Annotated in this window: 112 protein-coding genes and 3 pseudogenes (1 of these 115 cut by a window edge); 67 read left to right on the plus strand and 48 right to left on the minus strand. The window is 64.7% G+C overall.

Annotation, left to right across the window (positions count from 1 at the left end; translation table 11 throughout):
* Positions 1-842: 842 nt before the first annotated feature.
* The 6 genes from CCOS865_RS14780 to CCOS865_RS14805 all read right to left on the minus strand — a co-directional run bounded on the left by CCOS865_RS14780 (position 843) and on the right by CCOS865_RS14805 (position 6,899).
* Positions 843-1,718: an AEC family transporter gene (locus CCOS865_RS14780; RefSeq protein ID WP_119142069.1), complete on the minus strand. Its 876-nt coding sequence runs from the start codon at positions 1,716-1,718 to the stop codon at positions 843-845.
* 97 nt (positions 1,719-1,815) lie between these two features.
* Complete coding sequence (locus CCOS865_RS14785; protein ID WP_208644537.1) at positions 1,816-1,965, minus strand: DUF2474 domain-containing protein; 150 nt, start codon at positions 1,963-1,965, stop codon at positions 1,816-1,818.
* On the minus strand, positions 1,962-2,969 hold the full coding sequence (gene cydB / locus CCOS865_RS14790) for a cytochrome d ubiquinol oxidase subunit II (protein ID WP_119142071.1): 1,008 nt from the start codon (positions 2,967-2,969) through the stop codon (positions 1,962-1,964). Before cydB ends, CCOS865_RS14785 begins: the two co-directional genes overlap by 4 nt.
* Positions 2,970-2,984: 15 nt before the next feature.
* Positions 2,985-4,409: a cytochrome ubiquinol oxidase subunit I gene (locus CCOS865_RS14795; RefSeq protein WP_119142073.1), complete on the minus strand. Its 1,425-nt coding sequence runs from the start codon at positions 4,407-4,409 to the stop codon at positions 2,985-2,987.
* 2 nt (positions 4,410-4,411) lie between these two features.
* Positions 4,412-4,897 carry a DUF934 domain-containing protein gene (locus CCOS865_RS14800; RefSeq protein WP_119142075.1) on the minus strand — a complete coding sequence of 162 codons (486 nt, stop codon included), beginning with the start codon at positions 4,895-4,897 and terminating at the stop codon, positions 4,412-4,414.
* Entirely contained in the window at positions 4,884-6,899 is a 2,016-nt protein-coding gene (locus CCOS865_RS14805; protein ID WP_119142077.1) for a DUF2849 domain-containing protein, read from the minus strand. The genes CCOS865_RS14800 and CCOS865_RS14805 overlap by 14 nt, the downstream gene beginning before the upstream one ends.
* A gap of 168 nt (positions 6,900-7,067) precedes the next feature.
* On the opposite strand from CCOS865_RS14805, the gene CCOS865_RS14810 reads away from it, so the two are divergent.
* The 4 genes from CCOS865_RS14810 to CCOS865_RS14825 all read left to right on the plus strand — a co-directional run bounded on the left by CCOS865_RS14810 (position 7,068) and on the right by CCOS865_RS14825 (position 11,133).
* Positions 7,068-8,474 carry an aminotransferase-like domain-containing protein gene (locus CCOS865_RS14810; protein WP_119142079.1) on the plus strand — a complete coding sequence of 469 codons (1,407 nt, stop codon included), beginning with the start codon at positions 7,068-7,070 and terminating at the stop codon, positions 8,472-8,474.
* A 373-nt stretch (positions 8,475-8,847) separates the two neighbouring features.
* On the plus strand, positions 8,848-10,140 hold the full coding sequence (locus CCOS865_RS14815; protein ID WP_119142081.1) for an MFS transporter: 1,293 nt from the start codon (positions 8,848-8,850) through the stop codon (positions 10,138-10,140).
* 95 nt (positions 10,141-10,235) lie between these two features.
* Entirely contained in the window at positions 10,236-10,526 is a 291-nt protein-coding gene (locus tag CCOS865_RS14820) for a hypothetical protein (protein ID WP_119142083.1), read from the plus strand.
* 52 nt (positions 10,527-10,578) lie between these two features.
* Positions 10,579-11,133: a YbhB/YbcL family Raf kinase inhibitor-like protein gene (locus tag CCOS865_RS14825; RefSeq protein ID WP_119142084.1), complete on the plus strand. Its 555-nt coding sequence runs from the start codon at positions 10,579-10,581 to the stop codon at positions 11,131-11,133.
* A gap of 117 nt (positions 11,134-11,250) precedes the next feature.
* Here the strand turns inward: CCOS865_RS14825 and CCOS865_RS14830 are convergent, their stop codons facing one another.
* Positions 11,251-12,183, minus strand: a complete 933-nt coding sequence (locus CCOS865_RS14830; protein ID WP_119142086.1) for a LysR family transcriptional regulator — start codon at positions 12,181-12,183, stop codon at positions 11,251-11,253.
* Between the two features lie 119 nt (positions 12,184-12,302).
* Between CCOS865_RS14830 and CCOS865_RS14835 the strand changes: the two genes are divergently transcribed.
* The gene (locus CCOS865_RS14835; protein WP_119142088.1) at positions 12,303-12,560 is read left to right on the plus strand and encodes a DUF2790 domain-containing protein; all 258 of its coding nucleotides are present in this window, start codon (positions 12,303-12,305) and stop codon (positions 12,558-12,560) included.
* Between the two features lie 26 nt (positions 12,561-12,586).
* Here CCOS865_RS14835 and CCOS865_RS14840 read toward each other — a convergent pair whose 3' ends face one another.
* Positions 12,587-13,279, minus strand: a complete 693-nt coding sequence (locus CCOS865_RS14840) for a tRNA (adenine(22)-N(1))-methyltransferase (RefSeq protein ID WP_119142090.1) — start codon at positions 13,277-13,279, stop codon at positions 12,587-12,589.
* A gap of 177 nt (positions 13,280-13,456) precedes the next feature.
* Here CCOS865_RS14840 and CCOS865_RS14845 point away from each other — a divergent pair, with 177 nt between their 5' ends.
* From CCOS865_RS14845 to CCOS865_RS14860, 4 genes are all read left to right on the plus strand, one after another.
* Positions 13,457-13,837, plus strand: a complete 381-nt coding sequence (locus CCOS865_RS14845; protein WP_119142092.1) for a RidA family protein — start codon at positions 13,457-13,459, stop codon at positions 13,835-13,837.
* 82 nt (positions 13,838-13,919) lie between these two features.
* Positions 13,920-16,010, plus strand: coding sequence for a TonB-dependent receptor family protein (locus CCOS865_RS14850; protein WP_119142094.1), 2,091 nt, complete (start codon positions 13,920-13,922; stop codon positions 16,008-16,010).
* 230 nt (positions 16,011-16,240) lie between these two features.
* A complete protein-coding gene (locus tag CCOS865_RS14855) occupies positions 16,241-18,241 on the plus strand; it encodes a peptidase U32 family protein (RefSeq protein WP_119142096.1) in 2,001 nt (666 codons plus the stop codon).
* Between the two features lie 220 nt (positions 18,242-18,461).
* Positions 18,462-20,573, plus strand: coding sequence for a TonB-dependent siderophore receptor (locus tag CCOS865_RS14860; protein WP_119142098.1), 2,112 nt, complete (start codon positions 18,462-18,464; stop codon positions 20,571-20,573).
* A gap of 18 nt (positions 20,574-20,591) precedes the next feature.
* Here the strand turns inward: CCOS865_RS14860 and CCOS865_RS14865 are convergent, their stop codons facing one another.
* From CCOS865_RS14865 to CCOS865_RS14875, 3 genes are read right to left on the minus strand one after another with little or no spacing between them, the layout of a single operon-like run.
* A complete protein-coding gene (locus CCOS865_RS14865) occupies positions 20,592-21,890 on the minus strand; it encodes an MFS transporter (protein WP_244216119.1) in 1,299 nt (432 codons plus the stop codon).
* Between the two features lie 52 nt (positions 21,891-21,942).
* Positions 21,943-22,719, minus strand: a complete 777-nt coding sequence (locus CCOS865_RS14870) for an SDR family NAD(P)-dependent oxidoreductase (protein ID WP_119142102.1) — start codon at positions 22,717-22,719, stop codon at positions 21,943-21,945.
* The gene (locus CCOS865_RS14875; protein ID WP_119142104.1) at positions 22,716-23,606 is read right to left on the minus strand and encodes a sugar phosphate isomerase/epimerase family protein; all 891 of its coding nucleotides are present in this window, start codon (positions 23,604-23,606) and stop codon (positions 22,716-22,718) included. Before CCOS865_RS14875 ends, CCOS865_RS14870 begins: the two co-directional genes overlap by 4 nt.
* A gap of 124 nt (positions 23,607-23,730) precedes the next feature.
* Here CCOS865_RS14875 and CCOS865_RS14880 point away from each other — a divergent pair, with 124 nt between their 5' ends.
* Positions 23,731-24,645 (plus strand): LysR substrate-binding domain-containing protein, encoded by a 915-nt coding sequence (locus CCOS865_RS14880; RefSeq protein WP_119142106.1) that lies wholly within the window; start codon positions 23,731-23,733, stop codon positions 24,643-24,645.
* Positions 24,646-24,663: 18 nt separating this feature from the next.
* On the opposite strand, the gene CCOS865_RS14885 is transcribed toward CCOS865_RS14880, so the two are convergent.
* Positions 24,664-25,512 carry a helix-turn-helix transcriptional regulator gene (locus tag CCOS865_RS14885; RefSeq protein ID WP_119142108.1) on the minus strand — a complete coding sequence of 283 codons (849 nt, stop codon included), beginning with the start codon at positions 25,510-25,512 and terminating at the stop codon, positions 24,664-24,666.
* A gap of 100 nt (positions 25,513-25,612) precedes the next feature.
* Complete coding sequence (locus CCOS865_RS14890; RefSeq protein ID WP_244216120.1) at positions 25,613-26,524, minus strand: polyprenyl synthetase family protein; 912 nt, start codon at positions 26,522-26,524, stop codon at positions 25,613-25,615.
* Positions 26,525-26,709: 185 nt separating this feature from the next.
* Between CCOS865_RS14890 and fni the strand changes: the two genes are divergently transcribed.
* The 5 genes and pseudogenes from fni to CCOS865_RS14915 form a co-directional block, all read left to right on the plus strand.
* Positions 26,710-27,756 (plus strand): type 2 isopentenyl-diphosphate Delta-isomerase, encoded by a 1,047-nt coding sequence (gene fni / locus CCOS865_RS14895; protein ID WP_119142110.1) that lies wholly within the window; start codon positions 26,710-26,712, stop codon positions 27,754-27,756.
* A complete protein-coding gene (locus CCOS865_RS14900) occupies positions 27,753-29,033 on the plus strand; it encodes a glycosyltransferase (protein WP_119142112.1) in 1,281 nt (426 codons plus the stop codon). The genes fni and CCOS865_RS14900 overlap by 4 nt, the downstream gene beginning before the upstream one ends.
* Positions 29,023-30,204: a lycopene beta-cyclase CrtY gene (gene crtY, locus CCOS865_RS14905; protein WP_119142114.1), complete on the plus strand. Its 1,182-nt coding sequence runs from the start codon at positions 29,023-29,025 to the stop codon at positions 30,202-30,204. The genes CCOS865_RS14900 and crtY overlap by 11 nt, the downstream gene beginning before the upstream one ends.
* Positions 30,201-31,691, plus strand: a complete 1,491-nt coding sequence (locus CCOS865_RS14910) for a phytoene desaturase (protein WP_119142116.1) — start codon at positions 30,201-30,203, stop codon at positions 31,689-31,691. Before crtY ends, CCOS865_RS14910 begins: the two co-directional genes overlap by 4 nt.
* Positions 31,688-32,623, plus strand: a pseudogene (locus tag CCOS865_RS14915) (phytoene/squalene synthase family protein); the annotation flags it as partial. The gene CCOS865_RS14910 and the pseudogene CCOS865_RS14915, both read left to right, overlap by 4 nt.
* Here the strand turns inward: CCOS865_RS14915 and CCOS865_RS14920 are convergent.
* On the minus strand, positions 32,565-33,101 hold the full coding sequence (locus CCOS865_RS14920; protein ID WP_119142297.1) for a sterol desaturase family protein: 537 nt from the start codon (positions 33,099-33,101) through the stop codon (positions 32,565-32,567). The pseudogene CCOS865_RS14915 and the gene CCOS865_RS14920 overlap by 59 nt on opposite strands.
* 317 nt (positions 33,102-33,418) lie before the next feature.
* Between CCOS865_RS14920 and CCOS865_RS14925 the strand changes: the two genes are divergently transcribed.
* The 12 genes from CCOS865_RS14925 (at position 33,419) to CCOS865_RS14980 (ending at position 47,901) form a co-directional block, all read left to right on the plus strand.
* Entirely contained in the window at positions 33,419-34,489 is a 1,071-nt protein-coding gene (locus tag CCOS865_RS14925; protein ID WP_119142118.1) for an enoyl-CoA hydratase/isomerase family protein, read from the plus strand.
* 16 nt (positions 34,490-34,505) lie between these two features.
* The gene (locus CCOS865_RS14930) at positions 34,506-35,657 is read left to right on the plus strand and encodes an acyl-CoA dehydrogenase family protein (RefSeq protein ID WP_119142120.1); all 1,152 of its coding nucleotides are present in this window, start codon (positions 34,506-34,508) and stop codon (positions 35,655-35,657) included.
* Positions 35,658-36,190: 533 nt separating this feature from the next.
* Complete coding sequence (locus tag CCOS865_RS14935) at positions 36,191-37,291, plus strand: 3-deoxy-7-phosphoheptulonate synthase (RefSeq protein WP_119142122.1); 1,101 nt, start codon at positions 36,191-36,193, stop codon at positions 37,289-37,291.
* Between the two features lie 31 nt (positions 37,292-37,322).
* Positions 37,323-37,604: a peptidylprolyl isomerase gene (locus tag CCOS865_RS14940; protein WP_119142124.1), complete on the plus strand. Its 282-nt coding sequence runs from the start codon at positions 37,323-37,325 to the stop codon at positions 37,602-37,604.
* Between the two features lie 127 nt (positions 37,605-37,731).
* Positions 37,732-39,531 (plus strand): extracellular solute-binding protein, encoded by a 1,800-nt coding sequence (locus CCOS865_RS14945; protein WP_244216121.1) that lies wholly within the window; start codon positions 37,732-37,734, stop codon positions 39,529-39,531.
* Complete coding sequence (locus CCOS865_RS14950; RefSeq protein ID WP_119142128.1) at positions 39,528-40,589, plus strand: microcin C ABC transporter permease YejB; 1,062 nt, start codon at positions 39,528-39,530, stop codon at positions 40,587-40,589. The genes CCOS865_RS14945 and CCOS865_RS14950 overlap by 4 nt, the downstream gene beginning before the upstream one ends.
* A complete protein-coding gene (locus CCOS865_RS14955; protein WP_119142130.1) occupies positions 40,589-41,605 on the plus strand; it encodes an ABC transporter permease in 1,017 nt (338 codons plus the stop codon). The genes CCOS865_RS14950 and CCOS865_RS14955 overlap by 1 nt, the downstream gene beginning before the upstream one ends.
* Before the next feature lie 31 nt (positions 41,606-41,636).
* Positions 41,637-42,407, plus strand: a complete 771-nt coding sequence (hbdH, locus tag CCOS865_RS14960) for a 3-hydroxybutyrate dehydrogenase (protein WP_119142132.1) — start codon at positions 41,637-41,639, stop codon at positions 42,405-42,407.
* Between the two features lie 55 nt (positions 42,408-42,462).
* A complete protein-coding gene (eco, locus tag CCOS865_RS14965; protein WP_119142134.1) occupies positions 42,463-42,942 on the plus strand; it encodes a serine protease inhibitor ecotin in 480 nt (159 codons plus the stop codon).
* Between the two features lie 136 nt (positions 42,943-43,078).
* Positions 43,079-45,037, plus strand: coding sequence for an acetoacetate--CoA ligase (locus CCOS865_RS14970; protein ID WP_119142136.1), 1,959 nt, complete (start codon positions 43,079-43,081; stop codon positions 45,035-45,037).
* A gap of 34 nt (positions 45,038-45,071) precedes the next feature.
* Complete coding sequence (locus CCOS865_RS14975; protein WP_119142138.1) at positions 45,072-45,347, plus strand: peptidylprolyl isomerase; 276 nt, start codon at positions 45,072-45,074, stop codon at positions 45,345-45,347.
* Between the two features lie 97 nt (positions 45,348-45,444).
* Entirely contained in the window at positions 45,445-47,901 is a 2,457-nt protein-coding gene (locus CCOS865_RS14980; RefSeq protein ID WP_167469064.1) for an autotransporter family protein, read from the plus strand.
* Here CCOS865_RS14980 and CCOS865_RS14985 read toward each other — a convergent pair.
* The gene (locus tag CCOS865_RS14985; RefSeq protein WP_119142142.1) at positions 47,898-48,521 is read right to left on the minus strand and encodes a LysE family translocator; all 624 of its coding nucleotides are present in this window, start codon (positions 48,519-48,521) and stop codon (positions 47,898-47,900) included. The two genes, CCOS865_RS14980 and CCOS865_RS14985, sit on opposite strands and share 4 nt — an antisense overlap.
* A gap of 148 nt (positions 48,522-48,669) precedes the next feature.
* Here CCOS865_RS14985 and CCOS865_RS14990 point away from each other — a divergent pair, with 148 nt between their 5' ends.
* Both CCOS865_RS14990 and CCOS865_RS14995 read left to right on the plus strand, forming a co-directional pair.
* A complete protein-coding gene (locus tag CCOS865_RS14990; protein ID WP_119142144.1) occupies positions 48,670-49,506 on the plus strand; it encodes an AraC family transcriptional regulator in 837 nt (278 codons plus the stop codon).
* Positions 49,507-49,709: 203 nt separating this feature from the next.
* Positions 49,710-50,324, plus strand: a complete 615-nt coding sequence (locus CCOS865_RS14995) for a LysE family translocator (protein ID WP_119142146.1) — start codon at positions 49,710-49,712, stop codon at positions 50,322-50,324.
* Here CCOS865_RS14995 and CCOS865_RS15000 read toward each other — a convergent pair.
* Positions 50,302-50,997, minus strand: a complete 696-nt coding sequence (locus tag CCOS865_RS15000) for a metallophosphoesterase (protein WP_119142147.1) — start codon at positions 50,995-50,997, stop codon at positions 50,302-50,304. The genes CCOS865_RS14995 and CCOS865_RS15000 overlap by 23 nt on opposite strands.
* A 76-nt stretch (positions 50,998-51,073) precedes the next feature.
* Between CCOS865_RS15000 and CCOS865_RS15005 the strand changes: the two genes are divergently transcribed.
* Positions 51,074-51,589 carry a DUF3016 domain-containing protein gene (locus CCOS865_RS15005; RefSeq protein ID WP_119142149.1) on the plus strand — a complete coding sequence of 172 codons (516 nt, stop codon included), beginning with the start codon at positions 51,074-51,076 and terminating at the stop codon, positions 51,587-51,589.
* Between the two features lie 6 nt (positions 51,590-51,595).
* Here the strand turns inward: CCOS865_RS15005 and CCOS865_RS15010 are convergent, their stop codons facing one another.
* Positions 51,596-52,117 carry a DUF2867 domain-containing protein gene (locus CCOS865_RS15010; RefSeq protein ID WP_119142151.1) on the minus strand — a complete coding sequence of 174 codons (522 nt, stop codon included), beginning with the start codon at positions 52,115-52,117 and terminating at the stop codon, positions 51,596-51,598.
* A gap of 90 nt (positions 52,118-52,207) precedes the next feature.
* Between CCOS865_RS15010 and CCOS865_RS15015 the strand changes: the two genes are divergently transcribed.
* Both CCOS865_RS15015 and CCOS865_RS15020 read left to right on the plus strand, forming a co-directional pair.
* Entirely contained in the window at positions 52,208-52,951 is a 744-nt protein-coding gene (locus tag CCOS865_RS15015; protein WP_119142153.1) for a carbon-nitrogen hydrolase family protein, read from the plus strand.
* Positions 52,948-53,190 (plus strand): hypothetical protein, encoded by a 243-nt coding sequence (locus tag CCOS865_RS15020; protein ID WP_119142155.1) that lies wholly within the window; start codon positions 52,948-52,950, stop codon positions 53,188-53,190. Before CCOS865_RS15015 ends, CCOS865_RS15020 begins: the two co-directional genes overlap by 4 nt.
* A gap of 10 nt (positions 53,191-53,200) precedes the next feature.
* Here the strand turns inward: CCOS865_RS15020 and CCOS865_RS15025 are convergent, their stop codons facing one another.
* The 3 genes from CCOS865_RS15025 to CCOS865_RS15035 all read right to left on the minus strand — a co-directional run bounded on the left by CCOS865_RS15025 (position 53,201) and on the right by CCOS865_RS15035 (position 54,879).
* Positions 53,201-53,701, minus strand: coding sequence for a methylated-DNA--[protein]-cysteine S-methyltransferase (locus CCOS865_RS15025; protein ID WP_119142157.1), 501 nt, complete (start codon positions 53,699-53,701; stop codon positions 53,201-53,203).
* An 84-nt stretch (positions 53,702-53,785) separates the two neighbouring features.
* Complete coding sequence (locus CCOS865_RS15030; RefSeq protein WP_147406513.1) at positions 53,786-54,427, minus strand: hypothetical protein; 642 nt, start codon at positions 54,425-54,427, stop codon at positions 53,786-53,788.
* Between the two features lie 68 nt (positions 54,428-54,495).
* Positions 54,496-54,879, minus strand: coding sequence for a hypothetical protein (locus CCOS865_RS15035; RefSeq protein ID WP_119142161.1), 384 nt, complete (start codon positions 54,877-54,879; stop codon positions 54,496-54,498).
* 149 nt (positions 54,880-55,028) lie between these two features.
* On the opposite strand from CCOS865_RS15035, the gene CCOS865_RS28560 reads away from it, so the two are divergent.
* Positions 55,029-55,163, plus strand: coding sequence for a hypothetical protein (locus CCOS865_RS28560; RefSeq protein ID WP_279630129.1), 135 nt, complete (start codon positions 55,029-55,031; stop codon positions 55,161-55,163).
* 58 nt (positions 55,164-55,221) lie between these two features.
* Here the strand turns inward: CCOS865_RS28560 and CCOS865_RS15040 are convergent, their stop codons facing one another.
* The 4 genes from CCOS865_RS15040 to CCOS865_RS15050 all read right to left on the minus strand — a co-directional run bounded on the left by CCOS865_RS15040 (position 55,222) and on the right by CCOS865_RS15050 (position 56,726).
* Entirely contained in the window at positions 55,222-55,404 is a 183-nt protein-coding gene (locus CCOS865_RS15040; protein ID WP_119142163.1) for a hypothetical protein, read from the minus strand.
* A 64-nt stretch (positions 55,405-55,468) separates the two neighbouring features.
* Positions 55,469-56,245, minus strand: coding sequence for a purine nucleoside phosphorylase YfiH/LACC1 family protein (locus CCOS865_RS28760; RefSeq protein WP_119142165.1), 777 nt, complete (start codon positions 56,243-56,245; stop codon positions 55,469-55,471).
* Between the two features lie 3 nt (positions 56,246-56,248).
* Entirely contained in the window at positions 56,249-56,416 is a 168-nt protein-coding gene (locus tag CCOS865_RS28215) for a hypothetical protein (RefSeq protein ID WP_167469065.1), read from the minus strand.
* Positions 56,417-56,537: 121 nt separating this feature from the next.
* Positions 56,538-56,726 carry a hypothetical protein gene (locus CCOS865_RS15050; protein WP_119142167.1) on the minus strand — a complete coding sequence of 63 codons (189 nt, stop codon included), beginning with the start codon at positions 56,724-56,726 and terminating at the stop codon, positions 56,538-56,540.
* A gap of 204 nt (positions 56,727-56,930) precedes the next feature.
* Here CCOS865_RS15050 and CCOS865_RS15055 point away from each other — a divergent pair, with 204 nt between their 5' ends.
* From CCOS865_RS15055 to CCOS865_RS28570, 5 genes are all read left to right on the plus strand, one after another.
* Complete coding sequence (locus CCOS865_RS15055) at positions 56,931-57,458, plus strand: sigma-70 family RNA polymerase sigma factor (protein ID WP_119142169.1); 528 nt, start codon at positions 56,931-56,933, stop codon at positions 57,456-57,458.
* On the plus strand, positions 57,455-58,396 hold the full coding sequence (locus CCOS865_RS15060) for a FecR domain-containing protein (protein WP_119142171.1): 942 nt from the start codon (positions 57,455-57,457) through the stop codon (positions 58,394-58,396). Before CCOS865_RS15055 ends, CCOS865_RS15060 begins: the two co-directional genes overlap by 4 nt.
* 99 nt (positions 58,397-58,495) lie before the next feature.
* Positions 58,496-59,770: a TonB-dependent siderophore receptor gene (locus CCOS865_RS15065; protein ID WP_119142173.1), complete on the plus strand. Its 1,275-nt coding sequence runs from the start codon at positions 58,496-58,498 to the stop codon at positions 59,768-59,770.
* Between the two features lie 6 nt (positions 59,771-59,776).
* Positions 59,777-60,565, plus strand: a complete 789-nt coding sequence (locus CCOS865_RS28565) for a TonB-dependent siderophore receptor (protein ID WP_119142175.1) — start codon at positions 59,777-59,779, stop codon at positions 60,563-60,565.
* Complete coding sequence (locus tag CCOS865_RS28570) at positions 60,505-61,020, plus strand: TonB-dependent receptor domain-containing protein (protein WP_119142177.1); 516 nt, start codon at positions 60,505-60,507, stop codon at positions 61,018-61,020. The genes CCOS865_RS28565 and CCOS865_RS28570 overlap by 61 nt, the downstream gene beginning before the upstream one ends.
* Positions 61,021-61,179: 159 nt before the next feature.
* Here the strand turns inward: CCOS865_RS28570 and CCOS865_RS15080 are convergent, their stop codons facing one another.
* Positions 61,180-61,578: a hypothetical protein gene (locus tag CCOS865_RS15080; protein WP_147406514.1), complete on the minus strand. Its 399-nt coding sequence runs from the start codon at positions 61,576-61,578 to the stop codon at positions 61,180-61,182.
* Positions 61,579-61,737: 159 nt separating this feature from the next.
* On the opposite strand from CCOS865_RS15080, the gene CCOS865_RS15085 reads away from it, so the two are divergent.
* Positions 61,738-62,355: a hypothetical protein gene (locus CCOS865_RS15085; protein ID WP_119142181.1), complete on the plus strand. Its 618-nt coding sequence runs from the start codon at positions 61,738-61,740 to the stop codon at positions 62,353-62,355.
* Between the two features lie 93 nt (positions 62,356-62,448).
* On the plus strand, positions 62,449-63,303 hold the full coding sequence (locus CCOS865_RS15090; protein WP_244216123.1) for a hypothetical protein: 855 nt from the start codon (positions 62,449-62,451) through the stop codon (positions 63,301-63,303).
* 122 nt (positions 63,304-63,425) lie between these two features.
* Here the strand turns inward: CCOS865_RS15090 and CCOS865_RS15095 are convergent, their stop codons facing one another.
* A complete protein-coding gene (locus CCOS865_RS15095) occupies positions 63,426-64,526 on the minus strand; it encodes a putative phage abortive infection protein (RefSeq protein ID WP_119142183.1) in 1,101 nt (366 codons plus the stop codon).
* A 119-nt stretch (positions 64,527-64,645) separates the two neighbouring features.
* Here CCOS865_RS15095 and CCOS865_RS15100 point away from each other — a divergent pair, with 119 nt between their 5' ends.
* From CCOS865_RS15100 to CCOS865_RS15120, 5 genes are read left to right on the plus strand one after another with little or no spacing between them, the layout of a single operon-like run.
* Complete coding sequence (locus CCOS865_RS15100; protein ID WP_119142185.1) at positions 64,646-64,918, plus strand: hypothetical protein; 273 nt, start codon at positions 64,646-64,648, stop codon at positions 64,916-64,918.
* Positions 64,915-65,271 (plus strand): DUF4884 domain-containing protein, encoded by a 357-nt coding sequence (locus tag CCOS865_RS15105; protein WP_119142187.1) that lies wholly within the window; start codon positions 64,915-64,917, stop codon positions 65,269-65,271. Before CCOS865_RS15100 ends, CCOS865_RS15105 begins: the two co-directional genes overlap by 4 nt.
* Positions 65,268-65,648 carry a hypothetical protein gene (locus CCOS865_RS15110; RefSeq protein WP_147406515.1) on the plus strand — a complete coding sequence of 127 codons (381 nt, stop codon included), beginning with the start codon at positions 65,268-65,270 and terminating at the stop codon, positions 65,646-65,648. Before CCOS865_RS15105 ends, CCOS865_RS15110 begins: the two co-directional genes overlap by 4 nt.
* Positions 65,645-65,866: a hypothetical protein gene (locus CCOS865_RS15115; protein WP_119142191.1), complete on the plus strand. Its 222-nt coding sequence runs from the start codon at positions 65,645-65,647 to the stop codon at positions 65,864-65,866. The genes CCOS865_RS15110 and CCOS865_RS15115 overlap by 4 nt, the downstream gene beginning before the upstream one ends.
* Positions 65,863-66,264, plus strand: a complete 402-nt coding sequence (locus tag CCOS865_RS15120; protein ID WP_119142193.1) for a DUF2591 domain-containing protein — start codon at positions 65,863-65,865, stop codon at positions 66,262-66,264. Before CCOS865_RS15115 ends, CCOS865_RS15120 begins: the two co-directional genes overlap by 4 nt.
* A gap of 39 nt (positions 66,265-66,303) precedes the next feature.
* On the opposite strand, the gene CCOS865_RS15125 is transcribed toward CCOS865_RS15120, so the two are convergent.
* Positions 66,304-66,816, minus strand: a complete 513-nt coding sequence (locus tag CCOS865_RS15125; protein ID WP_119142195.1) for a hypothetical protein — start codon at positions 66,814-66,816, stop codon at positions 66,304-66,306.
* A 51-nt stretch (positions 66,817-66,867) separates the two neighbouring features.
* Between CCOS865_RS15125 and CCOS865_RS15130 the strand changes: the two genes are divergently transcribed.
* The 4 genes and pseudogenes from CCOS865_RS15130 to CCOS865_RS15145 all read left to right on the plus strand — a co-directional run bounded on the left by CCOS865_RS15130 (position 66,868) and on the right by CCOS865_RS15145 (position 71,582).
* On the plus strand, positions 66,868-67,419 hold the full coding sequence (locus CCOS865_RS15130) for a hypothetical protein (protein ID WP_119142198.1): 552 nt from the start codon (positions 66,868-66,870) through the stop codon (positions 67,417-67,419).
* Positions 67,420-67,631: 212 nt separating this feature from the next.
* Positions 67,632-68,631 (plus strand): annotated as a pseudogene (locus CCOS865_RS15135) (Arm DNA-binding domain-containing protein).
* A gap of 20 nt (positions 68,632-68,651) precedes the next feature.
* Positions 68,652-70,238, plus strand: coding sequence for an ABC-F family ATPase (locus tag CCOS865_RS15140; protein ID WP_119142200.1), 1,587 nt, complete (start codon positions 68,652-68,654; stop codon positions 70,236-70,238).
* A 153-nt stretch (positions 70,239-70,391) separates the two neighbouring features.
* Positions 70,392-71,582 (plus strand): MFS transporter, encoded by a 1,191-nt coding sequence (locus CCOS865_RS15145; RefSeq protein ID WP_119142202.1) that lies wholly within the window; start codon positions 70,392-70,394, stop codon positions 71,580-71,582.
* Here the strand turns inward: CCOS865_RS15145 and CCOS865_RS15150 are convergent.
* Together CCOS865_RS15150 and CCOS865_RS15155 are read right to left on the minus strand one after the other, a co-directional pair.
* Entirely contained in the window at positions 71,532-72,590 is a 1,059-nt protein-coding gene (locus tag CCOS865_RS15150; protein ID WP_119142204.1) for an alpha/beta hydrolase family protein, read from the minus strand. The two genes, CCOS865_RS15145 and CCOS865_RS15150, sit on opposite strands and share 51 nt — an antisense overlap.
* A gap of 130 nt (positions 72,591-72,720) precedes the next feature.
* Complete coding sequence (locus CCOS865_RS15155; RefSeq protein WP_119142206.1) at positions 72,721-73,332, minus strand: FMN-dependent NADH-azoreductase; 612 nt, start codon at positions 73,330-73,332, stop codon at positions 72,721-72,723.
* A gap of 132 nt (positions 73,333-73,464) precedes the next feature.
* On the opposite strand from CCOS865_RS15155, the gene CCOS865_RS15160 reads away from it, so the two are divergent.
* The gene (locus CCOS865_RS15160) at positions 73,465-74,367 is read left to right on the plus strand and encodes a LysR substrate-binding domain-containing protein (RefSeq protein WP_119142208.1); all 903 of its coding nucleotides are present in this window, start codon (positions 73,465-73,467) and stop codon (positions 74,365-74,367) included.
* Positions 74,360-74,719 carry an MmcQ/YjbR family DNA-binding protein gene (locus tag CCOS865_RS15165; protein ID WP_119142210.1) on the plus strand — a complete coding sequence of 120 codons (360 nt, stop codon included), beginning with the start codon at positions 74,360-74,362 and terminating at the stop codon, positions 74,717-74,719. The genes CCOS865_RS15160 and CCOS865_RS15165 overlap by 8 nt, the downstream gene beginning before the upstream one ends.
* 117 nt (positions 74,720-74,836) lie before the next feature.
* On the opposite strand, the gene CCOS865_RS15170 is transcribed toward CCOS865_RS15165, so the two are convergent.
* Together CCOS865_RS15170 and CCOS865_RS15175 are read right to left on the minus strand one after the other, a co-directional pair.
* Positions 74,837-75,268, minus strand: a complete 432-nt coding sequence (locus tag CCOS865_RS15170; protein WP_119142212.1) for a DUF1294 domain-containing protein — start codon at positions 75,266-75,268, stop codon at positions 74,837-74,839.
* A 1-nt stretch (position 75,269) separates the two neighbouring features.
* Complete coding sequence (locus CCOS865_RS15175; protein WP_119142301.1) at positions 75,270-76,100, minus strand: undecaprenyl-diphosphate phosphatase; 831 nt, start codon at positions 76,098-76,100, stop codon at positions 75,270-75,272.
* Positions 76,101-76,490: 390 nt separating this feature from the next.
* Here CCOS865_RS15175 and CCOS865_RS28765 point away from each other — a divergent pair.
* The 13 genes and pseudogenes from CCOS865_RS28765 to CCOS865_RS15235 form a co-directional block, all read left to right on the plus strand.
* Positions 76,491-77,162: pseudogene (locus CCOS865_RS28765) on the plus strand (cache domain-containing protein); the annotation flags it as partial.
* Between the two features lie 138 nt (positions 77,163-77,300).
* Positions 77,301-78,035, plus strand: coding sequence for a methyl-accepting chemotaxis protein (locus tag CCOS865_RS28770; protein WP_415842640.1), 735 nt, complete (start codon positions 77,301-77,303; stop codon positions 78,033-78,035).
* A 180-nt stretch (positions 78,036-78,215) separates the two neighbouring features.
* A complete protein-coding gene (gene pnuC / locus CCOS865_RS15185) occupies positions 78,216-78,782 on the plus strand; it encodes a nicotinamide riboside transporter PnuC (RefSeq protein WP_119142216.1) in 567 nt (188 codons plus the stop codon).
* Entirely contained in the window at positions 78,779-79,330 is a 552-nt protein-coding gene (locus tag CCOS865_RS15190) for an AAA family ATPase (RefSeq protein ID WP_119142218.1), read from the plus strand. Before pnuC ends, CCOS865_RS15190 begins: the two co-directional genes overlap by 4 nt.
* Positions 79,331-79,627: 297 nt before the next feature.
* Positions 79,628-80,068, plus strand: a complete 441-nt coding sequence (locus tag CCOS865_RS15195) for a hypothetical protein (protein ID WP_119142220.1) — start codon at positions 79,628-79,630, stop codon at positions 80,066-80,068.
* 1 nt (position 80,069) lies between these two features.
* On the plus strand, positions 80,070-80,642 hold the full coding sequence (locus CCOS865_RS15200) for an adhesin (RefSeq protein ID WP_119142222.1): 573 nt from the start codon (positions 80,070-80,072) through the stop codon (positions 80,640-80,642).
* Between the two features lie 52 nt (positions 80,643-80,694).
* Complete coding sequence (locus CCOS865_RS15205; protein ID WP_119142224.1) at positions 80,695-82,131, plus strand: autotransporter outer membrane beta-barrel domain-containing protein; 1,437 nt, start codon at positions 80,695-80,697, stop codon at positions 82,129-82,131.
* 65 nt (positions 82,132-82,196) lie between these two features.
* The gene (locus CCOS865_RS15210; protein ID WP_119142226.1) at positions 82,197-82,877 is read left to right on the plus strand and encodes a C39 family peptidase; all 681 of its coding nucleotides are present in this window, start codon (positions 82,197-82,199) and stop codon (positions 82,875-82,877) included.
* Between the two features lie 33 nt (positions 82,878-82,910).
* Positions 82,911-83,675 carry a hypothetical protein gene (locus CCOS865_RS15215; protein WP_119142229.1) on the plus strand — a complete coding sequence of 255 codons (765 nt, stop codon included), beginning with the start codon at positions 82,911-82,913 and terminating at the stop codon, positions 83,673-83,675.
* Positions 83,676-83,721: 46 nt separating this feature from the next.
* Positions 83,722-85,002 carry a transporter gene (locus CCOS865_RS15220; protein ID WP_119142231.1) on the plus strand — a complete coding sequence of 427 codons (1,281 nt, stop codon included), beginning with the start codon at positions 83,722-83,724 and terminating at the stop codon, positions 85,000-85,002.
* 145 nt (positions 85,003-85,147) lie between these two features.
* Positions 85,148-87,340, plus strand: coding sequence for an LTA synthase family protein (locus CCOS865_RS15225; protein ID WP_415842694.1), 2,193 nt, complete (start codon positions 85,148-85,150; stop codon positions 87,338-87,340).
* A gap of 81 nt (positions 87,341-87,421) precedes the next feature.
* The gene (locus tag CCOS865_RS15230; RefSeq protein WP_119142236.1) at positions 87,422-87,808 is read left to right on the plus strand and encodes a VOC family protein; all 387 of its coding nucleotides are present in this window, start codon (positions 87,422-87,424) and stop codon (positions 87,806-87,808) included.
* Between the two features lie 115 nt (positions 87,809-87,923).
* On the plus strand, positions 87,924-88,493 hold the full coding sequence (locus tag CCOS865_RS15235; RefSeq protein ID WP_119142238.1) for a hypothetical protein: 570 nt from the start codon (positions 87,924-87,926) through the stop codon (positions 88,491-88,493).
* A gap of 74 nt (positions 88,494-88,567) precedes the next feature.
* On the opposite strand, the gene CCOS865_RS15240 is transcribed toward CCOS865_RS15235, so the two are convergent.
* Positions 88,568-90,238 carry an MFS transporter gene (locus CCOS865_RS15240; protein WP_119142240.1) on the minus strand — a complete coding sequence of 557 codons (1,671 nt, stop codon included), beginning with the start codon at positions 90,236-90,238 and terminating at the stop codon, positions 88,568-88,570.
* A 205-nt stretch (positions 90,239-90,443) separates the two neighbouring features.
* On the opposite strand from CCOS865_RS15240, the gene CCOS865_RS15245 reads away from it, so the two are divergent.
* Positions 90,444-91,130 carry a helix-turn-helix domain-containing protein gene (locus CCOS865_RS15245; RefSeq protein WP_119142242.1) on the plus strand — a complete coding sequence of 229 codons (687 nt, stop codon included), beginning with the start codon at positions 90,444-90,446 and terminating at the stop codon, positions 91,128-91,130.
* On the opposite strand, the gene CCOS865_RS15250 is transcribed toward CCOS865_RS15245, so the two are convergent.
* Together CCOS865_RS15250 and CCOS865_RS15255 are read right to left on the minus strand one after the other, a co-directional pair.
* Positions 91,113-92,006, minus strand: a complete 894-nt coding sequence (locus tag CCOS865_RS15250; protein ID WP_119142244.1) for a sterol desaturase family protein — start codon at positions 92,004-92,006, stop codon at positions 91,113-91,115. The genes CCOS865_RS15245 and CCOS865_RS15250 overlap by 18 nt on opposite strands.
* A gap of 87 nt (positions 92,007-92,093) precedes the next feature.
* Positions 92,094-93,020, minus strand: a complete 927-nt coding sequence (locus CCOS865_RS15255; protein WP_119142246.1) for an alpha/beta fold hydrolase — start codon at positions 93,018-93,020, stop codon at positions 92,094-92,096.
* Between the two features lie 197 nt (positions 93,021-93,217).
* Between CCOS865_RS15255 and CCOS865_RS15260 the strand changes: the two genes are divergently transcribed.
* Positions 93,218-98,107 (plus strand): NEL-type E3 ubiquitin ligase domain-containing protein, encoded by a 4,890-nt coding sequence (locus CCOS865_RS15260; RefSeq protein ID WP_208644538.1) that lies wholly within the window; start codon positions 93,218-93,220, stop codon positions 98,105-98,107.
* 5 nt (positions 98,108-98,112) lie between these two features.
* On the opposite strand, the gene CCOS865_RS15265 is transcribed toward CCOS865_RS15260, so the two are convergent.
* Positions 98,113-100,584: a UvrD-helicase domain-containing protein gene (locus CCOS865_RS15265; RefSeq protein ID WP_119142248.1), complete on the minus strand. Its 2,472-nt coding sequence runs from the start codon at positions 100,582-100,584 to the stop codon at positions 98,113-98,115.
* A 219-nt stretch (positions 100,585-100,803) separates the two neighbouring features.
* Between CCOS865_RS15265 and CCOS865_RS15270 the strand changes: the two genes are divergently transcribed.
* Positions 100,804-101,502 (plus strand): pirin family protein, encoded by a 699-nt coding sequence (locus CCOS865_RS15270; protein ID WP_119142250.1) that lies wholly within the window; start codon positions 100,804-100,806, stop codon positions 101,500-101,502.
* A 1,193-nt stretch (positions 101,503-102,695) separates the two neighbouring features.
* Here the strand turns inward: CCOS865_RS15270 and CCOS865_RS15275 are convergent.
* The 13 genes from CCOS865_RS15275 to CCOS865_RS15335 form a co-directional block, all read right to left on the minus strand.
* Positions 102,696-103,640 carry a peptidylprolyl isomerase gene (locus CCOS865_RS15275; RefSeq protein WP_119142252.1) on the minus strand — a complete coding sequence of 315 codons (945 nt, stop codon included), beginning with the start codon at positions 103,638-103,640 and terminating at the stop codon, positions 102,696-102,698.
* Complete coding sequence (locus tag CCOS865_RS15280; RefSeq protein ID WP_119142254.1) at positions 103,637-104,113, minus strand: YbjN domain-containing protein; 477 nt, start codon at positions 104,111-104,113, stop codon at positions 103,637-103,639. The genes CCOS865_RS15275 and CCOS865_RS15280 overlap by 4 nt, the downstream gene beginning before the upstream one ends.
* A 117-nt stretch (positions 104,114-104,230) precedes the next feature.
* Entirely contained in the window at positions 104,231-105,067 is an 837-nt protein-coding gene (locus CCOS865_RS15285) for a CsgG/HfaB family protein (RefSeq protein WP_119142256.1), read from the minus strand.
* 33 nt (positions 105,068-105,100) lie between these two features.
* On the minus strand, positions 105,101-105,517 hold the full coding sequence (locus tag CCOS865_RS15290) for a curli assembly protein CsgF (RefSeq protein WP_119142259.1): 417 nt from the start codon (positions 105,515-105,517) through the stop codon (positions 105,101-105,103).
* Positions 105,514-105,909, minus strand: coding sequence for a curli production assembly/transport protein CsgE (gene csgE / locus CCOS865_RS15295; protein WP_119142261.1), 396 nt, complete (start codon positions 105,907-105,909; stop codon positions 105,514-105,516). Before csgE ends, CCOS865_RS15290 begins: the two co-directional genes overlap by 4 nt.
* On the minus strand, positions 105,906-106,433 hold the full coding sequence (locus CCOS865_RS15300) for a type II secretion system protein (RefSeq protein ID WP_119142263.1): 528 nt from the start codon (positions 106,431-106,433) through the stop codon (positions 105,906-105,908). Before CCOS865_RS15300 ends, csgE begins: the two co-directional genes overlap by 4 nt.
* Positions 106,408-106,782 carry a type II secretion system protein gene (locus CCOS865_RS15305; RefSeq protein WP_119142265.1) on the minus strand — a complete coding sequence of 125 codons (375 nt, stop codon included), beginning with the start codon at positions 106,780-106,782 and terminating at the stop codon, positions 106,408-106,410. Before CCOS865_RS15305 ends, CCOS865_RS15300 begins: the two co-directional genes overlap by 26 nt.
* 5 nt (positions 106,783-106,787) lie before the next feature.
* The gene (locus CCOS865_RS15310) at positions 106,788-107,261 is read right to left on the minus strand and encodes a type II secretion system protein (protein ID WP_119142267.1); all 474 of its coding nucleotides are present in this window, start codon (positions 107,259-107,261) and stop codon (positions 106,788-106,790) included.
* A complete protein-coding gene (locus CCOS865_RS15315) occupies positions 107,258-109,150 on the minus strand; it encodes a secretin N-terminal domain-containing protein (RefSeq protein WP_119142269.1) in 1,893 nt (630 codons plus the stop codon). The genes CCOS865_RS15310 and CCOS865_RS15315 overlap by 4 nt, the downstream gene beginning before the upstream one ends.
* The gene (locus CCOS865_RS15320) at positions 109,147-109,650 is read right to left on the minus strand and encodes a hypothetical protein (protein WP_119142271.1); all 504 of its coding nucleotides are present in this window, start codon (positions 109,648-109,650) and stop codon (positions 109,147-109,149) included. The genes CCOS865_RS15315 and CCOS865_RS15320 overlap by 4 nt, the downstream gene beginning before the upstream one ends.
* A complete protein-coding gene (gene pilO / locus CCOS865_RS15325) occupies positions 109,647-110,201 on the minus strand; it encodes a type 4a pilus biogenesis protein PilO (RefSeq protein WP_119142273.1) in 555 nt (184 codons plus the stop codon). Before pilO ends, CCOS865_RS15320 begins: the two co-directional genes overlap by 4 nt.
* Entirely contained in the window at positions 110,188-110,730 is a 543-nt protein-coding gene (locus CCOS865_RS15330) for a pilus assembly protein (protein WP_119142275.1), read from the minus strand. Before CCOS865_RS15330 ends, pilO begins: the two co-directional genes overlap by 14 nt.
* A gap of 1 nt (position 110,731) precedes the next feature.
* On the minus strand, positions 110,732-111,322 hold the 3' portion of the coding sequence (locus CCOS865_RS15335; protein WP_119142277.1) for a hypothetical protein. It continues 192 nt past the right edge of the window; only the last 591 of its 783 coding nucleotides appear in the window; its start codon lies off the right edge, out of view; its stop codon occupies positions 110,732-110,734.

Below are 111,322 nucleotides of genomic sequence, written 5' to 3' on the forward strand. Positions count from 1 at the left end.
TGCTTCGGGGGGGCTTGGATGGGGGGCTTATCCATTTGGTGGGGTGGGGCTGATGGCCCCTTCCGCCCTTACGGCGGGTCACTTTTTTTCTTGGAAAAAAGTAACCAAAAACCGCTTGCTCCTACATCCGGCCCTTCGCTGCGCTACGGGTTCCCTCACTCCGGCCTTGCTCCCGCGAGGACCGGGCTGTACGGGCCTTCCTGGCCCGCAGCCCTTGCCGGCCTTCCTGGCCGTCACCCCGCTCCGCAAGACCTCCGTTCGGCCTCCTGAGGTCGCCAAGTTACGGGTGGCGCCTGGGCTGGCGTTATCTTCGACAGTGGCAATGGTGGTGGATATTCGGGCCTCATCGCGGGCAAGCCCGCTCCCACAGGATAGTGTCGCTCTTTCGGTCAGCGGAGATCCTGTGGGAGCGGGCTTGCCCCGCGAATAGGCCGGAACTGCCAATGCAAATTCTGGCGCTGACGCGCTGTACCGCCCTTATAAACAAGCGAGAGCGAAGCGATTCGCCAGCCGTCGCCCTGGCACTTGATCTGGCCCTTGATCTGGCTTGTGATCTTGATCTACCGCGACTTCAGGAGGCCGAACGCAGGTCTTGCGGAGCGAGGTGACGGCCAGGAAGGCCGGCAAGGGCTGCGGGCCAGGAAGGCCCGTACAGCCCGGTCCTCGCGGGAGCAAGACCGGAGTGAGGGAACCCGTAGCGCAGCGAAGGGCCGGATGCAGGAGCAAGCGGTTTTTGGTTACTTTTTTCCAAGAAAAAAAGTGACCCGCCGTAAGGGCGGAAGGGGCCAGTGGCCGCACCACAACATCTGGATAAGCCCCCAGTCAACAAGCCCCCCCCACCCTCAAAGCCACCAAGCCAGCACCACCGGCAACCACACAAACGACAGCATCGTAGAACACATCACCAGGTTAGCCACCAACTCCGGCGAGCGATTCGCCCGCACCGCCAGCAGGTAGTTGAACACCGCCACCGGCATCGACGACTGCAGCACCAACACCGCCTTCTCCAGCGTCTCCAGCCCCAGCACCTCCCCCACGCCCCACCCCACCGCGCCCCCCAGCACAATCCGCAGCCCACCGAGCAGCAGCCCGCTGCCCAGATGCTGCAGGCGAATGCTCGCCAACGACACACCCAGCGTCAGCAACATCAGCGGGATGGTCATCCCCCCAAGCAGGTCAGCCGTGTTCGCCAGCCAGGTAGGCAGCTCCCACTGCAGGAAAATGATCGGCATCGACCCCGCCAGGCTGATCACGATCGGGTTGCGCACCAGCCCCTTGAGCGAAGTGGCACCGCCCGACACCGCAATCCCAAGGGTGAACTGAAAGATCGACAGCGCCAGGAAAAACGCCACGGCCAGCGCCAGCCCCTGTTCGCCGAAGGCATACAGGCTGATCGGCAGGCCCATGTTGCCCGTGTTGGGGTACATGAACGCCGGCAACAGCACCCGCCAGTCCAGGCCCGACAGCCGGCTGACGATGAACCCCAGCAAGGCCATGCCCAGCATGCACAGCACACAGGCCAGCGCCATGCTGGTAAACGCGGCCTGGTCCAGCCGGGTCCGGCTCAAGGTCGACAGCACCAGCGCCGGGGTGCCCACGGTCATCACCAGCCGGGCGATGAACTCGGTGGGGTAGTCGATCCCGCTGCGGGCCCAGGCGTAACCGATGCCTGCGACGATGAACACGGGCGCCAGAACGGCGAACAGCGAAGCCAGCATGTACCTTGCCCTCCCTGGCGATCAGGGGCTGATCGACCTAAGGCGGGCATTATGCCGCACCACCGCCAGGGAACAGAAACGGATCGGCGCAAATGCCTCACCCCGTCATGCCGGCAAACTTCATGGCCACCCGTGTCGCCAGTGCAACCGCGCCCAGCGCCATCACGCTGGCCGCCCAGATCGTCACCAGCCACAGCAGCCGTTTGCCCAGCCCCGGCGCCTTGCCGGTGGATGCATGCAGGCTCAATGGAACACCTCGCCGACCTTCACCTTGCCGCGGAACACGTAATACGACCACGCCGAATAGCCGAGGATGAACGGGATGATCAACAGCGCCCCGACCAGTGCAAAGCCCAGGCTCTGCGGCGGCCCGGCCGCTTCCCAAATGGTCAGGCTGGGCGGCAGTACGTACGGCCAGATGCTGATCAGCAAACCGGTGTAGCCCAGGAAGATCAGCCCCAGCGACCAGACGAAAGGCCCGGCATGCGGCTCGCCTCGCAGCGACCTGAGGATCGCCCAGGTCGCCACCAGCACCAGCACGGGCACCGGCAGGAAGAACCAGAAGTTCGGCAGGCTGAACCAGCGGTCGAAGATCGCTGGATGGGTCAGCGGCGTCCAGATGCTCACCACCAGCATCGACAGCACCGTCGCCAGGGTGATCGGCCCGGTGGCGCGGATGATCCGTGCCTGCAGCGGGCCTTCGGTCTTGAGCACCAGCCAGGTCGCGCCGAGCAGTGCATAGGCAATCACCACGCCGAACCCGCAGAACACATTGAACGCCGTCAGCCAGCTCATCACGCCGTCCGTGGCCACCCCGTCGACGATCTCGTGACCCTCGATGAACGCCCCCAGGATCACCCCCTGGAAGAACGCCGCGACAAACGAGCCGGACATGAACGCGCGGTCCCAGAACGGCTTGTGCGCCTCGTCGGCCTTGAACCGGAACTCGAACGACACGCCTCGCCAGACCAGCCCCAACAACAGCCCCAGCGCCGGCAGGTAGAGTGCGCTGAGCAAGATCGCATAGACCTTGGGAAACGCCGCCATCAGCCCTGCCCCGCCCAGCACCAGCCAGGTCTCGTTGCCGTCCCAGACCGGCGCCACGGTGTTGACCATGGTGTCGCGGTGGTCGCGCTCCGGGATGAACGGAAAGAGGATGCCGATGCCCAGGTCGAAACCGTCGGTGATCACATACATCATCACGCCGAAGCCGATCACCAGAAACCAGATCAGTGGTAGATCAATACCCATTTTCCAACACTCCCGTCAGTGCTTGTTCACGAGGCTTGAATACAGCGAGCCATCGACCGCCGACAGCGGTCGGGCCGGTCGCTGGTTGTCCGTCAGCGGTGCGCCGAGCGCTTCGTGCTCATGCGCCTGCGGCCCCTTGCCGACCAGGCGCAGCATGTACACCACGCCCGTGCCGAAAATGCCCAGGTACATCACCACCAGCACCACCAGGCCGACCGTCAGGGTCATCGCCGAATGATTGGAGACGGCATCCTCGGTGCGCATCAGCCCGTACACCACCCACGGCTGACGGCCGATTTCGGTGACGTACCAGCCGGCCAGCAACGCCACCAGGCCGGACGGCCCCATCCACAGGGCGAAACGCGCCAGTGCTGTGGACCGGTACAAGCGCCGGCGCCAACGCAGCCACAGGCCGTAGACGCCGAGCAGGACCATCAGCAGGCCAAGGCCAACCATGACCCGGAACGACCAGAAGACGATGGTCGCGTTGGGCCGGTCCTCGCGGACGAAGTCCTTCAGGGCCGGGATATGGCCGTCCCAGCTGTGGGTCAGGATCAGGCTGGCCAGGTTGGGGATCTCGACCTTGTAGCGGGTGGTTTCGGCGTCCATGTCGGGGATCCCGAACAGGATCAGCGGCACGCCCTGGCCCGGGGTATTGCTCCAGTGGCCCTCCATCGCGGCGATCTTCGCCGGTTGGTGCTTGAGGGTGTTGAGGCCGTGCAGGTCGCCGATCAGCACCTGCAACGGTGCGGTGAACAGCAGCATCCACATGGCCATCGAGAACATCCGCGTGACCGCCGTGCTGCGGTTGCCACGCAGCATGTGCCAGGCCGCCGAAGCGCCGACGAACAACGCCGTCGAGAGCATGGCCGCCGTCACCATGTGCGCCAGGCGATAGGGGAATGACGGGTTGAAGATGATCGCCAGCCAGTCCACCGGCACCACGATGCCGTTGATCACTTCATGGCCTTGCGGCGTCTGCATCCAGCTGTTGGAAGCGAGGATCCAGGTCGCCGAGATCATCGTGCCGACCGCCACCATGGCCGTGGCGAAGAAGTGCAGGCCGCGCCCGACCTTGTTCCAGCCGAACAGCATGACGCCAAGGAAGCCAGCCTCGAGGAAGAACGCCGTCAACACCTCATAGGTCAGCAGCGGGCCGGTGATGCTGCCGGCGAACTGCGAATAGAAGCTCCAGTTGGTGCCGAACTGATAGGCCATGACCAGCCCGGAGACCACCCCCATGGCGAAGTTGACCGCGAAGATCTTCGACCAGAAGTGGTACAGGTCGAGGTAGGCGTTGTCCTTCTTGTACAGCCACAAGCCCTCCAGCACCGCGAGGAACGAGGCCAGGCCGATGGTGATGGCCGGAAAGATGATGTGGAAGGTAATGGTGAAACCGAACTGAATACGTGCCAGCTCCAAGGCTGTCAGGCTGAACATGGTTATGCCTCATGACGATGGGAAAGGCGCTCGAGCAGCGTGCGTGGCCGGGCCTGCGCCTGCAGGCGGGCGTCTGCCGCCTGCTGCCAGCGCACCACGGGCACCGTCGGCGGTGCGAGCAGGCTGGTGAAACCGCACTGCAGCAGCATCGCGAACTGGTCGGGCAGCATCGGCCCGGCGGCGCGCAGGTCGCCGGCGAACGCATAGCGCTCGCGCAGCAGCCGCGCCAGGGTGAAACCGCGGCCGTCGCGTGACTTGGGGAAGTCGATGACCAGCAGCTCGAGCTCGGCCAGCAGCCCCAGCAACGCTTCGGGCTGCTGGTCGGCATCGACCCACAGGCCTTTGGCCGGCACGCCGAACTGTTGCTGGAACGCCTCCCACTGGCTCAACGCGACGACGCTGCGTTCGCTGGCCACCAGCGGCGTTTCTGGCTCCTGGTACAGCCAAGGGTCCGGGCTGGGCAGGCCGTTAAGATCAATGAGCGTCACGCAGCACCTCCTTGAACACGTCGATGCCGATGCGCCGGTAGGTGTCGAGGAAGCGCTCGTGCGCAACGCGCTCGCGCAGGTAGATCGCGACAATCGCGTCGACCACCTCCGGGACCGCCTCGTAGCTCACCGAACGGCCCAGGATGGTGCCGACCGCCGCGTCTTCGCCCGCGCTGCCGCCCAGGGTGATCTGGTAGTTTTCATGGCCCGCCTTGTCCAGGCCGAGAATGCCGATGTGCGCGACATGGTGATGGGCGCAGGCATTGATACAGCCGGACACGTTGAGCTTGAGTTCGCCGATCTCGCGCTGCCGCGCCTCGTCGAAGCGCAACGCGATGCGCTGGGCGACCGGCACCGAACGGGCCGTCGCCAGGCTGCAGTAGTCCATGCCGGGGCAGGCGATCGAGTCGGAGATCAGGTTGACGTTGGCCGTCCCCAGCCCCGCCTCGCGCAATGTCTGCCACAGCGGGTACAGGGTACTCAGGCGGACATGCGGTAACACCAGGTTCTGCTCGTGCGACACGCGGATCTCGTTGAGCGAATGGACCTCGGCCAGGTCGGCGATCAGGCGCATTTCCTCGGCGCTGACGTCGCCGGGGATCCCGCCCTTGGGCTTGAGCGAGATGACCACGCTGATGTAGCCGCGCTTCTTGTGCGGGTGAGTGTTGCTGCGCACCCAGTGGGCGAACGCGACATCGCTGTTGCGAGCCTCGAGGTAAGGCTCACAGATCCCTGGGAGTTGTTCGAACGCCGGTTTGACGAAACGCGCGTCAATCGCCTCGACGATGCCCGGCTCGAGGTACTGACGGTCAGCCGGGAGGCTGGCGAACTCGGCCTCGATCATCTCGATGAAGCGTGCCGGCTTGAGTTCGCGGACGAGGATCTTGATCCGCGCCTTGTACAGGTTGTCGCGCCGGCCGAGCGTGTTGTACACCCGCAGGATCGCCTCGACATACCGCAGCAGCTCGCGCTCCGGCAGCCACTCACGCACCAGCGTACCGACGATGGGCGTACGCCCCAGCCCTCCCCCGGCATAGATCTGCAGGCCCACCTGGCCGTGCTCATTGCGCCGGGCAAGGATGCCGATGTCGTGAAAACGCACCGCGGCCCGGTCGATCGGGCTGCCGGTGATGGCGATCTTGAACTTGCGTGGCAGGTAGGTGAACTCGGGGTGGTCGGTGGACCACTGACGGAGGACCTCGGCATGCACGCGCGGGTCGATCACTTCGTCCTCGGCGGCGCCGGCAAAATGGTCGGTGGTGACGTTGCGAATGCAGTTGCCGCTGGTCTGGATACAGTGCAAGTCGGCGTCGGCAAGGGCCGAAAGGATCTCGGGCGTGTCACTCAGGTGCGGCCAGTTGAACTGGATGTTCTGCCGCGTGGTGAGGTGGCCGTAGCCTTTGTCGTAGGTACTGGCGACGTGCGCCAGCCGGCGCAACTGAAGGGCGCTGAGGGTGCCGTAGGGGATGGCCACGCGCAGCATGTAACCGTGCAGTTGCAGGTACAGGCCGTTCATCAGCCGGTAGACCTTGAACGCCTCTTCGTCGAGCTCGCCACTGAGGCGGCGCGCCACTTGCTGCTGAAACGCGTCGGCACGCGCCCTGAGGAACTCGCGCTCGAAGGGGTCGTAGCGGTACACGCCAGCGTTGGCGGGTAGCTCAGCCTCAACGGGGCGGGCCCGTTCGCGCCGCTCGGCCGCCGCCACAACGGGCATGGCCTGCTTGCCGAGGTCGGTGCGTACCGAAGGGCCCCGGGCCCGCAAACGCTCGCGCAGGGCGATCGGCTCGATCACCCCGGCCACCTGCCGCGCAGCGCAAGGTACAGGGCCAACCACCTGGTTGGCCTTGACCGACTGCTCGGCCGCCAGCGTAGCCGCCTCGAGCTGTAGCGCGTCGAAGCCACTCGCCTGTTCCAGGCGCTCGACCCACTCATGCCCTGCGTTCAACCAGACGACAGCGCCATCGCCGAGGCGATTGGCGCAGATCAGATGGCAGTCATTCATCAAACATCTCCATGACTGGCAGCCCAGAAGCGCTTATCGTTGCAACCCTGCCGCGCCTCGCTGGTGCCTGACAATAATTTCCATACAGAGTCCGTTTGTATGGATTTATTACTTAACCGTATGCCATGTTATGCTTGAGTGTATGGATTTACAACCTGGGGAATTCGCATGCCTCTCGCCGAAGAGTCGAAGAAAACGGCTCAAGCCCAATGGATTAGGCCCTTCAAGGCGAAGGGCGGAGCCAGATACATACAGATCGCAGATATGATCGCAGAATCCATACAATCGGGTTCTTTGCAGGCCGGTGATCAGGTTCCACCGCAACGGACCCTGGCCGCTGAGCTGGGCGTCGACCTGACGACCGTGACCCGCGCCTATGCCGAAGCGCGCAACCGCGGCTTGATCGCCTCGTACGGCGGCCGCGGTTCGTTCGTCATGGGTGCCAGCGCGCCCGGCGCTCAGGCACGTATCGACCTGACCATGAACATCCCGCCGCAGCCGGCCAATGGCTCGATGGCCGAGCGGGTCGGCAAGGGCCTCGAGGAGGTGTTGCGCCGCCAGCGCATCGAAGCCCTGTCGACCTACCAGGACGAGCCGGGCACGCGCAGCGCGGTGCAGGCCGGCCAAGCCTGGCTGCAGCCTGCCCTGGGCGACCTGGACCTGCGCGGGCTGAGCGTGTGTGCCGGCTCGCAGGCGGCGATCTTCGCCATCCTGTCGTCGACCACCCGGCCCGGTGACAGCGTGCTCTGCGACCCCCTGACCTACCCCGGCTTGCTGCTGGCGGCGCGCCAGCTGGGCCTGCGCGTGGTGGCGGTCGAGGGCGATGCCGACGGCATGCGCCCGGATGCCCTGGAGCGCGCCCAGCAGCAGAGCGGCGCGCGCCTGCTGTACCTCAACCCGACGTTCAACAACCCGACGGCGCAGACCATGCCTGCCGGGCGCCGCGCGCAGATCGCCGCGACCCTGCTGCGCCTGCAGCTGACGCTGATCGAGGACGACCCCTACCGCTACCTGCTGGACGACGCACCCGCACCGATCGCCACCTTGACCGGCGGCGCCAACACCTACTACCTCGCCTCGCTGTCGAAATGCCTGTGGCCGAGCCTGCGCACCTCGTTCGTGCTGCCGCCGCGGGACGACGATGGCGACCGCCTGCACGCCGGCCTGCGGGCGGCGAGCATGGGCTGCTCGGGGTTGCTGCTGGGCCTGGTCGAGCACTGGATCCGCAGTGGTACCGCCAAGGCCCTGGTCGAGGAGATCCAGCGTGAGGCGCGGGCGCGCCAACAGCTGGCGCGCAGCCTCTTGAGCCACGAGGTGCAGACCCACCCCAGCGGCCTGCACCTGTGGCTGCCGCTGCCAGCGCACTGGAACCAGAGCCTGTTCACCCACGCCCTCGACGAGGTCGGGGTGAATGTCGCCGGCGCCGACTCGTTCAGTGTGTCGGCGCAGGCCCAGGATGCCGTGCGGGTGTCGCTCGGCGGCGCCGCCGACCAGGCCAGCCTGGGCCTGGCGCTGCGCAAGATCGAGGCCTTGCTCAAGGAAGACCGCCGGCGCAACTCGCGCGCGTTCGTCTGAAAACACCCCTGCGGCCTCTGGTCGCAGGGGTAGCCCCCTTGGCAAATTCTGCGCAGGGCTTAGAATCGCGCCTCCTTTTCGCCAGTCACCTCGCAAGGTGGCCTGCCCCCGATGCCGTCAATGAGGTCGTGTCGGGCAGTTCTGGCCTATTCGCGAGCAAGCCTGCGCTTGCAGGTTTCTGTCGAAGCCTGCCAGGCGCGGGCCTGCTTGCGATGTGCGCCGGCACTGCCCCTGAAGATCGCAACGACCTCCATTGGCCAAGCCGTCGACTCTTGCCCAGGTACCTCGTGCCGCCCCCCGGTCCGCAATGACCGGCGTCAGCGTGCACGCCCGAAAAGGCGTTCATTCCGCCGACTTTCAACTTGAGGTACGTATGTCTCCGCGTTTGCTGGCCCAGGCGCTGGCACCCCTGCTCGGGCTGTTCATCATTGCGCTGGGCAATGGTTTCATGTCTTCCCTGACCACCCTGCAACTGGGCACCGCCGGCGAATCGGCGACGATGATCGGTATCGTCTCTTCGGCCTATTTCATCGGCCTGACCCTGGGTGCGCTGTTCAACGACCGGCTGATCCTGCGCATCGGCCATATCCGCGCCTACACCAGCTTCGCTTCGCTGATCGCCGCGACCATTCTCCTGCAAGGCCTGTGCTACGACACCACCTGGTGGTCGGTGCTGCGCCTGATCAACGGCTGGGCCGCGGTCGGGGTGTTCCTGGTGATCGAGAGCTGGCTGCTGATGGCCGGTGACGCGAAGATCCGCGGGCGCCTGCTGGCGCTCTACATGATCGCCTTCTATGGCGCCGGGGTCATTGCCCAGGCCGCGCTGGGCGAGATCTCCGGCTGGGGCGGGACATCGCCGTTCATGGTCGCCGGCATGCTCGCCACGCTGTCGGTACTGCCGGTGGTGATCCTGCCGCAGGTGTCGCCACGGCTCGACCAGGTCGAGCCACTCAAGCCACGCCAACTGCTCGGCATTGCGCCGACCGGGCTGGTCGGCTGCTTCGGCTCGGGGGTGGCGATTGCCGGGATCTACGCGCTGTTGCCGCTGTACCTGCAACGCATCGGCCTGGATGTCGGGGAAGTCGGCACGATGATGGCCTGGGTGATTCTGGGCGCGATGCTCCTGCAATACCCGGTCGGGCGCTGGTCGGACCGCAAGGACCGCCAGGATGTGCTGATCACCCTGGCCGCGCTGTGCACCGTGCTGTCGGTGGTGATCGCCTTCCTGCCGTCCGACTCGGTGGCGCTGCCGGCGATGTTGTTCCTGCTCGGTGGCGGCGTCTTCGCGCTGTATCCGGTCGCGGTCAGCAGTGCCGCCGACCGGGCACCGTCCGATGCGCTGGTGCCGATGATCCAGGGCCTGCTGCTGATCAACTCGCTGGGCTCGGCGATGGCGCCGCTGGCGATCTCGCCGGTGATGACCTCGTATGGCGAGATCGGGCTGTTCTGGGCCTTTGCGGTGATCAACCTGGCGATGGTCAGCTTCTTCCTCTGGCGTCGCGGCAAGCGCCCGGCGCCGGAGCATCCGGCACCCTTTGCGCCGACCGCGACGTTCTCGCCCAGCGGCGCCGAGCTGCGCGTGACCGAAGAGCTGATGCACGCCGTCGAAGAGCATCCGTCGATGGCAGAAACCCAGGCGCCTGCGGCCCCGGCCGAACGCGCCTGACCCCTCGCGGGGCACGACCGCCCGTCGCCTGACGGGCACCCTGCCCCGCCTGCCACGGCCGAACGCATGACGATCATCCTTACAGGAGAATCACCATGGTCCGCATTCGTCCGCTTCCCCTGCTGCTCGCCCTGAGCCTGGGCCTCGCCTCCACCACCAGCATCGCCGCCACCGACATGACCACCACCAAGCCCAGCGCCGAACAGGCCAACGGCGATCATCCCAAAGGTGAAACCGCGGGTGAAGGCAGCAGCGTCAACAGCCCTGGCGGCAAGGACAACGACAGCAGCGACACCGGCACCGACTCGGATGCCGCCGACGGCAGCACCACGGGCGGTGCGAGCAGCGCTGACAGCCACAGCGATGATCAGGACGACGACCAATAAGCCTGGTTGTCTACGCTGAGCTGACCTGGATATCCCTGCCTGGAGGCATGCCATGACGATCCGAGCCTGCGTGCTTGGCACAGCGCTGTCGCTGTTTACCCTCGCCAGCCACGCCGAGAGCAGTGGCGCCTTGGCGGTCGCGTCCGCCTCGTTCACCGACGGCGGGGTTATCGCCCTGGAGCAGGTCGGCCCGGACCCTGGGTGCGGCAGTGGCGGCGAGCGCACGCCGCAGGTGAGCTGGAGTAACCTGCCGGAAGGGACCCGCTCGGTGGCACTGGTGATGTTCGACCCGGATGGCGGCAAGGGCCTCGGGGTGGTGCACTGGGTCGCTTACAACATCGACTCGGAGCACGGCAGCCTGGAAGAAGGCATTGCCGGGCAGACGACCCAGGCGGTCACGGTGGGGCGTAATTCACGCGGGATGATGACGTATCGCGGACCTTGCCCTCCGGCGGGGGATAATCCGCATCATTATGCGTTGACCTTGATTGCCACGGACCTGGCGCCGGGTAGCTTGGTGGAGGGGCTGGATCGGCAGGGCCTGATGGATGCACTGAAGGACCATGCCTTGGGTGGTCAGAGCATCGTCGGGCGTTATGGGCATTGATTGATCGGGTACCAGATCCGGCCTCTTCGCGGGTAAACCCGCTCCCACAGGTTCTGTTGATAACCCTGTGGGAGCGGGTTTACCCGCGAAGAGGCCGGATCTGGCGCCACAAGGCACTCAGCGCGAATACCGCGGGTCGTCCACCACCTGCTCATGCGCCGCAAACATCACCGGCAGCTGCTCCTTGAGCAGGTCCAGCCAGGTGCGCACCTTGGCGTCCAGGTAATGCCGCGACGGGTAGATCGCATAGATCTCCCGCTGCCGCAGCCGATGCGGCGCCAGCAACCGGCACAGCCGCCCTTCGGCAATCGCCTTGCTCGCCGAATAATACGGAATCAGCCCAATGCCCATGCCCAGCTCGGTGGCGTGCAGCATGGCGTCGGCCACATTGGTCAGAAAGGTGTCCTGCGGCAGGATCACGCACTTGTCCGCCGACTGCTCGAACGCCCAGTCCTCCTCGAACAGCGGGTCGCCCATGCGCAGGCAGACATGCTCGTGCAGGTCTTGCGGCCGCTGCGGCACGCCGTGCCGGGCCAGATACTCCGGTGAAGCGCAGAGAATGCTGTAGATGCTACCCAGCGGAATCGCGATCAACTGCGAATCCGGCAAGCCGCGGCCGACGGTGATCACCACGTCGTGGCCCTCGTCCAGCGGGTCCGGGTTGCGCTGGGACAAGGTCAGCTCCATCACCACCTCGGGGCACGCTGCCTTGTACGCCGCCACCAGCGGCATCATCAACATGCCCAGGCCGTGGGTCGAATGAAAACGCAGGCGGCCACGCGGGGTCAGGTGCGCGCCGCGCGCTTCGTCCACCGCTTCTTCGGTCAACAGCATGATCTGCCGGCAGCGTTCGAGAAAACGCTCACCCGCCTCGCTCATCCGCAGACGGCGGGTGGTGCGGTGCAGCAGGCGGGTCTGCAGCTGGTTTTCGAGCTCTGCAACGATCCGTGATACCTGCGCCGCCGAAATGTCCAGGGCGTTGGCGGCGGCGGCGAAACTGCCGCACTCCACCACCCGGGCAAAGGTTCGCATGGCATGCAGCATGTCCATGAAGGTCCGCTCCTTTCAGTCTTATTCGTACGTCCCAGGCAGGAATCTATCACGGGTTAGCCCCTTTATTGTGAATCACCAATGAATACATCATGGGTAAACCTCACAAGGAGCCTGACATGAAAGCCTCAATCGCCTTTTTCGCCCTGTTCGCATCGCTGGCCTCGGTCGGTGCCTATGCCGACCAGGCGACCACGCCTGCCTCAGAAACCTACGAATACGGCATGCCGCTGGACGTCGCCAAGGTCATCTCGATCACCCCGGCCAGCAACATCGCCGATTGCCAGGTGGGCACGGCGCACATGGTCTATGTCGATCATCAAGGCCAGCAACACGACGTCAACTTCCGCGAAATGGGCGACTGCTCGCAGATGTAAGCCGCGTTACCCGAACGCCGCTGGTTTCAGCCCAGCACCTGATTGATCCACTCGACCTGCCGGGCAAACTCACGGGCCTTGTCCTGAGGGACTTCCTGGGCATGCTCGAAATGCGCCAAGGTCTGCTGCCGTTGCCGCAGCACACGCCGCCACTTGGCCAGAAACGGCTCGCTGCGCGCCTCTAGCAGCCGCGGACCGAAGAACAGTTCCTGCTCGGTGTACTGAATGCCCGCGCCAGGGACTGCGACGATGATCTCGTAATCGAAGCGATTCTCCCGCAGCAACTCCTCATGGACGATCTGGTAGCCGTTATCCATCAGCCAGGTGCGCAGTTCACGCTCGCCGCCGTTAGGCTGCAGGATCAGCCGCTGCTGGCCATTCAGGTACGGCTGGCCGCGCTGGAAGATCTCGCACATGGTCTCGCCACCCATGCCGCACAGGCTGATCGTATCGATCCGGTCGGCCGGCGTGATCGCCGCCAGGCCATCGGCCAGGCGCACGGTGACCCGCTCATCGAGGCCGTTCTTGCGCACGTTGCGCTGCGCCGAGTGGAACGGTGTCTGCGCCACCTCACCCGCCACCGCATAGTCGATCTGCCCGCGCAGCATCAACGCCACCGGCAGGTAGCCGTGGTCAGAGCCGATATCGGCCAGCCGCGCGCCGGCGGGCACGTGCGCCGCCACGCGCTCCAGGCGCCGGGACAAAGTCTGTTCGTTCAACCTGTGTTCCTTCTGCACGACCGGCGCAGCGCGCGCGGCCAAATGGGGCGCGATTCTGACCGTCAACGCCGGCTATTTCAATTCTCCTGGCCGAGCGGGCACGGCCTGGCGGCTCGACCGACCCGGCCAGCTCACGTACGCTTGCGGCTTTCCTTCCGTTGCAAGGCACGCATTCCCATGGCAAATGCAGATATCACCTTTATTCCCGACCCGGACCCCGAGTCGATTTCGTCGGACGTGACCGGCTTCGGCAACCTGCTGGTCAGCACCCAGATCCCCACCCGCGCCGATGGCAGCCTGGAGCTGGGCGGCATCGTCGAGCAGAGCGAATGCACCCTGCAGGCGCTCAAGGTCGCCCTGGAGCGCGCCGGCAGCTCGATGGACCGCGTGCTGCACCTGACCATCTACCTCACCGACATGGCCGACCGCCCGGCCTTCAACGAGGTCTACCAGCGCTTCTTCAGCCAGCCATGGCCAGTGCGTGCGGCGGTCGGCGTGGCCTCGCTGGCAGTCGAAGGCATGCGCGTCGAAGTGACCGCGATGGCGGCCAAGGCCTGAGTCATCCGTTGCCGGTGATGGCCCCTTCGCGGGGCATCACCGGCAACCAGGATCTACACCGTTACACAGCAGGAAGCCTTAAATGCGCCGCCACTTCACCGTTCTACTGCCCACCCTTGGCCTGTGCACCCTGGCCCACGCCGAATCGCCCGCCCCGTTCCAGTTGCTCGAACCGCTGGTCGTCACCGGCACCTACGCGCCTAACGCCAGCTTCGACCTGCCCTACTCCATCGACACCGTCGACCGCGCGCAGATCAGCGACGGCCAGCTCGGCGTCAACCTCTCCGAAGCGCTCAACCGCGTCCCCGGCCTGGTGGTGCAGAACCGCCAGAACTACGCCCAGGACCTGCAGATCTCCTCGCGCGGCTATGGCGCCCGCTCGGCCTTCGGCATTCGCGGCATCAAGCTGCTGAGCGACGGTATCCCGGCCAGCACCCCCGACGGCCAGGGCCAGGCGGCGTCGCTGAACCTGGACGTCGCCGAGCGCATCGAGGTCCTGCGCGGGCCCGCTTCGGCGATCTACGGCAGCAACGCGGGCGGGGTCATCCAGATGTTTACCCGCGACGGCGCCGGGCCGCCCAAGGTGGGCGTCGAAACCACCTTTGGCAGCGACGGCTTCAACAAGAACCATGTGTATGGCGAAGGTGGCAACGACCAGGCCGGGTTTGTCCTCGACGCCTCGCGCCTGGACACCGACGGCTACCGCGACCACAGCGCTGCGCGCCGCGACCAGACGTTTGCCAAGGTGCATGTACGCCCGGATGACGACAGCCGCCTGGCGGTGATCTTCAGCAGCCTGGAGCAGAACGGGACGCAGGATCCGCTGGGGCAGACCTGGGAAGGTTACAAGGATGATCCGCGCTCGGTGAGCCCGCGGGCCGAGGAGTACAACACCCGCAAGAGCATCCACCACCAACAGGTGGGGGTGAATTACGAACGGTATTTTGGTGATGCGACGTTGCAGGCCAATGTGTATGCCGGGCGGCGTAGCGTGATTCAGTATCTGTCGATACCTAAGGACACCGTACCGAACGAGCTCGGCGGCGGCGGCGTGGTCGACTTTGACCGCGAGTTTCACGGTGGCACCCTGCGCTGGATCCAGCCGGTGGAGGTAGCCTACGGCGCCCTGACAGTTACCGCCGGTGCAGATTACGACCGCAGCCGCGATGACCGACGTGGTTTCAAGAACTACAGCGGCACCACGCTCGGCGTCAAAGGCGACCTGCGCCGGGACGAGAAGGACACTGCCACCAGCCTCGACCCGTATCTGCAAGCGCATTGGGAAATAGACCGCTGGACCGTGGACGCTGGCGTGCGTCACAGCAGCATGGAGATGGAGGTGAACGATCACTTCCTCTCCAACGGCGATTCCAGCGGTTCGAAGAAGTACCAGCGGACGACACCGACGCTGTCGGTGATGTATGCCTTTACCCCGAATTTGCATGGTTACATCAGTGCCGGCAAGGCGTTTGAGACGCCGACGCAGGCCGAGATGGCCTATGCGCCAGGGGGTGTGGAAGGCTTCAACTTTGGCCTCAAGCCTTCGACCAGTACTCAATACGAACTGGGTATCAAGGCACGGCCAGACGAGCGCACGCGGATCAACGCCGCCGTGTTCGAGATCCGGACCGAGGACGAGGTCGTAATCAATGGTTCCAAGGATGGTCGTACCAGCTACAACAACGCCGGCAAGACGCTGCGCCGCGGCCTGGAGTTGAGCGTACAGCGCGAACTGAACGCGCAATGGCAGTTCAACCTTGCCTATACCTGGCTCAAAGCTACATATGACGAGGACTTTGTTCAGAACTCATCGCTTATCGAGAAGGGCAACTACCTGCCTGGCGTGCCAAGCAGCAGCCTGTTCGGGGAATTGATCTGGAAGCCTCGTCAAGGCATCAGCATGGGCCTTGAAGGCCAATACCGCAGCAAGGTCTATGTCGAGGACAGCAATCAGTACAAGGCCGCCCCAAGCTACACGGTGTTTAACTGGCGCACGCGCTTCGAGCAGCAGTACGGGCCTTGGACGTTCCACCAAGTCGTTCGCTTGGAGAATATCCTCGACCGCCAGTACGTTGGATCGGTGATCATAGGCGACACAGCGAATAAGCGTTTCTATGAAGCCGCGCCGGGCCGCTCCTGGTATGCCGGAGCCGGCCTGGAGTATCAGTTCTAGGTAGTTTTTTGTCGCCTGCACCGGCTTCTTCGCGGGGCAAGCCCGCTCCCACAGGGATCGCGCTGTTCTGGAGATTTGCGCGGTCCCTGTGGGAGCGGGCTTGCCCCGCGAAGAGGCCGCAGCAGGCGATCTACAGGTGTATTGCCTCCACCGGGCAGCCCAAAGGTGCCCCCAGGCCATTTCACCGCTACAATGCCCGCCTAACCGTGACAGCCCGAAAAAATAACGACATGTCCCTTCCAAAGAATCACCTGGAACTGCTCAGCCCTGCCCGCGACGTGGCGATTGCCCGCGAAGCCATCCTGCACGGCGCTGATGCCATCTACATCGGCGGCCCGAGCTTCGGCGCGCGGCACAACGCCTGCAACGAAGTCGGCGAAATCGCCGAACTGGTCGAGTTCGCCCGGCGCTACCACGCCCGCGTGTTCACCACCATCAACACCATCCTCCACGACAATGAACTGGAGCCGGCACGCAAGCTGATCCACCAGTTGTACGACGCCGGCGTCGACGCCCTGATCGTGCAGGACCTCGGGGTGATGGAGCTGGACATCCCGCCGATCGAGCTGCACGCCAGCACCCAGACCGACATCCGCACCCTGGCCCGGGCCAAGTTCCTCGACCAGGCCGGCTTCTCCCAGCTGGTCCTGGCGCGCGAGCTGAACCTGCAGGAAATCCGCGCGATCGCCAGCGAGACCGATGCCGCCATCGAGTTCTTCATCCATGGCGCGCTGTGCGTGGCCTTCTCCGGCCAGTGCAACATCTCCCACGCGCAGACCGGGCGCAGCGCCAACCGCGGCGACTGCTCGCAGGCCTGCCGCCTGCCTTACACGCTCAAGGATGACCAGGGCCGCGTGGTCGCCTTCGAGAAGCACCTGCTGTCGATGAAGGACAACAACCAGACCGCCAACCTGCGCGACCTGGTCGACGCCGGCGTGCGCTCGTTCAAGATCGAAGGCCGCTACAAGGACATGGGCTATGTGAAGAACATCACCGCCCACTACCGCCAGGAGCTCGACGCGATCCTCGAAGACCGCCCGGCCAAGGCCCGCGCCTCCAGCGGCCGCACTGCGCACTTCTTCGTCCCCGATCCGGACAAGACCTTCCACCGCGGCAGCACCGACTACTTCGTCAGCGACCGCAAGATCGACATCGGTGCCTTCGACTCGCCAACCTTTACCGGCCTGCCGGTCGGCGTGGTGGAAAAAGTCGCCAAGCGCGACCTGATGGTGGTCACCGAAGTGCCGCTGAGCAACGGTGACGGCCTCAACGTGCTGGTCAAGCGTGAAGTCGTGGGCTTTCGTGCCAACATCGCCGAGCTCAAGGGCGAGTTCGAGGAAGACGGCCAGACGCGTTACCGCTACCGTGTCGAGCCCAACGAAATGCCGGCCGGCATGTACCAGTTGCGGCCCAACCATCCGCTCTCGCGCAACCTCGACCACAACTGGCAACAGGCCCTGCAGCGCACCTCCGCCGAGCGTCGCGTGGGTGTGGCCTGGCAGGCCGAGCTGCGTGAGCAGCGCCTGCAACTGACCGCCACCAGCGAAGAAGGCGTGTCGGTCAGCGTCGGCCTGGACGGGCCGTTTGGCGAGGCCAACAAGCCGCAGCAGGCGCTCGACCAGTTGCACGACCTGCTCGGCCAGCTGGGCACCACCCAGTACCACGCCAGTGCCATCGAGCTGGATGCACCGCAGGCGTTCTTCATCCCCAACTCGCAGCTCAAGGCCCTGCGCCGCGAGGCGATCGAGGCACTGACCGAGGCGCGGGTCCAGGCGCATCCGCGTGGCGGGCGCAAGGCCGAGACCGACCCGGCACCGGTGTACCCGGAGTCGCACCTGTCGTTCCTGGCCAACGTCTACAACCAGAAGGCCCGCGACTTCTATCACCGCCATGGCGTGCAGTTGATCGACGCGGCCTACGAGGCCCACGAAGAGCACGGCGAAGTGCCGGTGATGATCACCAAGCACTGCCTGCGCTTCTCGTTCAACCTGTGTCCCAAGCAGGCCAAGGGGGTTACCGGTGTGCGCACCAAGGTCGCGCCGATGCAGTTGATTCAGGGCGATGAGGTGCTGACCCTGAAGTTCGACTGCAAGCCGTGCGAGATGCATGTGGTGGGCAAGATGAAGTCGCACATCATCGACCTGCCGACCCCGGGCAGTGGCGTGGCGCAAGTGGTTGGGCATATCAGCCCGGAAGATCTGCTCAAGACCATTCATCGCGCACCGCATTGATCGACTGATCGGCCGTAAAGCCCCCTCCACGGGCAATTCAGCGACTGCATGCTGTGCAGGCGCCGGGTTGTTCGGGAGGGGGCTTTTTTGCGCCCGCACAGGCCAAAAATACGCCAATGGATATTGGTACGGCGGTACACCAAATACAGCTGTAAATGATAATCCTTACCAGATATGATCCGCGGACTTTTTCCATCCCCCTCCAAGGATCGTACCGTCCATGCGCCGTGCGTTCGTTTCATTCTGCCTTGTCAACGCTATCTCCCCGTCCGTGCTGGCTGACGCGCAAGCGCCCGAGCCGCTCGAGCTGCAAGCCGTCAATATCGATGCTGCCACTGATCGCGAACGCGCCGACGGGCCGGTGGTTGGCTACAAGGCCACGCGCTCGGCCAGTGCCACACGCACTGACACCGCGCTGCACGAGACCCCGCAGTCGATCAGCGTGGTGCCCAAGGACGTCCTCGAAGACACCGGCGCCACCCGTTTGCAGGACGCGCTGGACTACGCCGGCGGCGTCGGGCGTGCGAATAACTTTGGCGGCCAGGGGCTGACCACGGTCACCGTGCGCGGCTTCACCACGGGTGAGTACTACCGCAATGGCTTCCCGATCAACCGCGGTTACCCGAACGCGCCCGACGCCAACACCGTCGAACGCCTCGAAGTGATCCGTGGCCCGGCCACCAGCCTGTACGGCCGTGGCGACCCGGGCGGGACCTTCAACGTGGTCAGCAAGCAGCCGATGAGCGAGGCCAAGGTCACCCTCGGCAGCCAGTTCGACGACCAGGGCATGCACCGCGCGACCTTGGATGCCACTGGGCCGCTTAGCGAAGATGGGCGTCTGGCCTACCGCCTGAACGTGCTTGGCGAGGGCGGCGAGAGCTTCCGCGACGACGTCGAGAGCGAGCGCTATGACGTCGCGCCCGTGCTCAGCTGGCAAGCCACGGACAGCACGAAGATCGTCTTCGAAGGCGACTTCATGCGCAACAACCACCCGCTCGACCGTGGCCTGACCCGCTACGCAACCCAGCGCGGCAGCGCCTCGCGTGACACCAACGTGTGGGAGAAAGGCAGCGACAACCTGCTGCACAACGACAACAACATGGCCCAGCTGCGTTTCGAGCACCTGCTCAACGACAACTGGACCCTGGCCGGTGGCATGCAGTGGCTGGATGGCTCGCTCAAGGGCAATGCCGTCGAAGCCAACGGCGCGCCAACTGACGGTCGCACCCTGCAGCGCAACTTCAACTACCGCAAGCTGGAGTGGACTGATCGCGATTATCAGCTCAACCTCACCGGCCACTTCGATACCGCAGGGTTTGCGCATACCTTGCTGACCGGTATCGAGTACGAGGATTACGACTACAACTCGATCATCCAGCGTTCGTCGGCAGCCTACTCGATCGACATCTACGACCCCGTATTGGGCCAGCCTCGCCCTGCGCTGACTGATACCACCACCCATGACAAGGAAAATCTCAAGACCTGGGCCGTTTTTGTCCAGGATCAGGTGGCATTGACAGAGCGTCTTAAAGCGCTCGCCGGTGTACGCTTTGAGCGCTTCGAACATCAGTACGATAATTACCTGCCTAACACTACAGACTGGGATGCGGCAGACAACGCGGTAACCCCGCGCTTTGGGCTGATCTATGACCTGACCGAAACTATTGCGATCTACGCAAACACTGCGCGCTCGTTCAAACCGAACAGCGGTGCATCACGTGGTGGGGACGGTTTCGATCCTGAGAAAGGCAAATCCTACGAACTGGGGGTGAAGTGGGAAGCACTGGACCGTCAGCTCAGCGTCGACGCTGCGATCTATCAAATCGTCAAAGAAAACGTATTGACCGTGGACCCCGTGAACACGGCCTACAGGGTATCGGCAGGCGAAGTGCGCAGCCGTGGCCTGGACATCAACGTCGCCGGCAACATCACCCCGCAATGGCGCGTGATCGGTGGCTACGCCTACGTCGACGCCGAGGTGACCAAGGACAACACCCTGGCCAAGGGCACCCACCTGGCGAACATCCCCCGCAACAGCTTCAGCCTGCTCAACACCTACGAGTTCCAGGACGGCCTGGCCAAGGGCCTCGGCCTGGGTGTAGGGGTCAAGCACGTGGATGATCGCGCCGGCCAGACCGCCGCGACCACCTACACCATGGCGCAGTACACCGTGGTCGACCTGCTGAGCTTCTACCAGCTCAACGAGCACGTGAGGCTGAACCTGGACGTGAAGAACGTCTTCAACAAAGAGTATGACGAAGGCGCGTTCAACCTTTACGCCTACCCAGGCGCCCCTCGCACGGTGCAGGCCGGTATCGCCTACACCTTCTAAGCTCGGGCTTGGCGGTGGTCAGCTACGTGCGGCCACCGCCGGGTTCAGCGCAACAGTGCCGGGCTCGCTCGCCGGCCGAGACAGCATGGCGGCGATCGCCGCGACCAGCGCCAGGCCGCCGATCAGGTAGCCCACCGGCAGCCAGCCACCCCCTTCCTCGAGCAGCGCGTAACACAGGCTCGGGGAAAACCCGGCGACGATAAAGCTCAATTGCGTCGCCAGGCCGACCCCGGTGTAACGCACGCGAATGCTGAACATCTCCGCATAGAACGACGGCCACAAGGCGTTCGGCGCGCTGTACAACACCCCCTTGAGCAACACCGTACTGGCGACGATCAGGGCGATGTTGCCGGTGGTGATCGACCACATGAACACAAACACCCCGACACAGCTGGCCAGCGAGCCGGCGACGAAAATGCGCTTCTTGCCGATGCGATCGGCGAGCAGGCCGAACAACGGCTGGCAGATCAGCGCACCGACCTGGCTGGCGGCAATCGCCATGAGCATCGAGGCGCGGTCGACGTGCTGGTTGTTGGTGGCCCACGACAAGCCGAAGATCATCACCAGCGACGACACCGAACAGATCAGCGCGCAGCAGAACACCGTGATGAACGCGCGGCCTTCCTTGCTGAACATTTCCAGCACTGGAGCCTGGGCAGCAGCGGCCTTCTTGTTGGCAAACTCGGGGCTTTCATCCACGCCCTGACGAATGATCAAGGTGACCGCGACCATCACCCCGCTGATCAGGAACGGGATCCGCCAGCCCCAGGTCAGCAATTGCTCCTCGCTCAACATCGACAACGGAATGAACACCGAGGTCGCCAGGATCGAGCCCATCGACGCGCCGTTGATCATCCAGCTGGTGTAGAACGCGCGCTTCTTGCCGGGCGCGTGCTCCATGGTCAGCAGGCTCGCACCGACCTGCTCGCCACCTGCCGACAAACCTTGCAGCAGCCGACAGGCCACCAGCAGCCCGGGCGCCCAGGCGCCAATACTGGCGTGGGTGGGCAACAGGCCAATGGCGGTGGTGGCGATGCCCATCAGCAGCAGCGTCATCATCAACACCTGCTTGCGGCCGATGCGGTCGCCCAGGTGGCCGAACAACAGCGCACCGACGGGGCGGGCGATGTAGCCGACGCCAAAGGTGGCCAGCGCGGCGAGGGTCCCGGCCATGGGATCGGAGGACGGAAAGAACAACGTGCTGAACACCAGCGCCGCCGCCGACCCGTAGATGAAGAAGTCGTAGTACTCGACCACGCTGCCGAGGAAACTGCCGAACGCGGCTTTGCGCGCCATGCGCGGATCATGTGTGTTCATGGGCAACCTTTCGTTATTGTGATTGTGTGGGTTGAAGGTCGAAGTGGTGGCCTCAGGCGCGGCCAAACGGTGCCAGTTGGCTGCCTCCGCAGACGTGGATGACCTCGGCAGTGATGAAGGCGGCATCGCTGGAGGCCAGAAACGCCGTGGTGTTGGCGATGTCCTCAGGGGTGGTCAGGCGCTTCAGCGGGGTGTTGCCGATCGAGCCTTCGGCCATCAGTTCGAAGCTTTCCCGGTCGCGCCCGTCGAGGGTGAAGGCCGACGGCAGCAGGCCGGGCGCAATCGCGTTGACGGTGACCTGCCAGGGCGCCAGTTCGCGCGCCATCGAGCGGGTCAGGCCGACCAGGCCGGCCTTGCAGGCGACATAGGCCGGTGGCCCCCCGGCGACCCAGCAGCGCGACACCATGTTGATCACCCGGCCACTGCCCTGGGCTTTCCAGTACGGTGCGACCTTCTGGCACAACAACGCCGGCCCGCGCAGGTTCACCGCCATCATGTGGTCCCACTGGACGGGATCGAAGTCGAACAGCGAACCACGGTGGTTGACCGCGGCATTGTTGACGACCACGTCGATGCGGCCAAACGCGGCGCCTGCACGATCGACCATGGCCTCGATCGAGGCCTGATCGCCCAGGTCGGCATGCAGCGCCAGGGCCCGTTGCCCAGGCTGGCAGTCGAGGTCGCGCACCAGGGCCTGCGCGGCCTCCAGGTTGAGGTCGACAGCGACGACATGCAGGCCGTCGCGGCACAGGCGCGCGCAGATCGCCCGCCCCAGTTCGCCGGCAGCGCCGGTCACAAGCGCAACAGCGCGGTCAGTGGCAGGGTTCATCGGGCGATGGCCTCGTGGTGGTGGTTGAGTTCAGGGGCCGCAGCGAGCCCCATGTAGTCGCGAACCAGGTCGCGGTTGCGTGCCAGCTTGTGCAGGTCGGGGTAGTCACTGGAGAAGTCTTCGATCGACACCCAACCCGCGTAGCCGCTCTGGCGCAAGGTGCCAAGCATGCTGCGCAGCGGCAGCACGCCCTGGTCGGGGGCGCTCCAGTGCCAGCCCCAGCCCTCGCCCGCCGCCTGCGGCCGATAGGCGACGTTCTTGACCTGGACATGCGCCAGGTGCGCGCCCATCAGGTCGAGCGACAGCTGCACGTCCTCGCGCCCTTCGATGGCCAGGTTGCCGATGTCGTAGATGATCCCCAGCGCCTGCGCCGGGTAGTGCTCGGCAATGCGCATGGCCAGCGACGGGCTGGAACAGATGGTGCGCTGATGCACCTCCAGGGCCAGTTGCACGCCCTGGTCTTGCGCGTACGGCAGGATCTGCTCGAGAAACCGCCGCATCCGCGCATAGGCCGGGGCATAGCGTTCGTTTTCATAGCTCGGTGCCCACAGCCGCAGGCGACATTGGCCGGCCAGTGCCGCCAGGTCGATCAGGCGCTGCGCCTGCTCGATGTCGCCCACCGCCAGGTACGGGCTGAGGCCGAAGATGGTCAGCCCCAGTGCCTGGCAATGGCGCTGGATGCGGGCGATCGCCGTGGCGTTCGGGGCGACCGTGCAGCGGTTGTTGCAGCGGGCGTCCCAAGGCTGGGTGGGGTCGAGCTGGCCAACGTCGGCGACCCGCCATTCGACGCCCTGGTAGCCCAGGCGCGCCAGCTCATCGGCCAGCGCCTCGGGGGTAAGGCTGGGCAAGGATGCACTGGAGGCGCCGAGCCGGGGGATGGGGAGCATGATCAGGGTGTCCTTGTATTTGCCAAGCGTGGGACGATGCTAAGTCATACCTGCGGTTGATTAAATTGATAAAAAATCCTCAGTTACTTAACCTGTAGGTTGACCATTGCCGCCGTGATTACCCATGAGCACCTCCACCATCACCCTTCGCCACCTGCGGGTATTCCTCGCCATCGCCAGTGCCGGCAGCCTGGCGATGGCGGCGCAGTTGCTGCATATCACCCTGTCGGCGGTGTCCAAGAGCCTCAAGGAGCTCGAGCAGGAGCTCGGCGTGCAATTGCTGGTGCGCGGGCGCAAGGGTGTGCGCCTGACCGACGCCGGCGAGCACTTTCTCAAGCACGCCCGCCAGACCCTGGCCAGCTTCAACCAGGCCATCGACCAGGCTCAGGTCGCCCCTCAAGCACCCGAGCTGTTGCGCATCGGCGCGCTGCCGACTGCCGCCGGGTTTCTCCTGGCACCGGTGATCGCGCAGATGCGCGAGCACCATCCGCAGGTGCGGGTGCAGGTGTTGTCCGGCGTGTATGACTATTTGGTGGGCAAGCTGCGCACCCACGACCTCGACCTGATCGTCGGCCGGCTGATCGGTCGCGACATGCTTGGCGTGGTGTTCGAGGCCTTGTACGAAGAGGACCTGCTGATGGTGGTGCGCAAGGACCATCCGCTGGCAGGCCGCGAACACCTGTCACTCGAGGACCTGCGTCCGTATGTGGTGATCACCTCGCCGCAGGGCACGCTGGTGCGCATCAGTGTCGATAATTACCTGTTGTCCAGCGGGGCGGCCGATCGCCTGCAGATCTTCGAATCGCTGAGCGAGACGTTTTCGCGGGTGTATGTGCAGGATCACGATGCGATCTGGTGTGTACAGCGCGGCGTGGTCGACCTCGACCTGCGCTTGGGGATCGTCTGCCCGCTGCCGTTTTCCAGCCCTTTGTTGCGGGCGCCGGTGGGGCTGACCACACCGACCGACCGGCCGCTGGCCAATGCCGCCGAGCAATTCGCCCGCTTGTTGCGCCAGCACGCGGCGAGCCTGCGCGGATAACCGAGTGGAGCCGCTGCCTCAACGCCTGCGCAGGTAACTTTCCAGCGGGTCCTTGCTCAGGCCTTCCTGGGCCTGGGCCAGGGAGTCGATGAACAGCGAAAACAGCTCGGCCTGCTTGGCGATGTCGAGCTTGCTGTAGAGGTTCTTGCGGTGGCTCTTGACCGTGTCCTCGCTGATGCCCAGGCGTTCGGCCAGCGAGCGCGTCGAGTGGCCGCGCAGCAGGTACTGGGCAACGCGGCACTCGCGCTCGGTGAGCAGCGACGAACCGAAATTGTTCAGCGCCGCGTTGATCTGCCGCCCCAGCGCGCTCTCGAAGCGCCCGCCGATCGCCTCGGCGTTCAAATGCGCCCACTGCCGCCGCACCACCGCCTGCACCCACGGGGCGACCCGCTTGAGGTCGGCGACCTGCTGGCTGGCCAGGCGGCGGGTGCTGGCCAAGGCCACGGCAATGGTCAGGTGCGGGTCGAGGGGGATGATGTAGTTGAGTTCGTCCTCCAGGTGCGCGTGCTGATAGAACGCCAGGTAGTACTCGCTGCGCTTGAAATGGTCGGGCGCGACATCGCTCAGGCGATAGCAACCGGGGGCGATGCCTTCCATGCAGGCGCGGTAGAAGGGGCACAGCAGGTAGTAGCCTTCGAGGTACTTGTGCACGTTGCCCTCAGGCAGCCAAGGGCCCTCTTCGTCCTTCTCGAACAGCGCCGAGGGCAGGCCTTTGTGCGGGTAGAGAAACACCGTGATGGCCTGCGACGGGGCCAGGCAGGTGAGCGCGGCAAACAGCGCGTCGACAAAACCCGGCGTGCCGATGGCGTCGATGGCGAGGGCCATCCGCTCATACCAGCCAGGCGATTGCAGCCGGTCTTTGCTCATCGGTCGGGGCCCTGTGCGGGGTTGTGGTTAGCTACGCTGGCGGGATTGTTTCATGCCTTGGGCACAGCCACCATCACCCTTCAGGGTGAGTCGAGGCGCCTCAACAACGCCCCGTTTCAACACAGCCAAACACCCGGCGCACCAGGCTAGCCAGCGCCTGCTCGCCGAGAAACGCCTGCTCCAGGCAATGCTCGGCACTGTCGAGGTGCCCCAGCAAACGCTCCCGCGTGCGCGCTTCGCCACACAGCGCGACCAGCGTCGACTTGCCGGCATCCTTGCCCGGGTCCTTGCCCGTGGCAGGGTCGTGGTCACGCAGATCGTCGTACAGCTGAAACGCCTGGCCCAGCTCCCCGGCAAACCGCGACAAGGCATCGCGCACCGTCGCCGGGGCATCGGCCAGCGCGCAGGCCATGTCCATGATCGCGCCGAACAGCACGGCGGTCTTCAGCCGGTTGGTCTCGGCGATCTGCTCGGCGCTGCGGGCCTGGCCGCCCTCGCGCAAGTCCTGTAACTGCCCTTTGACCAGCCCCTGGGCACCAATCGCCTCGGCCAGAATCGCCACCAAACGGCTGCGCGTGGTGGCCGGGAGGGTGTCGAGCGAGGCCAGCAGGCCGAACGCGCGCGACAGCAAGGCGATGGCCGCAAGAATCGCCACGTCTTCGCCAAACGCCCGGTGCAAGGTCGCCCGGCCGCGCCGCAGCGCCGCATCGTCCATGCACGGCAGGTCGTCGAGGACCAGCGACGCGGCATGCACCATCTCCACCGCGCAGCCCAGCTCCAACGCGGCACGCGGGCAGGCGCCGAGGCCTTCGGCGGTCAACATCAACATCAACGGGCGCAGGCGTTTACCGGGCGCCAGAGTACTCTCACGCATGGCGGCGGCCAGCAGGTCGCGCTCCTGGCCGAGCGGCAGCAGCGCATCCAGTCGCGCCTCCAGGCTGCCTTGCAAATGCGCGAGATGATCAGTGAGGCCTGCATCGGCGGCCGCGAGCGGTTGGGCTATGGTCGTCACATTCTTGCCTCTGCTGATGGACGCGGCGTCATCGCCGCTGGGTTGAGGGAACGACTGACGCAGAGCCGTTGCCTGACGAGGTGCTGTTTTTGAGCTTAGCTGTACAAAGCGAGTAGCGTTGTACAACTCGCATACCAGGAATGACCCCGCTTGCCCTTCGATGATTCCCTGGCACTGGAGCCGGCATGAAGAAAAGCTTCCTGAGTCAACGCAAGGACGATCACCTGGACATCGTCCTGGCCCCCGCCGAGGCGTTGCAGCGACAAGACCCGGGCTGGTCGCAGATCCGCTTCGAGCACTGCGCCTTGCCCGAGCTGGCGCTGGAGCAGATCGACCTGAGCGCTTCGCTGCTGGGCATCGGCCTGCGCGCGCCGTTGCTGATCAGCTCGATGACCGGCGGCGCCGAGCGCGCCAGCCGCATTAACCACCACCTGGCCGAAGCCGCCCAGGCGCTGAGCATTGCCATGGGCGTGGGCTCGCAGCGGGTCAGCCTGCGCACCGGCAACGATCAGGGGCTGACCGGGGAACTGCGGCGCCTGGCGCCCGATATTCCGTTGCTGGCCAACCTTGGCGCCGCCCAGTTGCGCGAGGCCGATGGCCTGGACCTGGCCCGCCGCGCGGTCGACAGCCTGCAGGCCAACGCCTTGATCATCCACCTCAACCCGTTGCAGGAGGCCGTGCAGCCGGAGGGCGACCGCGACTGGCGCGGGGTGCTGGAGCGGATCGCCGCGCTCTGCGCGGCACTGCCGGTACCGGTGATCATCAAGGAGGTCGGGGCCGGCATTTCGCCCACGGTGGCCCGCCGCCTGGTCGAGGCCGGCGTGCGCATGATTGACGTGGCCGGGGCCGGCGGGACCAGCTGGGCGGCGGTGGAGGCGCAGCGCGCCCGCAGCGACGTCGACCACAAGGTCGCCATGGCCTTCGCCGACTGGGGCATCCCCACCGCACAGTGCCTGCTGGCCCTGCGCCGGGCGCTGCCGAACCTGCCGTTGATTGCCTCGGGAGGGATTGCCGACGGCATCGACGCGGCCAAGGCCATCCGCCTCGGCGCCGACCTGGTCGGCCAGGCCGCCGGGGTGCTGCAGGCGGCCACCGAGTCTACCGAGGCGGTGCTGGAACACTTCGAGATCGTCCTGCGTCAGCTGCGCATCGTCTGTTTCTGCACCGGTTCACGCAATCTGGCCGAGCTGCGCCGTGCGCGCCTGCTGGGCAATCGACTGGACCCGGCATGAGCCACTTTGCGGTGGTCGCCCCGCCCTACCCCAGTCACGTCCAGGCCCTGCAGGCAGTCGCCGCCACGCTGCTGGATCGCGGCCACCAGGTGACCTTCCTGCAGCAGAGCGACGGCCAGCGCTGGCTCGACGACCCGCGCATCGGTTTTCAGCCGCTGGGCCTCGACAGTCATCCGCCGGGCAGCCTCGATCAGGCGCTGCGCCTCGCCGCCCACCCGGCAGGGCCCTGGCGCCTACGCCGGCTGATTCGCCAGTTGGCCGAGACCAGCGCCATGCTCGCAGCGCAGTTGCCCGCGGCGCTGGCCGAGCTGCGTGTCGATGCCGTGCTGGCTGACCAGATGGAGCCCGCCGGCGCGCTGGCGGCCGAGGCCCTCGAACTGCCCCTGGTGTCGATCGCCTGTGCCTTGCCGGTCAATCGCGAAGACGGCGTGCCGCTGCCCGTGACGCCCTTCGCGTTCGGCAACGACGCGCGCAACCTGAAGCTCTACCGCGGCAGTTGCCAGGTGCATGACTGGCTGATGGCGCCGCTGGCCGAGGTCCTGCAACGCGCCGCTACGCACCTGCGCCTGCCGCCGCGCACCGGCCTGCACGACTGCCTGTCGCCGCTGGCGCAGATCAGCCAGACCGTGCCTGGCTTCGACTTCCCCCGCCAGGCGCTGCCTGCGCATTTCCATGCCGTCGGCCCGTTGCGCGGTGCCCGACTGCACGCCGATGGCGCCTGGCTGTTCGATGTACACAAACCGTTGGTGTTCGCCACCCTGGGGACCTTGCAGGGGCACCGCTTCGGCCTGTTCGCGCGGATCGCCCAGGCCTGCCGGCTGCTCGACGTGCAATTGCTCCTGGCCCACTGTGGCGGCCTCGCTGCCCATCAACAGGCGCGCCTGCTGCAACTGGGCGCGACGGTCGTCACCGACTTTGCCCCGCAGCACTGGGCGGTACGCCGCGCCGACGTGGTGATCAGCCATGGCGGGCTGAACACCGTGCTGGACGCGGTCGCCGCGGCAACCCCGCTGCTGGTCATGCCGATCGCCTTCGACCAGCCCGGCGTGGCCGCCCGGGTGGTCTATCACCGGCTTGGCCTGGCCCTGTCGCGCCGCGCCGGGGTGGCCGCAATCGCCCAGGCGTTGGCGCGCCTGCTCGCCGAGCCAATGCCGGGGCTGGGCCCGCTGCAGGCCGAGCTGGCCCACGCGGGTGGCGTGAGCAAGGCCGCCGATATCATCGAGCAAGCGCTGCGTAGCGGGCAGCCCGTGCTGACGGAGGGTCACCATGGCGCATGACCTGATCCTCGCCGGTGGCGGCCTGGCCAACGGCCTGATCGCCTGGCGCTTGCGCCAGTTGCGGCCCGAGCTGGAGGTGCTGTGCCTGGAGCGCGACGCCACCCTGGGCGGCAACCATACCTGGTCGTTCCATGAGCAGGATCTCGACCACCACCAGCAGCAATGGCTGGCGCCGCTGGTGGTCAAGCGCTGGCCGGCCTATCACGTGCACTTTCCGCAGCTGTCGCGGCGGCTCGACAGCGGCTACGCGAGTATTACCAGCGAGCGCTTCGCCGAGGTCATCACGCCAGCGTTGGGCGCAGCCCTGCGCACCGGCTGCAATGTGCAGTCCCTCGGGCCGGGCCAGGTCAGCCTGGACAGCGGTGAGCAGTTGCAGGCGCGCCTGGTGATCGATGGCCGTGGTGCACAGGCGAGCCCGCACCGCGTGCTCGGCCAGCAGGCATTTCTCGGCCAGCTGCTGCGCCTGCGTGAGCCGCACGGCCTGGCGGCGCCGATCCTGATGGATGCGCGCGTGCCGCAGGGCGACGGCTACCGGTTCGTCTACCTGTTGCCGTTCAGCGACGACACCCTGCTGGTCGAAGACACGCACTACGTCGAGCGCGACGCACCCACCGCCGAGGCGCTGCGCGCCAACCTCGACGCGTACCTGGCGGCGCGGGGCTGGCACGTGGCGCAGCTGCTGCGTGAAGAACAGGGCGTGCTGCCGATCACCCTGGCAGGCGACTTCCCGGCCTGGTCGGCGGACCAGGCCGGGCAGCCACTGTCTGGCTTGCGTGCGGGGCTGTTCCATTGCACCACCGGCTATTCGTTACCCGAAGCCGTGCGCCTGGCCGACTGGCTGGCCGGGCAACCGCTGGACGACGCGGCGCAGTTTTCTGACGATTTGCAGCGTTACCTGGAGCAACGCTGGCAGCAACAAGGCTTCTATCGCCTGCTCAACCGCATGTTGTTCCTGGCCGGCCGACCGGACCAGCGCTGGCAGGTCATGCAGCGTTTCTATCGGCTGCCAGAGGCGCTGATCGCGCGGTTTTATGCCGGGCAAAGCACCGGCCTGGATCGCCTGCGGATCCTCAGCGGCAAACCGCCAGTGCCCATCGACCAAGCCCTGCGCGCCGCATTACGGCATTCACCCCGACATTTTTCGATCAGGCCCGACGAGGACCTTTCATGACTCAAGGCAAATCTGCGCTGGTGGTCGGCGCCGGGCTCGGTGGCCTGGCCCTGGCCATCCGCCTGCAAGCGGGCGGCGTGCGCACCACCCTGCTGGAAAAACGCGACCAGGCAGGCGGGCGCGCCTACGTCTATCGCGACCAGGGCTTTACCTTCGATGCCGGCCCCACGGTGATCACCGACCCGACCGCGATCGAGGCGCTGTTCACCCTGGCCGGCAAACCGATGGCGGACTACCTCGAGCTGCTGCCGGTCAAACCGTTCTACCGGCTGTGCTGGGAAGACGGCAGCTACTTCGAGTACGGCAACGACCAGGCGCACCTGGAGCGGCAGATTCACGCCCTGGAGCCTGCCGACGTGGACGGCTACCGGCGCTTTCTGGCCTACTCGCGGGCGGTGCTCGACGAGGGCTACGTCAAGCTCGGCGCGGTGCCCTTCCTGTCGTTTCGCGACATGCTCCAGGCCGGCCCGCAACTGGCCCGGCTGCAGGCCTGGCGCAGCGTCTACAGCATGGTGTCGCGGTTTATCCGTCATCCACGGCTGCGTCAGGTGTTCTCGTTTCATGCCTTGCTGGTCGGCGGCAACCCGTTCGCCACCTCCTCGATCTACAGCCTGATCCATGCCCTGGAGCGCGAGTGGGGCGTATGGTTTGCGCGCGGTGGCACCGGCGCACTGGTGCAGGGCCTGGCCAAGTTGTTTGTGGACCTCGGCGGGACCTTGGAGCTGAACGCCGAAGTGGCCACCTTCGACACCCAGGCCGGGCGTCTGACGGGTGCCCGCAGCCATGACGGCAGGCACTGGCAGGCGGATGCCGTGGCGTCCAACGCCGACGTGGTGCACACCTACGCCACGCTGCTCGGCCAGCACCCGCGCGGGCAGCAAGAGGGCCAGCGGCTCAAGGGCAAGCGCTTCAGCAACTCGCTGTTCGTCGTGCACTTCGGCCTGAGCCGGCCGCAACCTCAGCTGCGTCACCATACGGTATGCTTCGGGCCGCGCTACCGGGCGTTGATCGACGAGATCTTCAAGGGGCCGACGCTGCCCGAGGACTTCTCGCTGTACCTGCACGCGCCCTGCGCCACCGACCCCAGTCTCGCCCCGCCGGGCTGCTCGAGCCACTACGTCCTGGCGCCGGTGCCGCACCTGGGCAATGCGTCGGTCGACTGGACCGTGCAGGCACCGCTCTACCGCGACCGCATCCTCGATTACCTGGAGCGTCATTACATCCCTGGCCTGCGCGAGGACCTGGTGACCTGCCGCACCTTCAGCCCACTGGATTTTCGCGAGCAGCTCAATGCCCACCTCGGCTCGGCGTTTTCGCTGGAGCCGACCCTCACCCAGAGTGCCTGGTTCCGCCCGCACAACCGCGACGCCCAGCTGGCCAACCTGTACCTGGTCGGCGCCGGCACCCATCCCGGCGCCGGCGTACCGGGGGTGATCGCCTCGGCCAAGGCCACCGCGAAGCTGATGCTCGAGGACCTGCAGCCATGACCGACACCGCGCCCGATCCGCTACTGGCCCACGCTGAACGCAGCATTGCCGTGGGTTCGAAGAGTTTCGCCGCCGCCGCGCGGCTGTTCGCGCCGTCGACCCGGCGCAGCGCGATGCTGCTGTATGCCTGGTGCCGGCATTGCGACGACGTGATCGACGGCCAGCAGGCCGGCCACGCCGCCGTCGCCCTCGCGCCGCACCAGGCCCGGCAACGCCTGCTCGAGCTGCAGGCGCAGACCGACGCTGCCTGCCGGGGCGCCGAGGTCAGCGAGCCGGTCTTCGCCGCCTTGCGCGAGGTCGCCCGCCAGCACGCCATCCCGCGCCAGGAGGCGTTCGACCTGCTCGAAGGCTTTGCCCAGGACGTCTCCGGCCAGCGTTACCACACGCTGGAGGACACCTTGGGCTACTGCTACCCGGTGGCCGGCGTGGTGGGTTTGATGATGGCGCGGATCATGGGCGTGCGCGACGCCGCCGTGCTGGACCGTGCCTGCGACCTGGGGCTGGCGATGCAACTGACCAACATCGCCCGCGACATCGTCGACGACGCCAAGGTTGGCCGCTGCTACCTGCCAGAGACCTGGCTGGCGGAGCTGCACATCCCGGGCGACGCCCTGACCGCCGCCGAACATCGCCCCGCCCTGGCGCACCTGGCGCGGCGCCTGGTCGAGCATGCCGAACCGTATTACGCCAGTGCTCAGGCAGGCCTGGGCGCACTGCCCTGGCGCTCGGCCTGGGCGGTGGCAACCGCGGGGCTGGTGTATCGGCAGATTGGCCTCAAGGTGCGCAAGGCCGGCGGGCAGGCATGGGATGGACGCCTGTCGACCTCCAAGGCAGAAAAACTCGTCGCGCTGGCGGGTGGGCTATGGCGCGCCCTCACCCGCCGGTTGCATCGCTATCCACCACGCGACCCTCGGTTGTGGCAGCGTCCGCGCTCGGCGGGCGCAGCGGCCCACCATGGCGCGCCCGCAACTGAGCGCGCAGGCGCTCCACCGTCGGCGCATAGAGAAAGCCGAACGACACACAGCCCTGCCGACCCTGCACCGCATGGTGCATCAGGTGGGCCTGGTACAGACGCTTGAGGTAACCGCGCCGCGGCACCACCCGCAGCGGCCAGCGGTGGTGCACCAGGCCGTCGTGGGCAATGAAGTACAGCGCGCCGTAGGCGGTCATGCCGGCACCGATCCATTGCAGCGGGTACCAGCCCGCGGTGCCCAGGGCGATCAGCACGATGGCCAGCCCGGCGAACACCACCGCGTACAGGTCGTTCTTCTCGAACCAGCCCGGGCGCGGCTCATGGTGCGAGCGATGCCAGGCCCAGCCGAAGCCATGCATGATGTACTTGTGGGCGAGGTAGGCCACCCCCTCCATGGCGGCGAGGGTGAGCAGGAAGATCAGCAAGCTGGTGAGCATGGTAGGGCTTCCGAAGCGGGTCAGGTCGAAGATACCGCAGTTGCCAGCAGTGGAGTGCATTGGCGACGACATGTTCCGTTGATGAAACTCATGCGCCTGGTTAGCCCGGGAACTAAACCCCCGCTGCGGCAGGTCACACGGCTAATGCGGCATACACCGTCCGGACCGCGCGCGCCCTTATGGCTATGGCAAAAATGCAGCCAAGCCGTGCAGAATTACCGATTGTGCACGGCATATTCGCATGACAGGATCGCCTGAGCCCTCAGCGCCCTCCAGACTTCACTTGGAAAATCAATAACAAAGCAGGGAGAACGCGAATGACCGCGCATGCTCATACCTCGGCCACGGACCATGTCCTGGGCGACGTCCGCAACCAGATCGGCCACCTCACCCTCAACCGCCCCGCCGGGCTCAATGCACTGACCCTGGACATGGTCCGCAGCCTGCAACGCCACCTCGATGCCTGGGCCGATGACCCGCAGGTGCAGGCGGTGGTGCTGCGCGGCGAAGGCCCCAAGGGCTTCTGCGCCGGTGGTGATATCCGCTCGCTGTACGACAGCTACACGGCCGGCAGCACGCTGCATGAAGACTTCTTCGTCGAGGAATACGCCCTCGACCAGTGCATCCACCACTACCGCAAGCCGGTGCTGGTGCTGATGGACGGTTTCACCCTCGGCGGCGGCATGGGCCTGGCGCAAGGCGCCGACCTGCGCATCGTCACCGAGCGCAGTCGGCTGGGCATGCCCGAGACGGCGATCGGCTACTTCCCCGACGTGGGCGGCAGCTACTTCCTGTCGCGCATCCCCGGCGAGCTGGGGACCTACCTGGGCGTCAGCGGCAGCCAGATCCAGGCCGCCGATGCGCTGTACTGCGGGCTGGCCGACTGGTACCTGGCCAGTGACCAGCTGGCCGCGCTGGACAGCGGCCTGGCGCAGCTGCGCTTTGGCGAGCATCCACTGAAGGACCTGCAGGGCCTGCTGGCCACGCTGGGTACCCAGGTGCTCGACGACGCGCCGCTGGCCCGACTGCGCCCTGTGATCGATCACTTCTTCGCCCTGCCCGACCTGCCGAGCATCATCGAGCAACTGCGCGCGGTGACCATCGGCGACAGCCACGCCTGGGCGCTGGCCACCGCCGACCAGCTGGAAAGCCGCTCGCCGCTGGCCATGGCGGTTACCCTGGAGATGCTGCGCCGCGGCCGCCACCTGAGCCTGGAAGACTGCTTTGCCATGGAGTTGCACCTGGACCGCCAGTGGTTCGCCCATGGCGACATCATCGAGGGCGTGCGCGCGCTGATCATCGACAAGGACAAGCAGCCCCGCTGGAACCCGCCGAGCCTCGCTGCGCTGCAGCAGGCACGGGTCGAGCAATTCTTCGAAGGGCTGTGAGCCTGGGAGTACACCGATGCAAGACCTGGAACTGAGCGAAGAACAGATCATGATCCGCGACATGGCCCGGGACTTTGCCCGCGGCGAGATCGCGCCGCATGCCCAAGCCTGGGAAAAGGCCGCCTGGATCGACGACGGCGTGGTGCGCAAGATGGGCGAGCTGGGGCTGCTCGGCATGGTCGTGCCGGAGGCCTTTGGCGGCAGCTACACCGACTACGTCGCCTATGCCCTGGCGGTTGAGGAGATCGCTGCCGGCGACGGCGCCACCGGTGCCTTGATGAGCATCCACAACTCCGTCGGCTGCGGCCCGCTGCTGGCCTATGGCACGCCCGAGCAACAGCAGGCCTGGCTGCCGCGCCTGGCCAGCGGCGAGGTGATTGGCTGCTTCTGCCTGACCGAGCCGCAAGCCGGCTCCGAGGCGCATAACTTGCGCACCCGCGCCGAGCGGGTGGACGGCGAGTGGGTGCTCAACGGCGCCAAGCAGTTCGTCAGCAACGCCCGCCGCGCCGGCCTGGCGATCGTCTTTGCGGTGACCGACCCGGAGCTCGGCAAGAAAGGCCTCTCGGCGTTTCTGGTGCCAACCGACAACCCGGGCTTCAAGGTCGATCGCAGCGAGCACAAGATGGGCATCCGCGCCTCCGACACCTGCGCGGTGAGCCTGGACAACTGCCGCATCCCGGCGGCGAATATCCTCGGCGAGCGCGGCAAGGGCCTGGCGATCGCGCTGTCCAACCTCGAAGGCGGGCGCATCGGCATCGCCGCCCAGGCACTGGGTATCGCCCGCGCCGCGTTCGAGGCGGCGCTGCTGTACTCGCGCGAGCGCATCCAGTTTGGCAAACCGATCAACGAGCACCAGAGCATCGCCAACCTGCTGGCCGACATGCAGGTCCAGGTCAACGCCACGCGCTTGCTGATCCTGCATGCCGCGCGGTTGCGCAGTGCCGGCAAGCCGTGCCTGTCGGAGGCGTCGCAGGCCAAGCTGTTCGCCTCGGAAATGGCCGAACGGGTGTGCTCGATGGCGATTCAGGTGCACGGCGGCTATGGCTACCTGGAGGACTACCCGGTGGAGCGGTATTACCGCGATGCGCGGATCACCCAGATCTACGAAGGCTCGAGCGAGATCCAGCGCATGCTGATCGCCCGGGAGCTCAAGCACTATTCGTTGTAAATGGCTGCATTTACCCATTGAACAACGTGTTACAGGTGCAGTAAGCTCGGGCTCATTCACTGGAGAGCAACATGACTCAACGCATCCACAACATCGCCAATCACACCGGTCGCACCGCGCGCCCTGTGCTGGCCGTTGTCGACTGCGCACCCGCTCCAGGCTTTTATTTTGGGTATTGGTTTAGCCACTAGGCGCCGCTGATACCCCAACGGCGCCCACTCTTCGAGGGGCCGCCGAATACGAGAATACTCAACCCCCGGTCGGCTCCCCGACCGGGGGTTTTGCTTTTCCAGGCCTTCATAAACACACCGATTCAGCTTTTGAGGACAGATCCATGAACTACGCCACCTATTACTACGCAGACACCTATACCTGGCGATTTAGCCAATCCCGTTCGGGCCAGCCTGCCGCCTCCGTTCGGTCGATTTCCGGTGGCGATGCCGCAAAAGAACCCAATTTGACGATCTGTCGAACACCTCGATAGGGCCGACCACGCGGGCCTGAACCCGCTGTCCGCCCAGGGAAAAAACGCCATGCACGCCTCCAACCTCGCCCTGCCCCTGACCCAACCGCTCGCCGCCAACAGTGCCGTCAGCCAGCGCCTGCCCAGCCCGCACCTGCTCAAGCAGCAGATGCCACTGAGCAGCGAGCTCGCCCAGCACGTCCAGCAACACCGCCAAGCCATCCGCACTATTCTCGAAGGCCGCGACCCACGCCTGCTGGTCGTCGTCGGCCCGTGCTCGATCCATGACCCGCGCTCCGCCCTGGAATACGCCGACCGCCTGGCGGCACTCAGCCGTGAGGTCGACGGGCAACTGCTGCTGGTGATGCGCGCCTACGTGGAAAAACCGCGCACCACGGTCGGCTGGAAAGGCCTGGCCTACGACCCGCACCTCGACGGCAGCGACGACATGCATGCCGGTATCGCCCTGTCCCGGGGCTTGATGCTGAGCATGCTCGAGCGCGGCCTGCCGATCTCCACCGAGCTGCTGCAGCCGATGGTCGCGGGCTACTTCGACGACCTGCTGGGCTGGGCGGCGATTGGCGCGCGTACCACCGAGTCGCAGATCCACCGCGAGATGGTCAGCGGCCTCGAGCTGCCGGTGGGCTTCAAGAACGGCACCGACGGCGGTATCGGCATTGCCTGCGACGCCATGCGCAGCGCTGCCCATGCCCACCGCCACTTCGGCATGGACGCCCAGGGCTACCCGGCGATCATCGAGACCCTGGGCAACCCGGACACCCACCTGGTGCTGCGTGGTGGCCACAAGGGCCCGAACTACGATGCCGACAGCGTTGCCCAGGCGCGCATGGGCCTGGCCAAGGTCGGCCTGGCGCCGCGGATCATGGTCGACTGCAGCCATGCCAACAGCGGCAAGGACCCGGCCCGGCAACCGGCGGTGTTCGAGGACGTGCTCGAGCAGCGCCTGGCAGGCGACAGCTCGCTGGTCGGGGTGATGCTCGAGGGGCACCTGTTCGACGGCAGTCAGGCACTGGGCAAGGGTGCCTTGAAGTACGGCGTGTCGATCACCGACGGTTGCCTGGGCTGGAGCGCGACCGAGGCGATGCTGCGCCAGGCCGCAGCGCGGCTGGCGCAAGCGCCGGGCGAGACAACCCAGCGCCAAGTGCGCTAGGCTTGCATTTTTCACTCAAGGAGTAGTTTTCATGGCCCGTGCCACCGCCCGCCACATCCTGGTCAGCAGCGAAGACAAGTGCAACGAACTCAAGTCGCAGATCGAAGCTGGTGCTGACTTCGCCGACGTCGCCAAGGCCAATTCGACCTGCCCATCCAGCCGCCAAGGCGGTGACCTGGGCTCGTTCGGCCCAGGCCAGATGGTCAAGGAGTTCGACACCGTGGTCTTCAGCGCGCCGATCAACGTCGTGCAAGGCCCGGTCAAGACTCAGTTCGGCTATCACCTGCTCGAAGTGACCAGCCGCCAGGACTGATCAGTCCTTGCGCGTCTCCCTTGTAGGGGCGAACGTGCCCGCGAACGAGCCAAGGTCGGTAACCCCGTTGCCAGACCGGACGCCATCGCGGGCAAGCCCGCTCCTACAGGGGTTGCTGCTGTTATGCATGAGCTTCGGCGTGCAGGCAGCCTCTAGCCACGCCCTGACCGTCTACGGCGAAGCACCCCGCTACGCTGAATCCTTCCGCCATTTCGACTACGTCAACCCGGATGCCCCCAAGGGCGGCAGCCTGCGCCGTTCGGCGCTCGAAATCGGCCAGTTCGACCATATCCTGCCGTACATCGACAAAGGCATCGGCGTGTCCGAAGTCGACGGTTGGCTGTACGCGCCCCTGGCGGTACGTTCATTCGATGAGCCCTACACGGTCTATGGCCTGATCGCCCAGCGCATGGAGCGCGGGCCTGACGATGCCTGGCTGCGCTTCGAGATCGACCCGCGGGCGACCTTCGCCGATGGCGCGCCGGTGCGTGCCGAGGACGTGCGCTTTACCTTCGAGCTGCTGATGAGCAAGGGCAGCCTGAAGTTTCGCACGCAGTTCGCCGACGTGCTCAAGGTCACGGTGGAGGGCCCGCAGCGGGTGCGCTTCGACTTCAAGCCAGACCACGGCCGTACCCTGCCGCTGGACCTGGCCAGCCTGCCGGTGCTGCCCGAACATGACTGGCAGACACGCGACTTCGCCAACGGCGCCGGCTTCAGCAAGCCGGTCGGCAGCGGCCCGTACCGTATCGGCCGGATCGACAATGGCCGCAGCATCACCTTCGAACGCGACCCCAACTGGTGGGCCAGGGACCTGCCGGTCAGCCGTGGCCGCTACAACTTCGAACGGCTGCGCATCGAATTCTTCGGCGATACCGAGGTGGCGCGCCAGGTGCTGCGTGGCGGCGGCTACGACTACAACCGTGAGTTCTCCGCCACCGCCTACACCATTGGCTACAGCGGCGAGCCACTGGATGACGGCCGCCTGCAACGCGCCCACCTCGGCCCGGCCAAACCGCAGACAGCACAAGGCTTCGTGTTCAATCTGGACAGGCCGATGTTCGCCGAACGCCGCACGCGCCAGGCGCTGGCCATGCTCTGGGACTTCGAGTGGAGCAACCGGCAGATGATGCGCGGTATGTACATCCGCCAGCAGAGCGTGTTCTCCAACACGCCACTGGCCGCGCGCGAATTGCCCGATGCCGAAGAGCTCAAGCTGCTCGAGCCGCTACGCGGGCAAGTGCCGGACGAAGTGTTCAGCCAGGTCTTCACGGCCCCCGTCACCGACGCCACGGGGATCATTCGGCCGCAACAACTGAAGGCCCTGGAGCTCCTGAAAGCGGCCGGTTGGCGGCCTGACGGCGATCGCCTGGTCAACCGCCAGGGCGAGCCGCTCGAGTTCACCTTCCTCAATGGCCAAGCGGGCCTGGAGCGCCTGCTGCTGCCGTGGAAACGCAACCTCGCGCAGATCGGCATCACCCTGAATATCCGCAACGTCGACTCGGCGCAGTACGTCAACCGCTTGATGGCGCGTGACTACGACATGATCGTCACCGGCTACCCGGTGACCCTGTCGCCCGGCGCCGAGCAGTACAACTACTTTGGCTCGGCCGCCGCCAACGACCCCGGCTCGAACAACCTCATGGTGCTCAAGGACCCGGCCGTCGACCGCCTGCTCGACGGCCTGGTGCGGGCCGACAGCCAGGCCGACATGCTCCGCCATGCGCACGCCCTGGACCGAGTGCTGCAATGGAACTACTACTGGATCCCCAACTACTATCCGCCTGGCAGCTCGACCCTGTGGTGGAACCGCTTCGGCCTGCCAGAGGTGCCGGCGGCCTATGACGAGGGCCTGGACACCTGGTGGGAGCTCAGCCCCACTGCGCTGACCAACGAACAGATGGCCGAACGCCGGAAGACCGCGCCATGACCGCCTATATCCTGCGCCGCCTGTTGCTGATCATCCCGACCCTGCTGGCGATCCTGCTGGTCAACTTCGCCATCGTCCAGGCCGCGCCGGGTGGCCCGGTGGAACAGGCGGTGGCGCGCTTACAGGGCATCGGCGGTGGCGGCGCACCCGGCGCCAAGACAGAAACGGTGCATGCCGAATCGCGGGCGACGCGCGGCCTGGACCCCAAGCTGATCGAAGAAATCAAACGCCAGTACGGCTTCGACAAGACCGCGCCGGAGCGCCTGTGGCTGATGCTCGGGCAATACGCCCGCTTCGACTTCGGCAGCAGTTTTTTCCGCGGCGCGAAGGTCACCGACCTGATCCTCGAGAAACTCCCGGTGACCTTGTCGCTGGGCTTCTGGGCCACGCTGATCACCTACCTGGTGTCGATCCCGCTGGGCATCCGCAAGGCGGTGCGCCACGGCAGCCGCTTTGATGCCTGGAGCAGCGCACTGATCGTGATCGGCTATGCCCTGCCCTCGTTCCTGTTCGCGCTGCTGCTGATCGTGCTGTTCGCCGGCGGCACGTCGCTGAACTGGTTCCCGGTGCGCGGGCTGATTTCGGAGAACTTCGACCAGCTCAGCCTGCTGGGCAAGGTCGCCGACTATTTCTGGCACCTGGTGCTGCCGGTCGGCGCCCTGGTGATCGGCGGCTTCGCCACGTTGACCCTGCTGACCAAGAACGCCTTTCTCGAAGAAATCTCCCGCCAGTACGTGGTCACCGCCCGGGCCAAGGGCCTGAGCGAGCGCCGGGTGCTGTACGGGCATGTGCTGCGCAACGCCATGCTGCTGGTCGTGGCGGGCATCCCGCAGGCGCTGATCACGGTGTTTTTCGCAGGGTCGCTGCTGATCGAGGTGATCTTCTCGCTGGATGGCCTGGGGCGCATGAGCTACGAGGCGGCGGTGTCGCGGGACTACCCGGTGGTGTTCGGCACCCTGTTCATCTTTACCCTCGCCGGGCTGCTGATCCGCCTGATCGGTGACCTCTGCTACACCGCGCTCGACCCGCGCATCGACTTCGACACGAGGGCCCACTGATGCTCTCGCCGGTCTCGCGTCGTCGCCTGCAACGCTTTCGCGGCAACCGTCGCGGCTGGATTTCGCTGTGGCTGTTCACCGGCCTGTTAGTGCTGACGCTGGGCGCCGAGCTGGTGGCCAACGACAAGCCGCTGCTGCTGTCGTACAAGGGCGATTGGTATGTGCCAGCGCTCAAGCGCTACAGCGAGCAGCAGTTTGGCGGCGAGCTGCCGTTTCAACCGGACTACCGCAGCCAGTACGTGCGTCAGCTGATCGCCGACCAGGGCGGCTGGATGCTCTTCGCGCCGATCCCGTTCAGCGCCGACACGCCCAACTACGACCTGCAGGTGCCGACCCCCAGCCCACCCTCGGCGAGCAACTGGCTGGGTACCGATGACCAGGGCCGCGACGTGCTCGCGCGGGTGCTGTACGGCACCCGGGTATCGCTGCTGTTTGCCTTTGCCCTGACCGTGGTCAGCGTGTTCATCGGCGTGGTCGCCGGGGCCCTGCAGGGCTACCACGGCGGCTGGGTCGACCTGCTCGGCCAGCGCCTGCTGGAGGTCTGGTCGGGGCTGCCGGTGCTGTACCTGCTGATCATTCTCAGCGGCTTCGTCGAGCCGGACTTCTGGTGGCTGCTGGGGATCATGGCGCTGTTCTCATGGCTGACGCTGGTGGACGTGGTGCGCGCCGAGTTTCTCCGTGGGCGCAACCTGGAATACGTCAAGGCGGCGCGCGCGCTGGGCTTGCCGGACACCCAGGTGATGCTCCGGCATATCCTGCCCAACGCCATGAACGCCACGCTGACGTACATCCCGTTCATGCTCACGGGGGCGATCACCACCCTCACCGCCCTGGATTTTCTCGGTTTTGGCATGCCGGCCGGCAGCGCCTCGCTGGGCGAGCTGGTGACCCAGGGCAAGCAACACCTGGAAGCGCCCTGGCTGGGCTTCACGGCGTTTTTCGCCTTGGCCGTGATCCTCTCGCTGCTGGTGTTCATCGGCGATGCCCTGCGTGAGGCATTCGATCCACGGCGTTGAATCGTTCACACCCAACAAGAGGGGCTTTGGCATGACGCTCAAAGGCAAGACTGCACTGGTTACCGGGTCCACCAGCGGCATCGGCCTGGGCATTGCCCAGGTACTGGCCGCTGCGGGGGCGAACATCATCCTCAATGGCTTCGGCGATCCGCAGCCGGCCTTGGCCGAGATTGCCCGGCACGGCGTCAAGGTCAGCCACTCTGCGGCCGACCTCGCTGACGTCGCGCAGCTCGAGGCGCTGTTTGCCCTGGCCGAGCGCGAGTTCGGCGGGGTCGACATCCTCGTCAACAATGCCGGCATCCAGCACGTGGCGCCGCTGGAGGCGTTTCCCGTCGAGGCCTGGGACAAGATCATCGCGCTCAACCTGTCGGCGGTGTTCCATGGCTCGCGCCTGGCCCTGCCAGGCATGCGCTCACGCGGTTGGGGGCGGATCATCAACATCGCCTCGGTCCACGGCCTGGTCGGCTCGACCGGCAAGGCCGCCTATGTCGCCGCCAAGCATGGGGTGATCGGCCTGACCAAGGTGGTCGGCCTGGAAACCGCCACCAGCAACGTCACCTGCAACGCCATCTGCCCCGGCTGGGTGCTGACCCCGCTGGTGCAGAAGCAGATCGACGCGCGTGTGGCCGCCGGTGCCGAGCCTGCGCAGGCGCAGGCCGACTTGCTGGCCGAGAAACAGCCGTCGCTGGCCTTCGTCACGCCCCAGCACCTGGGTGAACTGGTATTGTTCCTGTGCAGCGAGGCCGGCAGCCAGGTCCGCGGCGCCGCCTGGAACGTCGATGGCGGCTGGCTGGCCCAGTGAGGGCCGGCCTGGAGCCTGGCCCGGTCGCGCATTCACACATTTGCAAGGAGGCCTTATGCGCCCACTCCCACTGACCGCGATGTTTACCCTGGCCCTGGCCGCCGCTACCCCGGCGCTGGCTGCCACGCTGAAGGACGTCGCGCCGTATCCCGACGCGGAAAAAGGCTTTACCCGGCAGGTGATCCACTTGCCGGAGGAGGCTGACGAGTCTGCCTTCAAGCTGGAAATCCTGGCGGGCAAGACCCTGCAGGTCGACTGCAACCGCCAGCGCCTGGCGGGTAGCCTGGAAGAGCAGACCCTGGATGGCTGGGGTTATACCTACTACCGCCTGGGCAAGGTCGGTGGCCCGGCGACGACCCTGATGGCCTGCCCCGATGGCAAGAAGACCGAGGCTTTCGTGCCGGTGGTCGGCGAAGGGTTCATGCTGCGCTACAACAGCAAGCTGCCGGTGGTGGTGTATGTGCCGGAGGGCGTCGAGGTGCGCTATCGCGTGTGGTCGGCGTCCAAGGATGTACAAAAGGCTAAAGTAGAGTAATTCAGGGCCGGCCTCATCGCGGGCAAGCCCGCTCCTACAGGGACTGCGCTGTTCCGAAGATTTGCGCGGTTCTTGTGGGAGCGGGTTTACCCGCGAAGAGGCCGGTTCATGCACTGCACACCTCGGAGATGACGGCATGAACGATGTGCTCTGGCGCCCTTCCACGGCGCGGATCGAGGCCAGTCGGATGGATGCCTTCCGCCGTCGGGTCAACCTGCGTTTCAATCTCCAGCTCAACGACTACGCCGCCCTGCACCGCTGGAGCATCGAGCACCGCGCGGCCTTCTGGCAGACCCTTGCCGAGTACTTCCACGTGCGCTGGCACACCCCCGCCAGCCAGGTCCTCGAAGAAGGCCCGCAGATGCCCGACGCCCGCTGGTTCAGCGGCGCCACCCTGAACTACGCCGAACATCTGCTGTACCGCCGCGACGACCGCCCTGCCCTGGTCGCGATCCGTGAGGATGGCCAGCGCGAGACGTTCACCCACGCCCAGCTGGCCGCCCATGTCGCCGGCTTCCAGCGTGCCCTGCAAGCCCTTGGCATCGAGCCCGGCGACCGCGTTGCCGCCGTGATGCCCAACAGCTGGCAGACGCTGGTGGCCCTGCTCGCCTGCGCCAGTATCGGCGCGGTGTGGTCCAGCTCGTCACCCGACTTTGGCGTGCACGGCATCATCGACCGCTTCGGCCAGATCGAACCCAAGCTGCTGATCGCCTGCGCCGGCTACCACTACGCCGGCAAGCGCATCGACCAGGTCGACAAGATCAACCAGGTCGCCAGCCAGTTGCCGGGGCTGGAGCACCTGCTGATCGTGCCCTACACCCACGACGAGGCCCGCAGCGAAGCGTTCACCGCGGCGCAGGTGAGCCTGTGGGACGACTTCTATCAACCCACCGGCGAGCCGCAGTTCACCCCGCTGCCGTTCGACCACCCGCTGTACATCCTGTATTCCAGCGGCACCACCGGCGTGCCCAAGTGCATCGTCCATCGCGCCGGCGGGGTGCTCTTGCAGCACCTCAAGGAACACGGTCTGCACAACGACCTCAAGGCCGACGACGTGCTGTTCTACTACACCACCTGCGGCTGGATGATGTGGAACTGGCTGGTCAGCGGCCTGGCCGTAGGCGCCACCCTGGTGCTGTACGACGGCTCGCCGTTTCACCCCGGCCCCGAGCGCCTGCTCGATTTGATCGATGGCGAGGCGATCAGCGCCTTCGGCACCAGTGCCAAGTACCTCGCCGCGCTGGAGCAGGCCGGCCTGCACCCGGCCAGCAGCCATCGCCTGGACAGCTTGCGGCTGATCCTTTCGACCGGCTCGCCGCTGTCGCCGCACAGCTACGATTACGTCTACCGCAAGATCAAGCCCGACCTGTGCCTGGCCTCGATGTCCGGTGGCACCGACATCGTCTCCTGCTTCGTGCTGGGCAACCCGCTGTTGCCGGTGCGCCGCGGCGAGATCCAGTGCAAGGGGCTGGGCATGGCGGTCGACGTCTGGGACGAACACGGCCAGACGCTGACCGGCGAAAAAGGCGAGCTGGTGTGCACGCGCCACTTCCCCAGCATGCCGTTGGGGTTCTGGGGCGACGCCGATGGCAGCCGCTACCAGGCCGCCTACTTCAGCCAGTTTGCCGGGGTCTGGGCACAAGGCGACTATGCCGAGCAGAACGCCGACGGTGGCCTGGTGATCCACGGCCGCTCGGACGCGGTGCTCAACCCGGGCGGCGTGCGCATCGGCACGGCCGAGATCTACCGCCAGGTGGAAAAGGTCGAAGAGGTGCTCGAGAGCGTTGCGATCGGCCAGCAGTGGCGCGACGATGTGCGCGTGGTGCTGTTCGTCCGGCTGCGCGACGGCGTGCAGCTGGATGATGCCCTGCGCCAGCACATCCGTCAGGTGATCCGCCAGTACACCACGCCACGGCATGTGCCGGCGGTGATCGCCCAGGTCACGGATATCCCCCGCACCCTCAGCGGCAAGCTGGTCGAGCTGGCGATCCGCAACGTGGTCCACGGCCTGCCGGTGAAGAACACCGACGCCCTCGCCAACCCCGAAGCGCTGGCGCAATTTCGCGACCGCGCAGAGCTGCGCGATCAGGCATAATGGCGCCCTTTTTTGCCCGATACACAGGTGTCCCATGAAAGCTCAAGCCCGCCACATCCTGGTCAAGACCGCTGCCGAGGCCGAACAGCTCAAGCAACGCATCGCCAAGGGCGAGGCCTTCGATGTGCTGGCCAAGAAGTTTTCCACCTGCCCCTCGGCCAAGCGCGGCGGCGACCTCGGCGAAGTGCGCCCGGGGCAGTTGGTGGGTTCGATCGACCAGGTGATCTTCAAGAAGGCCCTGCGCGAGATCCACGGGCCGATCAAGTCCAAGTTCGGCTACCACCTGGTGCAGGTGTTCTACCGCGATTGACCGATGCTGGCGCTTGGCCACCAGTCAATTCTGTCAGTTGTCAATACCCCGCTAACCTCTATACAACTCGGCCCACACCGAGAGTATTGGAGGTCACATGGTTCACGTCCGCACCCTGCTTGCCGTCGCCACCCTGCCCCTGCTCAACCTGGTGACGCCGGGGGCCCTGGCCGCCTGCGTCTTCAGCCCCGGCCCGGGCAACGACAACCACCTCTGCGACAGCGGCTCCGCGGCATCGCTCAACGACAGCGCGGGCAACAACAGCCTGAGCCTGCCCACCGGCGGCACCGGCGAGATCACCGGCAACGTGACCTTCGGCGGTGGCCGCGACAGCATCGACATGGCCTCTGGCGTGATCGGCGGTGACGTTCACCAAGGCGCCGGCATCGACGCCTTCACCATGAGTGGCGGGGTCATCCGCGGCGGCCTGAACCAGGGCGATGGCCTGGACACCTTCCGCATGACCGGCGGCTGGATTGTCGGCACCTTCGACAGCGGTGACTACGCCGAGATGGACGCCGGGCGCATCGGCAACGTCAACATGCGCCTGGACGAGAACACCTTCATCATGCGCGGCGGCAGCATCGACCGAAACCTCATCACGGCCTTCGACAAGGACTACGTGGAGATTTTTGCCGGCAGCATTGGCGGCAACATCTCGGTCAGCGGCGGTGACGATCGGGTGCTGGTGCACGGCGGCAGCGTGGGTGGCAACATCCTGCTCAGTGTCGGCAATGACCAGTTCACCTGGAACGGCGGCAGCATTGGCGGCACGGTCGAGCTTGGCGCTGGTGATGACACGGCGCTGATCAGCGGGCTGGGGGGTGACGTGCTGACCACCGCCATCAACGGCGGCGAGGGCAATGACCGCCTGACATTCGTCGCCAGCCAGCCCAACGGCGGGGCGTTGTACAGCCTGTTCGAGCGCATCGAACTGACCCAGGCCAGCCGCCTGACCCTGGACGACGCGCTGCTGCTCGGCGACTCGGTCAGCGGCAGCGGCGTGCTGGAGATCGACGCCAGCAGCAGCCTGGTAGCCCGCCAGGGCAGTGTCAGCGCCTTTACCAGCGGCCAGCGGGTGACCGTCAACAATGCCGGCACGATCGACCTTGCCAGTGGCAACGACGCCCAGGGCCGCCTGCTGATCCAGGGGGATTACCATGGCGACAACGGTACCCTCAAACTGAACAGCGTGCTGGCGGGTGACGGCGCCGCGTCGGATCGGTTGGTGATCAGCCAGGGCGCGATCAGCGGTTCCACACAACTGCTGGTGAACAACCTCGGTGGCGCCGGGGCAGTGACCAGCAGCGATGGCATCCAGGTGGTCGAAGCCCGCGACGGTGCCACCAGCAGCGCCACCGCCTTTGTCCAGACCCAAGTGCTGTCGGCCGGTGCCTTCGACTACCGCCTGTTCAAGGGCGGCGTGACCGCCGGCAGCGAAAACAGCTGGTACCTGCGTTCGACCCTGGTGGCCGCACCCGCCCCGCCAGCCGTGGCGCCGGGGCAACCGGCCGAGCCGGCCATCGCGCCGCCGATCGCGGCGCCAGCCCCCGGCCAGCCCGACCTGCCGACACCCGTTGCCGGCCAGAGCGTGCCGCTGTACCGGCCGGAGGTCGCGGTGTACGCGGTGGCGCCACGCGGTGCGGCAATCATCGCCCGGCAAGCCCTCGGCACCTTCCACCAGCGCCAGGGCGACCAGGCATTGCTCGGCGGCCAGGGCATGGTGTCCGCCAGTTGGGGCCAGGCCTACGGCGGCACCCTGCGCCAACAATGGACCGGTACCGTCAGCCCGAGCCTGGACGGCGACCTGTATGGGTTCAAGGTGGGCCAGGACCTGTTCGTGCACGTCAACGACAGCGGCTACCGCCAGCACGTCGGCCTGTACGTCAGCCATAGCCGGCTCGAGGCCGACGTCAAAGGTTTCGCCCTGGCGCGGCAGGACTTCAGTGTCGGTGACCTCAAGCTCGATGGCGACAGTGTCGGCGCCTACTGGACGCTGGTAGGCCCGCAAGGCGGCTATGTGGATGCGGTGCTGCAATACACCGACCTCGATGGCCGCGCCCGCTCCACCCGCGACACCACGCTCAAGCTTGACGGAGATGCCTGGACCGCCTCGCTGGAGGGCGGCAAGCCGTTCGCCTTGTCGAAGCACTGGAGCCTGGAGCCGCAGGCGCAGCTGATCGCCCAGAACGTGTCACTGGACACCGCCAGTGACGGCGTTTCGCAGGTGCGCCATGAAGCGCAGGTCGAGCTGACGGCGCGGCTGGGTGCGCGGCTGCAGGGCGACTTCAGCACGACCGGCAAGCACCTGCTGCAGCCGTACGCACAACTCAACCTGTGGCATGGCGACGGTGGCCGCGATAGCCTGGTCTTCGATGACGTGGACACCGTCAAGACCGACTACCGCTACACCGCCCTGCAGCTGGAAAGCGGCGTGGTCGCCCAGCTCAGCCAGGCCCTGAGCCTGCACGCCGGGGTGCAATACACACAAAACCTCGACAGCCGCCAGCAAGAGAGCAGCGGCGTCAACCTCGGGGCGCGCTGGCAGTTCTAGCGGCGCACCGCCAGCAGGCCGAGGCCGGCACAACCGAGCAGCGAGGCGCTGACCCGGTTGAACACCCGGCGCGGCCCAGGCTGGTTGAACCAGCGTTGCAGATACGCGCCGAGCCCGGCATAGATCGCGATCGCGGCCCACTCCAGCAGCAGGAACAGTACGCCCAGCCAGAGGAACTGCTCGCTCACCGGCGTGGCGCTGTCCATCGACACGAACTGCGGCAGAAAGGCGGTGAACAGCAGAATCGCCTTGGGATTCCCTGCGGCCACCCAGAACTCCTGCCGCGCCAGCCGCCACACGCCACCGGGCTGGTCGCTGCCGACCGCGGCTTCGCCCACCGGTGCGCGCCACAACTGCCAGGCGATGTAGAACAGGTACCCGGCGCCGACCAGCTTGATAGTCAGGAACAGGTATTCGCTGGTGTGCAGCACCACCGCCAGGCCCATCGCCGCGAGGGCGATCATGCCGCTGAAGGCGATGATCCGCCCGCCGCCCGCCACACAGGCAGTGCGCAGGCCGTAGCGGCTGGCGTTGTGCAGCGACAGCAGGTTGTTGGGGCCCGGCGCCATGTTCAGGGCGAAACAGGCGGGGATAAACAGCAGCAGGCTCGACAGGTCCATTGTTATTCTCCTTCAGAACCCCGGCAGCCTCGCTGCTGGCCAGCGCCGGCGTCAAGCACAGTGGTACGGCAATTGGCCGGAACAGTGCCCGGGCGGTAGACTGCGGCTCCAGCTCTCTATGGCCAGCACACGGCCCGGCAGGCGATCGATGGACCCCGCGAGCAGCGAAATCTGGCACGACCCGGCCCTGCCCTTCATCGAGAGCCGGCGTGCCTGCCACAGCCGCGCCTGCTACAAGGCGCACAGCCATCCGACCTTCTCCATTGGTGCGGTCGATGCTGGTTTCAGCCGTTTTACCGGCGCCGGCGAGGGTGAGGAGCGGCTGACGCCCGGCACCTTGGTGCTGGTGCCGGCGCAGCGGGTACACGCCTGCAACCCCGAAGCGGGCCAGGCCTGGAGCTATCAGATGCTGCATATCGACGCGCAGTGGTTGCAGCGCCTGCGGCTGGAGTCGGGCAGCGAGGCCGGGGCCCGCGGCGAACCGGCGCGCATCAGCCGCTCGAGTGGGCTGTATCAGCTGTTCTGCGCGCTGAACGCGCTGTTGTTTTCGGCGGCCAGTGCAGTGGAGAAAGAGGCGGCGCTGATCGAGTTCATTGGCGACCATGATTTTTCTGCGTGTGCGACCGCCGCGGCGGCGCCGGCTCCCGCACTCAGCGGGGTGGCCCTGCGCGGCTTGATCGAACATATCGAGCAGGCCGAACTGGCCGAGCTGAGCCTGGATACGCTGGCACGCAGCGCAGGCATGGGCCGCTACCAACTGATTCGCGCGTTTCGCACGGCAACCGGGCTGACGCCGCATGCGTACCTGGTGAACGCGCGCATCAACCAGGCGCGGCAGTTGTTGCGCGAAGGGCTTGAGTTGGCCGAGGTTGCCTACCGGCTGGGGTTTGCCGACCAGAGTCATTTCCAGCGGGTGTTCAAGGCGCATGCCGGGGTAACCCCGGGGCAGTATCGAGGCGCAAGCCCCCCACTGTCAGCCAGTTAAGCTTGGGTCGCCTGGTTTGGGGCCCTTCGCGGGTAAACCCGCTCCCACAGGTACAGCGCAAACCTCCAGAATACTCACATGCCTATTGTAGGAGCGGGTTTACCCGCGATGAGGTCGGCAGCCACGCCACGCAATAATCTTCAATACCTCACGCCTGCTCAGGCAACAGACTGCGACTTCCCCGCTTGGAGTAGTCGTTGCCCATGGAGCAGTTCCTGATCGTCGCCACCGCCCATTTTCTCGCCCTGCTATCGCCCGGGCCGGACTTCTTCCTGGTCGCCCGCACCTCGGTCAACGCCGGTTGGCGGGTGGCCAGCGGCGCCTGCCTGGGTATCGCACTGGCCAATGGCGTGTTCATCGCTGCGGCATTCGCCGGGGTGTCGATCCTCAAGGAAGGCAGTGCCCTGTTCATCGCCCTGCAACTGGCCGGGTGTGTCTACCTGCTGTACATCGGCGGTTTGTTCCTGCGCCATGCGGGCCACACCCCACTGGCGACCCTCGACGGCGGCAAGCCCACTCACGGCTGGGTCGCGAGCCTCGGCATGGGCTTCGCTTCCGGCATCCTCAACCCCAAGAACGCTCTGTTCTACGCCAGCCTGGCAAGCATGCTGGCCACCAGCAGTACAGGCTGGAAGCTCGCCTATGCCAGCTGGATGTTCGCCATCGTGCTGCTCTGGGACCTGCTGGTGGCCGCGGCGATCGGCAATCGCCATGTGCTGCGCCGCTTCACCCGGGCGCTGCCTTGGCTGGAACGCGCCTCAGGCGTGATGCTGATCCTGCTGGCCAGCGCCGTGCTCATGCACCTGGCATGGGGCTGACCACGGCCAGCCGGTCGAGGTCCAGCAGGCTGAAATGGCCGCTGCTCCAGCCGGCGGTGTCCAGGTGCCAGACGTTGCCCAGCTGCTTTACCTGGAGGACCGGCGTATGCCCGACCAGCAAGGCGTGCAACCCGGCCACCGCGTGCGTATCACCCTCGCGCAGGCGCCGCCGCGACCACTGGCAGACCTCACGCACCTCGGCGTCGTCCCTGGCCTCGAGGCTGTCACGCAGGGTCGGCCAGTCGGCGAACGGGCTGTCGGCATGCAACAGGCCGACCAGGCCATTGCGGGTGACCACCTCCATGCCGATCGGCAGGGTGAGGAAGATGTCGACGAAGCGCAGCTGCTCGGCGCTGGGCAGGTCCAGGAACCAACCGCCGCCCGCGGCGCGGTACATGTCCAGGTCCAGTCGCCCGCCGTGCAGGTAGGTCACCGCCAGCGCCTCGTGGTTGCCTTGCACGGCATGGAACCACGGCCGGGCCAGCCACTCCAGCGCCTGCTCGCTGTACGGCCCCCGGTCCACCAGGTCGCCGACGCTGAACAGGCGGTCCACTTCAGGGTCGAAACCGACCTGGTCGAGGCACGCCTGCAGGCGCAGGAAGTGCCCATGGATATCCCCCACGGCAAGGTCGCGGCCCTTGCGATTGGCGGCTACCCGCTGAAAACGGTTCATTGCAACGGCCCTCTGCTACTGCGCCGGTCCCAGGCGTAGAATGGAACGGTAAGCCGTCCGCACCCGGAGGTGCATCATGCGTACCGCACTCGCCTGTGCCGCAGTGATGGTGCTGGCATCCAACAGCATGGCACATGGCATCTCGACCGCGCGGGTCGAGGTCCGTTTCGATCACCCGGAAAAATTTCGCGACGCCAGCCTGAACAGCCAGGGCTACGAGCGCGGCGCCGACGCCGAAGTGATCAAGGCGCTCACCCAGCACCTGCAAACCCTCGGCCAGCGCTACCTGCAGCCTGGCCAGCAGCTGCGCATCGACATCCGCGACGTTGACCTGGCCGGGCGTTTCGAGCCTTGGAACAGCTACGCCTACGACGTGCGCTTCATGCGCGAAATCACCTGGCCGACCATCGACCTCAGCTACACCCTCAGCCAACCCGGGCGCCCCGACCAGCAAGCCGAGGAACGGGTCAGCGACAAGATGTACCTCAGCCGGCCGGGCCGGCAGGTCAGCAGCAGCGACCGCCTGTACGCCGAAAAGGCCATGCTCAACGACTGGTTCCGTCAGCGCTTCGCGGCCAAACCGACGTCCTGACGCGGCTCAGTCGCGCAACCGGCGCAAGGCAATCGGCGTGATCAGCCGGTGAAACGGCGCCACCGGCAGCATGTACAGCCTGCCCAGCAGGTTGTGCGTGCGCACCACGGTAGTGACCAGCACCTGGCACTGACCCGGCTGCGGCCCGGGGCGGCGCATCAGGGCGATATGCACATCCAGGTGGCGGTCGCTGTCGACCAGCAGCACTTCGTCGTCGGTGTTAGTCACCAGGGTGAAGATCCCTACCCGCTCGCCCGGCTGGTAGCTGTCGGGGCTGCGCGCCGCGTCCACGCCGGTCAGCCGCCCCAGGTCCTTCAGCCCGAGCAGGTTGACCAGGCGATTGCGCAGCACCATCAGGCTGTCGATCCAGCCAGGCATGCGCCGCATCAGCCGGAGAAAGTGCGCCATCGCCGGCAGCCCCCGGTCATCCAGGGTAATCACCTGGCAGTGGCGAAACCCCGCCCGTGCGGCGTAGGGCTGAATCAGCGAATGGGCGGGTATGGTGGCAGCTTGAATCACGTTGATCATCCTTGGGTGAAATCGGCCAGATCGCGCTGGTGTGCGTGATCTGGCCGATAGTATCCTCGACCCTCAACCATCGCCAAGGAAGGATCCTCCATGAAGCTCTGTGCCGTGCAACTGGCCTCACGCAAAGGCGACCTGGCGGGCAACCTGCGCCGTCATCTGTTCTGCATCGAACGGGCGGCGCAGTTGGGCGCTGAACTGGTGGTGTTTCCCGAGCTGTCGCTCAGTGGCTATGAACCAAGCCTGGCGCGTGAACTGGCTCAGCCCGCTGACGCGTCGCTGCTAGACCCTTTGCAGGCGCTGTGCGATCGCCACGGCATCAGTGTCGCACTCGGCCTGCCCTTGGCAGCGGCCGAAGGTGTACGCATCGGCATGCCCATCTTGCGCCCAGGCGCAGCGCGACTGAACTACGCCAAGCAGCGCCTGCACGCCGATGAACTGCCGTTTTTCGTTGCGGGCGATCAACCGCTGCTGTTCGATGCTGGTGGCCTGCGGATCGCACCGGCTATCTGCTATGAGTCGATGTTTCTGGAACACGCCGAAGCGGCCCACCAGCTGGGTGCCGAGGTGTATCTGGTGAGCGTGGCCAAGACGGCCAAGGGCATCACGGAAGGCTACGAGCACTACCCTCACGTCGCCCAGCGCCTGGGCCTACCGGTGTTGCTGTGCAACTGCGTTGGCGCTGCGGACACCTTCGTCGGCGCGGGCGGCTCCGCCTGCTGGGACAGCCAAGGTCGGCTGCTGGCGTGCCTTGACGAGCACAGCGAGGGGCTGGTGTTGCTCGACACGGCCCATGCCAGCGCCGAAGCGATCACGCTGACCGGGCTGCCGGCATGAAGTATCTGCTGCTGGCCCTGTCCAGCTATGGCTGCACCTGGTACCTGGTTGGCCTGTTGATCCGCGGCCGCCTTGCCGATCTCGCCGACGGGCTGCGCCATCGGCCTGAAGCGCCGTCGCCGGGTGAGTATCTGCGAGCGGTGGAGCAGCATGCGCGGCGCGCGCATCACCAGTACACCCTGCTGGCAGGCAGCGTTGTAGCACTGGCGCTTTGCCTGGTGGCGTTCTGGCTCAGTTGAGGGCAGTGGGTCAGAAGGCGAGCGCCAGGCTCTCACGGCCTTCCAGCGCCAGCAGAAACTGCTTGGCCTGCAGCCCCCCGGCAAAGCCCGTCAGGCTCCCCGAAGCGCCGATCACCCGGTGACACGGCGCGATGATCGAAATCGGGTTACGCCCGTTGGCCGCCCCCACCGCGCGCACGGCGCTGGGGTTGCCGATCTGCCGGGCAATATCGCCGTAGCTGCGCGTTTCGCCAAACGGTATGGTCAATAACGCGGCCCAGACCTGGCGCTGAAAGTCGCTACCGGCGAAGTCCAGTTCCAGCTCGAAACGTTGCCGCTGCCCGGCAAAGTACTCACCCAGTTGCCGCGCGGTCTGGCGTAACACCGGGTGCTCGTCATCACGGTGAAGCACGCCCAGGCGCACCCGGTTTTCCCGCTCCTGCTCCCAGAGCACCGCGGCCAGCCGGTCGCCGCGGGCGACCAGTGTCAGGGTGCCAACCGGCGATTGCATGAGGGTGAAGGCACTGGACATGAAGGGTTCCCGAGGAAGTGCGGATGCTGCTGAAACTCTACCCACTCGGTCCGACACACGCATCCGTTTTCTTGCTGACCTTATTCAGCGGGGCTGCATGTAGAACCCTGACGCAGTGAGCACCACGGAATAGTCGTAGGTAATCCCCATGCTGCCCCGGCTCGATTTGTAGACATTGCACAACAGGCGCCCTTCGCCCTCCGGCGGAATGATCGTGATCGGCCGGCCGCGGTTGACGTTCAGGTCCAAGGGCGCAGATTTCAGCGCGCCGCTGCGTATTTCGGTGATCACCGCGCTTTTGGCACGTGCTCGGCTCCTGGTAAGCTCGCGCTTGACCTGAAACTTCAGGCTCGCCAGCGAGGCGCCAATCACGCTCAGGCACTCCTCGTCCGTGACGCTGCTCAAGCCTCTGGCCTCGCGCTCGGCACTCCAGCGCACCGCTCCGCCATGCCGCGTCGACATGTCCAACGCGATAAACCGATCACCTTTGCCGCCAGTGGCGGGCGCATTGGCCGCGTAGTGGTAGGCGATACTGGGGTGGAACACATTGCCGTACTGCGCCGCGCTGACCTTCGCCAGGTGCTGGCGGACGTACGCTTCGGTGTACCAACGCTTGGCCACCAGCACGCGGGTCTTGTCATCGCCGGCCAGGGCGGGTTGCGCTGCTGCCAGGCACAGGCAGGCCAGGACGCTGGCCTTGAGGGTCATGGGGATTCCTTTCAACACGCGCGCCTTCCTTGAACGAAGCAGAGAGTGGGGATACTACTGGAATCGCGGGGCAGTTTGTCGCCGGACTAGTTGGGCGAGCTGGGTGGGACTGACTCTATATAAGCCTTCACGCACGTGCCCCTGGCCATATTGATGAAGTCTTGCAGGTCCTTGTTCTTTTCTGCCTCGGTGTCTCGTACGGGATAGGCAAGGACGAGCTTGGAGAGGCTGTCGCGCAAGCTCAGTGTTGAAGCAGTAGGCGGGTGATAGGCATCGCGTTCGTAGTGAGGCGGTTCGTTGTTTTGCCGGCCGTACATGATCGCGGCGGCCTCCACGGCGAGTGCAGAGCAGTGATCTACCTCCCCACCATGAAAGACCAGCGTCTCGCCTTCCTTGGTCCAGCCCAGAGCGGACGCGCAGGTGAGCAGGCAGATGCAGGAAAGTGTGGCGGACAGCAGTTTGGTAGTCATAGTGGTCCTTCACTAAAAAGCGCAAGGCTAGCACTCGGGTGTGCGGGCATCTAGCGTGCGGGACAAGCGCCCAACCGAATCCGATTGAATTCTGCGCGTACCTGCCCGGTCGACACCTATGAGCACGGTAATCTGAAGAGGTAACAGTGATGACTATCGAAGCAGAGACACTCACCCAGCTCACCGAAGCCTTGGCCAAGCGCGGCCTGACTCGGCTGGTCCAGGTACGGTTTACCCGGACGCCTTATCGCTGTAATCACAAGTGGACGTGTGAGGTGCGGTAGCTCGCTTTCGGCAGTTCGAACGGGCTTTGCTCTATGTCGGCTGAAATCTGTGTACGACTCAGGCCTGCCGGCGGTTGCGCCAGGCGCCCGCGATCAGCAAGAGGGCACCGGGGATCAGCAGCCCTGCGGCTATCCAGCCGAACGCAGTCTGGCCTGAAGCGCCAACTGCAGCGAAGGCCGCGCCGATTGACAGCAGGGGGATGCCGGTGAAGTAAAACGGGGTGTTGGTGGTCCTGCTCATGGTCGATCCTTCGGTTGAACAATCCGGAGCAGATACCCTACCCCATCCTGTGGCTGATGCGCAGCTAAACTCGCTCGCTATCGCTTGAGCCTAGGCTGATCCAGGAATATTGGAATTTCTTCTGCTCGCTGCGGTCGGTTCTTCGCCTGTAGCTGCCCCACTCAGGGCCTGCGCAATAGGTGCAGACTTGGGAGGTTTGTATCTGGGCGGAGTTAATGCCGGCTGCCCCCAACAGGTAACGGCAGTAACATGATAGATCTAGCCAAGCCTCGCCGTGGCTCGCAGTCGCACGATCAGCATGCGGCACCTGCCCTGCTTGCTTGCGAGATGTTGACCAAGGCCTGGGCCTTGCGCGCCATAAGTGCCCATGGGTGTCCTCAATCGTGTCGACCAGGGGAGTACTTACTTCATAGCAACATGAGTGTATGGCGGGACCCAAGGCGATCTGTAAATCGTCCACAGAAACACCGGCTGAACGGAAAGTATCGAAAGCGGTTTCGATTATCCCCGCCGCTAATCCCTGCCAGCCACCATGTATGGCGGCAACGAACGGCTCGGTTTCAGAGCCTATGAAGATGGGTAAGCAATCAGCCGTAACAATTCCTATAGGGCGTGAGGTGCGCGTGTAGACCGCATCACCAGCGATTACGCCTGCTTCATGCTCCTGACCGACTTCGATGATCGTGGCCCCGTGGTTTTGGGCGCAATAGAAAAGATCGTGTGGTTTATCAACGTCATCTGCGCAAGCGAATGCGTGCGAGAGGCCAGGTAGCGCGGCCAGATTTTCAGAAAGAAAAGGCATGCAGATCTCCCAACTGAAAAGCATCTGCGGAGCGGTCATCAGTCAGAACAGGACCTTGAATGCTAGCCAGCTCACCGTAAGCGCGAACACTGCGCCGGCGGCGGCCGAAAGGAGCATGCTGCGAGTTTCGTGCTGAGGGCCGTTGCGAACCTCGTTGCCCAATCGAGTCAGGTCTTCCCGCATCTGCTTGATAACTTGCTCGTGACTCATGGTCTACCTCACTTGGGGTCTCGCGTGACGTCTATCGCAAGCCCCTGTATCGACGATGTCGCCCGAACCGGGGCAAGGCTCAAGCCCGCTGGCGCAAGCCCTGATTTCCAGGGTCTTGACGTTAGAACTTGTGGAGGAAGGCGGCTGCGGTGACGATCACAGTAACTGCCCCTCCTACCGCTACAAACGGGTAGAACATGGTTTCCCGCTTCATTTTGCTGGACTCGGCGATCAGCTTTCTGGCCTCGGCGGTGAGTTTGTGAACTTCCGCTTGCAGTTTCTCAAGCTCAAGTTCTTCTATCTCGTTCATCCGTCCTCCTTGGCAGGCTTCAGGCTTCACGCTTCGTGATCGGCGTATCGCCACGAGAAGCACCCTGTACCCTTAAGGTTCTTAGCGCAACACTACATACGTTACGATGAGCGACAGCCGCAATCGTCACGGATTGCAAACCTCCCTCTCTCGCTTATAATTGCGATCAATTCTTATCCGCACCTTTTAATCAGGAAGATCCAGGTGTCCCACCCTCTGCCGCCCGCAGCATCCCCTCAAGATGACATGCACGCGCTGTATCGCGATCACAGCCAGTGGCTCAGAGGCTGGATCCGTCGGCGCCTGGGTGATGCAGATCGAGCGGCCGATATCACCCAGGACACCTTCCTGCGCCTGATCAGCAGCGCTCTGCGCCAGCCATTGACTGAGCCCCGAAGCTTTCTGGCTACGGTCGCGCGGCGGGTGATGATCGACCAGTTGCGTCGACGTAACCTGGAGCATGCGTACCTGGAATACCTCGCCAGTCAGCCGCTCCTCGAGGAGTGTTCGCCGGAACAGCGCCTGCTGATGCTGGAAACCCTGATGCAACTGAACACCATGCTCGACGGGCTGGGCCAGAACGTTCGTGACACCTTCATCTACGTTCAACTCGATGGCTTGACCTACCCACAGATTGCTCAGCGCCTCGGTGTATCGGTCAGCTCAGTGACCAAGTACATGGCCAAGGCGACGGAGCACTGCCTGCTGTTTGCCTTCGACGCGCAGCTGTGAACCCGTCGGAGCAACGCCAGGCCCTGCGCGAAGCGGCGCAGTGGCATGCCCGGCTGCATGCAGCCCCTGACTGCGCAGAACGCCGTGCGCAGTGGCAAGCCTGGCTCGACCAGTCCCCTCTGCACGGGTGGGCCTGGGGGCGCCTGGGGCAACTGCAGGCGGGTCTTGTCGGCATACCCGGCCCGCTGGCACGACACACCCTCGCCGCAGGGCAGGTCGAACCTGGACGGCGTACGCTGCTCAAGGGGCTGGTACTCGGCCTTGGGGTTACAGGCGTCGCCTTGACGGGATACCGCAACGCGCCCACCTGGTTGGCCGATCAGCGCACGGCGACGGGCGAGCGCCGCAGCCTGACCCTGCAAGACGGCACGCGACTGACGCTCAATACCGCGTCTGCCGTGGATATCCGCTACAGCGCAGGTCAGCGCCTGATCGTGCTGATCGAAGGTGAGATCGTCGTGCAGACCGCCACTGACCCACGCCCCCTGCACGTGCGCACCGTGCATGGCGACATGCGCGCCTTGGGCACCCGGTTCAATGTGCGGTTGCATGCCGATTGCACCGAACTGATCGTCATCGAACACGCCGTCGCGGTGCAGACCGCCACCCGCGAGCGCGAGGTGCGGGTAGACGCCGGCATGGCCCTGGCCTTCGACACTGGCACCCTACCTGAGCCACGCCTGGCCGACCTCACCCGCACCGAGTGGCGCCAAGGCCAACTGGTGCTCGACGGCTGGCCGCTGCGCCGCGCCCTGGCCGAACTCCAGCGTTACCGTACCGGGAGGCTGAGCTGCAGTGACGAGGTGGCCGGGTTGCAGCTGGCCGGCGTGTATCCATTGGACGATACCGATCGCGCCCTGGTCGCGATCGCCGAGGCGCTCAAGCTGGAAATCAACACCTACGCGCGCTTCTGGACCCGGCTTACCCCGATGAGTTGAAGACTCAGGTGAAAAATATTCGCAATCGCATTGTCGGATTGGACACGCTCATACGAGCTCTCCTGCAAACCGCCCAAACAGGCATTTGAAGGAGCTGTCATGCCCAGAAATACAACCTGCCCATTCCCGCAGCGCAAACACCTTACGTCGTTGATACTTGGCGGCGCGATCGCGCTACATACCGGGCTGCTGGCCCCACTGCTGTCGCCGGATGCCCAGGCCCATGCCGATCAGGCCAGCCGCGCCTACGACATACCCCCAGGGCCTCTGGTGACCACCTTGAACCGCTTCGCCCGTGAGGCCGGTGTGCTGCTGTCGTTCGATGCCGCGCTGACCCAGGGCCGGCATAGCGGCGGCCTGCAGGGGCGCTTCAGCATCGAGCAGGGGTTTGCCCAACTGCTGGCCGGTAGCGGGCTGCAGGCTCTGCTAGTCGGGAACAACTGGGGGCTTGCGCCCCAGCAACAAGCGGGCACGGCGCTGCAACTGGGAGCGACCAACATCACCGGGCAAGGCCTGGGCCTGACCACGGAAGGTAGCGGTTCATACACCACCGGCGCGACCGCCGCCGCCACCCGCCTGGACCTGAGCCTGCGCAAGACCCCGCAGTCAATCAGCGTGGTCACCCGCCAGCAGATGGACGACCAGAACCTGCAAAGTGTTTCCGAGGTGCTGAAACAAACGCCCGGCATCACCGTCAACCAGGAAAGCTCCGAGGCGTTCACCTTCTATTCGCGTGGTTTCAAGCTGGAGAACTACCAGTTCGATGGCGTCCCCAGCCTGTCTTCCGACGGCGGCTCGTTGCGTGACAACTACAGCATCGGCAACAGCCTGATCTACGACCGGGTCGAAGTACTCAAAGGCGCGACCGGTCTGGTCAACGGCTCTGGCAATCCTTCGGGGGTCATCAACCTGGTGCGCAAACGCCCGACCAGTGAGCTGCAAGGCCAGATCGGTGCAGGTGCAGGCTCCTGGGACAAGTACCAGGCCGACCTCGACCTTGCCGGGCCGCTGACCGACAGCGGTAACATCCGAGGCCGAATGGTCGCTGGCACACAATCCCAGCATAGTTACATCGACTACCTCACCGGCGAGCAAAACACGTTCTACGGTGTGCTGGAGGCCGACCTGAGCGAAAACACGCTCATCACGGTCGGCTACGACGTGCAGAAAAACTATGACAACGGCAGCACTACAGGCGCCTTGCCCGCGTTCTTCCTCGACGGCCGTACCGTCAAGTTCGACCGTGACAGCAACGCAGCAGACCGCTGGACCTGGCGCAATCAGGAAACCCAGCGGGCCTTCGTGGAACTGGCACACAGCTTTGACAACGACTGGGTCATGAAGGGTGTGGTCAGCAGCCGTGACTACCGCTAGCGCGAGTTGATCTCGGGGATCAGCAGCGAGGCCATCCAGGCCGATGGCAGCATTTCCCATGGTTTCATCGGCGGTAATATCGACCCCGCCACCGGCACCGTGAACAACGAAGGCACCGCGAGCAAGTTCAACACCACCAGCAAGGAAAAAGGCCTTGACCTGTATGCCCGCGGCCCGTTTGCCCTAGGTGGCCGCACCCACGAAGCGGTGTTCGGCTACAGCATCGCCCACACCGAATCCACCTCCAACCGCGAGGATGGGGTAACCAATGGCGTCATCGGCGATGTGTTCCAGTGGGACGGCTATGGCGATAGACCCCGAAACTTCGAATGGTGGTCGACCTTCGATATCGAGGCACGGCAGAAGGTCGGCTTCGCGGCCACCATTCTCAAGCCGACCGATGCGCTGGCAGTCATCCTCGGGGCACGGGTCGTCGACTATAAGTGGGACATCGACACCATCAACGCCAGGGGTCGCCGCCTTCCGGCCAGCGCCACCAACTCAAGCGAAATCGTGCCCTACGCCGGCGTTACCTACGACCTGGACGCCTACCACACGGTCTATGCCAGCTACACCGACATTTTCAAGCCGCAAGCCTACAGCCTCGGCGCGGATGGCAAGCCCATCGACCCGCTCACCGGGCAAAGCTTTGAACTCGGCATCAAGGGCGCCTACTTCGACAATCGTCTGAACGCCAGCCTGGCGCTCTTCGAACTCAAACAGGACAACTTGCCGTGCTCACCGGCGGTACCACCCCGAGTGGCAGCAGCGCGTATCGGGCTGCGCAAGGCGTAACGACCCGCGGCGTCGAATTGGAAATGAACGGCGAACTGCTGAAAGACCTGCAGGTGATGGCAGGCTACACCTTTGCCGAATCCCATGACGCCGATGACCAGCGGGTCGCAACCAACCAGCCGCAGCATCTGCTCAAGCTGGCCACCCACTACCGCCTGCAGGGCGATTGGCACAAGTTCACCGTGGGCGGTAATGCCTACTGGCAAAGTGCGACTTTCTTCAAGCCCAGCGATGAAGACTGGTACGAGATCAACGACCCGACTGCCAAATTCGAGCAGAAGTCCTACGCGCTGGTGGGGCTGGTGGGCGGCTATGACTTCACCCGCGACCTGAAGGCCAGCGTCAACGTCAACAACCTGTTCGACAAGCATTACTACAGTGGTATCGGCAACTGCGGCACAGTGTTCTGGGGGGCGCCGCGCAACCTGATGTTCAATGTGAAGTACAGCTTCTAGGGCATCAGCAACCCAGCAAAGCCCCTGCGCCAGCGCGCCGGGGAGCGGCTGCACCGGCCGTTGGCGGCGTCTTGCCAACAGCCGCTTTGGGTCCCAAGGCAGACAGTGAATATTTCGTGATCACCTGCTTACGTGGCTGCGAGTACTGAGACATTGATTTCATCCATCGACCGATTCACTCTGATGACCAGACTGGATGAACGGAAAAACGGCTGCAAATTCCGTACGCACACTCGGGTGGTTCTGCAATGCCTGTAACGCTCGGGCCTTATCTACGGCTTCATATACCTTGCGGTCACGGAGGTATGCAATGCCATGAATAGCATCGCTTTCCTCGGCTGAAAATGTTCGGCCAGGGCTAAAGCCCAAGGCTTCATATACGTGGAAGCGCGGAGCATCAAACGTAGTCAGATCCAGTAAGTAATCGGGATACGCTATGCCTGATCCTGCAACATCAGCCGCCCACGTTTGTAGTTCCAGCGTACTGATCGCGTTGCTCAAGTAGCAATTCAGTACGAAGGCAATGGTCTTCGGGTTTTCTCGCGTTAGTCCAGTCATGAGCTTCTTCCCAATCTTCTTCACGTCCATTCATCATGATGCACGGCTCGGCATTCACCATGACAGCACACCTTGGCAGCTACTAGTGCGAAGGCCAGAGACAATCGGGGGCCGATTGGCGATACTATTACGCCATCATTCACGAAAAGGAATTCGCTCTTGAAGCGTTTTTTTGCACTTTCTCTTTTAGCGCTCACCCTCACCGCTTGCGACAAACCGGCAGAAAATACCAGCCAAGCCTCCGTGGCTGTCACACAGTGCGCCAAAGACACCGACTGCAAAGGTGATCGTATCTGCGAGAGCGGCCAGTGCACCAGCCCCAATGCTCAGGCAAGTCTCGCGGCCAATCCAAAGCCCGTGGTGAATCTGGCGCCGACCGCCCCCAGCGTCGCTTATCAGCCGTTACTGATCTCGGGTGAGGAAGCTGGCCCGTTCACGCTCGACGGTCTGCACATCAACTACCAGTCCCGCGCTGGCGTCATGGATGTCATGGAGCAGGTGCTCGAAGAGCCCGAGTACGCGACGTACGTAGTGATCGAAAAGGCCTACGCATTCGGACCCGACAAGTTCGTCCTGGTCATTTCCACAGGCGAAAGCGGCAACAGCTGCCCTGCCACGACTTACGCGGTGAGCTTCGACACCAAGACAGAATCCGTCGACGGCAAGGCATCGGTTGACGGCTGCTCGGAGAATGTTGAATCGCTGGCGGACGGGAACAAGCTGATCGTCAAGAAAGAAGGTGCAGCTACAGCGGTGTACAACGGGTCGGTTCAGTAAGGACCATCCCTTTCAAGGTGTTCTGAAATTGCGCTTGGCGTGAGCTCGCCGGGGCCGCTACGCAGCCCTTTCGCGACACAAGGCCGCTCCCACATGGACGGCGCCTTGCAGTATTTTTGGCGTATTGAGCAAAAAATGGGCACCACGCACTCCTGTGGGAGCGGCCTTGTGTCGCGAAAGGGGCGCGCAGCGGCCCCAGCGGGCTCGAGCCAAGGACAGATTCAGGAAAAATACAAAGACCTTGAAAGGGATGGCAGTAAGGACGAAATCAGATCAAGAGCCCGGCATACAAGGACGGGTTGCCGGCACCGTAGCCCATCGAGACCGCACCGCAGTCAATGGCCCATTCTGTGCGCCAACACGGGTGACTGCCTTATTTTCTGGGCCCTTGGTGGCGGCTACACCACCAACCTCGACAAGGCCGAGATGTTCACCCAGGAACAGGCCTGCGACCACTGGGAAACAGACATTCCATGGCCGAAGGACTACGTCGACGCCCGCGCACACCTCGGCGTAGACCACCAGTACATCAGCCTGGACGAAGCCCGCGGCCTGCTTAGCCCCGGATGCTCTGTTGTCCTGCAAATCCCTGGGCACTGGAACGGGAACGACATTGCCTTGGCCCATTGGCCAATCGGCCATACCTACCGATTCGAGAAGGCCCACCGCCTCACACTTGAGGCCGCCCAGGCGATCGGCAATACGCCCGAGGAGGCAGTGATCTGGCCAGTGGCTTACCTCGAGGCAAAGGCCCGGCGCCTGGTGCACAAGCGAGACATGAATATCAAAGAGGCCCTGCAAGGAACCGGCATTGAGCTTGTGAGGCCCAGGAAGCAGCGCAAAGCCTGGGAGCGCCCGCTTAATTGCCACGGCTGCGGACGCTTCATCAGCTGGGACGGCCGATTCCTCAACGACTGCCAGAACTGCGGCGCTAACAACTGCCCATGACCCTCCCGCGCTGACCGCCAGCGCCTTCCCCTATTCAACGATAACGCCTCCCCGGCGCGCATGGCGGAAGTAATCGGTAAAAACTACCTGTGAAGGTATGGCTTGACAATCGAGCTCACAGATTAATCATCCGTAGCTGAAGAGTTTTGATCTCGGTCAGGGGACTGTATCCCATACTTTTGTGCAACGATATCGAACAGCTGCTCTCTGGTAATTTCCTCGCCATCTGCATAAGCGATATCTTGATACAATGCTTTAACCTTATCATCCCTGTACGGATCAGGTAACTGAGCCCCCTTGAGCATTGAATATTTCTCTACAAAATACTTTAACCCACTTCCCTTTTCGCTGAGGCAATTAATAAAAATGCAACACATCTCGTCATTGCTTAATTGCGCTCTGAGAATGCTTGCATACACACGTTGATCTGAGTAATTTCTAACACTTTTGCGAATACGCATACCTGGAAGAGCACTTTCTCGCAGCCCACTAGTAGCGCCGTAGCTTTCAATAAACTTTAAAAGCTGATGTAGATTTCTAAAGTAGCTAGACATTCCTATGGAGTAGTTTTCGGAGTAAGTCTCAACGTTTACCTTGATAAGATCGACCTCATTCTTCCCATGCGTAGCCCTTGGGAGAAACGAATTTTTAACCCAAGCAAAGCATTTCTCACCAGTTATTACTTCGTTGGTATTACGCACCTGCACCCTAACCAATAAAGCCTGCTGACGATGGGTATCCAAAAGTCGGAAAAAAGTAGATTCGAAATTTTGCCTCTCTACTGCGGAATTCTGCTTCTCGAATATCCTACTTTGCAACCGCTGATTTTTATTTGCTTCCCGTGCCTCTTCTCGTGCGAGTGCCAAGTCCTGCCTCTGCAGCACCAAGTTAATTAAAACCGCCAAAAACGCCACAAAACTCAGGAGCGGATTTAATATACCACCAACAAAATCCCCAATCTGCCCCCAGTAAGCGGCCGACTCATAGTTTCGTATTTTAAACCAAGGTATATCAGCACCAAACTGGAAGTGATAGAGAGCAGCCCCAACGATAAAAGCAATAACGAAAATAGCTCCCGCCGCCAATAAGTATACATATTTACTCTTCAGCCAATACCAGGCACCGACAGCCTTTGATTTCATGCTGTCTAAATCCTCCCGAGACAACACCCCCCATAAATCTTCTAAATTCTCAAATTCATCTCTTTTCTTGGCAGGTGCCATAGGTATCCGAATTCTCATTTCTTCCCCTCCCAGAAAAAAGGCGGATGGTAGCAAAAAAACATCACCAAGCGTCGAGGGTATGATCCGGGATGTTTTCCCCGTTCCCCCACGCGAACTGAATGGATCAGAGCGTCGGCAGCGACACCTACATCGCAATGAGCAAGGGCCATCACGACCTCGATGTGTTCATGGCTGAAGCCGTGAAGGAATGCCCAGGCTGGTTCCTGGGCGGCCCGCAGCACAAATGGTGCAAGACGGTGCCGGACCGATCGGGCGAGTTTGCGCACCGATACGTATTCGTCGAGGAAGGCACGCCAGGCGCATGGCCGGCGACCTACTGCTGGGAGTTCGGCGAGGACTACAAGCGTTACAACGACGAGGTGCAGCCATGACCCGCCTCGCCCTCTGCCTCCTGCTGCTGGCCACCTTGGCCGGCTGCCAAGGGGAAGCCGAATCAACCACGCGCGCCGGTTCCGACTTCAAGGTTGACCGGCTCTTCAAGGTCGATGGCTGCACCGTCTACCGCTTCCACGACGGTGGCCGGGCCAGGTACTTCACCAACTGCGCAGGCTCGACCCAGTGGGAAGAGAGCTGCGGGAAGAACTGCTCGCAACAGAATGGCGTGGCCGGAAGCACTCACCAGGCCGGCAACGAGCGCCAGCTCTCCCCGCACGAACAGCAGGACAACGGAGCTACACCCGCACTGGCGCCTGGGCGCTGGAATCAACTGAGGTATTCGATGTGAGTGAAATGGTTGAAGTCAGAGCCAGGGAATTGACCGGGCATGCGCTCGACTACTGCACCCTGGTGGCGAGCGGTAAACAGGCTCGGATGACTGAATCCGGGGTTCGACTGGCAATTGGCGGAAGCGTTTTCAAGCACTTTAGCCCCACATCGGACAGCCGATTGGCCAGCGAACAAATACTAACCCATAGGGTGCGCTTCGATGAGCTGCTTCCCGGATATGCGTTCTCGGCAAGAGTCGGTGACGTGGTCTGCGGAGGAGAAACAATCGACATAGCCGCCTGCCGCGCAATCGTCGTTGCATCGCTTGGTGAGGCATTTGCCTTGCCTCGCCATGTGGCGCCTGGGCGCTGGATTGATGAGAGGGATGAGCTGTGAGCGAGTTCACTGATACGCAGCGCTTGGACTTCATGCTGAGCAAATTCCGAAAGGTGGTGGTTGAGGTCTTGCCATTCGGCGGAAGGGACATCTATGTCGAAGAAGGATTCATGGGCAACAAGACGTACGGAGCAGTCAGGCTGACCAACCCGAGTGTCCAAGAAGAGGATCAGGCAAAAAGAATGGCGATCGATATCGCGCTGCAGGTTCAGCGATGACCAACCTGATCAACGTGAAGACGAAAGACCTGGTCGGCGAGGCGCTGGGGTGGGCAGTCGGCAAGGCTGAAGGGCTGGATCTGCACCTGGCCGAGCCCGGCTACAACGGCGTGCCCTGGCGAGTGTTCGCCCGGTACCGCGCCACGGTGACCGAGCGCACTGAGCGGTACAACCCGTGGGAGGACTGGGCGCTGGGTGGCCTGCTGGTCGAGAAGCACAACGTCAGCCTGCACTGCCCGCAGCACGACGGTGACTTCTGGGCGGCCTGGATCACTCATGACGGCAAAGACGTTGCCCAAGGTTCGGAGCTGGCACTGCCAGCAGCATGCCGCGCCATCGTAGCCCACAAGCTCGGCGATACCGTCCAGGTGCCGAAGGAGCTGATACAAGCATTTTAAGACTCAACCCTACCTCGGGAAGAGCTTAATCAATAGGCTTTACCCTGTTGGGGCATCAATCTCCTGAACACCTTGCTTTGACTCCAGAAAAAACCAAACACTAAACAACGCGCTTGGATTCCTTTTAAAAAACCAGAAATGGAATAACTCCAATAACGCCCCTTGAATGGTACAAAAAAATACGACCCAAACAAGGCCAGAAACCGACAAGTCAAACAGCCAACCTATAAACACAACCGTATACATGTTTATGGCGTTATTGAATGCATGCCGCAGGTACCAGTCAACCGGCGCACCCCAAAGCGAAACCAGCTCGGGATGGTCATGACTAATAATTCTGTGGAACAAACCAGAAAATCCGAAAGGAAGTAAAAACGCAGGTAAGCATATCCCAACAGACAATACAAAAAGCTTCCAGAAATCGAGCCTTTCGAACAATGCTCCATCCCATAGAAACACAATTAAGAATCCAGGGATGACGAGCCCAAACAGACCCGCACCAATATTAGCAGCAACTGAAAGTTTCATCTTTTCTAAGTTTTGTATGTCCATTCCTTCCCCTTTAGATCTTTTCACTTCCTGTCGAAACAAGGAATCGCTTTTATGATCATCGATAACGTGATGACCGACAAGATCACTCTTCACGACCTGGGCTTCGTTCAGGTCCAGCTGCAGGGCGAGCAGCGCTTGCATGTTTGGCATCCTGACCTGCCGCGACGCAGCTGCTTCGAGCATTCGGCCATCCACGATCACCGCTTCAACTTCATTTCCCGGGTGCTGGTCGGCACGCAGATCAACCACTGCTACTGGATGATGAGCAACCCCGATGGTGAGTTTGTTCTGTACCTGCACGAAGGCAAGCGCACCGCCAGCGGCGGTCGGCCATGGACACCGGACGGACGCGCAGACCTGGTGCACGAAACCACCTTCAAGATCGAGGCCGGCAACGACTACAACACCCAGGCCTACGAATTCCACCGCACCGAGCCTGGCGGAGATGGCCGTGTGGCCACGATCATGCAGAAGCGCGGCGACTACCGGCGAGGCGCCCACTCCACCTGCCGCTACGGCATCCAGCCGGACACAGACTTTGATCGCTACCAGTGGCCCGCCGCGCGACTCTGGGAAGTCGTGCGCGAAGTGCTGCTGGCCTGACCACCAAACTGCCGCCACCGGCGGCGTGGAGACCATCCCATGAAAGCCCAAGAAACCGCTGAGGTCGACAAGGTCACTGAAAAGCTGATGGCCGAGCTGATCGGCTGCACCAAACGCGCCCTTGAAGGCCGGCGCCTGCGGGGGGCAATCCCCTAAGGCGTCTGGATGAAACACGGCGGCCGGATCATCTACAGCAAAAAGAGGTATGACGAATGGCTGGAAAGCCAATGGATTTACCCCCAGGCATTGACGTCCACTATGGCTCGCTCAGGCTCCGGTTCATGTGGGAAGGTTCTCGCCGAAGTGAGACCCTTCCCTACCCCCCGACACAAAAAGGCATCAAGGCTGCATCCCAGCTTCGCGATCAAGTAACCAGCCTGATCAAGTTTAACCTCCTCGATCACGACAAATACGCGGAGCTATTTCCAAGCTCCGCCGCGGTTGTGGGCGGCGTCCCGACCTTCGGCGAATACGCGCAGCTATGGCTGGACAGTCGGGAAATCACCGCCGGCACCCGCCTCAACTACAAAGGCACCCCGAACTTGTACTGGGTCCCTCACCTCGCCCTGGTTCGAATCGATCTGATCACCACAACCCTGCTTCGCCGAATCGTCGCGGCGATGGACTGGACATCTTCTTCGGTCAAGCGCAACGCGATGGTGAAGCTGTCGACCATTCTCCGTGCTGCTGTCTTGGACGGGCTCATCACGCGGAATCCTGCGGAGGCCATTCAACTGCCGGCGCGTGCGGCGGACGATCGCGCTGGGGATAGTTGAGGAGCGGACTAAAACCGGCAGGGATAGGTTCGTGTTGCTGAACGAGAGAGCGCTGCACGCCCTAGAATTCGCGAGGGAGTACGCCGAGCGACGGAAGCTAGGTAAGGGGCAATTCACTGAATCTCCATTCGTCTTCCCACCAGGGAAGAACGGCGATTATGTCAAGCAGACCTCAGATCTGCACCACCAATGGCGGCCGGTCATCAAAGGGTTGGGGATCAGGTACCGTCCACCGTATAACTGCCGCCACACCTATGCGACAATATGCTTAATGTCTGGTCTCAACCCCGCATTCATCGCCCAACAGCTCGGGCATAGCGTGCAGATGCTCTTATCGACGTATGCGCGCTGGATTAACTCGTCCAACGACTGGCAGGAGCTGGAAAAGCTTCAGATTGGTCCGAAATTGGTCCGAAGCTGCGACGAAGCCACGTAAGTTATTGATAGGTAAGCCCTTTGATCTCCACCGCTAACATCACCATGCAATTCGGCGCCAAGCCGCTGTTCGAGAACGTCTCGGTCAAATTCAACAACGGCAACCGCTACGGCCTGATCGGCGCCAACGGCTGCGGCAAGTCGACCTTCATGAAGATCCTCGGCGGCGACCTGGAGTCGTCCGGCGGCCAAGTGATGCTCGAGCCGAACACCCGCCTGGGCAAGCTGCGCCAGGACCAGTTCGCCTACGAGGACTTCACCGTGATCGACACGGTGATCATGGGCCACGAGCAACTGTTCAAGGTCAAGGCCGAGCGTGACCGCATCTACTCGCTGCCAGAAATGAGCGAAGAAGACGGCATGGCCGTCGCCGAGCTCGAGACCGAGTTCGCCGAAATGGACGGCTACACCGCCGATTCGCGCGCCGGTGAGCTGCTGCTGGGCCTGGGTATTCCGCTGGAACAGCACAACGGCCCGATGAGCGAAGTCGCTCCAGGCTGGAAACTGCGTGTGCTGCTGGCCCAGGCGCTGTTCTCGGATCCGGACGTGCTGCTGCTCGACGAACCGACCAACCACCTGGACATCAACACCATTCGCTGGCTGGAAACCATTCTCACGGCGCGTAACAGCACCATGATCATCATTTCCCACGACCGGCACTTCCTCAACAGCGTCTGCACCCACATGGCCGATCTGGACTACGGCGAGCTGCGCCTGTTCCCGGGCAACTATGACGAGTACATGACCGCGGCCACCCAGTCGCGCGAGCAGCTGCTGTCGGACAACGCCAAGAAAAAGGCCCAGATCGCCGAACTGCAGACCTTCGTCAGCCGCTTCTCGGCCAACGCGTCCAAGGCCAAGCAGGCCACCTCGCGTGCCAAGCAGATCGACAAGATCCAGCTGGCCGAGGTCAAGCCGTCGAGCCGGGTCAGCCCGTTCATTCGCTTCGAGCAGAACAAGAAGCTGCACCGTCAGGCCGTGACCGTCGAGAAGATGGCCAAGGCGTTCGACGCAAAAGTCCTGTTCAAGGACTTCAGCTTCACCGTAGAAGCCGGCGAGCGCGTCGCGATCATCGGCCCCAACGGTATCGGCAAGACCACCCTGCTGCGCACCATGGTCGGTGAAATGAAGCCGGACGCCGGTGCGGTCAAGTGGACCGACAGCGCCGAAGTCGGCTACTACGCGCAGGACCATGCGCACGACTTCGAAGACGACGCCACCCTGTTCGAGTGGATGGGCCAGTGGACCCAGGGCGAGCAGATGATCCGTGGCACCCTGGGCCGGATGCTGTTCTCCAACGACGAGATCCTCAAGTCGGTCAAGGTGATTTCCGGTGGTGAGCAAGGCCGTATGCTGTTCGGCAAGCTGATCCTGCAAAAGCCCAACGTACTGGTGATGGACGAACCGACCAACCACCTGGACATGGAGTCGATCGAGGCGCTCAACCTGGCGCTGGAAAACTACCCGGGCACCCTGCTGTTCGTCAGCCACGACCGTGAGTTCGTGTCGTCGCTGGCCACCCGCATCATCGAGCTGACGCCCGAAGGTGTGGTGGACTTCAGCGGTACCTACGACGATTACCTGCGCAGCCAGGGTGTCGTGGTCTAAGACCGATGCTTCTGGGGCCGCTTTTGCGGCCCCAGCTTCAAGCGGGTCCCGGATGTGGGTACCGCTCACGAAAAACTAGTTAGCCTGCTTTCTTTTCCCCCGTACAATGGCCATCATGGTTTCACGCCCAACCGCCCTCCCGCGAACGAGCCCATGACTGCGCAAGCACCCTCCCCCAGCAATAACGTCAGCGTTACTCGGCAGATCCTGTCGATCGTCTTCTTCACCTTTATTGCCTTCCTCTGCATCGGCTTGCCGATCGCGGTGCTGCCCAGCTATGTGCATGACCAGCTGGGCTTTGGCGCAGTGGTGGCCGGGGTGACCATCGGCCTGCAATACCTGGCGACCCTGCTCAGCCGGCCGTTCGCCGCGCGGGTGGCGGACAGCCTGGGGGGCAAGCGGGCGATTGGCTATGGGTTGATCGGCATCGTCAGCTGCGGGCTGCTGACCTTGCTGTCGGCCTGGACCCTGAGCCTGCCGGCGCTGAGCCTGGGCTTGCTGCTGGTCGGCCGCCTGCTGCTGGGGATTTCGCAAGGGCTGATCGGTGTCGCCACCTCGAGCTGGGGCATCAGCCAGGTCGGCGCCGAGCACACCGCGCGGGTGATTTCCTGGAACGGCATCGCCTCCTACGGCGCGATCGCCATCGGCGCGCCGGTCGGGGTGCTGCTGGTGGACAGCCTGGACTTCAGCGTACTCGGGCCGCTGCTGGTGATCATGGCGGGCATCGGCCTGCTGGCCCTGCGCACACGCCCCGACGTGATCGTGGTGCGCGGGGAGCGCCTGCCGTTCTGGTCGGCGTTCGCGCGCGTGGCGCCGTGCGGGATGGGCTTGATGCTGGCGTCGATCGGCTACGGCACGCTCACCACCTTCATCACCCTCTATTACCTGGAGCGCGGCTGGACCGGCGCGGCCTTGTGCCTGAGCGCCTTCGGCGTGTGCTTCATCATTTCGCGGTTGTTGTTCGTCAACGCGGTCAACCGCTTTGGCGGCTATGCGGTAGCGGTCAGCTGCATGGCCACCGAAGTGATCGGGCTTTGCCTGCTCTGGCTGGCACCTGCACCGTCGTGGGCGCTGGTGGGGGCTGGCCTGACCGGGTTTGGCCTGTCGCTGGTGTATCCGGCGCTGGGCGTCGAGGCGATCAAGCAGGTGCCGCCCAGTAGCCGAGGCGCGGGGCTGGGCGCCTATGCGGTGTTCTTCGACCTGTCGCTGGCCATCGCTGGACCGGTGATGGGCGCCATCGCGGTGTACTTGGGCTACACCTCGATCTTCTGCGTCGCAGCCCTGCTCGCCCTGTCAGGGGTGGGCCTGGTGCTCCTGCTGAGCCGGCGCAGCCGCCGCAGCTGAGCGCTCGGCCGGCTCCGGCGCGCCCAGCGCCTGGGTGAAGAAGTCGGCGGTTTCACGCTGCAACGAGCGATGGATCTGACGCCGGTCGACGCCTTCGGCATCGTTGCACAGCGCCGGCATGTGCGCGTGCTGCTCGCTATCGCACGGCGCCATGAACACGAAGTGCCCGGCACCGGCCAGCAGTCGATAATCCGGGGTCACCGGCAGCTTGCGGGCCAGGGCATCGGCATTGTGCTCCAGCGCCAGCAGTTGGTCGTTGTCGCCGCTGTAGATCAGCGCCGGGACATGCACGCTGCTCAGGGCGTGGCGGCCGAACATCAGGCTTAGCGGCGCCATCAACACCACCGCGCCCACCCGAGGGTCGGCCTGGGGGGTGAGTTCGCTGCGGTCGGAGATCAGCACGCCGTGGGTCTTGCAGGCATCGGCATCGTTGGGACGCTCCTGGCAGTAACGCTGCAGGCGGTCCAGGTCGGGTTGCGCGCCCGACAGGATCAAGGCCGTCTCGCCGCCGGCGGAGTAGCCGATAACGCCCACCTTGCCGTCGTTCAGGTAGGGGCCGAGCAAGGTGTCTGCGCGCGCCGCCGTGATTGCCGCACTGACTTGCAGCGGGCGCCCGTAGAGGTTGCTCAGCGTGCCCAGACGGCTGTGGTCGAGAGCGTTGTCACCGGGGTGGGTCAGGGCAATCACCACGAAACCCTGACGGGCCAACGCCGTGGCCAGGTCGTGCAAGGCCAGCGGGCTTCCGGTGTTGCCATGGGAGACCACCAGCAATGGGAACTGCCCCAAGGCAACGGGCGCCTCTTCGGCCACGCGCAGTGGGTAACCGTCGATGCGCAGGCTGTGGGTGTCGGCGTTAGTGGGATAGAACGCCAGCGCCTGCATCGGCCGGGCATCCACAGGGTCGGCCAGCTGCAAGCGGTGCAGCCCCGCCACCCAGGGCGCGGCGTCGGCGTGGGCCTGCAGGCTGCCGAGCAGCAGCAAGGCCAGGAGCACACGGATACGGGTCATGGCGGCGTCTCCCCGCGCGTGCGGTAGGTTAGCGCCAGCATAGAGCCCCTGCGTGCCACGGCAGATGAAAACTGGATGAAAAAAGCCGGCTGGCGCACGAGGCGACAGCCGGCTTTGGTGCACGCGGGGATCAAGCGGCGGCGAACAGCTCACCGGCAATCTGCGCCTGTGCGGCCTCGATGGCGGCGCTGCGGTGCTCCGGACCATAGGCCAGGCCCTGGGCGCGGACGATGTCCAGCTGGGTCACGCCGATGAAGCCGAGGAACACCTTGAGGAAGTCTTCATGGCCGGCACCGGTCGGCTGGTCAGCGTGCAGGCCGCCCGCGGTGGACACCAGCACCACTTTCTTGTCACCGCACAGGCCTTCAGGGCCGGCTTCGGTGTAGCGGAAGGTCTGGCCGGCAACGGCCACGCGGTCGATCCACGCCTTGAGCTGGGTCGGTACGCCGAAGTTGTACATCGGGGCGCCGATCACTACAGCGTCGGCCGAGAGAAACTCTGCGAGGGTTTCCTGGCTCAGCTTGGCTTCGAAGGCCTGGGCGGCATCGCGCATGTCTTCTGGGGTGCCAGCGGCAACCAGGGTGGCGGCGGAGAAGTGGCTGATGGCGTCAGCAGCCAGGTCACGGTAGACCACTTCGATGCTCGAGTCGGCGGCCTTCCAGGCCTCGACCACTTCGCGGCTGAGCTGACGGGAGGCGGAATTGTCGCCGAGGATGCTCGAATCGATGTGCAGCAGTTTCATGGGACTCTCCTGTAATGAAGACCGCAGCAGTAGGCGATCACGATGGAGAGAATCCTATAGAACCATCGAATAGCTGATAAGTCGGCAAAAATGCATTAGTTTGTCCTACTGATGGAACGATGAGACGGCCCCATGCAAGACCTCAATGACCTGTTCTACTTTGCCCGCGTCGTCGAAGCCGGCGGGTTCGCCGCGGCCGGGCGTTTGCTGGGCATCCCCAAGTCACGCCTGTCGCGGCGCATTGCCGAGCTCGAGGAGCGCCTGGGCACACGCCTGCTGCAGCGCACGACCCGGCAACTGAAGCTGACCGCCGTCGGCGAGCGTTACCTGCACCATTGCCAGGCCATGCTGCTGGAAGCGGAAATGGCCGACGAAGCCGTGGCCAGCATGACCAGCGAGCCGCGCGGCCGGTTGCGGGTGTCGTGCCCGGTGGCGCTGGCCCACGCCTACTTGCCGAAAGTGATCAGCCGTTTCCTCGAGCTGCACCCGCTGGTGCAGTTGGACATGGTCCTGATCAATCGCCGCGTCGACCTGATCTCCGAAGGGGTCGACGTCGCCCTGCGCGTGCGCGACCTGGGTGATGAGGACCCGGCGCTGGTCACCCGCCGCCTGCGCCAGGCGCAAATGCACCTGGTGGCGGCGCCGGGCTTTGCTGAGGGCCTCAATGATCCGTCACAGCTGTCCGGGTTGCCGGTGCTCGGCGCGGCGGAGGCCGATCGCTTGGTGCACCTGCGCCTGATAGGCCCAGACGGGCGTCAGCAGGAGCTGGCCCTGGAGCCACGGCTGGCGATCGACGACTTTGTCGTGCGCAAGGCGGCCGTGCTCGACGGGCTGGGCTTTACCGCGCTGCCGAGCATGTATTGCGAGGAAGAGCTGGCGCGGGGCGAGCTGGTGCGGCTGTTGCCGGAGTGGTCGCTGCCGGGCGGCTGGCTGCAAGCGGTGTACCCGCATCGGCGTGGCGTATTGCCGGCGGTACGGGTGTGGATCGATCATCTGGCGGCTTCGTTCGAAGCCTGTGGGGAGCGTTATGTCTGAGCGGAAGATGACCGAAGAGCAGGTCGCGGCATTTTGCCTGGGCCTGCCGGGGGCACGCGAGGATTACAAGTGGGGCGGGATCCGGGTGTTCTCGGTGGCGGAGAACAAGATGTTCGCGGTGATGGACCTGGCCGGGGCGGGATTGTCGTTCAAGGTCGACGATGCGCTGTTTCTCGGTTATGTCGATCGGCCGGGCGTGCGGCCTGCGCCGTATTTGGCGCGGGCGCGCTGGATCAGCGTGGCACCGCCGTATGCGATGGGGCGCGAGGAGCTGACAGAGTTGCTGCAGCGCTCGCACCAGTTGGTGGTCAGGCGCTTGCCCAAGCGGTTGCAGGTGGGGTTGCTGATCTGATTGGTGTGCTGGCCGGCCGGGCCTCATCGCGGGCAAGCCCGCTCCTAGAGATGATGGGCGGTTTCCAACATCTGGGGCGCCCCTGTAGGAGCGGGCTTGCCCGCGATGAGCTGACGCCTAGAAGATCGCGCCCAGCCAGCGACCACCCAACAGCAGGTGGTCGACCCAGAACAGCTGATGCAACGCGACAATCCCCCAAAACGTCAGCTGAAACGACACCTTGCGGGTCTTGTGCCGAAACAACTGCTGGGCCAACAACGCCCCCGGCCAGCCGCCGCACAGCTCGCTGGCATGCAGCACCTTTTCAGGGGTGCGCCACGCCTGGGCGCGGGCCTGCTGTTTGTCCTGCCAGTACAACAGCAGGCTGATCAGGCTGAGCAACGGATAGGCCGCCAGCGGCACCCACGACTCACCCTGCCAGGCCATCTGCGCGGCGCCCAGCCCTGGCAACAGGCACAGCGCCGCGAGCGCGACCAGCTTCAGGCGCACATTGCGGATGCCCTCCTCGCGCCCACGGTCACGCCGTGGCGCCGCTTGCGCCTTGGCCATGTCAGCCTTGCGCCGTCGCCCAGTCGACCCAGCCGAACTGCCAGGTCGCCAGGATCAGCAGGCCGAAGACGATGCGGTACCAGGCGAACACCGCGTAGCTATGGTTGGCGATGAACTTGAGCAACGCGCGCACCGCGATCATGGCGAAGATGAACGAGACCACGAAGCCGATGGCGAACACCGGCAGGTCCGCCGGCTGGAACAGGTCACGGTACTTGTAGCCCGAGTACACCGCCGCGCCGACCATGGTCGGCATCGCCAGGAAGAACGAAAACTCGGTAGCCGCCTTGCGCGACAGGCCGAACAGCAGGCCGCCAATGATCGTCGAGCCGGAGCGCGAAGTCCCCGGGATCATCGCCAGGCACTGCACCAGGCCGATCTTCAGGGCATGGGTCCAGTGCATCTCATCGACATGGTCGACCTCGATCCGATGCTCGCGGCGCTCGGCCCAGAGCATGATCACCCCGCCCACCACCAGGGCCGCGGCCACGGTGATCGGGTTGAACAGGTGATGGTGGATGAAGTCGGCAAACAGCACGCCGAGCACCACCGCCGGCATGAACGCCACCAGCAGGTTGCCGGTGAAGCGCCGTGCGCTCGGCTGGCTGGACAGGCCCAGCACCACGTCGAAGATCTTCCGGCGGAACTCCCACACCACCGCCAGGATCGCCCCCAGCTGGATGATGATGTTGAACGCCATGGCCCGCTCGCCGCCAAAGCCGATCAGGTCGGCGACGATGATCTGGTGGCCGGTGCTCGAGATCGGCAAGAACTCGGTCAGCCCTTCGACGACGCCTAAGATGATTGCCTGAATGGCACTCCAAAAATCCATCATTCCCCCGATGGGACGCTGCTGCTTGCAGGCCCCTTGTACTTGATTTGCTGATAGTTGCCGCACGCGGCGCGGCTGTTTTACAGCGCCTGCTGGTGCTAAGGCCAGCGGAAAAGCGCGCGCCGGCTAAAGGTTTCATCTTGTGCGGCCGAGATGCTATCAGAGCAACCTGATTTAGGCATGCGCGCAAACTTCATGGAATGTCGCGCCAGGCACTTAGCCGTTGGTCGGGTGTGGGGCGGCGACAAAGCATGCTTGGATGCACCTCAATAACAAGAATTATCCGGGAGTGCCCTATTAATGAAGACCTTGAGGTCGATGTCGATCAGCCGCCGCCTGTGGCTGATCCTGCTGGTGGCCGTGGCCATGCTGGTGGTGCTGGGCCTGCTGATGCTGCGCCAGATCCATGGCGACCTGTACCGGGCCAAGGCAGAAAAGACCCAGCACGTGGTCGAGACCGCCGCCGGGGTGCTCGGCTACTATCAGGGCCTGGAAGCCGCCGGCACGCTCAGCCGTGAAGCGGCGCAGCAACAAGCCCTGCAGGTGGTGCGCGGGCTGCGCTACGACGCCAACGACTACTTCTGGATCAACGACCTGACGCCGCGGATGATCATGCACCCGGCCAACCCCAAGCTCGATGGCCAGGACCTGGCGGCGATCCGCGACCCCGACGGCTTTGCCGTATTCAACGAAATGGTCAGCCTGGCGCGCAGCCAGGGTGCCGGCCCGGTCGATTACCGCTGGCCCAAGCCCGGCGCCAGCGAGCCGGTGGCCAAGACCTCCTACATTCAGTTGTTCAAGCCGTGGGGCTGGATCATCGGCTCGGGCGTGTACATCGACGACGTCCAGGCCGAATTCGCCCGGCAAGTGCGCGATGCCTGCTTGTTGGGCCTGGGCATTGCCCTGTTGATGGCCCTGCTGGTGATGCTCATCGCCCGCAGCATCGCCCAGCCCTTGCGCGAGGCGGTGCAGGCCATGGGCACTATCGCCAGCGGTGAAAGCGACCTGACCCATCGCCTGGACACCCACGGCAAGGACGAAATCAGCCATCTGGGCGAGCACTTCAACCGCTTCAACGGCAAGTTGCAGGGTGTGGTCGGCCAATTGCAGGGCGCCGCGCATGCCCTCGCCCAGTCCGCCGGCCACGTCGGCGACAACGCCGGCCAGGCGCAACAACGTAGCACCCAGCAGTCGCTGCAGATGGACCAGGTGGCCACCGCGGTCAACGAAGTCACCTATGCCGTGCAGGACGTGGCAAAAAACGCCGAGCAGGCGGCGAGCGAGATGCGCGCGGCGCAAGTGCAGGTCAGCCATGGCCAGCAGGCGATTCATGGCAGCCTGCAGCAGATCGACCGGCTCTCGGCCACGATCGACCAGGCCGTGCAGGTGATTCGCGAGCTGGCCGGGCACAGCAACAAGATCGGCGGCGTGCTCGAGGTGATCCGTTCGATTGCCGAGCAGACCAACCTGCTCGCCTTGAATGCCGCCATCGAAGCCGCGCGGGCCGGTGAACAGGGCCGCGGGTTTGCCGTGGTCGCCGACGAAGTGCGACTGCTAGCGCAGCGTACGGCGCAGTCCACCGCCGAAATCCAGACCATGATCGAGCACCTGCAGGGCCAGTCCGAAGCCGCCGTGCGGGCCATCGACACCAGCAGTGAAGCCTCACGCCAGACAGTCGAGCAGGCCCGCGAGGCCGGCACCAGCCTGGATGCCATCAGCCAGGTGCTGCACAACCTCACCGCGCTCAATGCCTCGATCGCCAGCGCCACCCTGCAGCAGTCGCATGTGGTCGAAGAGATCAACCGCAATGTCACCGAGACGGCCGGGTTGTCGCTGGAAACCGCCGAGGCGGCCCGCCAGTCGAGCGATGCCGGGGTGGCATTGACGCAATTGAGTGAGGAGCTGGAACAGCTGTTGCGCCAGTTCAGGGTGTAGACACCAGGGTCTGTCGGCGCAAGCCTCATCGCGGGCAAGCCCGCTCCTACAGGTTGGGCGTGATCCCTGTAGGAGCGGGTTCACCCGCGATGAGGCCAGCACTGACACAGCACGCCTGCCCCTTACACCACCTCCCCCCGCACGCTACAATCGCGCCCTTTCCCTGCCCAAGGATCGCCGATGTCCGGCCTCGAACTCAGCGCCGCCATCCTCGGCGTCATTGCCGTCTGGCTTACCGTCAAACAGAACGCCTGGTGCTGGCCGATCGGCCTGGTGATGGTGCTGATCTATGGCTGGCTGTTCTACGAGGTGAAGCTGTATTCGGGCATGCTCCTGCAACTCGCCTACGCGGTGCTGCAGGTGTACGGCTGGTGGCAGTGGAAGCGTCCGGGACGGGTCGAGGACGCCCGCCAGGTCTCACGCCTGGCGACCCCCGCGGTGGTCGCCGGGCTGGCCGGCGGCCTGCTGCTGAGCATCGCCCTCGGCTCGGCCATGGCCTTCTGGACCGACGCCGTCCTGCCCTGGCTGGACGCCACGCTCACCGGTTTCAGCCTGGTCGCGCAACTGTGGATGGCGCAAAAACGCCTGCAGTGCTGGCTGCTGTGGATGGTGGTCGACGTGGTTTACATCGGCCAATACCTGCACCAGCAACTGTATTTCACTGCCGGCCTGTTCGCCGTGCTGACCCTGATCGCCGTGCGCGGCTGGCTGGAGTGGCGGCGCGACCCGGCACTGGTGCAGGCATGAAGGTCCTGGTGCTGTGCGGCCCGGAGTCCAGCGGCAAGAGCTGGCTCAGCGGGGAGATCCAGGCGCACTTCGGCGGCGAACTGGTCGGCGAATACGTGCGTCATTTTATCGACGAACACGCCCGCGACACCTGCTATGCGGATATCCCCGCGATCGCCCGTGGGCAACTGGCCTGGGAAGACAGCGCCCGTGCCCGCCGGCCTGAACTGCTGATCCTCGACACCCACCTGCTCAGCAACATCCTCTGGAGCCAGGCGCTGTTCGGCGACTGCCCGGCCTGGATCGAGCAGGCGCTGCTGGCGCGCACCTACGACCTGCACCTGCTACTCGACCCGGTCGGCGTGTGCTGGGTGGGTGATGGCCAACGCTGCCAACCGGCATTGCCCCAGCGCCAGGCTTTTTTCGCCGACAGCCTCGCCTGGCTGCAACGCCATCAGCAACCGCTGCAGGTGATTGGTGGCGATTGGCAGCAACGCAGCGCGGCGGTACTGACTGCGGTCGAGCGGCTCCTCGAGGGGAAAACGCCGATTTGCCCCACCGAGTGTTAAGCCACTGACACACACACGCGGGCCATAGTCCCCGGATTTGCGCCTTACCCCGCAGATTCGGGGCCACTGTTAACCGCGTGAAACACACCGGCAAAATCCCCCCCAGGCAGCCCCACTGCCGGGCCAGGCAGCAGTTTGCGGAAAAACTGTCTCAGCGCTGATACAGAAAAATCCCGGCGCCCGCCTGCAAATCCCCCAACCCCTTGAAAACCAAGCAATAGTCAAAACCGGCACGCCTTCTGCTCTCTTGTTCACAACGCTGAACAGGCCAGCCCTCAGAAAGAAGGAATTGCCATCGTGGGGAAATTCGACAAAGGCATTTATCGCCTCCTGCTGGTCGGTTGTGCACTCGGGTCAAGCGTAAGCCTGCCTGTTCAGGCTGAACAAGACGGCCGTATCGTGATCATTCGCGACGTGCAAACGCGCAACGCCGTCCGTGGCCCGCTGATCCCCGACCCTAATCCGGTCACCGTCAATACCAACCCCTCCGAGCATGTACTCCGGCAAACCAACGAGCTGAGCGATGGCGATTTCGCCAGCATCAGCAGCGGCGCCGGTATCAGTTCGTTGATCACCCAGCAGACCAACAACCTCGGCGGCAACATCGGCAACCAGACCCAGTTGCCCAATCTCGCCGGCGGCCGTGGCCCAGGCTCCGGCAACGGCATTTCCAACATGGTCAACTCCAGCGTCCAGAAGGGCCTGGGTGCCCTCAATGTCTTGAACGGGGGCAAATGAGATGAAGCACACGCTGCTGATCCTGGCCACGCTGTGCAGCGCACCGGCCTTCGCTCAATCTCCCGTCAGCAACACCGCGACCATCGACAATTCCGGTGCTCGCTACCAGGGCAATCTCACGGTCAACCAGGCCGCCGGCGATCAACAGCAACAGGCCAACGCTCGCGCCATCGCGGTCGGCCCCGACGCCACCGCCACCACCCAGATCCGTCAGCAACTGCGCAGCCCTCAGAACCCCAACATGGATGCCCGCTCGAGCATCCAGGGCGATGCCTTCAGCGGCGGCAACGGCGTGGTGGGTGTCAACCAGAGCGCCGGCGCCGGCAACCAGCAAGCCAACGCCTTGCGGATCAGCATCAGCAACCAGCCGCAAAGTATCGACGACAGCGTCCTCATGCAACAGAACGTGGCGCTGCTCAACAACTCCGATGCAACTGACTCTGCACCTGGCTATCGCCAGATCACTACCAGTGATCAGGCCTTCACCGGTAGCCGTGGGGTGATTCAGTTGAATCAGAGCGCCGGGGTGGGAAACCAAACGGCCAACACCCTCAGCGTACGGGTCGCGGATTGACCCCAACAGTAAATAACAACACTTAACCTAAAACAGAGTACGGAGAATCACCATGAAACCCTCGATGGCAATCAAGCCTCTGGTTTTCGCAATTGCTGCGGTCATGGCTGTTGCTGTACAAGCTGATCAAAACGATCGTCGTGGTAACCACCACAACGGCAACAACAATCCTCCACCAACACGCTTCAATATCGATGCACAAGCCCGGGCGGTCGACAGCCAAAGCAGCACTGGCAACACGATCAGCAACCAGGGCACCATCAACTCGGCCGAGATGAGCAGCTCCGGCGGCGGCGCCAACGGCAACGTCGGCATCAACGTGGCGGCCGGTAACGGCAACCAGCAGGACAACGCCGCAGCGATCGCCAACGCAGCCGCCGAGTCCAGCCTGGACAACAGCTTCGTCTTCGGCAATGCCACCGCCACTGCGCGCGTTGACCAACACAGCGCCCGCAACACCGTCAACAACTGGTCAGCGCAGAACACTGCGTTGATGAGCGGTTCGGCCAACGGCGGCAACGGCAACATGGGCATCAACGTGGCCAGCGGCGATCTGAACCAGCAGAAAAACACCATGGCCATCGCCAACGCCAACGCTGGGCTGGGCAATGCCACCGCCACCGCCAGTGCCGATCAGACTGGCCCTACGCTGACCGTCAACAACAACGCTGACCGCACCACCCGCCTCGACACGATCACGCTCACTACCACCAAGAGCGGTTCGTCCTCGGCCAGCGGGACCTTTGATGCCAGCATCGACAAGAGCTCTTCGTCGAGCCTGAACGTCAGCGGCTCTCACAGCTACGACGCCAGCGGTTCGAACAGCTGGAACGCCAGCGGCTCCAGCAGCCACGACGCCAGCGGTTCGTTCGCCGCCAACGCCAGTGGTTCCAACAGCGCGGATGCCAGCGGCTCGCACAGCGCCAGCTCGAGCGCCAGCAGCAGTGGTTCTCTGACTGCGTCCTTGACCGCATCGGCTGAAGCCGCCCGGTCGAGCACCGTCAACTTCGGTCGTGGCGACCGTACCCGTAGCGAGAGCTCCAGTGCCTCGGTCGGTGCAGACCTCGATGCTTCGTACAACGCTGAGCACGCCAACGCCTACGACTCGTCGTTCGAGAAGTCCTATGACTCCTCCTACGCCAACTCGAAAGACGGCTCGTACACCAAGTCGAGCGACTCCTCGTACGAGAAAGCGCACGACTCGGCGTACACCAAGTCGGCCGACTCTTCGTTCGAAAAAGCCATCGAGAAGTCCTCCGAATCGTCGGACTCCATCTCGAAAAGCTACAGCGAAGCCAACGCGTATGAGTTGAGCAACAGCATCTCGTTCCAAGTGCTGACTCCTACCGGCTGGGCCAACCCTGTGACCAACACCGCCACCCTGAGTGGTTCGGTGAATGGCGGCAGCGGCAACCTGGGCGTCAACGTCGCCTCGGGCGTCGGCAACCAGCAAAGCAACTCGCTGGCCATCTCCAACCAATCGTTCTGATTGGTCTGGCCTGGAGGCCCCCTTCGGGGGGCCTTTTTTCAACCGAACAAGGAAGGCGTCCGATCATGCGTATTATCGCCTTGGCGTGTTTGCTGTGCATGGCCAGCCTGAGCGAAGCCGCTCAAATGCCACTTTCGGTACTGCCGGGAGGGGGCGTGGTGTTCAAGCCGATCCAGAGTGTGCGCGAGCGCAAGTTTGCCGACCTGGTCCAGCAGAAAACCGACTTCAGTTGTGGTGCCGCCGCGCTGGGGACCATCCTGCGCCAAGCCTACTGGCTCGACGTCGACGAACACCAGATCATCGAAGGCATGCTGGCACACGCCGACCAGGACCTGGTCCGCACCCAGGGTTTCTCGATGCTCGACATGAAACGCTACGTCGAAAGCCTCGGCATGCGCGCGCGGGGTTACAAGGTAGCGCCAGAAAGCCTCAACGATGTACGCATTCCCGTGGTGGTCCTCATGGACATCCGCGGCTACAAGCACTTCGTGGTCCTGCAGAAAGTCGACAAAGGCTGGGTGTATATCGGTGATCCGGTACTCGGCCACAAACGCTTCAAGACCGAAGACTTCGTCAAAGGCTGGAACGGCATCATCTTTGCCGTGATCGGCCAAGGGTACGACAAGGGCAACGCCTTGCTCGACCCACCGCTACCCCTTACCGCCAAGAACCGCATCAACAACTTCACCCCGGTGCAAGACGCAGAGTTGATGGATTTCGGATTCATCCAAAGCGACTTCTTCTAATGATAAGGGAGCATGACGCTCCGGGAGCCTGCAATGAAGACTTCAATCTGGGTAGCCATGCTTTGCCTGGCCGCCAGCCTGCCGACCCAGGCGCAGACATTAAAACCGATTGAATTGAAAGATCAGGAGTTGGCCAACTTGCGCGGCCGGTATGTCATGCCGGGGCGAATCGTCAGTTTTGGCGTGGTCATGACCAGTACCTGGCAAAACGCCAAGGGCGATGTGATCGGCGCCAGCTCCTCGATGCAAGTACAGCAATCGACCATCAAGCCGCAATTCTATGTGTCGATGATCAATGAAAAAGGCACCGGCTCGGCAAGTTCGCCAAACACCAGCACCCCACCCAGCACAGGCACTGGCAGCGTCACCGGCGGCAGCGGCCTGAACAGCACCCAAGGGGTCACTCAGGTGGTACGGGCGGCCGGCGACAACAACAGCGCCTACAACAACGTCGATATCAATGTCAGCAAGGGCAATGCCGCCCCTGCGACGCCGCCGCAGGGCCAGGTCCTGGCGGCAGGTTCGACCTTGACCGGCGCCAATGACGCGGGGGCCTTGAGTGTTTCTTCCAGCGGAGCCGGCGTTCAGCTCAACATCGTTGCCAACAACAACCAAGGCACGACCATGCAACGCCTGGCACAAGGCGGGCTGATGCAGAACACCACCTTGATTGGCGGTGGCAACCAGGTCCGCAACATCACCTCGTTGAATGTGGTGATGCGCGAAAACGTCCCCACCGCCGCTTCGTTGAACGGCAATCTTGACCAGCTCAAAGGTCTTCGCGCGCTAGGATATTGATCTACGCTCAGTCTCATCATATGTAGTCAGAAGGGACGGCTAACCCATGCACCGATCGTTAACGTTCAGAGCTATCGTCTGTTTGACTAGCCTGACCCCGGCGACAATGCTCTACGCAGCAGCGGATCCTCAGGTCGAATTATTAAAACAAGAACTCATGGAGTTGAAAGAGCGTTACCAAGCCCAACAGAACGCGCTGATGGTACTCGAACAGCGCGTTCGCCAAGTTGAAGAGACACCCGCCCCACCCCAGCCCAAACGCTTGACCCGATCCCCCGCCGAGCCCGTCAAGGGCGCTACGGTGGCCTCCGGTGCCCCGGGCACTACGGGCGGCAGCGGTTATGGCCAGTCGCTGAAGGACGATTCGGAGCCCGCACAGAGCGTCTCCAACCTGTATGACGAGGCCAGTGGCTTCTTCGGTGGCGGCAAGTTCAGTGTCGAGACCGGCATTACCTATACCCATTACGACACGCGTGCGCTGACCCTCAACGGGTTTCTCGCACTGGACTCGATCTTCCTCGGCCAGATCAACCTCGACCGGATCAAGGCGGACAACTGGACCCTGGACCTGACGGCCCGCTATAACCTCGATCAACGCTGGCAGTTCGACATAAACGTGCCGGTGGTCTACCGCGAATCTACCTATTCCTCGGGTGGTGCAGGCGGCGCAGGCCCCGTGACATCGGATGCGACCGTCACCCGCGACCCGACCATCGGCGACGTCAACTTCGGGGTTGCCTACAAGTTCCTCGACGAGTCCGAGAACTGGCCGGATTCGGTGGTCACGCTGCGCGTCAAGGCACCGACCGGCAAAGACCCTTACGGTATCAAGCTGATCGAGGACCCCACCAACGACAACCTCGCAGTCCCCGAGAGCCTGCCCACCGGCAATGGTGTGTGGTCGATTACACCGGGTATCTCGCTGGTCAAGACTTTCGACCCGGCGGTGCTGTTCGGCAGCCTGTCCTATACCTACAACCTGGAGGATTCGTTCAGCGACATCAGCGCGGCGGAGGGCAGCAAGGTCCCCGGCGACGTGAAACTCGGCAACTCCTGGCAGATCGGTGCCGGTATCGCGTTTGCCCTGAACGAGAAGATGAGCATGTCGTTCTCGGTCACCGACCAGTTCGCCACCAAGAGCAAGATCAGGCCCGATGGCGGCGACTGGCAAAAGCTGTCCAACAGCGACTACAACGCGGCCAACTTCAACGTCGGCCTGACCCTGGCCGCGACCGACAACCTGACCATCGTGCCAAACCTGTCGATCGGCCTCACCGACGACGCCCCGGACTTCACCTTCAGCCTGAAATTCCCCTACTACTTCTGACCGCCAACACCACGCCGGCCCGCTCTCTGGGCCGGCGTTTTTGGTTACCGGCATTGTCTGCGTCCGCCTTCGCGCCCCACCCCTGTTATCATTGAGCAGGTTTTTGTGACGGCTTGATGGCAAGAAGGACGCTTTTGTGAAGAACATGCTCGGCCACCCCCGCGCCAGGCTTTTCAGCCTGGCCGCGCTGGTGCTGTTGATTCCACTCGGCGTGCGCGCCGTGCTGGGCTGGTCCAACCCGCTCGGCTACCTCTCCGACCTGGCGATCGGCAGCCTGCTGATCCTGCTGCTGCAACGGCGCGCCTGGTGGTTGGCGTTGCCGGTATTGCTGGCGTGGGGCGCACTGCTGATCGCCTCGGCCGAGCTGGTCAGTGCAGTCGGCCGGTTGCCGACCAGTGCCGACCTCGGCTACCTGGTCGACCCTCAGTTCATGGAAAACTCCACCGGCGGCGCCCTCGCCCACCCCTGGCTGCCCTGGACCCTCGTCGCCGGCCTGCTGGCCTGGCTGCTGACGCGCAAGCAGGCGCCGCGCCAGCCCGTCGCCGCGCTGCCGCGCAAGGCCTGGGCGCTGCCCGTGCTGCTGCTCGGCGCGCATTGGGCCAGCCAACACCTGCTGCCTTCGGACGCCGATCAATGGCGCCAGTACAACCTGCCGCACCAGCTGCTCTCGGCGGCGGTCGGCAACGTGCAACGCCAGGCCCATAGCTGGCTGGGCGATGACCTGCCGGTGCCGCCGCTGGCCAGCAACGGCCTGACCCAGTCCGACCTCAACGGGGTAAAGATGCTCGACGGCCCAGGCCGCGCGCGCAACCTGCTGGTGATTACCCTCGAAGGCATCCCCGGCGCCTACGTGCGGGCCAACCGCGAAGCCCTGCACAGCCGCTTCGACCAGGAGCTGATGCCCAACCTCAGCCGCTGGGCCGAGCGCGGCATGAACACCCCCGACTACGTCCTGCACACCCATCAGACCATCCGTGGCCTGTACGCCATGCTCTGTGGCGATTACGACAAACTCGCCAACGGCACGCCCAAGGGCGTCGAGCTGCTGACCCAGGAGGTGCGCAACCAGGCCTGCCTGCCTGCGCAACTGCAGCAGGCCGGGTTTGCCACCCACTACCTGCAGGGCGCCGGCCTGCGCTTCATGGCCAAGGACCGGATCATGCCGCACATCGGCTTCGGCTCGGTACATGGCCTGGAGTGGTTCAGCAACGACAACTACCTCGAGTTCCCCTGGGGCAAGGATGACCGGGCGTTCTTCGAAGGCGCGCAGGACTACGTCAGCCAGCTGCGCAAGAGCAAACAGCCGTGGATGCTGACCCTGCTGACCGTGGGCACCCACCAGCCCTACTCGGCGCCCGACGATTACCTGCAACGCTACGACACGCCCAAGCAGGCGGCCGTGGCCTACCTCGACGACGCGCTGGGCAAGTTCCTCGACAACCTCGAGCGCCAGGGCGTGCTCAAGGACACCCTGGTGGTGATCACCTCCGACGAGTCGCATGGCATCGACGGCGTGCGCCTGGCGTCCTCATGGGGCTTCAACCTGATGCTCGCACCGGAGCAGGCCCAGTTGCCCCGCATCAACAAGGGCACTTACGGCCACGTCGACCTGGCCACCTCGCTGCTCGACTACTTCACCCTGCCGATCCCGGCGGCGCTGGCGGGCCGCTCGCTGCTGCGCAACTATGACAGCGGCCGCGAGATGATCGCCTTCACCAACGGCATGCTGCGTTATCACGACGGCCTGGGCGTGCTGACCGAGTGCGATTTCCAGCAGCGCTGCCGACGCTATGCCAGCCAGGGGTTCATTGCCGACAAGGCCGAGTACCTGGGCCGTGGCGAGGGCATGCTCGGCCAGCAGGTCACCGACCTTGCGGCCACCCTCGACCAGTCGCTGCTGCAGACGCCCCTCAACCTGCGCTACCAGTTCGGCGGCCCGACGGCGATTGCCCTGCACCCGAGCATCCGCGACGACTGGGCCGACAACCTGATCGGCGCGCAATACCTGGAAATGCCCGAGGGCTCGCACACCCGCGTCCGGGTCAAGGTGCGTGCGCTGGACCCACAGCACACCGCCTACATTCAGCTCAAGGCCAAGGAGCTTGAACAGGACGTGCCGCTGGGCTTGCCGGACGAAATCGCCGTCACCGCGGGTGAGCCGCTGGAGCTGGAGTTCAGCTTTGACAACCCGTCGCTGCGCAAGGCGTTCTCGTTCCACCTGCTGGGTTACGGCGACGGCGAGGTCGAAGTCAGCGATTTCAGCGTGATCACTGCCATGCCGGGCGAAGATGAGCCGGCCAACGACCTGCAGGATGGCCATATCGCCCATTCCAGCTGAAAGCGTGGCCCAGGCTGGTGAACTGGGCCAGAGCGTCTTTACTTGAATAAAAACAACAGCCGTCACAGAGGGAAGTGCCCCATGAAGATTGTGGTCACCAGTATTCTTGTCGACGATCAGGCCAAGGCATTGGCGTTCTACCACTACGTACTCGGCTTCGAGCCCAAGCAGGATGTGCCAATGGGCAGGCACCGCTGGCTCACCCTCACCTCCCCCAACGACCCGCACGGCGTCGAGCTGCTCCTCGAGCCCGACGCACACCCGGCGGCCAGGGCCTTCAAGAGCGCGATCAAGCAGGACGGGATACCCGCCACCTCGTTTGGCGTGCGCGACATCCAGGCCGAGTACACCCGTTTGTGCAAAGCCGGCGTCGAATTCACCCAGCCGCCGACCGACCTCGGCCCGGTCATCGTCGCCGTGTTCGACGACACCTGCGGTAACCTGATCCAGATCGCCCAACGCCATTGACCCCGCCCGCGCGGTGCCTGCGGGCACCGCGACAGCAAGGTTCGATACGCCGTCCTGGCGTTCCGCTACAGTGCTCGAAGCCCTCCCCAGCGCAGCCACAACAAGGATAAATTCCATGCGCTACGAATTCAGCGAAGTGCTCAACGACCTGATCGACTATTTCCTCCTCGGCGACATCCAGTTGCTGGCCCGCTTCAAGCAGGAAAACGACCTGCCCGACGATCTCGCCCACGAGTTCACCCACACCGACAGCGGCGACCGCGCAGTGCTCGAGGGCGTGGTGGTGCCGCTGGCCGGCATCGAGAACCTGCCTTACACGATCATCTTCAGCCTCGACGAGCCAACCCCGGCCCTGCTCGAGCCCGGCAGCCGCCTGCAGCACCGCCGCGGCGGCTATGTGCTGAAGGTGGAAAACCGCGCAGTGATGCTGTTTACCTGGCGGATCCTGCAGCATTTCACCAACAAGACCCTGGGCGACCTGCTGGCGCGTTACCAGATGCCCAACCGGCCGATCATCGAACTGGACAACGGCTGGTACAACGTCGAAGTGCTGGCGGGCGCGGTCAAGCGTGACGGCCTTTTCGAGCCGACCTTCGAGTTCGTCCTGAAAAAGAGCTGGAGCCGGGGCGACGCTTCGACAGTAGACACCAGCTACGCCTTCACCCTGCGCGGCGACTTTGCCTGATCATTCACCAAGCCATTGGCCCTACTGAGGCCTTCGCGGGGCAAGCCGCGAAGGCGCAGCAGCAGGCCTGCACCTCAGGTGATATCGCGGTCCTTGGTTTCCGGCAGGAACAAGATACCCAGAACCGCCGTCATCAGCGCAATCACGATCGGGTACCACAGCCCGTAGTAGATATCCCCGGTGGCCGCCACCATGGCGAACGCCACGGTCGGCAGGAAGCCGCCGAACCAGCCGTTGCCGATATGGTACGGCAGCGACATCGAGGTGTAGCGGATGCGCGCCGGGAACAGCTCCACCAGCCAGGCGGCGATCGGCCCGTAGACCATGGTCACGTAGATCACCAGGATGGTCAGCAGCAACAGCACCATCGGGTAGTTGATCTTGTCGGGGTCGGCCTTCTCGGGGTAACCCGCTTGCTTGAGGGCACCGCCAAGCGTGGCGGTAAACGCATCGTTTTGCGCCTTGAAGTCGGCGGCCGCCAGGCTCGAGCCATCGAAGCTGGGGATGACCCGCTCGCCGATGCGGATCTGGGTCACGCTGCCGGGCTCGGCGCGCTCGTTCTGATAGGGGATCGCACGCTTGGCCAGCAGCGTCTTCGCCAGGTCACACGAACTGGTGAATCTGGCCTTGCCCACCGGGTCGAACTGGAACGAGCACTGGTCCGGGTCGGCGACCACCACCACCGGGTTCTGCGCCTGGGCGACGAACACGTCCGGGTTGCCGTACTCGGTCAGCGCCTTGAAGATCGGGAAGTAGGTCAAGGCCGCCAGAATGCACCCCGCCATGATGATCTTCTTGCGCCCGATACGGTCAGACAGGCTGCCAAACACGATAAAGAACGGCGTGCCGATCAACAGCGAGCCGGCGATCAGCAGGTTGGCCGTCTGCGGGTCGATCTTGAGCGTCTGCAGCAGGAAGAACAGCGCATAGAACTGCCCCGTGTACCACACCACCGCTTGCCCGGCGGTGCCACCGAGCAGCGACATGATCACCACCTTGAGGTTGTCCCAGCGCGCAAACGACTCGGTCAGTGGCGCCTTCGAGGCCTTGCCCTCCTCCTTCATCTTGAGGAACACCGGCGACTCGCTCAGTTGCAGGCGGATGTACACCGAGATCGCCAGCAGCACGATCGACAGCAGGAACGGGATCCGCCAGCCCCAGGCTTCGAACGCCTCGGTGCCCAGCGCGGTACGGCACGCCAGGATCACCAGCAGCGAGAGGAACAGGCCCAGGGTCGCGGTGGTCTGGATCCACGCGGTGAAGAAGCCACGCTTGCCCTTCGGCGCGTGCTCCGCCACATAGGTCGCCGCACCGCCGTACTCACCGCCCAGCGCCAGCCCTTGCAACAGGCGCAGGCTGATCAGGATGACGGGGGCGGCGACACCGATGGTCGTGTAGCTGGGCAACAGCCCGACCAGCGCGGTGGACACGCCCATGATGACGATGGTGATGAGAAAGGTGTGCTTGCGGCCGATCATGTCACCCAGCCGGCCAAACACGATCGCGCCGAACGGCCGCACGGCAAAGCCTGCGGCAAACGCCAGCAAGGCGAAGATGAACGCGGTGGTTTCGTTGACGCCGGCGAAGAAGTGCTTGGCGATGATCGCCGCCAGTGAGCCGTAGAGGTAGAAGTCGTACCATTCGAACACCGTGCCCAGGGACGAGGCGAAGATGACCTTGCGCTCCTCCCGGGTGATACCGCGCTTGGGCGCGCTGCCTGTCGATGTGCTGTCGATGACCGCCATGGGTTGCCTCCGTGTTGTTCTTGTAGGCCGGAGTACCTCATAGACAACACACCGCACCCTGGCCCTTGGGCTTGTTTGGATCACGGTTGCGCGAAGCACGACGAAGCGAACCGCTTCGGATCGCAGCAAGGTAAGCTGAAGCATAATCGGCTTTGTCGGGATATCCACTCGCCAGCATGCCAGGGCCGCACAAGGACACAGGCGCATGACCGTAAGCAACCGCCAGGCGTGGCAGGGACAGATCTGGCTGGGCGATGACCACGGCCTGCTGGTCGGCCGACCGGGCCACACCGACCGCCACGCGCACTATGCGCACCAGGTGCTGATCGGCCTCGACGCGCCCGTGTGGGTCGAGGTCGACGGCCAACGGCTGAGCGGCCCGCTGCTGTTGGTCGAGTCGGGCCAGGAGCATGCCATCCTCAGCCAGGACGATCCCTGTATCACCGTGTTCGCCGAGCCGCTGGCGTTCAGCAGCGCGGCGCTGCTGGCGGCCTGCGACCAGGGCGCTGGCGACCCGCAGCGGCTGGCGCGGCTGCTGCGCGACTGGCCACGACCGCCGCTCGATGCGCGCCTGGGCAAGGCCCTGGCACGTATCCGCGGCGTGGATGAGCATGCCCTGCCCGCCGAAGAGCTGGCCCGCGCCGCCACCCTGTCGATCAGCCAGCTCGAGCGCCTGTTCAGCGGCAGCCTGGGCTTGTCGGTACGCCGCCTGGTGCTCTGGCAACGCTTGCGCCAGGCATTGCAGCTGGCCCTGGCCGGGCACCGCCTGACCGACGCCGCGCTGGCGGCGGGCTTCGCCGACTCGGCGCATTTTTCCCGGAGCGTGCGCAGCCAGTTCGGCATCCGCGCCGGCGCGGCGTTGCGTCATCTGCGCCTAGGCACGCTCGCCTAGCGCCTCGCGCAGCGCCTGCGGCAGCGGCGCGGCCGGTTGGGCGCCTTGCCCAGGGCGCAGCGGCTCGCGCAACTGGGCCAGGTAGCCACGGGGGTAGTCCGGGCGGTCGCCAATACCCAGGTCATCCTCACCCAGGGCGTAACGCGGCAGATACAGTGCAGTGCCCAGCAGGCGGTCCCATAGCGGGAAGAACAAGGCGAAATTGACGTCGCCCGCCGTGCCGTACTTCATGTGATGCAGGCGGTGCACCGGGGCCCAGGCAAACAGGTGACGCAGGCAACCGATGCGCATGTCGACATTGCTGTGCTGCAGCAGCAGCTGGATCGAGATGCTGAACGCCAGGAGGATCGCCACCTCCTGGCCCAACCCGCACACCAGCAACGGCAGCGTGCCGCCGAGTGCTTCGAGGAGCAGGTGCAAGGGGTGCTTCATCAGGCCGTTGAAGCCATACAGGCGGGTGACGCTGTGGTGCACGGCGTGCAGGCGCCAGAGCAGCGCGCTACGGTGGCTGGCGTAGTGCATCAGGGTGATGCCCAGGTCGGTCAGCGGCAACGCCAGCAGCAGTTGTTGCCACAACGGCCAATGGCTGGGCCACAGGTCCACCGAGGGGATGTGCAGGGCCAACAGCGGGATGATCGCCAGCGCGGCGATATTCAGGCCTTCGTTGACCACCGCATGCAGCAGATCGCGGTGGCCGTCGCCATGGGGCGTGTTCCAGGCAGGCCTGTAGGGCCACACGGCTTCACAAACAAACGACAGGAGCACTGCGCTTGCCAATAGCGCCAGCAACCACCGCGCACTGAAACCGCTGCCTAGCAGGTACAGCGCGGTGGCAATGAATCCCAGCAGGAACAGCGGCGCATACACGTAACGCATGAGGGTGTCTCCAAAGCGGCAGGAGTCACCAGTCTTGCGTGGTCGGCATCACCCCGCTTGAACGAACGGCGCAAGTGCAGGCCGCCCTCACTCGTTGACCAGGCGCTGCAACGTGCCCTGCTCATGCCGGGCGAGCACCCGCAGGATTTGGTCGACCAGCGCCCGATCGGGCCCTTCCAGGTGCAGGTGGTGCCCGCCCGGGTGCCAGGACACCTTGGCCTGGCGCGGTAAGGCCGCCTCGCGCCGGGCGAAGCCGTCACCGGCAAACGCACCCTGGCGGCCGAGCATCAGGTACAGCGGGCAGCTGACCTGGCTCAGCAGGTCGCAGGCCTCACGCTCGGTCAGCGGCATCGGCTCGGGCAGTACCAGCCGCGGATCGTGCCGCCAGCAATAGCCCTCGCCTACCTGCAGCAGGTCGCGCATCGCCAACAACCGCGCAGCCTCCGCCGACAGGCCACCGTCCAGCCGACTGCGGCGTTGCAGCAGCGCGTCTTCGAGGTTGTCGAACTGGCTGCCGTCCTTGTCACTGAAGCCCTGCAGGCGGCTACGCCGGACCAGGCGCTTGAGCCGATAGGCCTTGGCCAGGTGCTGCACCCGCTCATCCTCGGCCACGGTGAACGGCGCCCCCATGCCGTCGAGCAGGATCATGCTGGCGATGCCACTGGTCAACGCCGCCAGCAGCGTGGCGACGCCGCTGCCCATGCCATGGGCAAGCACGTGAAACTGGCCGAGGCCGAGGCTGTCGACCACCGCCAGCATGTCTTCGGCGTGCTCCCAGAGGTAATAACCGCTGTCGTGGCGACGGTGGTCGGAGCGGCCGTGGCCGACCAGGTCCGGGGCCACCACGAAACAGCCGTCGAGCAACGGCGCGAGCCGCTCGAACGAGGCGGCGTTGTCCAACCAGCCGTGCAGGGCCAGGACCGGAATGCCGTCTTCCGGCCCCCAACTGCGCACGGCGATCTCGATACCGTCGAGGTCGAGCAGGTGGTCCTTGGGACTGAACTGCGAACGCATGGGCTCTCTCCCTGGCTGATGCCTGGCGCCTGCGAGTCAGGCCGGCACCCCACCATGGCCCAGCCAGGCCGAGCGTGCTGCACCGTGACCGACGACCACATGCGCGACACCGACCTCTGCCCGGGCGCTAGTTATGTAACACCTGTGCGCCCGCGCGATGGCGCCTGATAGCCGCACTATCAGAGCGGAGCCCGCATATGCCCAGCACCACGCCCTACCACTACGCCCAGATCAGCAAAAGCCTGCCCGATTGGAGCAAGCAACTGCATCCCACCCAGGTCCGCGAGGTGCTGCAGCGTCAGCGCAAGGAGTACCTGGACGCCGCCGGCGTTGCCCTCCCCTGGTACGCCGATGCCGCCGCGCTCGACCAGGCGGCGCTGCGCCGCGCGATCGAGCTGCGCGACACCAGCCTCAGCGCCCTGCAGGCCCAACTGCAGGGCCTCAAAGGCATCAGCGAGTTCTGCGCGCCGCTGCTCCAGCAGCGCCTGGCAATCGACGTACCCGTGCTCCAGGCCCAGTACCGCTTTCAGCCGACTCAGGTACAGCGACCCACCACTCCGCCCTCGGGCCCGAGCACGCCTACCGACCTCTTGCCCATCATCGCCAAGGGCGAACCGCAGCTTCGCAGCCTGCTCGAAGCTGCGCTGCACAACTTCGAAGGCCCCGCCGACACCACCCGCCTGAGCGGCCTACAAACCAGCCGCGATGATTTCACAGCCCCCCGCGGCCTGAGCGTGAACCAGTTTATCGAGGCGTGCCGCGCGCTGGACCTCGGGCAGCGCTATCAGGCACACCTGGCCAGCCTCTATGACGGCCCCCAGGCGGAGCGGATCCGCGCGCTGTCGATCCGGGCACGCCAGGACGAATTCCGTGTGCAGACCCGTGTCGCCAGGCTCAAGGGCGTGCTGTCCGCGCTGGGCCACGCGGCGCTGCACGACCTGTGCGGCGAGACGCCTGTGCCAGGCTATGACCGGCGCCCCCTGCGCACCTGGCAGATCAATCTGTTTGGCGTGCCAATCCACGAGATGCTGCTGATGGCGCCCGCCGAAAACGGCAAGGACGACCCGGTCATCCTCTACCTGCCAGGCGATGATGACCCGATCAGGGAGTTCAGCTCACTGGCCGAGGTGTTCCGGCACATGCGCAGCAAGCTGTTGCAGGAGGGCTTCCGGCAACGCTTCGTGGCCCTGGCGCCCCGCCCCCTGCAACCGGAGCTGATGCGCCGGCTGAAGCGCGCCTTGTTCGAGAACGCCGACGACGCCAGCCATCCGCCGCTGATCACCCGCACCAGCGTGCACCTGCAGACCGGCGACAACCTGCTGCCCAGCCAGCCGTGGCAGGACCTGGAGCGCCGCCATGTGGCCCGGCTCAAAGGTGACGCCCGGGCCATCGCGGTACCGACTGCCGATGTCGACGCCAAGGTGCGCCTCGAGCGCCTGGACCACTGGCTGGACGTCGGCCTGACCGTGCTCAATGTGGCCGCCATGTGCATCCCGGGGCTCAACCCGCTGATGCTCGCCATCGGCGCCGCGCAGATCGGCGGCAGCGTGTTCCATGGCATCCAGGCCTGGGAAGACGGTGACAACGCCGAGGCGCTGGCGCAGCTGGAGTCGGTGCTGGTGAATGCGGCGGTGGTTGGCGCTGTCGGGGCCGGTGCGGTGGCGCTCAAGGCCTCAGGCTTTGTCGACGCGATGCACAGCGTGCGCGTCGGCGACCAGGACCTGCTCTGGAGTCCGTCCCTGTCGGGCTATGCCAGCCCGGTCGAGATCCCCTCCGCCCTGGAGGCCGATAAGAGGGGCCAGTACCACCTGGACGGCCGTACCTATGCACGCCTGGACGGCACGCTGTATGAACAGTTTCAGGACGCCGACGGCACCTGGCGCATTCGCCATCCGCAGGATGCCGAGGCGTATGCACCCTCACTCGCCGAAAACGGCACTGGCGCCTGGCGGCTGACCCACGAATCGCCGCTGAGCTGGGACAGCGGGACCCTGCAGCGGCGCCTGGGCAGGCTGGACGACAACCTGAACGCGCAGGACTTGAGCAACGCCTGGCGCAGCACCGGCCTGGATGAGGGCGTACTGCAACGGCTGCATGTGGCTGGAACCCAGCTGCCCGCACCGTTCGAGGACACCCTGGTACGCCTGAGAGCCGACCGACAGGCGAGCGTCATCATCGACAACGTGCGCCACGCCCGACCGCTGGCGGCCTACAAGAACTTCGCCCTGCCGGCCCTGGTCGAGCTGCCGCGCTGGCCGCAGGACCATATCATTCAGGTTTTCCAGGGCAGCGAGCGCTTCGGCGAGTCGACTTTCTATGGGCGCCTACCTCGGCAGATCGGCGATGTGCTGATCCAGATCAGCCACAGTGAGCTGGATGCCGGACAACTGGCCGAGGTCGTCCTGGGGCAACTGCACGACGCCGATGTCCTGACGCCGCAAGCCGTGCCGGGCGAGGGGCGCAGCCAAGCACTGCAGAGCCAGCTGGCAGACTATCTTCAAGCGCGTCGCCAGGCGCTTTTCGACAGCCTGTACAGCAACGCTCAACCGACGCTTTCACCCGCTGCGGCGCGGCTACGCGGCCAATTCACCGGCCTTCCGGGGTTATTCGCCGAGGAGCTCATGGCCAACGCCAGCGGCCTTGAACGCGCGCGACTGATCGCGCCGAACGGCCGCCCCTCGCTGCGCCTCCTCGAGGAGGCCCGCTGCCTGCAAGCCCAGGCGCGCCTGGACCGGGCGATCATCGGCCTGTATCGGCCGACACTGGCGAACCGCGACACGGCCCGGCTGATCGACGGGCTGCAGGCACAGCACCCAGGGCTCAGTGGCGAAGCCCTGTTCCATGCCGCAGCCGACGACCGCGCACAGGCCGCCCGCCTGATCGGCCAGCAACCGATCAAGCCTGGCTATCGCTCGCCGTTGCGCCTGGCCCACGGCCGCCTGGGCTATCCGCTGAGTGGCCGCGGTGTGCCCAGGCGCGCCGCGACGACCGCCGCGCGGCGCCTGCAGGCGCTCTATCCCGAGCTCAGCGACAGCCAGCTGAATGCGCTGCAGGCCGAGCTTGCGCACCCCAACGGCATCGCCGATGCCATACGGGCACTGGAAGCCGAGTGCTTTACCCTCAACCGCGAACTGACCAGTTGGGTGGACGCCTCAGCGGACATCCTCGAACGCGAGGAGCGCCAAGCCTGCGCCGAGGCGTTGAAAACCGCCTGGCGCCGTGAAGGCGGCGCCGATCGCACGCACCTGACCCTGCAGCGCATGCGCCTCGCGCAGTTGCCGACGCTGAGCGCGCGCTTTGCGCACATCCGCTCACTGAAGATCGATAGCCTCGAGTTGCAGCGGATCGACGCTGGGTTCCTCGGCGGCTTCAGCCGGCTCGAACAGCTCGAACTGATCGGCAACCCTGACATCGACCCCGCGTCGTTGTTCGCGGCACTGAAGTCGACGCCCCACCTGGTCGAGCTGAGTCTGCCCGGCAATGCGCTGACCGAGCTGACGCGCACGGCGCAAGAGGCGCTGGGCGCCATGCCGCGGCTGCGCGTGCTCGACCTGAGCCGTAACCGCCTGCAGTTGAACGCCGCGGACATCACCTTTCTGGGGCGCCTTCGCCTCGATGCGCTCAGCCTCTTGCGCAACAACATCACCCTCGACCACGCCTTGGCCGAGCGCTTCCAGGACATGGTCCATCTGAGAACCCTGCGCCTGAACTTCAACCCGCTGCAGGTGGCCCCAGACGTGCGCTACATGGCCCGGCTCAGTCACCTGGCCATGAGCAATTGCAGCCTGCAGGCCTGGCCACAAGGCTTGACCACCCTGATGAGCCAGGCGCAATACCAGCTGCGCTCGCTCGACCTGTCGTTCAACCAAATCCGCACCGTCCCCGGCCTGCCTGAAGTGCTGAGCACACCCTATGTCCGCGACGTCGGAGCGCGCCTGCCCGACCGCGTCTGGCGCTTCAATTACAACGGCATGGAGCCCGGCACCCGATCGCGCTTGCTCGCCAACCGCGTCAGCGTGTTCGAGCAAGAGGTCGACATGCCCCACTGGCAGACCGTCTGGCGCGCCAATGCCGGCCCGGCGCGCGAGCAGCTGTGGGCCGACCTGTTCGACCACGGCGAGAACACCGAGCTCGCCGGGGTACTGGAACGTCTGACCCAGTCGGCCGAGGCCCAGCGTCAACCCGATGGCCTGAACACGCGGGTCTGGGGCCTGCTGGCAAAAGCGGCCGAGGACCAGGCCCTGCGCCAGGACCTGAACGACCTGGCACAGGCCTTCCCGCCCACCTGTGGCGATGCCGGGGCCGATGCCTTCAGTGCGTTGGAGATCCGCGTGCTGACCTACGATGCGAGCATCGGCGACAGCCCCCTCGCGGCTCAGTGGGCGCTGTACCGCAAGCTGTTTCGCCGCGCGCAGGTCGATACCTTGGCCGACCGCATCGCCTTGCGGCGCACGCTGCGCAAGGCCGCACTGCAGCAAGCGGTGATCAGCGGTGATGAGTCCAACCTGCCGCCCCTGGACCCGCTCGATGACGTCCGGGCGGTGCCCGATACCGATCTCTACGATGCACTGGTGGACGATATCGAGATTCGCCTGGCGTTGCGTCAGCACCTGGCCACCCGGCTGGACTACCCGGAGCCTAGCGCCGGCATGCGCTATGAGCATGTCGCCCAGCTCACCCCGCGCATCCTGGCCAATGTCGCCGAGCAGGTCCGCCACCTCGACCTGGACCTTGCCGCCCGGCGCACCTGGCTGCTCGAACAACCCAGCTGGCAGCAAACCTTGCGCAGCCAGTATGCGGCGCAGTTCGAGGCGCTGACCGACTACTGGCGATCGGGCCTGGACTACCTCGACTACTGCCTGAGTGAGGAGGCCGAGCCCGTCACCCGCCTGTCTCGGTCGCTGATCGATGCGCTGGAAAAGGTCCTTGGCCAGCCGTTGCTCGATGCCCAAGGCGGGCTGCGCAGGGTTGCGCTGAACTCCGGCCAGTACCAGACCGCCATCGACGCGCTGCTGCAAGCGCAGCGGGAGGTCGAGCGAGGCCTGCTCGACAGCCTCACCCGCGGCCTGGAAAGCACCTTGGCCTGACGCCGCTACACGCCGCGCAGGTCTTCGAAGAAGGCCTGCCGGCCGTCCACCTGGCTGGACGCGCGTGGCAGCTTGGCCTGCTCGCCGCTGGCCGGCTCCACATGCCAGTAACAGTGGCTGACCGCACGGGTCACGGCCACATAGGCCAGCCGCTGGACTTCCTCCTTCTGCGCAGTGTCGAACGCCTGGGCATCCCCGGGGCGCCCCAGGCCCGCCAGGCGATAGACCTGGTTCTTGTAGGGCGAGCTGGTCAGGTACTGGCAATCGCCCAGCATGAATACCGCATCAGCCTGTAGCCCCTTGGCGCTGTGGTAGGTCAGCTGGCGCAGCCTGCGCTGATCGGGTGGCAAGCTAGAATCCACATTAACTACAGATTTAATATGCTCTGAAATCAATAGCTTATCGCTACCTTTTCGAAACAACATCATCACTGTTTCGCCGCGTTGATAGTGCTCGACGAGCGTCTGGCCGAGGGCTGCCTCGTCACGGTCGAAGACCTTCACCGGCGACCCAGGCAGTTGCGCGGCAGGTCCACTGGCCTTGGCCTTCTTGCCGGGAATGGCCGGCGCGCCCTTGACCAGATGCTCGGCGGCATCGATCACCTGCTGCTGGCTGCGGTAGTTTTCGACCAGCATCACCCGGGTATTGGCCGGCGACGGGAACGCCTTGGTGAACTCCATGAAGTACTTCGGCGAGCTGCCCCGCCAGCCGTAGATCGACTGCCAGTCGTCGCCCACGCAGAGCAGCGAGGCATGCTGGGCGTTACGGCCGACGTGCATGGCCGGGCCACGCCGACGAATTTCCGCCAGGCTGGCGCGCAGCCAGCTGACGATCTGTGGCGAGACGTCCTGGAATTCGTCGATCATCAGGTGCGCCAGCGGCCGCAGCAGCGGGTCTGGCAACAGCTTGAGGTTCTCTGGGTTGTTCTCGCCGAACAGGGCGAACATGCGGTTGTAGCTCATCACTGGAGGGGACTGGGCCAGCAGGTGAGCTTCCAGGGCCTTCCAGTACAGCGCCAGGGCCTCGAAGAACAGCGCGTCGCTGTCGCCCGGCGGGAAGCTCATGGCCGCCACCGCGCGATTGACCTCGAGGCCGAGGTTCTCGATAAAGCCCGCAGCGGCCACGAACGCATCCAGCAGCGGCGCAGGCGCGAGCTCGCCCTTGACCTTGTACTCAAAGCCAGGACCCGCCACGGCATCGCCCGCCAAGGACGCTGCCAGGCGCTTTGCCGAGGCGTAATTATCCAGCCAAATCAGTGGCTTATCGCAGAAAGCTTGAAACAGGGTGCGCTTTACCGCCCACTCCGCGCGCACCGCCAGCTTGGCGCCGGGGCGCTGGTACTGGGCGCTCTCGGAAGGGTCGAAGCCGAGCACCACCCAAGCATCCAGCCCTTCCAGCCGGCCCTGCACATGGAAGCGGCTGCCGCGGATCTCAACGGTCTCGCGGCACGGCTCGATACCCTTGATCGGCCAGGCACCGGCAGCGAACCACAGGTCCTCGATCACATCGCACAGCTCTTCATCGCGTTGAGCGGCCAACTGGGTCACCTGAACGCGCTTCTGCACGTCGGGGTGATCCGGGTCCAGCGGCTTGAGCTGCAAGGCGTCGCGGCGCAGGGTGGCGATCAGTTCGGCAAAGCGCGGGCTGTCGGCCAGCACGTCGCGGTAACACAGGTTGAGCTGTTGGCGCTGGGCATCGTTAAGGCGCAGGTCGAACGGGTTAGTGTCGGCATCGGCCTCACCGCCCGCGGGCATGTCATTGCCCAGGGTCTCGAACGCCCGCAGCTGGCCGAACCCCGGCAGGCTGCGCACCAGCGGCAGGATCCGCGAATGGAAGGTGCGCACCAGTTCGCGCGCGCCGGCGGCCGGCAGGTTGATCTGCCACAGCGCAAACACCTGCATCAGGCGCTTGATGAAGTCCTTGCGTGACTCGCGGGTAAAGGTCACCACGGTCATGGCGTCCAGCTCAAAGCCCAGGTAATGGCGCAACAGCAGGATCCGCAGCACCAGCGAGGTGGACTTGCCGGCACCGGCACCGGCCACCACGCAGGTCGACGGCGTGTCGCTGAAAATCAGCTTCCATTGCGCCGCGCTGGGCTGCTGCTCGGCCGGCAGGCGCTGGGCGACATCGGCCTTGAAGCGTTTTTTCAGCTCCGCGGTCAGCGGCAGGCGCCAGTCGTCGAACAGCTTGTCGTCCTCGCCCGGCACGCTGGCGTGCTCTGGGCGGGTGTCGCGGATCACCAGGACCTGGCGCCCGGCATCAAAGCCTTCGATGCGGCCCTGCTCGAAGCCCTCACGCACGCCATCGGCATGCCCGGTGCGCTGGCCCGTGGCATGGCCGAGAAACCACGAGTCGCGGTGTTGCGCCTGCAGGCGGGTCAGGCCACGGCCCAACAGACGTGCGGCCAGGCGACGAAACCAGGGCAATTGGGCAGGTGGGGTCAGTAGGGCTGGGCCTGGGGGAAGCTCGTGCGACACAGTCACTCCGTTGAAGATTGAAACAGCGGCTCATGTTCGCCGCATCCGCAAGAAATCGCCAGCTAATGCTTGCGGATCAAGCTATTAGGCGATGAAGCGGATAAATCATCACCGTTAAAACATCGATAGGCTCGATCATTTTTAGCCGATATTTACGCTTATTTTCGATCTTTGCAACAGGCATCATGGCCCCATTCCACCCACTCATGGAGCACGATCATGCTGCAACTGCGACCCTTCAACAGCCTCGGCCATGCCAACCATGGTTGGCTCGACGCCCATCACCACTTCTCGTTTGCCGAGTACTACGACCCGGCCCGCATGCACTGGGGCAACCTGCGGGTATGGAACGACGACCTGATCGCGGCTGGCAGCGGCTTCCCGCCGCACCCGCACCGCGACATGGAAATCATCACCTATGTCCGTGAAGGGGCGATTACCCACGAAGACAGCCTGGGCAACAAGGGCCGTACCGAAGTTGGCGACGTGCAGGTGATGAGCGCCGGGAGCGGCATCGTGCACAGTGAGTACAACCTGGAGAAGGTCGATACGCGGATCTTCCAGATCTGGATCGTCCCGGAGCGCGTCGGCGAGGCGCCATCCTGGGGTACCCGGCCGTTCCCTAAAGGCGAGCGCGGCGAAGGCTTCGTGACCTTGGCCAGTGGCCGTGCCGGTGATGAAGAAAGCCTGCGGATTCGCACCGATGCACGCCTGGTCGCCGCCACCCTGCGTACCGGTGAAACCGCTGAATATCGCTTCGATGCGGGGCGCCGCGGTTACCTGGTGCCGGCCAAGGGCGCGATCGAGGTCAACGGCGTGCGGGTCGACGCTCGCGACGGCTTGGCCATCGAGCAGGAAGCCGTGCTGAGCGTGACCGCGATCGAAGACAGCGAGATCGTCCTGGTCGATGTCGCGTGATATCAGCGCCATCCCCATCGCGGGGCAAGCCCCCATGCCAGTCAGTTAAGACTTGGTCGCGTGTTTTGGGGGCAAATAGGGTTCTTCACGGGTTATTGGGACAGTTGTCGGTGGGGGCGCGTTTCGATTGTTGAGCTTATCCGGTGGATGGGGTGGCGCTGACGGCCCCTTCCGCCCTTACGGCGGGTCACTTTTTTTCTTGGAAAAAAGTAACCAAAAACCGCTTGCTCCTACATACGGCCCTTCGCTGCGCTACGGGTTCCCTCACTCCGGCCTCCTGAAGTCGCAGTAGATCAAGATCACGAGCCAGATCAAACGCCAAACCGCTTGCTCCTACATACGGCCCTTCGCTGCGCTACGGGTTCCCTCACTCCGGCCTCCTGAAGTCGCAGTAGATCAAGATCACGAGCCAGATCAAACGCCAGATCAAGGGCCAGGGCAACGGCTGGCGAATCGCTTCGCTCTCGCGGGTTTATAAGGGCGGTACAGCGCGGCAGAGCCAGAATTTGTATTGGCAGTCCCGGCCTATTCGCGGGGCAAGCCCGCTCCCACAGGATAGCGTTCCACTTTCGGTCAACGGAGATCCTGTGGGAGCGGGCTTGCCCCGCGAAAGGGCCCGAATATCCACCACCATTGCCACTATCGAAGATAACGCCAGCCCAGGCACCACCCTAACTTGGCGACCTCAGGAGGCCGAACGGAGGTCTTGCGAAGCGAGGTGACGGCCATGGATGGCCGGCAAGGGCTGCGGGCCAGGAAGGCCCGTACAGCGCGGTCCTCGCGGGAGCAAGGCCGGAGTGAGGGAACCCGCAGCGCAGCGGAGGGCCGTATGTGGGAGCCGGCGGTTTTTGGTTACTTTTTTCCAAGAAAAAAAGTGACCCGCCGTAAGGGCGGAAGGGGCCATAAGCGCCACCACATCGAATGGATAAGCCCATAACTTGCAAGCCAAGCCCAAGCCCAAGCCCAAGCCCAAGCCCAACAAAATCTACCCGGCAATCCGTGAACAACCAATGATCGCTCTAAAGAGACCGCGTGATACCCATAATTACAGGACAAGCATTGATACTGTGAGAGCGGCCTTGCCGGGGCGCCGGACCGGTCGGAAAGGGCCGCAAAGCGGCCCCAGAACAGGCGACCAAGTCTTGACTGACTGGCTTGGGGCTTGCCCCGCGAAAGGGCCAGCAGCCGCACCATCACTGGCTGCTTTCAACCACCTTATTCAGCGCCGCGCCATCGATACTCAATGTAGCGGTGTCGAACATCCCGTCCACGTAAGCCTTGGCCATCTGCTCCTGACGCTGCGCACGCAGCACCTCGCGCAAACGCGGCGCCACCTCTGCAAAGGTCGCAGCACGCGCCGGCTCCTGCCCGACCAGCTTGATGATGTGATACCCCGCCGCGCTCTGCACCGGCTCGCTGACCGCTCCGACCTTGAGCTTGGGCACCACCCCACGCACCTCCGGCAACAACCCCGCCAAGGGCTGCAAGCCGGTGTCACCGCCTTGTGCGGCAGTGCCTGGATCTTGTGAATGGTCACGCGCCAGGGCCGCGAAATCGGCCTCGCTGGCCTGGGCCTGCTTGGCCAGTGCCTGGGCCTGCTTGTGCACCGCCTCATCGTCCTGGGGGTTGGCCACCCGCAGGAAAATCTGGCTCAGGCGGTAACGCACCGGCAGCTGCAGCTCGGCCTTGCTGTTGTCGTAGGCCTGCTGCAACTCGGCCTCGCTGGGGTAGTCATCCGCCACCTTGCTGACCGAAGTCAGGTAGTCACGCAGCACGATCTGCTCGGTAGCGGCGCGGGTCTGGGTCTGGATCTCGGGGCGCTGCAGCCAGCCCTTGGTCTCAGCCTGCTGGTACAGGGCTTTCTCGGCCAGGCGGGCGCGGATCCACGCCTCCAGCGCTGGGCGGTCATCGCGCAGGCGGCTGCGAGCCTCCTCCGGGAGCAACGCCAACAACGCCTTGAGCTCGTCGCTGGCGACCTGCTGATCGCCCAAGCGGGCCAGGGTCGGCCCGCTCTCGGCGGTGCTCGACGCCAGCCGCGCCGCGGCTACCGGCTCGTCGCCCGGGCGCAAGGCCAGGGCAACCGCCACTGCAATGACGGCCAGCGCACCGGCGCTGGCCCAGAGTGTACGCCCCGTCAAGAGGCGCGCGCCGCGTCAGTGCCCGCCTCGGCGGGGACCCCATCGGCCAGGTTGCGGCTGTAATCGCGCAGGTAGACGATGAACTCCTGCAGCAGGCGATCCCACAGCAGCAGGCTGCCCAGCAGGTGCTTCTCGCTGACGCCATCGGCCACTACCACGTCCTTCTCCATCACCAGGAACTCACCTTGTACCGACAGACGAGCGAACCGGCGCGAGGCGTTCCAGCGCTCTACCAGGCCCGCAGGCAATTCGCCCTGGATGCGCAAGGCACAGCTGAAGGTGAAATCGAGGAACTCGCCCTCCTTGCCCGGCACCTGATTACCAAACCGTACTGCATAACCCACGCCCTGGCTGGCGCTGAGCAACTGCACCACCGCATTCTGCTCGTTGCGGTTGACCCGGCAACCGGCATCTTGCAACAGCTTGGTGAGGGAGTCGGCGCTAACGGTTTCGATGAGGGTGACTTCGGTCATGTGTCGTCTTCCTTGTGATAATGCTGAGAGGTACCCAACGCTCGCCGGTTACCCGGCGATTGGCTCTAGCGTAGACCTTCCACGTCAGTGTGCCGCTAATACCTTGGGGTTAATCCCTCATTGCTGCTGGTACTGGCTCAGGTACTTGTCCACGGTCGCCTTGTCGCCGCTCCCCTCTACCTGCCACAGGCGCCGCTCGATGCCCTGTGCCAGCAGGTGGCCGACCGCCGCTTCGATCGCCGACAGTACGCACAGCTGCGCCGGTTCGTTGGTGGTGTAGCCGACCTCGGCCTCGAGCAGCTTCTTGAACTCGATGAACTTGAACACCCCGGCACTGCGCCCGACCGAGTAGATGGTCTTGCTGGTCATGACGTTGGTCAGCACCTGGCCGGTGCGCACGTCCACCGCGCGCAGGTTGACCGTGACCTGGTCGACCCGGTACTCGCGGGAGATGTCGATACCCAGGTAACGGGCACCTTCGCCGCCGCTGCGCACGTTGGTGTCATAGGCGATGATGCCGCCTTCGAGCATCAGGTTGGCGGCCTGCAGCGGCGGCAGTTCGCCGACGATGTTTTCCGCCACGTCGGGTTTTTTCTGCGAGGCGCGGATGATCTTGCGCTCGGTCAGCAGGTTCTGCAGGCCTTCGCGTTCGAGCACCACGAACCAGCCACTGGCGCTGAGCGCGTCCATCAGCATGCTTGCCGCACCCTGGGTGACACTGGTCGAGAACGAGCTGGCCGGGGTCGGCTTGTACTGCCCGGTCTGGTCGCGGAAGCCGTACACCACCGCCATCAGCCGGCCCTTGGGCCGCGGCATGTTGATCAGGTCATAGTAGGTCGAGGCGCGCGGGGTCAGGGTCGGTGACTCCGTATCCTGCTCGGCCGACATCGGTTCACGCAGGCTGCACCCTTGCAAGGTGGCGAGGATCAGCAGTGTGCTCAGCAGACGTTTCATGGTGGTTCTCCCCTAATGCTGGTCCCTTCCCTGTCAGGGGTTCAGGCCGCTGACCTCGATGAGCGAGACTTCGCCGGTGGCGCGGTCGGTGACGCGGATGCTCAAGGCTCCGGAGTCGTCGATCACGTCGATGAGAAAGGCGTCGGTGGACATGCTGCCGGTGCTGCCGTTACTGATGTTGTCGAGCAGTTGCGAGAGCATCCGCGACTCGAGCTGGTTGCTGAACCGCTCCAGGGCCGAGGTGCCGGCGTACGCGGTGCGGTCCTTGAGGTCCGGGTCGTCGTAGTCGTTCTGCGACTGGGCGTTGTTGAGCAGCCAGGTGCCATTCAGCGGGTTGCCGCCGAAGGCCGGGTTGACCGGGGTGTACACCAGCTCGGTGGCCTCGGCCTGACTGGCCAGGGCCGCCGTCAGCAGGCAGGCGGCGATACAACGTGGCATGTGCGTGTTCATAGCTCGTCCCTCTCCAGATCGGTGGTGTCCTGCAGCAGGCGTTGCAATTTGCGCTGGATGATCTGCTGCTTGACCAGGTCGGCGGCCGCGACGGCCTCATCGGTGAGTTGGGTGGTGTTGGGGGGCAGGAAGCGCCGGTACAGCACGTCGCTTTCGAACTCCACCGTGACCAGGCTGCCCCAGCGGGCATCCGGGCGTTCGCGCACCACCAGGTTGAAATCCAGGCGACTGGTGGCGCGCAGCCGGTCGCTGAAGGCGTTGTAGAAGTCGTGGCCGATGTGCGAGATGGTGTTGTCGACGATAAAGCCCATCATCTCGTCCTCGGGGCCGGCATTGGCCGCGCCGTGGTTGATCAGCAGGCACAGGGCAAAGGCGAAGATCCGGCGGTTCATGGCGCATCTCCCTGGCTGCCCTGGCGCCGCGCACCGTTGCCACTCTCGGCAAACGCCTGCTCGGCGACGAACTGCCAATCGCTGTAGTGCTCGAGGCCTTCGAAGGCCACCCACTGCGCGTCGAAACCACTGCGCTTGAGCGGGGCCTCGGTGGCGCGGCTGTACACGCCGGTGATCCGTCCGTCGATCGAGCGCAGCAGGCCCCAGGGCTCGTCGCGGGCGATCGGGTCGGGGTAGAGCCTGCGGATATGCCGCCTGGGCGCCGGGAAGCGGTTGTCTTCGAGCAGCTCGTTAAGGTCCTGCGGGTACTGGGCCAGGCCGGGGGATGCGCGGTAGTAGCTGCGCAGTGCCTGGGCATACTGGCCACCGATCCAGAGCAACTGGCGTTCACGTTCGCGCAGGGCGCTGGTCGACCACAACGTCGCGCTGGCGGCCAGGGCCATGCTGCTGACCGCGATCAGCCACAGCACGCCGATGAAGGTGAAGCCGGCGCAGGCCTTACCACTCTGCATAGAGGCTGCCATCACGCGCCCTCCCGGTTGCACCGCTCTTGATATCGGCAACACCGCCGGCCACGCCTTCTGGCGGTGGCAGCAGTTGCCAGGCGTCGCTGCGCTCGGTGATCGGGTCGACCGGGGTGTTGCGCAGGTAGCGATGTTCGACCAGTTGCTCCAGCGAATCGGGGTAGTGGCCGGTGTCGCCGTAGTAGTGATCGAGCGACTCGCGCAGCACCGCCAGGCTCTGGCGCAAGGTCGCTTCGCGCGAGGCGTCCAGGCTGTTGAAGTAGCGCGGCATGGCGATGGTCATCAGGGTGGCGATGATCGCCATCACCACCAGCAACTCGATCAGGGTGAAACCTCTGCTGCGTTTCATGACCGTCACCATTGCCCGTAAGGGACGCTGTTGAGGCCTTTGCCACGGGCCTTGGAGTACACGTCGAAGACGTCTTCGCCTTCGCGTGGGTTGTCGGCGCTGCTGTCGTAGGCGCGCAGGCCCCAGCCACCGAGGTCGTCGTCCTTGGCCGCCACCAGCGGGTCATGCGGGATGCGCCGCAGGAAGTAGAACTTGGCACCCTTGGCGCTGCGCACGTCGCGCACGCCGTCGACCAGCACCTGCAAATTGGGCGGGTAGCCGCTGGCGTTCAGGCGCTTTTCGATGTAGCCGGCGTCGAACGCACGCTTGTAGGCATCGATGGCGTCGCGCACCTGGTACAGCGCCTCGCGCAGTTGCTGCTCCTTGCCGCGGCGGACCACGGTTTCGGTCAGCGGCGCGGCCATGGCGGCGAGCATGCCGAGCAGCGCCAGGGTCAGCACCACCTCGATCAGGCTGAACCCACCGGATAGGCGTTTCATGGCTGCGCGGTCCGGGTGACGGTCGATTGCACGGCCGGCACGGCGGCCATCTGGCCATTGACCAGCGGCGCCTCGGCCGGTGCATCGCCGGGCACGTCGGTGGGCAAGGCCTCGGCCGGCAACGGCTGGGCCAGCTGGCGCACCTGCAGGGCCGACTCGGTGCCGGTGGCGAACTCCATGTCCGACGGGCTCTGGTACGGCAGGTTGCGCACGATCCGCGGGGTGATCGCCAAGACCAGCTCGGACTTGGTCATGTCGTCCTTGTTGCTGCCGAACAGCCGGCCCAGGCCAGGGATGTCACCCAGCCCCGGGATCTTGTTGCCGCTGGCGTTGTGGTCGTTGCGCACCAGGCCGGCCAGCACCTGGGTCTCGCCGTCGTGCAGGCGCAGGCTGGTCTGCGCGTTGCGGGTGTCGACCTGGACCGGGATGGTGCCCTGGCGGGTGGCCTCCAGCGGGGTGGCGTTGCTGACTTCGAGGGCGATCTTGATCGCCACTTCGTTGTTCAGATGCACGGTCGGCTGGACCTCGAGCTTGAGGCCGACGTCCAGGTAGGTGATGCTTTCGGTGATCACCGGGCCTTGGGTCGACGGCACCGAGGTGGCGCTGATGATCGGCACCCGCTGGCCGATGTGGATGCGCGCCTGCTCACGGTTGCTGACGCGGATCACCGGGCTGGCCAGGGTGTTGATGTCCTTGTCCTGGGCGTTGATCTTGGCCTGCGGGCCGGGGGCGATGCTGATGCGGCTGGAGTTGATCCCGCGCAGCTGGTCGAGCACGCTGACCGACTGGCCTTCGCTGTTGAGCACGCCAAAGGTGTTCGGCCATTGCAGGCCGAGGTCGAGGATCCGCGAACGGGCCACTTCCATGACTTCCACTTCCAGGACCACCTCGGGGTTGGACTGGTCTTGCGACTGCAAGAGCTTCTCGGCCATGCGCACGGCGTCCGGGGTGTCGCGCATGGTCAGCGTATTGAGGCGTTCGTCGACGAACACGTCGCGGGTCTTGAGCATGGTCTTGACCATGTTCAGCGCGGTGTTGGCCTCGATGCTGGTCAGGTAGAAGGTGCGCATGACCAGTTCCTGGTAGTCCTTGGTCTTCTGCGGCGAGTCGGGGTAGATCAGCAGGGTGTTGTCGTTGACGATCTTCTGGTGCAGCTGGTTCTGCTCCAGCAGCAGCGCCACGGCGTCCTCGATGCGCACGTCACGCACGAAGATGGTCGCTTTCATCTCGGGACGCAGGTCCTTGTCGAAGATGAAGTTGATCCCGGCGACCTGCGCCAGCACCTCGAAGATGGTCTTCAGGTTGGCGTCGCGAAACTCCAGGGTCACCGGCCGTTCGAGCTTGCTGCGCAGCTGCGGGAACGGCGTGGCGGTGCGTGCCTGGACGTTCTCGATGTCGCTGCGCAGCATGATGCCCTTCTGGTTCTGCGGGTCGAGCCGCAGCACTTCGCGCATGTAGCGTTCGGCGCCGAACAGGTCGCCCTGGCGCAGCGCAGCCTGGCCGAGGGCGACCCGCTCGTCGAGGGTGCGGATCAGCTCGATCTGGCGGATGCCTTCCTGGGCGCGGCGGTTGTTCGGTTCGAGGGTCAGCACCCGGCCGTAGCCGATGCGCGCGCCGGCGAAGTCGTGGCGGCTGCGGTCGCTGTCGGCCTGGGTCAGCAGGCTTTCGACCGCGGCCTGGCGGCCATGCACCAGGGCGATGTTCAGTTCGGTGTCACGCGGGTCGTCGCGCAGGGCCTCTTCGAGGCGGGAGATGCCGGCTTCGTACTGGCCCTCCTTCATCAACTCCTGGCTGTCCTTGCGCACGCCACTGGAGCCGCACCCGGCGATCGCCACGCACAGCGCGAGGAGCATGAACGGAGCAGACTTGCACGACTTCGAAGGCTTCATGGTGCGCTCCCGACAGACAGGGTCTGTGGCTGGTGCAGTGGCAGGTAGACCAGGCTCAGCTCGGTGGCCGAGACATGGTCGAGGCGGTAGGTATCGTCGATCACGTCGCCTTGGCGCACGACGTAGAGCTTTTCGCCGCTCTGCAGGAAGATCTGCAAGTCGTCGCGGTCGCCCATGCGGCCGATGAACTGGAACGGCAGCGTCGGCGCGGCGGGCGCGGCGACGGCGGCGGGTGCTGCAACCGCGGGTTGTTCGGTGACGGTGGCCAGGGCTTGGGGTTTGCTCCAGCGTTGGGCGGGGAACAGATCGCGTTGAGCCTGTGCCGGCCTCTTCGCGGGCAAGCCCGCTCCTACAGGATCGGCGGCGGCCACGGTGCGGGTGGGCTTGCCTGCGACTGGCGCCACTGTGTCTTCCTGGCCGAACCAATGCCCCGGCGCCCACGCGACCACGGCGCTGACGCCCAGAAACCCGATCCACATCACTGCACGCGCGCTGTTCATGACGACCTCGACAGGTAAAGGGTCATCCGCAGGCGACCGTTCAGTTCGCTGTCACCGATGCGCTTGCGTTGCAGCTCCAGGTCCTCGAGCACCAGGGTCGGCAGTTGGCCGAGCAGTGCCTGGAGAAAACCGCGAATCTGCGGGTAGCTGCCACGCAACGGCAGGACGATCTGGTAACGCGCCAGCTGGGTCTTGGGGTCGACGCCCAGGGCGTACTCGCCGCGGGCCAGGCTGATCCGCTCGGCACTGGCCAGGCGGTACAGCCGTTCGATCAGCTCGCTCGCCTCAGGCTGCCCGGGCAACTGCTGGCGCAGGGTATCCAGCGCCTGCTGCTCGGGCTTGACGGCGATTTTCAGTTCACCGCGCTGTACGCGCTGGACCTGCACGCTGGCATCGGCTTCAGCGGCGCGCAGCTCGCGCACCGCTTGCCACTGCGGCAGCACACTGGCTACCCCAAGCACCAGCGCCAGGCCGCTGAGCAGCACGGCACCCAGGCCGGCGCGACCGAGCCGGCGCGCCTGTTCGTGAAGGATCAGGCTAGGGACGCGCATGGCCGGTCTCCCAGGTAGCCGTGAGGTTGAAGCGCACCGGATGCTCTGGCTGGCCCATCACGACCTCGTGGCTGAGCAGCGACACATCGCGCAGTTCGGCACTGCGTTCCAGGCGCTTGTGGTACTGCAGCATCGCCTCCAGGTCTCGCCCCTCGGCGGCGATGCGCACCTGGCCCTTGCGGGCGTCGGGGGTGATGGTCAGCAGCGCGACGTCCTCCTGGGGCATCGCTTCGAGCATCGCGAACAGCTGCTCCCAGGGCCGCTGCAGCTGTTGCGAGACGCTGCGCATCTGCGCCAGCTGCTCGGCCTGCTCGCGGCTCGCGGCGCTGCTCTGCGGTGCGGCGGTGGCCGGGCGCCGGCCGAGTTTCAGTTCCAGGCTGTGGACCCGCGCCTCGAGGTCGACCTGCTCGCTTTGCAGGTCTTGCTGGAGCAGCACCAGCACGGCCACCACGGCGCCGGCCAGGGCCAGCAGCGACCAGGCCAGCGCGCTGCTGCGTTGGGGTTGGAATTCCAGGTCGAGGCGGCGCATGTCAGGCCACCGCTCGCCACATGGCGCACAGCGGATCGCTGTCACCTGCGGCTTGGCACAGTTGGATAGCCGCCAGTTGCGGCACCTCGGCGCGCCCTGGGGCGTGCAGGTAGACTCGCGGCAGCTGCTCGCCATACAGCTCGCAGGTGCGCTCGATCAAGGCTTGCAGGGCCTGGTCAGTGTCGGCGCAGCCCTGCGCCAGGACCTGCTGCCAGGCGCCGCCTGCCGCCAGCAGCAGCACGCTGCGACGAGGCTCGGCGAGCACGAAGAGGAAGTCGCCCTGGGCCAGTTGCGCGCTGCAGCGGTTGTACGCCGCCATCAGGTACGGTTGCACCGAGCGCAGGCTCAGGCGGTGCTCGCGGCCCACCCCCTGCAGGCCCTGCAGCAATGCCTCGGGCAGCGCCGTGGCAATCCGCGCGGTGCCGGCTGGCTCCGCCGAGAGGACGATGCGCCAGTCGGCCAGCGACTGCCCGTAGAGATTCTCGAAGCAGCCCTGGGCATAGGCTTGCAGCTCGCGTGGATGGCCGATGGCGTCACTCCACGGCACCAGGCAGAAGCGGCTGAAGCGCGCCGACAGCAGCACCCGCAGCTG

The sequence above is a fragment of the Pseudomonas reidholzensis genome (assembly GCF_900536025.1).
GTDB lineage: Bacteria > Pseudomonadota > Gammaproteobacteria > Pseudomonadales > Pseudomonadaceae > Aquipseudomonas > Aquipseudomonas reidholzensis.

Bases quoted from the DNA above. Each gene is read 5' to 3' on its own strand.
- CCOS865_RS14780 (WP_119142069.1), bottom strand. From the start codon at position 1,718: ATGCTGGCTTCGCTGTTCGCCGTTCTGGCGCCCGTGTTCATCGTCGCA.
- cydB (WP_119142071.1), bottom strand. From the start codon at position 2,969: ATGGGTATTGATCTACCACTGATCTGGTTTCTGGTGATCGGCTTCGGC.
- CCOS865_RS14795 (WP_119142073.1), bottom strand. From the start codon at position 4,409: ATGTTCAGCCTGACAGCCTTGGAGCTGGCACGTATTCAGTTCGGTTTC.
- CCOS865_RS14805 (WP_119142077.1), bottom strand. From the start codon at position 6,899: ATGAATGACTGCCATCTGATCTGCGCCAATCGCCTCGGCGATGGCGCT.
- CCOS865_RS14810 (WP_119142079.1), top strand. From the start codon at position 7,068: ATGCCTCTCGCCGAAGAGTCGAAGAAAACGGCTCAAGCCCAATGGATT.
- CCOS865_RS14815 (WP_119142081.1), top strand. From the start codon at position 8,848: ATGTCTCCGCGTTTGCTGGCCCAGGCGCTGGCACCCCTGCTCGGGCTG.
- CCOS865_RS14820 (WP_119142083.1), top strand. From the start codon at position 10,236: ATGGTCCGCATTCGTCCGCTTCCCCTGCTGCTCGCCCTGAGCCTGGGC.
- CCOS865_RS14825 (WP_119142084.1), top strand. From the start codon at position 10,579: ATGACGATCCGAGCCTGCGTGCTTGGCACAGCGCTGTCGCTGTTTACC.
- CCOS865_RS14830 (WP_119142086.1), bottom strand. From the start codon at position 12,183: ATGGACATGCTGCATGCCATGCGAACCTTTGCCCGGGTGGTGGAGTGC.
- CCOS865_RS14835 (WP_119142088.1), top strand. From the start codon at position 12,303: ATGAAAGCCTCAATCGCCTTTTTCGCCCTGTTCGCATCGCTGGCCTCG.
- CCOS865_RS14845 (WP_119142092.1), top strand. From the start codon at position 13,457: ATGGCAAATGCAGATATCACCTTTATTCCCGACCCGGACCCCGAGTCG.
- CCOS865_RS14850 (WP_119142094.1), top strand. From the start codon at position 13,920: ATGCGCCGCCACTTCACCGTTCTACTGCCCACCCTTGGCCTGTGCACC.
- CCOS865_RS14855 (WP_119142096.1), top strand. From the start codon at position 16,241: ATGTCCCTTCCAAAGAATCACCTGGAACTGCTCAGCCCTGCCCGCGAC.
- CCOS865_RS14860 (WP_119142098.1), top strand. From the start codon at position 18,462: ATGCGCCGTGCGTTCGTTTCATTCTGCCTTGTCAACGCTATCTCCCCG.
- CCOS865_RS14865 (WP_244216119.1), bottom strand. From the start codon at position 21,890: ATGAACACACATGATCCGCGCATGGCGCGCAAAGCCGCGTTCGGCAGT.
- CCOS865_RS14870 (WP_119142102.1), bottom strand. From the start codon at position 22,719: ATGAACCCTGCCACTGACCGCGCTGTTGCGCTTGTGACCGGCGCTGCC.
- CCOS865_RS14875 (WP_119142104.1), bottom strand. From the start codon at position 23,606: ATGCTCCCCATCCCCCGGCTCGGCGCCTCCAGTGCATCCTTGCCCAGC.
- CCOS865_RS14880 (WP_119142106.1), top strand. From the start codon at position 23,731: ATGAGCACCTCCACCATCACCCTTCGCCACCTGCGGGTATTCCTCGCC.
- CCOS865_RS14885 (WP_119142108.1), bottom strand. From the start codon at position 25,512: ATGAGCAAAGACCGGCTGCAATCGCCTGGCTGGTATGAGCGGATGGCC.
- fni (WP_119142110.1), top strand. From the start codon at position 26,710: ATGAAGAAAAGCTTCCTGAGTCAACGCAAGGACGATCACCTGGACATC.
- CCOS865_RS14900 (WP_119142112.1), top strand. From the start codon at position 27,753: ATGAGCCACTTTGCGGTGGTCGCCCCGCCCTACCCCAGTCACGTCCAG.
- crtY (WP_119142114.1), top strand. From the start codon at position 29,023: ATGGCGCATGACCTGATCCTCGCCGGTGGCGGCCTGGCCAACGGCCTG.
- CCOS865_RS14910 (WP_119142116.1), top strand. From the start codon at position 30,201: ATGACTCAAGGCAAATCTGCGCTGGTGGTCGGCGCCGGGCTCGGTGGC.
- CCOS865_RS14920 (WP_119142297.1), bottom strand. From the start codon at position 33,101: ATGCTCACCAGCTTGCTGATCTTCCTGCTCACCCTCGCCGCCATGGAG.
- CCOS865_RS14925 (WP_119142118.1), top strand. From the start codon at position 33,419: ATGACCGCGCATGCTCATACCTCGGCCACGGACCATGTCCTGGGCGAC.
- CCOS865_RS14930 (WP_119142120.1), top strand. From the start codon at position 34,506: ATGCAAGACCTGGAACTGAGCGAAGAACAGATCATGATCCGCGACATG.
- CCOS865_RS14935 (WP_119142122.1), top strand. From the start codon at position 36,191: ATGCACGCCTCCAACCTCGCCCTGCCCCTGACCCAACCGCTCGCCGCC.
- CCOS865_RS14940 (WP_119142124.1), top strand. From the start codon at position 37,323: ATGGCCCGTGCCACCGCCCGCCACATCCTGGTCAGCAGCGAAGACAAG.
- CCOS865_RS14945 (WP_244216121.1), top strand. From the start codon at position 37,732: ATGAGCTTCGGCGTGCAGGCAGCCTCTAGCCACGCCCTGACCGTCTAC.
- CCOS865_RS14950 (WP_119142128.1), top strand. From the start codon at position 39,528: ATGACCGCCTATATCCTGCGCCGCCTGTTGCTGATCATCCCGACCCTG.
- CCOS865_RS14955 (WP_119142130.1), top strand. From the start codon at position 40,589: ATGCTCTCGCCGGTCTCGCGTCGTCGCCTGCAACGCTTTCGCGGCAAC.
- hbdH (WP_119142132.1), top strand. From the start codon at position 41,637: ATGACGCTCAAAGGCAAGACTGCACTGGTTACCGGGTCCACCAGCGGC.
- eco (WP_119142134.1), top strand. From the start codon at position 42,463: ATGCGCCCACTCCCACTGACCGCGATGTTTACCCTGGCCCTGGCCGCC.
- CCOS865_RS14970 (WP_119142136.1), top strand. From the start codon at position 43,079: ATGAACGATGTGCTCTGGCGCCCTTCCACGGCGCGGATCGAGGCCAGT.
- CCOS865_RS14975 (WP_119142138.1), top strand. From the start codon at position 45,072: ATGAAAGCTCAAGCCCGCCACATCCTGGTCAAGACCGCTGCCGAGGCC.
- CCOS865_RS14980 (WP_167469064.1), top strand. From the start codon at position 45,445: ATGGTTCACGTCCGCACCCTGCTTGCCGTCGCCACCCTGCCCCTGCTC.
- CCOS865_RS14985 (WP_119142142.1), bottom strand. From the start codon at position 48,521: ATGGACCTGTCGAGCCTGCTGCTGTTTATCCCCGCCTGTTTCGCCCTG.
- CCOS865_RS14990 (WP_119142144.1), top strand. From the start codon at position 48,670: ATGGACCCCGCGAGCAGCGAAATCTGGCACGACCCGGCCCTGCCCTTC.
- CCOS865_RS14995 (WP_119142146.1), top strand. From the start codon at position 49,710: ATGGAGCAGTTCCTGATCGTCGCCACCGCCCATTTTCTCGCCCTGCTA.
- CCOS865_RS15000 (WP_119142147.1), bottom strand. From the start codon at position 50,997: ATGAACCGTTTTCAGCGGGTAGCCGCCAATCGCAAGGGCCGCGACCTT.
- CCOS865_RS15005 (WP_119142149.1), top strand. From the start codon at position 51,074: ATGCGTACCGCACTCGCCTGTGCCGCAGTGATGGTGCTGGCATCCAAC.
- CCOS865_RS15010 (WP_119142151.1), bottom strand. From the start codon at position 52,117: ATGATCAACGTGATTCAAGCTGCCACCATACCCGCCCATTCGCTGATT.
- CCOS865_RS15015 (WP_119142153.1), top strand. From the start codon at position 52,208: ATGAAGCTCTGTGCCGTGCAACTGGCCTCACGCAAAGGCGACCTGGCG.
- CCOS865_RS15020 (WP_119142155.1), top strand. From the start codon at position 52,948: ATGAAGTATCTGCTGCTGGCCCTGTCCAGCTATGGCTGCACCTGGTAC.
- CCOS865_RS15025 (WP_119142157.1), bottom strand. From the start codon at position 53,701: ATGTCCAGTGCCTTCACCCTCATGCAATCGCCGGTTGGCACCCTGACA.
- CCOS865_RS15035 (WP_119142161.1), bottom strand. From the start codon at position 54,879: ATGACTACCAAACTGCTGTCCGCCACACTTTCCTGCATCTGCCTGCTC.
- CCOS865_RS28560 (WP_279630129.1), top strand. From the start codon at position 55,029: ATGACTATCGAAGCAGAGACACTCACCCAGCTCACCGAAGCCTTGGCC.
- CCOS865_RS15040 (WP_119142163.1), bottom strand. From the start codon at position 55,404: ATGAGCAGGACCACCAACACCCCGTTTTACTTCACCGGCATCCCCCTG.
- CCOS865_RS28760 (WP_119142165.1), bottom strand. From the start codon at position 56,245: ATGACCGCTCCGCAGATGCTTTTCAGTTGGGAGATCTGCATGCCTTTT.
- CCOS865_RS28215 (WP_167469065.1), bottom strand. From the start codon at position 56,416: ATGAGTCACGAGCAAGTTATCAAGCAGATGCGGGAAGACCTGACTCGA.
- CCOS865_RS15050 (WP_119142167.1), bottom strand. From the start codon at position 56,726: ATGAACGAGATAGAAGAACTTGAGCTTGAGAAACTGCAAGCGGAAGTT.
- CCOS865_RS15065 (WP_119142173.1), top strand. From the start codon at position 58,496: ATGCCCAGAAATACAACCTGCCCATTCCCGCAGCGCAAACACCTTACG.
- CCOS865_RS15080 (WP_147406514.1), bottom strand. From the start codon at position 61,578: ATGACTGGACTAACGCGAGAAAACCCGAAGACCATTGCCTTCGTACTG.
- CCOS865_RS15090 (WP_244216123.1), top strand. From the start codon at position 62,449: ATGGACGGCGCCTTGCAGTATTTTTGGCGTATTGAGCAAAAAATGGGC.
- CCOS865_RS15095 (WP_119142183.1), bottom strand. From the start codon at position 64,526: ATGGCACCTGCCAAGAAAAGAGATGAATTTGAGAATTTAGAAGATTTA.
- CCOS865_RS15100 (WP_119142185.1), top strand. From the start codon at position 64,646: ATGGATCAGAGCGTCGGCAGCGACACCTACATCGCAATGAGCAAGGGC.
- CCOS865_RS15105 (WP_119142187.1), top strand. From the start codon at position 64,915: ATGACCCGCCTCGCCCTCTGCCTCCTGCTGCTGGCCACCTTGGCCGGC.
- CCOS865_RS15120 (WP_119142193.1), top strand. From the start codon at position 65,863: ATGACCAACCTGATCAACGTGAAGACGAAAGACCTGGTCGGCGAGGCG.
- CCOS865_RS15125 (WP_119142195.1), bottom strand. From the start codon at position 66,816: ATGGACATACAAAACTTAGAAAAGATGAAACTTTCAGTTGCTGCTAAT.
- CCOS865_RS15130 (WP_119142198.1), top strand. From the start codon at position 66,868: ATGATCATCGATAACGTGATGACCGACAAGATCACTCTTCACGACCTG.
- CCOS865_RS15145 (WP_119142202.1), top strand. From the start codon at position 70,392: ATGACTGCGCAAGCACCCTCCCCCAGCAATAACGTCAGCGTTACTCGG.
- CCOS865_RS15150 (WP_119142204.1), bottom strand. From the start codon at position 72,590: ATGACCCGTATCCGTGTGCTCCTGGCCTTGCTGCTGCTCGGCAGCCTG.
- CCOS865_RS15155 (WP_119142206.1), bottom strand. From the start codon at position 73,332: ATGAAACTGCTGCACATCGATTCGAGCATCCTCGGCGACAATTCCGCC.
- CCOS865_RS15160 (WP_119142208.1), top strand. From the start codon at position 73,465: ATGCAAGACCTCAATGACCTGTTCTACTTTGCCCGCGTCGTCGAAGCC.
- CCOS865_RS15165 (WP_119142210.1), top strand. From the start codon at position 74,360: ATGTCTGAGCGGAAGATGACCGAAGAGCAGGTCGCGGCATTTTGCCTG.
- CCOS865_RS15170 (WP_119142212.1), bottom strand. From the start codon at position 75,268: ATGGCCAAGGCGCAAGCGGCGCCACGGCGTGACCGTGGGCGCGAGGAG.
- CCOS865_RS15175 (WP_119142301.1), bottom strand. From the start codon at position 76,100: ATGGATTTTTGGAGTGCCATTCAGGCAATCATCTTAGGCGTCGTCGAA.
- CCOS865_RS28770 (WP_415842640.1), top strand. From the start codon at position 77,301: ATGGACCAGGTGGCCACCGCGGTCAACGAAGTCACCTATGCCGTGCAG.
- pnuC (WP_119142216.1), top strand. From the start codon at position 78,216: ATGTCCGGCCTCGAACTCAGCGCCGCCATCCTCGGCGTCATTGCCGTC.
- CCOS865_RS15190 (WP_119142218.1), top strand. From the start codon at position 78,779: ATGAAGGTCCTGGTGCTGTGCGGCCCGGAGTCCAGCGGCAAGAGCTGG.
- CCOS865_RS15200 (WP_119142222.1), top strand. From the start codon at position 80,070: ATGAAGCACACGCTGCTGATCCTGGCCACGCTGTGCAGCGCACCGGCC.
- CCOS865_RS15205 (WP_119142224.1), top strand. From the start codon at position 80,695: ATGAAACCCTCGATGGCAATCAAGCCTCTGGTTTTCGCAATTGCTGCG.
- CCOS865_RS15210 (WP_119142226.1), top strand. From the start codon at position 82,197: ATGCGTATTATCGCCTTGGCGTGTTTGCTGTGCATGGCCAGCCTGAGC.
- CCOS865_RS15215 (WP_119142229.1), top strand. From the start codon at position 82,911: ATGAAGACTTCAATCTGGGTAGCCATGCTTTGCCTGGCCGCCAGCCTG.
- CCOS865_RS15220 (WP_119142231.1), top strand. From the start codon at position 83,722: ATGCACCGATCGTTAACGTTCAGAGCTATCGTCTGTTTGACTAGCCTG.
- CCOS865_RS15225 (WP_415842694.1), top strand. From the start codon at position 85,148: ATGCTCGGCCACCCCCGCGCCAGGCTTTTCAGCCTGGCCGCGCTGGTG.
- CCOS865_RS15230 (WP_119142236.1), top strand. From the start codon at position 87,422: ATGAAGATTGTGGTCACCAGTATTCTTGTCGACGATCAGGCCAAGGCA.
- CCOS865_RS15235 (WP_119142238.1), top strand. From the start codon at position 87,924: ATGCGCTACGAATTCAGCGAAGTGCTCAACGACCTGATCGACTATTTC.
- CCOS865_RS15240 (WP_119142240.1), bottom strand. From the start codon at position 90,238: ATGGCGGTCATCGACAGCACATCGACAGGCAGCGCGCCCAAGCGCGGT.
- CCOS865_RS15245 (WP_119142242.1), top strand. From the start codon at position 90,444: ATGACCGTAAGCAACCGCCAGGCGTGGCAGGGACAGATCTGGCTGGGC.
- CCOS865_RS15250 (WP_119142244.1), bottom strand. From the start codon at position 92,006: ATGCGTTACGTGTATGCGCCGCTGTTCCTGCTGGGATTCATTGCCACC.
- CCOS865_RS15255 (WP_119142246.1), bottom strand. From the start codon at position 93,020: ATGCGTTCGCAGTTCAGTCCCAAGGACCACCTGCTCGACCTCGACGGT.
- CCOS865_RS15260 (WP_208644538.1), top strand. From the start codon at position 93,218: ATGCCCAGCACCACGCCCTACCACTACGCCCAGATCAGCAAAAGCCTG.
- CCOS865_RS15270 (WP_119142250.1), top strand. From the start codon at position 100,804: ATGCTGCAACTGCGACCCTTCAACAGCCTCGGCCATGCCAACCATGGT.
- CCOS865_RS15280 (WP_119142254.1), bottom strand. From the start codon at position 104,113: ATGACCGAAGTCACCCTCATCGAAACCGTTAGCGCCGACTCCCTCACC.
- CCOS865_RS15285 (WP_119142256.1), bottom strand. From the start codon at position 105,067: ATGAAACGTCTGCTGAGCACACTGCTGATCCTCGCCACCTTGCAAGGG.
- CCOS865_RS15290 (WP_119142259.1), bottom strand. From the start codon at position 105,517: ATGAACACGCACATGCCACGTTGTATCGCCGCCTGCCTGCTGACGGCG.
- csgE (WP_119142261.1), bottom strand. From the start codon at position 105,909: ATGAACCGCCGGATCTTCGCCTTTGCCCTGTGCCTGCTGATCAACCAC.
- CCOS865_RS15300 (WP_119142263.1), bottom strand. From the start codon at position 106,433: ATGGCAGCCTCTATGCAGAGTGGTAAGGCCTGCGCCGGCTTCACCTTC.
- CCOS865_RS15305 (WP_119142265.1), bottom strand. From the start codon at position 106,782: ATGAAACGCAGCAGAGGTTTCACCCTGATCGAGTTGCTGGTGGTGATG.
- CCOS865_RS15310 (WP_119142267.1), bottom strand. From the start codon at position 107,261: ATGAAACGCCTATCCGGTGGGTTCAGCCTGATCGAGGTGGTGCTGACC.
- CCOS865_RS15315 (WP_119142269.1), bottom strand. From the start codon at position 109,150: ATGAAGCCTTCGAAGTCGTGCAAGTCTGCTCCGTTCATGCTCCTCGCG.
- CCOS865_RS15320 (WP_119142271.1), bottom strand. From the start codon at position 109,650: ATGAACAGCGCGCGTGCAGTGATGTGGATCGGGTTTCTGGGCGTCAGC.
- pilO (WP_119142273.1), bottom strand. From the start codon at position 110,201: ATGCGCGTCCCTAGCCTGATCCTTCACGAACAGGCGCGCCGGCTCGGT.
- CCOS865_RS15330 (WP_119142275.1), bottom strand. From the start codon at position 110,730: ATGCGCCGCCTCGACCTGGAATTCCAACCCCAACGCAGCAGCGCGCTG.